The 110,118-nt window shown below is 74.3% G+C and carries 111 protein-coding genes, 5 tRNA genes and 1 riboswitch (2 of these 117 cut by a window edge); of the genes, 76 read left to right on the plus strand and 40 right to left on the minus strand.

Going from position 1 to position 110,118, the window contains the following annotated elements:
• Positions 1-477 carry the start of a glycogen debranching protein GlgX gene (glgX, locus tag IEW90_RS06230; RefSeq protein WP_229679515.1) on the minus strand. Its footprint begins 1,665 nt before the window's first position, so only the first 477 of its 2,142 coding nucleotides appear in the window; the start codon lies at positions 475-477; its stop codon lies off the left edge, out of view.
• A 17-nt stretch (positions 478-494) separates the two neighbouring features.
• Between glgX and IEW90_RS06235 the strand changes: the two genes are divergently transcribed.
• A complete protein-coding gene (locus tag IEW90_RS06235) occupies positions 495-1,631 on the plus strand; it encodes a cysteine desulfurase family protein (RefSeq protein WP_188717129.1) in 1,137 nt (378 codons plus the stop codon).
• On the opposite strand, the gene IEW90_RS06240 is transcribed toward IEW90_RS06235, so the two are convergent.
• Both IEW90_RS06240 and IEW90_RS06245 read right to left on the minus strand, forming a co-directional pair.
• Positions 1,628-2,203: a DUF2238 domain-containing protein gene (locus IEW90_RS06240; RefSeq protein ID WP_188717131.1), complete on the minus strand. Its 576-nt coding sequence runs from the start codon at positions 2,201-2,203 to the stop codon at positions 1,628-1,630. The two genes, IEW90_RS06235 and IEW90_RS06240, sit on opposite strands and share 4 nt — an antisense overlap.
• The gene (locus IEW90_RS06245) at positions 2,200-3,036 is read right to left on the minus strand and encodes a glycosyltransferase family A protein (RefSeq protein ID WP_229679516.1); all 837 of its coding nucleotides are present in this window, start codon (positions 3,034-3,036) and stop codon (positions 2,200-2,202) included. Before IEW90_RS06245 ends, IEW90_RS06240 begins: the two co-directional genes overlap by 4 nt.
• Before the next feature lie 89 nt (positions 3,037-3,125).
• Here IEW90_RS06245 and mnmA point away from each other — a divergent pair, with 89 nt between their 5' ends.
• A complete protein-coding gene (gene mnmA / locus IEW90_RS06250; RefSeq protein WP_188717133.1) occupies positions 3,126-4,259 on the plus strand; it encodes a tRNA 2-thiouridine(34) synthase MnmA in 1,134 nt (377 codons plus the stop codon).
• Positions 4,260-4,283: 24 nt separating this feature from the next.
• On the opposite strand, the gene IEW90_RS06255 is transcribed toward mnmA, so the two are convergent.
• Both IEW90_RS06255 and IEW90_RS06260 read right to left on the minus strand, forming a co-directional pair.
• A complete protein-coding gene (locus tag IEW90_RS06255) occupies positions 4,284-4,772 on the minus strand; it encodes a hypothetical protein (protein ID WP_188717134.1) in 489 nt (162 codons plus the stop codon).
• Between the two features lie 41 nt (positions 4,773-4,813).
• Positions 4,814-5,224 (minus strand): DUF4383 domain-containing protein, encoded by a 411-nt coding sequence (locus IEW90_RS06260; protein WP_188717136.1) that lies wholly within the window; start codon positions 5,222-5,224, stop codon positions 4,814-4,816.
• Positions 5,225-5,825: 601 nt separating this feature from the next.
• Here IEW90_RS06260 and ligA point away from each other — a divergent pair.
• Genes ligA through IEW90_RS06280 form a run of 4 tightly spaced genes read left to right on the plus strand, consistent with a single transcriptional unit; the run spans position 5,826 to position 10,760 of the window.
• Positions 5,826-8,132 carry an NAD-dependent DNA ligase LigA gene (gene ligA / locus IEW90_RS06265; RefSeq protein WP_188717138.1) on the plus strand — a complete coding sequence of 769 codons (2,307 nt, stop codon included), beginning with the start codon at positions 5,826-5,828 and terminating at the stop codon, positions 8,130-8,132.
• Entirely contained in the window at positions 8,132-8,638 is a 507-nt protein-coding gene (locus IEW90_RS06270; protein WP_188717140.1) for a mycothiol transferase, read from the plus strand. The genes ligA and IEW90_RS06270 overlap by 1 nt, the downstream gene beginning before the upstream one ends.
• Positions 8,635-9,774, plus strand: coding sequence for an AAA family ATPase (locus IEW90_RS06275; RefSeq protein WP_188717142.1), 1,140 nt, complete (start codon positions 8,635-8,637; stop codon positions 9,772-9,774). The genes IEW90_RS06270 and IEW90_RS06275 overlap by 4 nt, the downstream gene beginning before the upstream one ends.
• Before the next feature lie 47 nt (positions 9,775-9,821).
• Positions 9,822-10,760 (plus strand): phosphotransferase enzyme family protein, encoded by a 939-nt coding sequence (locus IEW90_RS06280; protein WP_188717144.1) that lies wholly within the window; start codon positions 9,822-9,824, stop codon positions 10,758-10,760.
• A gap of 24 nt (positions 10,761-10,784) precedes the next feature.
• Here IEW90_RS06280 and IEW90_RS06285 read toward each other — a convergent pair whose 3' ends face one another.
• The 3 genes from IEW90_RS06285 to IEW90_RS06295 all read right to left on the minus strand — a co-directional run bounded on the left by IEW90_RS06285 (position 10,785) and on the right by IEW90_RS06295 (position 13,217).
• Complete coding sequence (locus IEW90_RS06285; RefSeq protein ID WP_188717146.1) at positions 10,785-11,570, minus strand: alpha/beta fold hydrolase; 786 nt, start codon at positions 11,568-11,570, stop codon at positions 10,785-10,787.
• Positions 11,567-12,088, minus strand: a complete 522-nt coding sequence (locus IEW90_RS06290; RefSeq protein ID WP_188717148.1) for a PadR family transcriptional regulator — start codon at positions 12,086-12,088, stop codon at positions 11,567-11,569. Before IEW90_RS06290 ends, IEW90_RS06285 begins: the two co-directional genes overlap by 4 nt.
• Positions 12,089-12,149: 61 nt before the next feature.
• Positions 12,150-13,217, minus strand: a complete 1,068-nt coding sequence (locus IEW90_RS06295) for an Rv2578c family radical SAM protein (protein ID WP_188717150.1) — start codon at positions 13,215-13,217, stop codon at positions 12,150-12,152.
• Positions 13,218-13,329: 112 nt separating this feature from the next.
• Here IEW90_RS06295 and IEW90_RS06300 point away from each other — a divergent pair, with 112 nt between their 5' ends.
• From IEW90_RS06300 to IEW90_RS06320, 5 genes are all read left to right on the plus strand, one after another.
• Positions 13,330-14,316: a YdcF family protein gene (locus tag IEW90_RS06300; RefSeq protein WP_188717152.1), complete on the plus strand. Its 987-nt coding sequence runs from the start codon at positions 13,330-13,332 to the stop codon at positions 14,314-14,316.
• 158 nt (positions 14,317-14,474) lie between these two features.
• Positions 14,475-14,774, plus strand: coding sequence for an Asp-tRNA(Asn)/Glu-tRNA(Gln) amidotransferase subunit GatC (gatC, locus tag IEW90_RS06305; protein WP_188717154.1), 300 nt, complete (start codon positions 14,475-14,477; stop codon positions 14,772-14,774).
• Positions 14,771-16,282, plus strand: coding sequence for an Asp-tRNA(Asn)/Glu-tRNA(Gln) amidotransferase subunit GatA (gene gatA / locus IEW90_RS06310; RefSeq protein WP_188717156.1), 1,512 nt, complete (start codon positions 14,771-14,773; stop codon positions 16,280-16,282). The genes gatC and gatA overlap by 4 nt, the downstream gene beginning before the upstream one ends.
• A complete protein-coding gene (gene gatB / locus IEW90_RS06315) occupies positions 16,279-17,793 on the plus strand; it encodes an Asp-tRNA(Asn)/Glu-tRNA(Gln) amidotransferase subunit GatB (protein ID WP_229679517.1) in 1,515 nt (504 codons plus the stop codon). The genes gatA and gatB overlap by 4 nt, the downstream gene beginning before the upstream one ends.
• A gap of 199 nt (positions 17,794-17,992) precedes the next feature.
• Positions 17,993-18,265, plus strand: coding sequence for a GlsB/YeaQ/YmgE family stress response membrane protein (locus IEW90_RS06320; protein ID WP_188717160.1), 273 nt, complete (start codon positions 17,993-17,995; stop codon positions 18,263-18,265).
• Between the two features lie 121 nt (positions 18,266-18,386).
• Here IEW90_RS06320 and IEW90_RS06325 read toward each other — a convergent pair whose 3' ends face one another.
• Positions 18,387-19,295, minus strand: coding sequence for an LLM class F420-dependent oxidoreductase (locus IEW90_RS06325; RefSeq protein ID WP_188717162.1), 909 nt, complete (start codon positions 19,293-19,295; stop codon positions 18,387-18,389).
• Between the two features lie 80 nt (positions 19,296-19,375).
• On the opposite strand from IEW90_RS06325, the gene IEW90_RS06330 reads away from it, so the two are divergent.
• Entirely contained in the window at positions 19,376-20,218 is an 843-nt protein-coding gene (locus tag IEW90_RS06330) for a DUF3097 family protein (RefSeq protein WP_188718047.1), read from the plus strand.
• 266 nt (positions 20,219-20,484) lie between these two features.
• Here IEW90_RS06330 and IEW90_RS06335 read toward each other — a convergent pair whose 3' ends face one another.
• The 3 genes from IEW90_RS06335 to IEW90_RS06345 are packed head-to-tail and all read right to left on the minus strand — an operon-like array spanning position 20,485 to position 23,484.
• Entirely contained in the window at positions 20,485-21,966 is a 1,482-nt protein-coding gene (locus IEW90_RS06335; protein WP_188717164.1) for an HNH endonuclease signature motif containing protein, read from the minus strand.
• A gap of 55 nt (positions 21,967-22,021) precedes the next feature.
• A complete protein-coding gene (locus IEW90_RS06340; protein WP_188717167.1) occupies positions 22,022-22,663 on the minus strand; it encodes an alpha/beta fold hydrolase in 642 nt (213 codons plus the stop codon).
• Between the two features lie 50 nt (positions 22,664-22,713).
• Complete coding sequence (locus IEW90_RS06345; protein WP_188717169.1) at positions 22,714-23,484, minus strand: SGNH/GDSL hydrolase family protein; 771 nt, start codon at positions 23,482-23,484, stop codon at positions 22,714-22,716.
• Positions 23,485-23,557: 73 nt separating this feature from the next.
• Positions 23,558-23,667: riboswitch (TPP riboswitch) on the plus strand.
• A gap of 26 nt (positions 23,668-23,693) precedes the next feature.
• Here IEW90_RS06345 and IEW90_RS06350 point away from each other — a divergent pair.
• From IEW90_RS06350 to IEW90_RS06370, 5 genes are all read left to right on the plus strand, one after another.
• Positions 23,694-24,314 carry an ECF transporter S component gene (locus IEW90_RS06350; protein ID WP_188717172.1) on the plus strand — a complete coding sequence of 207 codons (621 nt, stop codon included), beginning with the start codon at positions 23,694-23,696 and terminating at the stop codon, positions 24,312-24,314.
• Positions 24,311-25,795: an ABC transporter ATP-binding protein gene (locus IEW90_RS06355; protein ID WP_229679518.1), complete on the plus strand. Its 1,485-nt coding sequence runs from the start codon at positions 24,311-24,313 to the stop codon at positions 25,793-25,795. Before IEW90_RS06350 ends, IEW90_RS06355 begins: the two co-directional genes overlap by 4 nt.
• On the plus strand, positions 25,792-26,598 hold the full coding sequence (locus IEW90_RS06360; RefSeq protein ID WP_188717174.1) for an energy-coupling factor transporter transmembrane component T family protein: 807 nt from the start codon (positions 25,792-25,794) through the stop codon (positions 26,596-26,598). Before IEW90_RS06355 ends, IEW90_RS06360 begins: the two co-directional genes overlap by 4 nt.
• Before the next feature lie 26 nt (positions 26,599-26,624).
• The gene (locus tag IEW90_RS06365) at positions 26,625-27,101 is read left to right on the plus strand and encodes a nucleoside/nucleotide kinase family protein (protein ID WP_188717176.1); all 477 of its coding nucleotides are present in this window, start codon (positions 26,625-26,627) and stop codon (positions 27,099-27,101) included.
• A gap of 115 nt (positions 27,102-27,216) precedes the next feature.
• On the plus strand, positions 27,217-28,281 hold the full coding sequence (locus IEW90_RS06370) for an NAD(P)-dependent alcohol dehydrogenase (protein WP_188717177.1): 1,065 nt from the start codon (positions 27,217-27,219) through the stop codon (positions 28,279-28,281).
• Positions 28,282-28,333: 52 nt separating this feature from the next.
• On the opposite strand, the gene IEW90_RS06375 is transcribed toward IEW90_RS06370, so the two are convergent.
• Positions 28,334-28,675 (minus strand): metallopeptidase family protein, encoded by a 342-nt coding sequence (locus IEW90_RS06375; protein ID WP_188717179.1) that lies wholly within the window; start codon positions 28,673-28,675, stop codon positions 28,334-28,336.
• A 96-nt stretch (positions 28,676-28,771) separates the two neighbouring features.
• Here IEW90_RS06375 and IEW90_RS06380 point away from each other — a divergent pair, with 96 nt between their 5' ends.
• The 3 genes from IEW90_RS06380 to IEW90_RS13915 are packed head-to-tail and all read left to right on the plus strand — an operon-like array spanning position 28,772 to position 30,062.
• Entirely contained in the window at positions 28,772-29,626 is an 855-nt protein-coding gene (locus IEW90_RS06380; protein WP_188717181.1) for a siderophore-interacting protein, read from the plus strand.
• Entirely contained in the window at positions 29,626-29,880 is a 255-nt protein-coding gene (locus IEW90_RS06385; protein WP_188717184.1) for a DUF3253 domain-containing protein, read from the plus strand. The genes IEW90_RS06380 and IEW90_RS06385 overlap by 1 nt, the downstream gene beginning before the upstream one ends.
• Positions 29,881-29,930: 50 nt before the next feature.
• On the plus strand, positions 29,931-30,062 hold the full coding sequence (locus tag IEW90_RS13915) for a hypothetical protein (RefSeq protein ID WP_268236818.1): 132 nt from the start codon (positions 29,931-29,933) through the stop codon (positions 30,060-30,062).
• Positions 30,063-30,120: 58 nt separating this feature from the next.
• On the opposite strand, the gene IEW90_RS06390 is transcribed toward IEW90_RS13915, so the two are convergent.
• From IEW90_RS06390 to IEW90_RS06400, 3 genes are all read right to left on the minus strand, one after another.
• Positions 30,121-30,196, minus strand: a tRNA-His gene (locus IEW90_RS06390).
• A gap of 95 nt (positions 30,197-30,291) precedes the next feature.
• Positions 30,292-30,876, minus strand: coding sequence for an oligoribonuclease (gene orn, locus IEW90_RS06395; RefSeq protein WP_188718049.1), 585 nt, complete (start codon positions 30,874-30,876; stop codon positions 30,292-30,294).
• A 76-nt stretch (positions 30,877-30,952) separates the two neighbouring features.
• A complete protein-coding gene (locus IEW90_RS06400; protein WP_188717186.1) occupies positions 30,953-31,603 on the minus strand; it encodes an HAD family hydrolase in 651 nt (216 codons plus the stop codon).
• A gap of 103 nt (positions 31,604-31,706) precedes the next feature.
• Here IEW90_RS06400 and IEW90_RS06405 point away from each other — a divergent pair, with 103 nt between their 5' ends.
• A complete protein-coding gene (locus tag IEW90_RS06405; protein ID WP_188717188.1) occupies positions 31,707-32,984 on the plus strand; it encodes an Nramp family divalent metal transporter in 1,278 nt (425 codons plus the stop codon).
• Between the two features lie 446 nt (positions 32,985-33,430).
• On the opposite strand, the gene IEW90_RS06410 is transcribed toward IEW90_RS06405, so the two are convergent.
• Positions 33,431-33,503: transfer RNA gene (locus IEW90_RS06410), tRNA-Arg, on the minus strand.
• 78 nt (positions 33,504-33,581) lie between these two features.
• On the opposite strand from IEW90_RS06410, the gene IEW90_RS06415 reads away from it, so the two are divergent.
• Both IEW90_RS06415 and IEW90_RS06420 read left to right on the plus strand, forming a co-directional pair.
• Positions 33,582-34,256, plus strand: a complete 675-nt coding sequence (locus IEW90_RS06415) for a DedA family protein (protein ID WP_308421863.1) — start codon at positions 33,582-33,584, stop codon at positions 34,254-34,256.
• 121 nt (positions 34,257-34,377) lie between these two features.
• On the plus strand, positions 34,378-34,938 hold the full coding sequence (locus tag IEW90_RS06420) for a YceI family protein (protein WP_188717190.1): 561 nt from the start codon (positions 34,378-34,380) through the stop codon (positions 34,936-34,938).
• Between the two features lie 89 nt (positions 34,939-35,027).
• Here IEW90_RS06420 and IEW90_RS06425 read toward each other — a convergent pair whose 3' ends face one another.
• Complete coding sequence (locus tag IEW90_RS06425) at positions 35,028-35,279, minus strand: hypothetical protein (protein WP_188717192.1); 252 nt, start codon at positions 35,277-35,279, stop codon at positions 35,028-35,030.
• A 94-nt stretch (positions 35,280-35,373) separates the two neighbouring features.
• Between IEW90_RS06425 and msrA the strand changes: the two genes are divergently transcribed.
• From msrA to IEW90_RS06455, 6 genes are all read left to right on the plus strand, one after another.
• Positions 35,374-35,898 (plus strand): peptide-methionine (S)-S-oxide reductase MsrA, encoded by a 525-nt coding sequence (gene msrA / locus IEW90_RS06430; RefSeq protein ID WP_188717194.1) that lies wholly within the window; start codon positions 35,374-35,376, stop codon positions 35,896-35,898.
• A 60-nt stretch (positions 35,899-35,958) separates the two neighbouring features.
• Entirely contained in the window at positions 35,959-36,447 is a 489-nt protein-coding gene (locus tag IEW90_RS06435) for a single-stranded DNA-binding protein (protein ID WP_188717195.1), read from the plus strand.
• A gap of 58 nt (positions 36,448-36,505) precedes the next feature.
• Positions 36,506-36,952, plus strand: a complete 447-nt coding sequence (locus IEW90_RS06440) for a DUF6993 domain-containing protein (RefSeq protein WP_188717197.1) — start codon at positions 36,506-36,508, stop codon at positions 36,950-36,952.
• A 9-nt stretch (positions 36,953-36,961) separates the two neighbouring features.
• Positions 36,962-38,644: an energy-dependent translational throttle protein EttA gene (ettA, locus tag IEW90_RS06445; protein ID WP_188717199.1), complete on the plus strand. Its 1,683-nt coding sequence runs from the start codon at positions 36,962-36,964 to the stop codon at positions 38,642-38,644.
• Positions 38,641-39,096 (plus strand): acyl-CoA thioesterase, encoded by a 456-nt coding sequence (locus IEW90_RS06450; RefSeq protein ID WP_188718051.1) that lies wholly within the window; start codon positions 38,641-38,643, stop codon positions 39,094-39,096. Before ettA ends, IEW90_RS06450 begins: the two co-directional genes overlap by 4 nt.
• A gap of 88 nt (positions 39,097-39,184) precedes the next feature.
• On the plus strand, positions 39,185-40,717 hold the full coding sequence (locus IEW90_RS06455) for a CoA-acylating methylmalonate-semialdehyde dehydrogenase (protein ID WP_188717201.1): 1,533 nt from the start codon (positions 39,185-39,187) through the stop codon (positions 40,715-40,717).
• Between the two features lie 90 nt (positions 40,718-40,807).
• Here the strand turns inward: IEW90_RS06455 and IEW90_RS06460 are convergent, their stop codons facing one another.
• Together IEW90_RS06460 and IEW90_RS06465 are read right to left on the minus strand one after the other, a co-directional pair.
• On the minus strand, positions 40,808-41,377 hold the full coding sequence (locus tag IEW90_RS06460) for a GNAT family N-acetyltransferase (protein WP_188717203.1): 570 nt from the start codon (positions 41,375-41,377) through the stop codon (positions 40,808-40,810).
• Positions 41,374-42,267, minus strand: a complete 894-nt coding sequence (locus tag IEW90_RS06465; protein ID WP_188717206.1) for an acyl-CoA thioesterase — start codon at positions 42,265-42,267, stop codon at positions 41,374-41,376. The genes IEW90_RS06460 and IEW90_RS06465 overlap by 4 nt, the downstream gene beginning before the upstream one ends.
• A 76-nt stretch (positions 42,268-42,343) precedes the next feature.
• Between IEW90_RS06465 and IEW90_RS06470 the strand changes: the two genes are divergently transcribed.
• Positions 42,344-42,958 carry a DUF8185 domain-containing protein gene (locus IEW90_RS06470; protein ID WP_188717208.1) on the plus strand — a complete coding sequence of 205 codons (615 nt, stop codon included), beginning with the start codon at positions 42,344-42,346 and terminating at the stop codon, positions 42,956-42,958.
• Here IEW90_RS06470 and IEW90_RS06475 read toward each other — a convergent pair.
• The 4 genes from IEW90_RS06475 to IEW90_RS06490 all read right to left on the minus strand — a co-directional run bounded on the left by IEW90_RS06475 (position 42,955) and on the right by IEW90_RS06490 (position 46,247).
• The gene (locus tag IEW90_RS06475) at positions 42,955-43,947 is read right to left on the minus strand and encodes a bile acid:sodium symporter (RefSeq protein ID WP_188717209.1); all 993 of its coding nucleotides are present in this window, start codon (positions 43,945-43,947) and stop codon (positions 42,955-42,957) included. The genes IEW90_RS06470 and IEW90_RS06475 overlap by 4 nt on opposite strands.
• The gene (locus tag IEW90_RS06480) at positions 43,944-44,387 is read right to left on the minus strand and encodes an NUDIX domain-containing protein (protein ID WP_188717211.1); all 444 of its coding nucleotides are present in this window, start codon (positions 44,385-44,387) and stop codon (positions 43,944-43,946) included. The genes IEW90_RS06475 and IEW90_RS06480 overlap by 4 nt, the downstream gene beginning before the upstream one ends.
• Positions 44,388-44,412: 25 nt before the next feature.
• Positions 44,413-45,450, minus strand: coding sequence for an App1 family protein phosphatidate phosphatase (locus IEW90_RS06485; protein WP_229679519.1), 1,038 nt, complete (start codon positions 45,448-45,450; stop codon positions 44,413-44,415).
• A 98-nt stretch (positions 45,451-45,548) separates the two neighbouring features.
• Positions 45,549-46,247, minus strand: coding sequence for an SOS response-associated peptidase (locus tag IEW90_RS06490; RefSeq protein ID WP_308421864.1), 699 nt, complete (start codon positions 46,245-46,247; stop codon positions 45,549-45,551).
• Between the two features lie 49 nt (positions 46,248-46,296).
• Between IEW90_RS06490 and IEW90_RS06495 the strand changes: the two genes are divergently transcribed.
• From IEW90_RS06495 to cydC, 5 genes are all read left to right on the plus strand, one after another.
• A complete protein-coding gene (locus tag IEW90_RS06495) occupies positions 46,297-46,983 on the plus strand; it encodes a TetR/AcrR family transcriptional regulator (protein WP_188717215.1) in 687 nt (228 codons plus the stop codon).
• 164 nt (positions 46,984-47,147) lie between these two features.
• Positions 47,148-48,572, plus strand: coding sequence for a cytochrome ubiquinol oxidase subunit I (locus IEW90_RS06500; RefSeq protein ID WP_188717217.1), 1,425 nt, complete (start codon positions 47,148-47,150; stop codon positions 48,570-48,572).
• A 10-nt stretch (positions 48,573-48,582) separates the two neighbouring features.
• On the plus strand, positions 48,583-49,614 hold the full coding sequence (gene cydB, locus IEW90_RS06505) for a cytochrome d ubiquinol oxidase subunit II (RefSeq protein ID WP_188717219.1): 1,032 nt from the start codon (positions 48,583-48,585) through the stop codon (positions 49,612-49,614).
• A 2-nt stretch (positions 49,615-49,616) separates the two neighbouring features.
• The gene (gene cydD, locus IEW90_RS06510; RefSeq protein ID WP_188717221.1) at positions 49,617-51,281 is read left to right on the plus strand and encodes a thiol reductant ABC exporter subunit CydD; all 1,665 of its coding nucleotides are present in this window, start codon (positions 49,617-49,619) and stop codon (positions 51,279-51,281) included.
• A complete protein-coding gene (gene cydC / locus IEW90_RS06515) occupies positions 51,278-52,975 on the plus strand; it encodes a thiol reductant ABC exporter subunit CydC (RefSeq protein WP_188717223.1) in 1,698 nt (565 codons plus the stop codon). Before cydD ends, cydC begins: the two co-directional genes overlap by 4 nt.
• A gap of 30 nt (positions 52,976-53,005) precedes the next feature.
• Here cydC and IEW90_RS06520 read toward each other — a convergent pair whose 3' ends face one another.
• Complete coding sequence (locus tag IEW90_RS06520) at positions 53,006-53,743, minus strand: DedA family protein (protein ID WP_308421865.1); 738 nt, start codon at positions 53,741-53,743, stop codon at positions 53,006-53,008.
• Positions 53,740-54,600, minus strand: a complete 861-nt coding sequence (locus IEW90_RS06525; RefSeq protein ID WP_188717226.1) for an aminotransferase class IV — start codon at positions 54,598-54,600, stop codon at positions 53,740-53,742. Before IEW90_RS06525 ends, IEW90_RS06520 begins: the two co-directional genes overlap by 4 nt.
• Before the next feature lie 12 nt (positions 54,601-54,612).
• Here IEW90_RS06525 and IEW90_RS06530 point away from each other — a divergent pair, with 12 nt between their 5' ends.
• Positions 54,613-55,953: an anthranilate synthase component I family protein gene (locus IEW90_RS06530; protein ID WP_188717228.1), complete on the plus strand. Its 1,341-nt coding sequence runs from the start codon at positions 54,613-54,615 to the stop codon at positions 55,951-55,953.
• A 2-nt stretch (positions 55,954-55,955) separates the two neighbouring features.
• Here IEW90_RS06530 and IEW90_RS06535 read toward each other — a convergent pair whose 3' ends face one another.
• From IEW90_RS06535 to IEW90_RS06545, 3 genes are all read right to left on the minus strand, one after another.
• Positions 55,956-56,282: an ArsR/SmtB family transcription factor gene (locus tag IEW90_RS06535; protein WP_188718120.1), complete on the minus strand. Its 327-nt coding sequence runs from the start codon at positions 56,280-56,282 to the stop codon at positions 55,956-55,958.
• Positions 56,279-57,229 (minus strand): SRPBCC domain-containing protein, encoded by a 951-nt coding sequence (locus IEW90_RS06540; protein ID WP_188717230.1) that lies wholly within the window; start codon positions 57,227-57,229, stop codon positions 56,279-56,281. The genes IEW90_RS06535 and IEW90_RS06540 overlap by 4 nt, the downstream gene beginning before the upstream one ends.
• Before the next feature lie 79 nt (positions 57,230-57,308).
• Positions 57,309-57,797, minus strand: a complete 489-nt coding sequence (locus IEW90_RS06545) for an SRPBCC family protein (RefSeq protein ID WP_229679521.1) — start codon at positions 57,795-57,797, stop codon at positions 57,309-57,311.
• Positions 57,798-57,896: 99 nt separating this feature from the next.
• Here IEW90_RS06545 and leuS point away from each other — a divergent pair, with 99 nt between their 5' ends.
• The 4 genes from leuS (at position 57,897) to holA (ending at position 64,384) form a co-directional block, all read left to right on the plus strand.
• Positions 57,897-60,440, plus strand: a complete 2,544-nt coding sequence (gene leuS, locus IEW90_RS06550) for a leucine--tRNA ligase (RefSeq protein WP_229679522.1) — start codon at positions 57,897-57,899, stop codon at positions 60,438-60,440.
• Positions 60,441-60,530: 90 nt separating this feature from the next.
• Entirely contained in the window at positions 60,531-61,145 is a 615-nt protein-coding gene (locus IEW90_RS06555; RefSeq protein WP_188718055.1) for a ComEA family DNA-binding protein, read from the plus strand.
• A 20-nt stretch (positions 61,146-61,165) separates the two neighbouring features.
• Positions 61,166-63,382: a ComEC/Rec2 family competence protein gene (locus IEW90_RS06560; protein WP_188717252.1), complete on the plus strand. Its 2,217-nt coding sequence runs from the start codon at positions 61,166-61,168 to the stop codon at positions 63,380-63,382.
• Between the two features lie 9 nt (positions 63,383-63,391).
• Complete coding sequence (holA, locus tag IEW90_RS06565) at positions 63,392-64,384, plus strand: DNA polymerase III subunit delta (RefSeq protein WP_188717262.1); 993 nt, start codon at positions 63,392-63,394, stop codon at positions 64,382-64,384.
• Positions 64,385-64,699: 315 nt separating this feature from the next.
• Here holA and rpsT read toward each other — a convergent pair whose 3' ends face one another.
• Complete coding sequence (gene rpsT / locus IEW90_RS06570) at positions 64,700-64,960, minus strand: 30S ribosomal protein S20 (RefSeq protein ID WP_188717264.1); 261 nt, start codon at positions 64,958-64,960, stop codon at positions 64,700-64,702.
• Between the two features lie 235 nt (positions 64,961-65,195).
• On the opposite strand from rpsT, the gene lepA reads away from it, so the two are divergent.
• The 3 genes from lepA to hemW are packed head-to-tail and all read left to right on the plus strand — an operon-like array spanning position 65,196 to position 68,901.
• Positions 65,196-67,046 carry a translation elongation factor 4 gene (lepA, locus tag IEW90_RS06575; RefSeq protein ID WP_188717266.1) on the plus strand — a complete coding sequence of 617 codons (1,851 nt, stop codon included), beginning with the start codon at positions 65,196-65,198 and terminating at the stop codon, positions 67,044-67,046.
• Positions 67,043-67,681 (plus strand): DUF1990 family protein, encoded by a 639-nt coding sequence (locus IEW90_RS06580; RefSeq protein ID WP_188717268.1) that lies wholly within the window; start codon positions 67,043-67,045, stop codon positions 67,679-67,681. Before lepA ends, IEW90_RS06580 begins: the two co-directional genes overlap by 4 nt.
• A 2-nt stretch (positions 67,682-67,683) precedes the next feature.
• Positions 67,684-68,901: a radical SAM family heme chaperone HemW gene (hemW, locus tag IEW90_RS06585; protein ID WP_188717270.1), complete on the plus strand. Its 1,218-nt coding sequence runs from the start codon at positions 67,684-67,686 to the stop codon at positions 68,899-68,901.
• A gap of 135 nt (positions 68,902-69,036) precedes the next feature.
• On the opposite strand, the gene IEW90_RS06590 is transcribed toward hemW, so the two are convergent.
• Positions 69,037-69,819: a DUF4870 domain-containing protein gene (locus IEW90_RS06590; RefSeq protein ID WP_188717272.1), complete on the minus strand. Its 783-nt coding sequence runs from the start codon at positions 69,817-69,819 to the stop codon at positions 69,037-69,039.
• 170 nt (positions 69,820-69,989) lie between these two features.
• Between IEW90_RS06590 and hrcA the strand changes: the two genes are divergently transcribed.
• The 17 genes from hrcA (at position 69,990) to IEW90_RS06675 (ending at position 86,376) form a co-directional block, all read left to right on the plus strand.
• A complete protein-coding gene (hrcA, locus tag IEW90_RS06595; protein ID WP_188717274.1) occupies positions 69,990-71,006 on the plus strand; it encodes a heat-inducible transcriptional repressor HrcA in 1,017 nt (338 codons plus the stop codon).
• Positions 71,007-72,095: a DnaJ C-terminal domain-containing protein gene (locus tag IEW90_RS06600; protein ID WP_188717276.1), complete on the plus strand. Its 1,089-nt coding sequence runs from the start codon at positions 71,007-71,009 to the stop codon at positions 72,093-72,095. It begins immediately after the preceding gene.
• Positions 72,095-72,820: a 16S rRNA (uracil(1498)-N(3))-methyltransferase gene (locus IEW90_RS06605; RefSeq protein ID WP_188717279.1), complete on the plus strand. Its 726-nt coding sequence runs from the start codon at positions 72,095-72,097 to the stop codon at positions 72,818-72,820. The genes IEW90_RS06600 and IEW90_RS06605 overlap by 1 nt, the downstream gene beginning before the upstream one ends.
• 56 nt (positions 72,821-72,876) lie before the next feature.
• Positions 72,877-73,221 carry a histidine triad nucleotide-binding protein gene (locus IEW90_RS06610; protein ID WP_188717281.1) on the plus strand — a complete coding sequence of 115 codons (345 nt, stop codon included), beginning with the start codon at positions 72,877-72,879 and terminating at the stop codon, positions 73,219-73,221.
• Between the two features lie 34 nt (positions 73,222-73,255).
• Positions 73,256-74,233: a PhoH family protein gene (locus tag IEW90_RS06615; RefSeq protein WP_188718056.1), complete on the plus strand. Its 978-nt coding sequence runs from the start codon at positions 73,256-73,258 to the stop codon at positions 74,231-74,233.
• Complete coding sequence (gene ybeY, locus IEW90_RS06620; protein ID WP_188717283.1) at positions 74,233-74,709, plus strand: rRNA maturation RNase YbeY; 477 nt, start codon at positions 74,233-74,235, stop codon at positions 74,707-74,709. Before IEW90_RS06615 ends, ybeY begins: the two co-directional genes overlap by 1 nt.
• On the plus strand, positions 74,709-75,983 hold the full coding sequence (locus IEW90_RS06625) for a hemolysin family protein (RefSeq protein ID WP_188717285.1): 1,275 nt from the start codon (positions 74,709-74,711) through the stop codon (positions 75,981-75,983). The genes ybeY and IEW90_RS06625 overlap by 1 nt, the downstream gene beginning before the upstream one ends.
• Positions 75,980-76,876 (plus strand): GTPase Era, encoded by an 897-nt coding sequence (era, locus tag IEW90_RS06630; protein WP_188717287.1) that lies wholly within the window; start codon positions 75,980-75,982, stop codon positions 76,874-76,876. The genes IEW90_RS06625 and era overlap by 4 nt, the downstream gene beginning before the upstream one ends.
• A gap of 206 nt (positions 76,877-77,082) precedes the next feature.
• Positions 77,083-78,345, plus strand: a complete 1,263-nt coding sequence (locus IEW90_RS06635) for a sensor histidine kinase (RefSeq protein WP_188717289.1) — start codon at positions 77,083-77,085, stop codon at positions 78,343-78,345.
• Between the two features lie 13 nt (positions 78,346-78,358).
• The gene (locus IEW90_RS06640) at positions 78,359-79,006 is read left to right on the plus strand and encodes a response regulator (RefSeq protein WP_188717290.1); all 648 of its coding nucleotides are present in this window, start codon (positions 78,359-78,361) and stop codon (positions 79,004-79,006) included.
• A 10-nt stretch (positions 79,007-79,016) separates the two neighbouring features.
• Complete coding sequence (locus IEW90_RS06645; RefSeq protein ID WP_188717292.1) at positions 79,017-79,772, plus strand: alpha/beta fold hydrolase; 756 nt, start codon at positions 79,017-79,019, stop codon at positions 79,770-79,772.
• Between the two features lie 58 nt (positions 79,773-79,830).
• Positions 79,831-80,553 carry an ABC transporter ATP-binding protein gene (locus tag IEW90_RS06650; protein ID WP_188717294.1) on the plus strand — a complete coding sequence of 241 codons (723 nt, stop codon included), beginning with the start codon at positions 79,831-79,833 and terminating at the stop codon, positions 80,551-80,553.
• Positions 80,550-81,992, plus strand: coding sequence for an ABC transporter permease (locus IEW90_RS06655; RefSeq protein WP_188717296.1), 1,443 nt, complete (start codon positions 80,550-80,552; stop codon positions 81,990-81,992). The genes IEW90_RS06650 and IEW90_RS06655 overlap by 4 nt, the downstream gene beginning before the upstream one ends.
• Positions 81,993-82,165: 173 nt before the next feature.
• Positions 82,166-83,947, plus strand: coding sequence for a 2-isopropylmalate synthase (gene leuA, locus IEW90_RS06660; protein ID WP_188717298.1), 1,782 nt, complete (start codon positions 82,166-82,168; stop codon positions 83,945-83,947).
• Between the two features lie 7 nt (positions 83,948-83,954).
• Positions 83,955-84,686: a DNA repair protein RecO gene (gene recO, locus IEW90_RS06665; protein WP_188717300.1), complete on the plus strand. Its 732-nt coding sequence runs from the start codon at positions 83,955-83,957 to the stop codon at positions 84,684-84,686.
• Positions 84,683-85,486 (plus strand): isoprenyl transferase, encoded by an 804-nt coding sequence (locus IEW90_RS06670; RefSeq protein ID WP_188717302.1) that lies wholly within the window; start codon positions 84,683-84,685, stop codon positions 85,484-85,486. The genes recO and IEW90_RS06670 overlap by 4 nt, the downstream gene beginning before the upstream one ends.
• Positions 85,483-86,376: an endo alpha-1,4 polygalactosaminidase gene (locus IEW90_RS06675; protein WP_229679523.1), complete on the plus strand. Its 894-nt coding sequence runs from the start codon at positions 85,483-85,485 to the stop codon at positions 86,374-86,376. The genes IEW90_RS06670 and IEW90_RS06675 overlap by 4 nt, the downstream gene beginning before the upstream one ends.
• Positions 86,377-86,385: 9 nt before the next feature.
• Here IEW90_RS06675 and IEW90_RS06680 read toward each other — a convergent pair whose 3' ends face one another.
• Positions 86,386-86,991 carry a nucleotidyltransferase domain-containing protein gene (locus IEW90_RS06680; RefSeq protein WP_188717304.1) on the minus strand — a complete coding sequence of 202 codons (606 nt, stop codon included), beginning with the start codon at positions 86,989-86,991 and terminating at the stop codon, positions 86,386-86,388.
• 190 nt (positions 86,992-87,181) lie between these two features.
• Between IEW90_RS06680 and IEW90_RS06685 the strand changes: the two genes are divergently transcribed.
• From IEW90_RS06685 to IEW90_RS06700, 5 genes are all read left to right on the plus strand, one after another.
• Positions 87,182-88,561: a glycine--tRNA ligase gene (locus IEW90_RS06685; RefSeq protein ID WP_188717306.1), complete on the plus strand. Its 1,380-nt coding sequence runs from the start codon at positions 87,182-87,184 to the stop codon at positions 88,559-88,561.
• The gene (dusB, locus tag IEW90_RS13820) at positions 88,558-89,709 is read left to right on the plus strand and encodes a tRNA dihydrouridine synthase DusB (RefSeq protein WP_229679524.1); all 1,152 of its coding nucleotides are present in this window, start codon (positions 88,558-88,560) and stop codon (positions 89,707-89,709) included. The genes IEW90_RS06685 and dusB overlap by 4 nt, the downstream gene beginning before the upstream one ends.
• A complete protein-coding gene (locus IEW90_RS06690) occupies positions 89,702-90,937 on the plus strand; it encodes a deoxyguanosinetriphosphate triphosphohydrolase (RefSeq protein WP_229679525.1) in 1,236 nt (411 codons plus the stop codon). The genes dusB and IEW90_RS06690 overlap by 8 nt, the downstream gene beginning before the upstream one ends.
• Positions 90,938-90,945: 8 nt before the next feature.
• The gene (gene dnaG / locus IEW90_RS06695) at positions 90,946-92,796 is read left to right on the plus strand and encodes a DNA primase (RefSeq protein ID WP_188717310.1); all 1,851 of its coding nucleotides are present in this window, start codon (positions 90,946-90,948) and stop codon (positions 92,794-92,796) included.
• A gap of 68 nt (positions 92,797-92,864) precedes the next feature.
• Positions 92,865-92,937, plus strand: a tRNA-Asn gene (locus IEW90_RS06700).
• A gap of 245 nt (positions 92,938-93,182) precedes the next feature.
• On the opposite strand, the gene def is transcribed toward IEW90_RS06700, so the two are convergent.
• Positions 93,183-93,746, minus strand: coding sequence for a peptide deformylase (gene def, locus IEW90_RS06705; protein WP_188717312.1), 564 nt, complete (start codon positions 93,744-93,746; stop codon positions 93,183-93,185).
• A 41-nt stretch (positions 93,747-93,787) separates the two neighbouring features.
• On the opposite strand from def, the gene IEW90_RS06710 reads away from it, so the two are divergent.
• The 6 genes from IEW90_RS06710 (at position 93,788) to IEW90_RS06735 (ending at position 99,012) form a co-directional block, all read left to right on the plus strand.
• Entirely contained in the window at positions 93,788-94,729 is a 942-nt protein-coding gene (locus tag IEW90_RS06710) for a DMT family transporter (RefSeq protein WP_229679526.1), read from the plus strand.
• A complete protein-coding gene (locus tag IEW90_RS06715; RefSeq protein WP_188717314.1) occupies positions 94,726-95,925 on the plus strand; it encodes a glycosyltransferase in 1,200 nt (399 codons plus the stop codon). The genes IEW90_RS06710 and IEW90_RS06715 overlap by 4 nt, the downstream gene beginning before the upstream one ends.
• Positions 95,926-95,951: 26 nt before the next feature.
• Positions 95,952-96,025, plus strand: a tRNA-Ile gene (locus tag IEW90_RS06720).
• Between the two features lie 103 nt (positions 96,026-96,128).
• Positions 96,129-96,992: an alpha/beta fold hydrolase gene (locus IEW90_RS06725; RefSeq protein WP_229679527.1), complete on the plus strand. Its 864-nt coding sequence runs from the start codon at positions 96,129-96,131 to the stop codon at positions 96,990-96,992.
• 36 nt (positions 96,993-97,028) lie between these two features.
• Positions 97,029-97,886, plus strand: coding sequence for a phosphatase PAP2 family protein (locus IEW90_RS06730; RefSeq protein ID WP_188717318.1), 858 nt, complete (start codon positions 97,029-97,031; stop codon positions 97,884-97,886).
• Positions 97,887-97,929: 43 nt separating this feature from the next.
• Positions 97,930-99,012 carry an alanine racemase gene (locus tag IEW90_RS06735; RefSeq protein WP_188717321.1) on the plus strand — a complete coding sequence of 361 codons (1,083 nt, stop codon included), beginning with the start codon at positions 97,930-97,932 and terminating at the stop codon, positions 99,010-99,012.
• On the opposite strand, the gene IEW90_RS06740 is transcribed toward IEW90_RS06735, so the two are convergent.
• Positions 99,009-99,809, minus strand: a complete 801-nt coding sequence (locus IEW90_RS06740) for an LLM class flavin-dependent oxidoreductase (RefSeq protein ID WP_188717323.1) — start codon at positions 99,807-99,809, stop codon at positions 99,009-99,011. The two genes, IEW90_RS06735 and IEW90_RS06740, sit on opposite strands and share 4 nt — an antisense overlap.
• Before the next feature lie 79 nt (positions 99,810-99,888).
• Here IEW90_RS06740 and IEW90_RS06745 point away from each other — a divergent pair, with 79 nt between their 5' ends.
• Both IEW90_RS06745 and IEW90_RS06750 read left to right on the plus strand, forming a co-directional pair.
• Positions 99,889-100,710, plus strand: a complete 822-nt coding sequence (locus IEW90_RS06745; protein ID WP_188717325.1) for a DUF1684 domain-containing protein — start codon at positions 99,889-99,891, stop codon at positions 100,708-100,710.
• A 110-nt stretch (positions 100,711-100,820) separates the two neighbouring features.
• Positions 100,821-101,348: a DUF3145 family protein gene (locus tag IEW90_RS06750; RefSeq protein ID WP_188717327.1), complete on the plus strand. Its 528-nt coding sequence runs from the start codon at positions 100,821-100,823 to the stop codon at positions 101,346-101,348.
• An 81-nt stretch (positions 101,349-101,429) separates the two neighbouring features.
• Here IEW90_RS06750 and IEW90_RS06755 read toward each other — a convergent pair whose 3' ends face one another.
• The 6 genes from IEW90_RS06755 to aceE form a co-directional block, all read right to left on the minus strand.
• Entirely contained in the window at positions 101,430-102,665 is a 1,236-nt protein-coding gene (locus IEW90_RS06755) for a beta-ketoacyl-[acyl-carrier-protein] synthase family protein (RefSeq protein ID WP_188717329.1), read from the minus strand.
• A 61-nt stretch (positions 102,666-102,726) separates the two neighbouring features.
• Complete coding sequence (locus tag IEW90_RS06760) at positions 102,727-102,975, minus strand: acyl carrier protein (protein ID WP_188717331.1); 249 nt, start codon at positions 102,973-102,975, stop codon at positions 102,727-102,729.
• 44 nt (positions 102,976-103,019) lie between these two features.
• Positions 103,020-104,015 (minus strand): beta-ketoacyl-ACP synthase III, encoded by a 996-nt coding sequence (locus IEW90_RS06765; RefSeq protein ID WP_188717333.1) that lies wholly within the window; start codon positions 104,013-104,015, stop codon positions 103,020-103,022.
• Positions 104,012-104,929, minus strand: a complete 918-nt coding sequence (locus IEW90_RS06770) for an ACP S-malonyltransferase (protein WP_188717335.1) — start codon at positions 104,927-104,929, stop codon at positions 104,012-104,014. The genes IEW90_RS06765 and IEW90_RS06770 overlap by 4 nt, the downstream gene beginning before the upstream one ends.
• Before the next feature lie 4 nt (positions 104,930-104,933).
• On the minus strand, positions 104,934-106,157 hold the full coding sequence (locus IEW90_RS06775; protein ID WP_229679528.1) for a PucR family transcriptional regulator: 1,224 nt from the start codon (positions 106,155-106,157) through the stop codon (positions 104,934-104,936).
• Positions 106,158-106,245: 88 nt separating this feature from the next.
• Positions 106,246-108,960 (minus strand): pyruvate dehydrogenase (acetyl-transferring), homodimeric type, encoded by a 2,715-nt coding sequence (aceE, locus tag IEW90_RS06780; protein WP_188717337.1) that lies wholly within the window; start codon positions 108,958-108,960, stop codon positions 106,246-106,248.
• A 151-nt stretch (positions 108,961-109,111) separates the two neighbouring features.
• Here aceE and IEW90_RS06785 point away from each other — a divergent pair, with 151 nt between their 5' ends.
• From IEW90_RS06785 to IEW90_RS06795, 3 genes are all read left to right on the plus strand, one after another.
• Positions 109,112-109,606 carry a peroxiredoxin gene (locus IEW90_RS06785; protein ID WP_188717339.1) on the plus strand — a complete coding sequence of 165 codons (495 nt, stop codon included), beginning with the start codon at positions 109,112-109,114 and terminating at the stop codon, positions 109,604-109,606.
• A 52-nt stretch (positions 109,607-109,658) separates the two neighbouring features.
• Positions 109,659-109,731 (plus strand) — tRNA-Val (locus IEW90_RS06790).
• A gap of 64 nt (positions 109,732-109,795) precedes the next feature.
• Positions 109,796-110,118, plus strand: partial view of an SDR family NAD(P)-dependent oxidoreductase gene (locus IEW90_RS06795; protein ID WP_188717341.1) — the start only. 448 nt of this gene lie beyond the right edge of the window; only the first 323 of its 771 coding nucleotides appear in the window; its start codon is at positions 109,796-109,798; its stop codon lies off the right edge, out of view.

The raw sequence follows: 110,118 nt of genomic DNA on the forward strand, positions 1-110,118 counted from the left end.
CAGCTCGGCGGGCATGTGCGGGCTGAGCTTCGTGAGGCCCTTCACGTGCGCCTCGTAGATCACCTGGCGCGACGGCGGGACGACCGGCTGCTGCACGCCGCCCCAGTCGAAGGCGTGGTCGACGACGGTGGCGCGGTGCTGCCCGTGCGGGGTGCGGACGACGCCGTGCGCGTGCGGCGGCAGGGCGTTGCGGTGCCAGTCGAAGGAGTGGCGCGGCCCCTGGGGTCCGTCGACGCCGACGGCGTACGGCGTGCCGGTGCGCAGCAGCTCGCTGTCGATCGTGAAGACCTCGCCGATCCGCTCCATCGGCACGGCCTCGAGCAGCCAGTCGGGATCGTGCGGGTCGAAGACGCGCAGCTCCATGCGGGTCGCGTGGCGCGACCAGACCGTCAGCCGGTGCCCGTGCTCGGTCGGCTCGATGCCGGGCCGGGGAACGGAGACCTGCGAGGAGGCCTGCGCGGGCTCGGTCGGTGGCACCGCTCTAGGGTAAGGGGGTGCGGCTGTTCGACCATGCGGCGGCGACACCCATGCGCGTGTCGGTCCGCGAGGCGCTCGCGGCTGCGGAGCCCCTCGCCAACCCCGCCTCCACCCACCGCGCCGGCCAGCGCGCCCGCGCCGTGCTGGAGGACGCGCGCGAGCGGATCGCGGCGGCGCTCGGCGCCCATCCCACCGAGGTGGTCCTCACCTCCGGCGGCACGGAGTCGATCAACCTCGCGCTCAAGGGCACGTGGTGGGCCTCGGGCCGCGCGGGGGAGCGCGGCGCGCTCGTCGTGCCGGTCGCCGAGCACCACGCGACGCTCGACGCGGTCGAGTGGCTCGAGCGCGAGGGCGCCGAGGTGCGCTGGATCGGGGTCGACGCGCACGCCGTGACGGATGCCGCGGCGCTCGCGGCGGCGCTGCCGGGGGCGGCGCTCGCGACGATGCTCGTGGCGAGCAACGAGCTGGGATCGATGCAGCCCGTCGACGAGGTCGCCGAGGCGACGCTCGCGGCGGGCGTGCCGCTGCACCTCGACGCGGTGGGCGCGGTGGGCCGGGTACCGATCCGCTTCGCCGAGACCGGGGCGGCGCTGCTGAGCGTCGGCGGCCACAAGGTCGGCGGCCCGCACGGCGCGGGCGCGCTCCTCGTGCGGCGCGACGCGCGCCTCGAGGCGCTCCACCACGGCGGCGGCCAGCAGCGCGGGCTGCGCTCGGGCACGCAGGACGCGCTCGGCGCCTCGCTGCTCGCGCTGGCGCTCGAGGAGGCCGTCGCGGAGCTCGACGCCGAGGCCGAGCGCCTGCGCGCCCTGACCGACCGCATCCTCGACGCCGTGGCGGGCCTGGCGGGCGTGCGCATCCTCGCCGCCGACGACCGGCTGCCGCACATCGCGCACCTCGTCGTCGAGGGGGAGGGCGGCAGGCCGGCCCAGGGCGAGGCGCTGCAGTTCCTGCTCGACGAGGCGGGGTTCGCCGTCTCGAACGGCTCCGCGTGCTCGGCGGGCGTCGCGCGCGAGTCGCACGTCGTGCGCGCGTGCGGGCTCGAGGGCGTCGCGCCGCTGCGCCTGTCGCTCGGGCGGACGACCACCGCGGAGGACGTCGACGCGCTGCTCGCCGCGCTGCCTGCCGCGATCGCCCGGACGCGCGCCCTCGCCTAGCGCCGGCCGCGGCCCAGCAGCGCCCGCCGCTCGAGCACCGCGGCGGCTGCGAGCGCGCCGAGCACGTCGGCGACGAGGTCGCTCAGCGTGTCCTCGTAGCCGACGCCGATGCCCGCGTCGATGCCCACGTGGCCCGCCCACTCGCCGAGCTCCCACAGCAGCCCCAGCAGCAGCACCGCGTTCGTGACGTGCAGCACCCGCGCCCACCCGTCGCGGCGCCGATCGCCCTCCTGCAGCATCCCCGACCGCACGAGCAGGGCGTGGCAGAGGAGCGCGAGCACGACGCCGGAGGCGAGGTGGACGGCGAGGTCGAGCCAGGGGATCGCGTCGTAGAGGTCGAGCGCCGCGCACCAGGCCGCGCCGACGAGCACCGCCTGCGTGACGATGTCGGGGATCGGCCGCATCCCCGCGAGGCGCACGATCCCCGCGCCGAAGGCAGCGAGGGCCATCGCCGCGGCCGAGGGGCCGTCCGAGACGACGAGCGCGAGGGGCACCGAGGCGAGCGCGAGCGCTCGAGCGACGTCGCCGGGGCGGAGGCCCCGCTGCTCGGCGACGATCGAGTGACGGCTCATGCGGCCCTCCTGCCCTCGGGCGCCCGGCCCTCCGGCGGCGGGCCGAGCCGCAGGCGGCGCGCGGCCGCGCGGTCGGCGAGCCCGTCGCCGGCGCGCCCGCCCAGGCGTCGCGCCCAGCGCTCGCCGGGCCCGCCCTCGACCGCCCAGCCGCGGCGGAAGGTGCGCATCGCGAGCGCGACCCGCCGCCGCGCGTCGGCGGGCGACCGGAAGATGCGCCCCTCCGCGGCGACCCGCAGCCTCGGGTCGAACCGCACCCGGGCTCGCGGGCCCAGGGCCATCGCGATCGCGAGGTCGTCGTGCACGTGCGGGTCGGTGCGGTCGAGGCGGTCGGCGAGCGCGTGCCACCGCTCGCGGCGGATCGCCATGTTCGAGCCCCACAGCGGCACGTTCGCGATCGCGGCGCCCGCGGCGACGAAGGTGCCGGCGGCGTAGGCGGCGCTCGCGACCGCCGACCACGGGGCGGGGAGGTCGTGGAAGCGCCCGGGGCCCGTGAGCCCGTCGAGCTCGGGGTCGGCGGCGAAGGCGTCGCGGATGCGGGCGACCCAGTCGCGCGGCACGACGGAGTCGGCGTCGCAGCGCGCGAGCACGTCGCCCGACGCGGCGTCGAAGCCGCGCGCGGCGGCGGCCAGGATGCCCGGCTCGTCCTCGTGCAGCACGGTCACCCCCGCTGCGCGTGCGACGGCCGCGCTGCCGTCGACGCTGCCGTTGTCGACGACGAGCACCTCGAGCGGCGTCACGGCCTGGGCGGCGAGGCGCGCGAGGCAGCGCTCGAGCGCAGCGGCGTCGTCGCGCACCGGGATCACGACGCTCACGCTCGGGGCATCCGGTGCCATGTCCCCCAGCCTGGCACGCTCGGTAGCCTGGAGGCTGAGACCTCGGGACGTCCGGGGCGAGCGGCGCGGGCTGAGCGGAGGAGGCGCGCATGAAGGTGCTGGCAGCGATGTCCGGCGGCGTCGACTCCGCCGTCGCCGCCGCGCGCGCCGTCGACGCGGGCCACGAGGTGGTCGGGGTGCACCTCGCGCTCAGCCGCATGCCCGGCACGCTCCGCATCGGCAGCCGCGGCTGCTGCACGGTCGAGGACGCCATGGACGCGCGCCGCGTCGCCGACGCGCTCGGCATCCCGTTCTACGTGTGGGACTTCTCGGAGCGCTTCCACGACGCGGTGGTGCAGGACTTCGTCGACGAGTACGCCGCCGGCCGCACCCCGAACCCGTGCCTGCGCTGCAACGAGCGCATCAAGTTCGAGGCGCTCCTCGACCGCGCGATCGGCCTCGGCTTCGACGCGGTCGTCACCGGCCACTACGCGCGCGTCGAGCGCACGCCCGAGGGCCCTGAGCTGCACCGCGCGGCCGACTGGGCCAAGGACCAGTCGTACGTGCTCGGCGTGCTCACCGCCGCGCAGCTCGAGCACTGCTGGTTCCCGCTCGCCGGCACGCCCTCGAAGGCGGAGGTGCGCGCCGAGGCGGCGGAGCGCGGCTTCCTGCTGGCGCAGAAGCCCGACAGCCACGACATCTGCTTCATCCCCGACGGCGACACCCGCGGCTTCCTCGCCGAGCGGCTCGGCGCCGAGCCGGGCGAGGTCGTCGACCGCGACGGCGCGGTCGTCGGCAGCCACGAGGGCGTCCACGGCTACACGGTGGGGCAGCGGCGCGGGCTCGCGCTCGGCGTGCCCTCGCCCGACGGCCGCCCGCGCTTCGTGCTCGAGGTGAAGCCGTCGACCCGCCAGCTGGTCGTCGGGCCCAAGGAGGCGCTCGCGGTCTCGACGATCGCCGGCAGCCGCATCTCGCACGCGGGCGCGCCGCATCCGGGCCTCGACGAGGGCCTCGACATCGAGGTGCAGATCCGTGCCCACGCCGACCCCGTGCCCGCGCGGGCGCGGATGGTCGGCGACGAGCTCGTGGTGGAGGCCGCCGAGCCGCTCCACGGCGTCGCGACCGGGCAGTCGGCCGTGCTCTACCTGGGCGCGCGCGTGCTCGGCCAGTGCACGATCGACCGGACGGTCTCTGCTGGGACGGTGCCTGCTGAGACGGTGTCGACCGAGGCCGTGACGGCGTAGGGATCGGTCGCGGACCGCGACCGGTCAGTGCCCGCCGTGCTCGTCGACGTCGAGCGTGAGGCCGTGCTCGCCGTGCGGCTGCGCGAGCGATCCCGCGTGCGTGCCGGCGAGGGCCGGGGTGGCGACGCCCGCGACGACGGTCGCGACCGCGGCGAGCGAGAGCAGCGCGGCGAGGGGGCGGGGCTCTGCGGTGCGCCGCGCGGGGTCGGCGCCGATGCGGCGGTCGACGAGCAGGGCGACGGCCGCGGCGAGCGCGAGGACCGACTCGGCGAGCATCGGCACGAGCGGCAGGGTGGCCGCGCCCTCGGGCGAGGCGAGCAGCGCGAGCAGCCAGAGTGCCGTGGGCGCCGCGAGCGGTGCGAGCACCGCGGGGAGCGGCCAGCGCCAGCCTCGGAAGGCGGCGACCATGACCGCCAGCTGGCCCGCGCCGCTCAGGACGAGCGGCACGGCCAGCCAGGGGACGGCGGCGGCGCCCACCGCGATCGCGATGAGCGCCGCGCCGAGCGCTGCCACGGCTCCGCAGAGCCTCGTCAGCGCATCCATGCCTGGTCCTCTCAGACGGCCGGGCGGGCCGTGGCCGAGCTCTTGTCGAGCGCGAGGCCGGCGCCGAGCAGCACGATCGCCGAGGCGAGGTGCAGGATGTGGTCGGCCGTGTTGAGGGCGAGGATGTTGGCGGCGGTGCCGGCGATGAAGAAGCCGACGATGCCGAGGAGCAGGTAGACGGCGCCCACGGTCGTGTTCGTGCCCTTGGCGGCAGGCGTCGAGCGCAGGCCGGCGGTCAGCAGCGCGGCACCGATGAGGAGGTGCGCGATGTTGTGCAGGTGGTTCACCTGGAAGATGCCGAGCAGCAGCCCGCCCTCCTGGCCGATGAAGTTGCCGCCGGCCACGAACAGGCCGAGGACGCCCACCAGCAGGTAGACGGCGCCGAAGATGGTTGCCACGAGGCGGTTGGGGGACTGGGACATGACTCCTCCTAGGGTCAGGACCGGCAGGCTCCCTCGTCGGATCGACGGGGAGTGTCTCCTGTGCTTCGAGGCACCGGCCTTTTCGGATGGTGGACGTTCCCTGAGCGTACGCTCCGAGGGGGACAGCATCTCGTCGGAGGCTGAGTGCATGATGGGAGCCGTGAGCACAGACGCCGGAAGTCCCGCCTCGCGAAGCAACGCGGGAGATCGCGACCACGAACTCAGTTCATCCTGGGCGCATCTCGCTCTGAGCGCGTCCGCCGTCCAGGCGCTGTCACATAGCGTCGAGTTCGAGTTTGAGTCCGAGAGCGTCAGTCGATCGCTGGTTCGTCAAGCGGGTGCGCTGCAGGAGATACCGAGAGCGGCGTGGCCTCATTTGGTCCGTATGGCAGACGCACTGAGAGACGCAGTCGACGCGGCCGTCGACGCCAAGCCGCAGGTTTGGCAAGCGGCACTCCGCACGCTGGAGCGAGCGGCTCTAGGGCGGGCGATGGATTCTGCGCTCGAGTCGCAGACCGCGGCTCTTCGAGCGGCGTTCGAACTACATAGGAACTCGGTAGCCGATCACGCCGTTGAGGTGTCTGCCAATGTACGCAAAGCAATGCAGCTAGACGTCGAGTGGTTGCGGAACCAGATCGAGGCCGCACGGAACGCCTATTACCAAGCAGACGCGCAACTCATGTCTGACCGGATCTACGACGCACTGGTGCAGAGTTTGATGGACTTGGAGCGTGCATTCCCGGAACTACAAAGCCAGGATTCGCCAACGCTTTCCGTGGGCCCGGCGGCCGCGACGACTGGACTGCCGACGATCGAGCACCTCGACCGCATGCTCAGCCTCGACAACGTCTTCTCGATCGACGAGCTGCGCGAGTGGTGCGCCAAGGCCGAGGCCGCCTCCGGGCGCCGCGTGCGGTGGTTGACGGAGCTGAAGATCGACGGCCTCGCGATCAACCTGCGCTACGAGCGGGGCGTGCTCGCCTCCGCGGCGACGCGCGGCGACGGCCGCGTCGGCGAGGTCGTGACGCCCAACGCGCTGCGGGTCGCCGGCATCCCCGAGCGCCTGACCGGCGAGGGGCATCCCGAGGTCGTGGAGGTGCGCGGCGAGGCCTTCATCCCGACGCGGGCGTTCCACGAGCTGAACGCGCTGCAGGAGGCGCTGCGCGAGCGCTCGGTCGAGGAGGATCGCGCCCGGCTCGGCGCGCGGTTCGACGAGGCCAGGGCGATCGATCGCGGCACCCGGCGCTTCCCGACGTTCGCGAACCCGCGCAACGCCGCCTCCGGGGGCCTCCGCCAGCAGCTCGAGAAGAAGAGCGGCCTCGAGCGCGAGGCAGGCGACGCGCGCGTCGCGGCGCTGCGCATGTACGTGCACGGCATCGGCGCGTGGCCCGACCCGCCCGTGGCGGCCCAGAGCGAGGTCTACGAGCTGCTCGCGTCGTGGGGCCTCCCGACGAGCCCGCACTCGAGCGTCGAGGACGACGTCGACGGCGTCGTCTCGTTCGTCGAGCGCGTGGGCGGCGACCGGCACGGCTTCGACCACGAGCTCGACGGGGTGGTCGTCAAGGTCGACGAGCTCGACCTGCACGCCGAGCTCGGCCAGACGTCGCGCGCGCCGCGCTGGGCGATCGCGTACAAGTACCCGCCCGAGGAGGTGCACACGCGGCTGCTCGACATCGTCGTCAGCGTCGGCCGCACCGGCCGCGCGACGCCCTTCGCGATGATGGAGCCGGTGCAGGTCGCCGGATCCGTCGTGCGGCAGGCGACCCTCCACAACCAGGACGTCGTGCGCGCGAAGGGCGTGCTCATCGGCGACACCGTCGTGCTCCGCAAGGCGGGCGACGTCATCCCCGAGGTGCTCGGGCCGGTCGCCGACCTCCGCGACGGCAGTGAGCGCGAGTTCGTCATGCCGACCGCGTGCCCCGAGTGCGGCACCGAGCTGCGGCCGATGAAGGAGGGCGACATCGACCTCCGCTGCCCGAACGCCCGCTCGTGCCCCGCACAGGTGCGGGGCCGCGTCGAGCACATCGGCTCGCGCGGCGCGCTCGACGTCGAGGCGCTCGGCGAGGTGACGGCCGCCGCGCTCACGCAGCCCTCGCACCCGGCCGAGCCGCCGCTCGTGACCGAGGCGCGGCTGTTCTCGCTCACGATGGACGAGCTCGTGCCCATCGAGGTCGTCGTGCGCGACGGCGAGACGGGCGAGCCGAAGGTCGACGAGGAGACGGGCGAGCCCGTGCGGCGGCGCCCCTTCCAGCGCAACCCCACGGCGGCCGAGAAGAAGGCCGGCGCGACGGGTCCGCAGCCGTCGAAGCAGGCGCAGACGCTGCTCGCCGAGCTCGAGCGGGCGAAGGAGAAGGACCTGTGGCGGCAGCTCGTGTCGCTGAACATCCGCCACGTCGGGCCGGTCGCGGCGCGCGCGCTCGCCGGCTGGTTCGGCTCGCTGCAGGCGATCGAGGAGGCCACGCCCGAGCAGCTCGCCGAGGTCGAGGGCGTCGGGCCGACGATCGCCGACGCGCTCGTCGAGTGGCTCGCGGTCGACTGGCACCGCGAGATCGTCGCGGGCTGGCGCGAGGCCGGCGTGCGGTTCGCGACGCCCGGCCACCCCGGTCCCGGCGCGGCGGTCGCCGCGGGCGGACCGCTCGTCGGGCTCACGGTCGTCGCCACCGGCACGCTCGAGGGCTACACGCGCGAGGGCGCGCAGGAGGCGATCATCGCGGCGGGCGGCAAGGCCGCCTCGAGCGTGTCGAAGAAGACCGACTTCGTCGCCGCGGGGCCCGGCGCCGGCTCGAAGCTCGCGAAGGCCGAGGACCTCGGCATCCGCATCCTCGACGCCGCGGAGTTCCGCATCCTCGTCGAGCAGGGCCCGGATGCGCTCCCGGGCGCCGCGGACGGCGAGGGGGAGGACGCCTGATGGACGCGATCGGCCTGCTGCGCGAGGCCCACGCGCGGGTGCCCGAACTCGCCCGCCGCGCCGCCGAGGGGCTGACGCCCGAGCAGCTGGCGTGGGCGCCAGCCGAGGGCGCCAACCCCATCGGCTGGCTCGTGTGGCACCTCGCCCGCGGGCAGGACGCGCAGGTCGCCGAGGTCGCGGGCGCGACGCAGGTGTACCTCGAGGGCGACTGGGCGGCGTGCTTCGGCCGCGAGCCCGATCCCGACGACACCGGCTACGGCCACGGCCCCGAGGACGTCCGCGCTGTGCGCCCGGAGTCGGCGGATGCGCTGCTCGACTACCTCGACGCCGTGCACGCCGCGACGGCGGCGTGGCTCGGCACGCTCGCGCCGGCCGACCTCGACCGGGTCGTCGACGAGGGCTGGGACCCGCCGGTCACCCTCGGCGCGAGGCTCGTGAGCATCGTCGACGACGACGTGCAGCACGCCGGTCAGGCCGCCTACGTCCGCGGGCTGCTGGGCGCGTGATCCGCCGCCTCGCGATCGAGGGCTACCGGTCGATCCGCGACCTCGTGGTCGACCTCGAGCCGCTCACGGTCGTCACGGGCGCCAACGGCTCGGGCAAGTCGAGCCTCTACCGGGCGCTGCGGCTGCTCGCCGACTGCGGCGAGGGTCGCATCATCGCCTCGCTCGCCGCGGTCGGCGGCCTCGACGCCGTGCGCTGGGCGGGCCCCGAGCGCGGCATCCTCGGCGGGCAGGTCGCGCAGGGCACCGTGCGGGCGAAGGCCGTCTCGCTGCGGCTCGGCGTCGCCACCGACGAGCTCGGCTACGCGATCGACCTCGGCCTGCCGGTCGCGCAGCAGAGCGCGTTCGACCTCGATCCCGAGATCAAGCAGGAGCACGTCTTCGCCGGCCTCGACCCACGGCCGGCCGGCGTGCTCGTCGAGCGCACGCGCGGCCTCGTGCGGATGCGCGGCGACGGGGGCTGGCGCACGCTCGGCAGCGGCATGCACCCGTGGGCGTCGGTGCTCGACGAGCTCGCGGGCCACGAGGAGGCGGCCGAGCTCTCTGGCGCGCGGCGCATGCTGCGCGGCTGGCGGTTCCACGACGCGCTGCGCACCGACCGCACGGCGCCGGCACGGCAGCCGCAGATCGCGACGCGCTCCGTGCGGCTCGACGACGACGGCGCGAACCTCGCCGCGGTGCTCCGCACGACGATCGAGGCCGGATGGGGGTACGAGGTCTCGCGCGCCATCGACGAGGCGTTCCCGGGCTCCCGGCTGCTGCTGCCCGCCGTCGACGGCCGCATGTCGGTCGCGCTCGAGCAGCCGGGGATGCTGCGGCCGCTCACCGTGAGCGAGCTCTCGGACGGCACGCTGCAGTACCTGCTGCTCGTGGCGGCGATGCTCTCGGCCGAGAAGCCGAGCCTCGTCGTGCTCAACGAGCCGGAGCGCAGCCTCCACGCCGACCTCGTCGAGCCGCTCGCCGGCCTCGTGCGGCGGGCCGCCGAGGACACGCAGGTCGTCGTCGTCACCCACCAGCAGCGGCTCGCCGACGCGCTCGGCGGCGCGCGCGTCGAGCTCGACAAGCAGGGCGGCGAGACGCTCGTCGCCGGCCGCGAGGGGCCGCTCGACCAGCCCTCGTGGCACTGGCCGAAGCGCTGAGCCGCGGCGTGCACGGGGCGCGGAGGCGCGGTCGATAGCGTCGAGGAATGCCCACCGCCGCGCTCGTCCAGGCCGCCTTCGGCGGCACCGCCACGATCGACGACGAGGTCTCGCTCTCGGCGTCGAGCGACGTCTGGCCCGCCACGGTGCACGGCGGTCCGGAGCCCGTCGCGGCCGTCGTGAAGCGCACCTGGGGCGCGCCCGAGCCGCTCGAGTCGTGGCAGCGCGCGCTCGTCGCCCGCGGCGTCCGCACCGTCGCGCCGCTCGTGCCCGCGGTCGCGGTCGAGGACGCGGGAACGACGACCACCTGGGTCGCCTACCCGCGGCTCGCCGGTCGCACCTGGGACGGCGGCGTCGACGACCTCGCGGCGGCCGGCACCCTGCTCGGCCGGATGCACGCCGCCTCGAGCGGACTCGCGATCGACGGCTTCGCACCGTTCGAGTGGGGCTCCGACGAGCGGGCCTCGATCGACGAGGACATCGAGGCGATCCGCGCCGCCGCCGCCGAGCACTGGCCGGACGCCGACGGGGAGCGATGGGCGGACCAGCTCGACGGGTTCGCGCCGCTGCTCGCGCGCCTGCGCGGTGCGGACCTCCCCGAGCTGCCCGTCTCGCTCGACCACCGCGCGGCCAACGTGCTGCTCGACGACGCGGGTGCGCTCATGGTCGACCTCGAGAACGCCGCGATGGCGCCGCGCCTGTTCGACCTCGCGATCGCGGCGCTGCTGTGGCCGCTCGAGCACGAGGCGGCGGGCGGCAGCGCCCTCGGGGCCGAGGGCTGGGCGGCGCTGCGCGACGCGTACCTCGCGGAGTCGCCGCTCACGCCGCAGGAGCGGGAGCTGTGGCCCGAGGCCCTGACGTACATGAAGCTCGAGTGGGGCACGTGGCACCTCACCGAGGGCGTCGAGGCCGAGCCGGAGGGCAACCTCCGCTACCTCGAGGACCTCTTGACGCTCGACGAGGCCGCCCGCTTCCCGCTCGGCTGAGCGCGCGGCCGCGGCCCCCGTCCCTCAGTCGGCCGGCGTCGTCGGCTGGTCCGGCGGCCACGGCGCGCCATCGGCGACCGCCTCGACCATCGCGCTGAAGCGCTCCGGATCCTCGGCGCTCCACTGGTGGTGCATGCCGGGCGCGATCCACGTCTCGAGCTGCGGCGCGATCGCCCGCAGCGCTTCGAACGCGCGCCGCGCATCCCGCGGCTCGCGCTCGCCCGCGACCGCGACGAGGCGACCGCGGTAGGGCAGGGACGACGGCAGCGACGGCGCGAGCACGTCCTCGAGCACGCGGCCGCCGGTGCGGCTGCCGAGCCGCAGGCCGTCGTCGACGAAGCGCGCGCGCACGTCGGCGTCGAGGCGCATCGCAGTCGCGAGCGCCCGCCAGTACCAGCGCCGGTCCCACAGGCCCACCTGCGAGCGCGCGGCGACGGCGGTGCCGCGCCCGACGCCGACGAGCGGCGCGCCGCTCACGAGCAGCGAGCGGACGAGCTCGGGATGCCGGGCGGCGAGCCGCACGCCGAGCATGCCGCCGAGCGAGAGGCCGACGACGTGAGCGCGCCCACCGACGGCACGCTCGGCGACGATGGCGGCGAGGTCGTCGGTGGCGCCGTCGAGGCCGGGCCACGGCTCGCGGTGCCGGCCGCCGAACCCGGGGAGGTCGGGGGTGAGCAGGTGGCGGTGGGGGAGCAGCGCCACCTGCGGCGCCCAGCTCCAGCCCGCGACGCTGTTGCCGTGCACGAGCAGGACGGTCTCGCCCTCGCGCGTGCCGTGCTCCACCGCGTCGGCCGCGCGCGCGGTGCTCATGCCGCCGGCGCCAGGTCGGCGAGCGTCGCGTCGAGCCAGGCGAGCTCCGCCTCGGCGTGGACGACGCCGTTCGCGAGGGTCGCGCGCCGCAGCGCCGCGGCGAGGTCGTCGCCGCCCACCTCGATCGCGCGGAGGGCCGCGAGCGACGCCAGCGCCTCCTCGCGCCGCGCGCGCAGCAGCGCAGCGGCGCCGTCGGCGCCGAGCGCCTCGGCGAAGAACAGTCGAGCGAGGAACGGGTCGCGCGGGCGGTGCGGCTCGGCGGGCGCGGCGAGCCACGCGCGCAGCTCGGCCTCGCCGGCCTCGGCGATCGCATGCACCCGGCGGTCGGGCCTGCCGTCGCCCGGCTGCACCTCGACCTCCACGGCGCCGTCGGCGACGAGACGGTCGAGGGTGCGGTAGATCTGCGACTGGTCGGCGCTCCAGAAGTGCGCGACCGAGGTGTCGAACGCGCGCTTGAGGTCGTAGCCGGTCGCGGGGTGGAGGCGGAGGATCCCGAGGATCGCATGGCGGAGGCTCACGAGTGATATACGACCACACACATATGAGACTGCACAAGCAGTGGCGCTCCGCGACGAGCGCTCAGAAGAGCGTCGGCACGGGCGGCCGCGCCTCCTCCGTCGACGGCAGCTGCCTCGCGCGCCCCGGCGCGACGGCGGAGATGCCGGTGCCCGGCGCCACGACGGTGCGCGCGAGCCCGTGCCGCACCTGGAGCGGGCGGATGCGGTCGCGCAGCCACTGCCGGTACTCCGGGTGCGCGTACGAGCCGAAGCGGCCGCGCTCGTCGCGGTACACGCGGTCGTAGAGCGGCACCAGGTCCGGGTGCTCGGCGCGCAGCCACTGCAGGTACCACTCGCGCGCGCCGGGCCGCAGGTGCAGCGAGCTCGCGATGGCGCTCGTGGCGCCCGCCTCGGCGATCGCCGCGAACGCGTGCTCGAGGTGCGCCCGCGTGTCGGTGAGGCCGGGGAGCACGGGCATCGCGAACACGGCGCAGTCGAGCCCCGCCTCCCGCACCGCGCGCACGGTGTCGAGCCGAGCCCGCGTCGTCGGAGTGCCGGGCTCGACGGCCTGCTGCAGGGCGTCGTCGAAGATCGCGATCGACATGGCGATCGAGACGGGCACGTCGCGGGCGATCGAGCGCAGCAGCGGCAGGTCGCGGCGCAGCAGCGTGCCCTTCGTGAGGATCGAGATGGAGCTCCCGTGCGCGGCGAGCGCGCGGAGGATGCCCGGCAGCAGCCGGTAGCGCCCCTCGGCGCGCTGGTACGGGTCGGTGTTCGTGCCCAGCTGCACCCCGTCGACGTCGCGGCGCGGGCCGGCGAGCTCGCGCTCGAGCACCTCGACGATGTTCGCCTTCACCACGATGCGGCTGTCGAAGTCGGCGCCGGCGTCGAGGTCGAGGTAGGTGTGCGTCTGGCGGGCGAAGCAGTAGCGGCACGCGTGCTGGCAGCCGCGGTAGGGGTTGATGGTCCACGCGCCGCCCATGAAGCCACCGCCGGGCACGCGGTTGAGCGCGCTGCGCGCCGTCACCTCGAGGAAGGCGGTGCCGTCGAACCCCGGCGTCGGCCAGGTCTCGAGCACGCTCCCGCGGGCCTCGAGCCCGGGCAGCGCGTCGGCGTCCACGTGCTCCGCGGTCTGACCCTCCCAGCGCATGCGACCATTCGAACACACGTTCGAACCTCGCGCAACCGCCTCCAGCGCGCCGGGGTCCGGCTGCCGAGGCGCATCCGGCTGCAGCCGCCGCGCATCCGGCTACAGTGCCGCCGTGGGGTTCGGACGTCGGATGCGGCTGCTCGCGCCCGTCGCGTGGGCCTCCCTGGCCGTGATCGTCACCGCGGTGCTGCTCGCGCGGCTGCTGCTCGTGCTCGGCCTCTGGCCGTCCGTCGGCTCGGGCGATCCCGCGGGAACCGGCGACGGCGCGTGGGCGCTGCTCGCGGCCGCCGCGCTCCTCGGCGCCGGGACGCTCTGCGGCGCGGGCCTGTGGCACGCGCTCATGCTCGCGAGGCTCGTGCGGGTTCGCGGCATCGACCGCCTCATCGCGGCGCTCGGCGCAGGGGTCGCCGTGCTCGGCGCGGTCGTGGCCACGGCCTGCGCGGTCGAGCCGGCGCTCGGCCGCGCGCTGCTCGCCGCCGCCGCGCCGCTGTGGCTCGCCGGCCTGGCCGCCGCGGCGCTCGCCCTCGCGATGGTCGTGCACGCGCGCGGCGCCCGCACGCATCCGGCGCCCGGCACGGTGCTCGTGCTCGGCGCGGGCCTGCGCGGCCGCGACGTCGGGCCGCTGCTGCGGCGCCGCGTCGAGCGCGGCGCCGAGGAGTGGCGCGCGGCGCTGGCCGAGCGGCCGGATGCGCGGCTCGTCGTCTCGGGCGGCCAGGGCCCCGACGAGGTGCGCACCGAGGCGTCCGCCATGGCGGAGCACCTCGCCGAGCGCTGCGGCGTGCCGCCCGAGGCGATCGACCTGGAGGACGCGTCGCGCTCCACGCGCGAGAACCTCGCGCTCTCGCGCCCGCTCGTCGGGGTGCCGGGCCGCGCTCCGCTCGTCGTGGTCACGAGCGAGTACCACGCCTACCGGACCGCGTGGCTGCTCGCGGACGCGGGGCTCGACGGCACGGTCGTCGGGGCGTGGACGCGGCCGTCGTACCGGCCCGGAGCGACCCTGCGCGAGGCCCTCGCGATCGCCGCCGACCTGCGGTGGTGGTGCGCGGCGGGCGCGCTCGCCGCGTGGGCGCTCGCGATCGGGCTGCTGCTCGCGACCTGAGCCGCGCATCCGGGCCTTCCATCGGGCGTCCATCGGGGGTCGTCCATCGGACCGCGCGCGGGCCCGCGCGACGCTGTCCTGAGCGGTCGCCGACGGCCCGGGAGGCGGCTGCCGCGCCGGTAGGATCGAGCGAACCCCCGCCATCGACGAGGAGACGCATGTCCGAGATCACTCGCGAGCAGGTCCAGCACCTCGCTGGGCTCGCGCGCATCGCGCTCACCGACGACGAGGTGACGAGCCTCACGACCGAGCTCGGCGCCATCGTCGACGCGATCGCCAAGGTCAGCGAGGCCGTCGGGCCCGACGTGCCCGCCACGAGCCACCCGGTGCCGCTCGCGAACGTGACCCGCGCCGACGTCGAGGGCGGCACGCTCACGCACGAGCAGGCCTTCGCCGGCGCGCCCAGCCACGACGGCGAGCGCTTCCGCGTCTCCGCGATCCTGGGGGAGGAGCAGTGACCGACCTCACGCGCATCGACGGCGCCGAGCTCGCCGGCCTCCTCGCCTCGGGCGAGGTCTCGTCCGTGGAGGCCACGCAGGCCCACCTCGACCGCATCGCCGCGGTCGACGGCGAGATCCACGCCTTCCTCCACGTCAACGCCGGCGCCCTCGACGAGGCGCGCCGCATCGACGAGCGCCGCGCCGCAGGCGAGCAGCTCCACGAGCTCGCGGGCGCGCCCGTGGCGATCAAGGACGTCCTCTGCACGATCGGGATGCCGTCGACCTCCGGCTCGCGCATCCTCGAGGGCTGGGTGCCGCCGTACGACGCGACGCCCGTCGCGCGCCTCAAGGCCGCGGGCCTCGTCGCGCTCGGCAAGACGAACATGGACGAGTTCGCGATGGGCTCGTCCACCGAGCACTCCGCCTACGGCCCCACCCGCAACCCGTGGGACCGCGAGCGCATCCCGGGCGGCTCCGGCGGCGGCTCGGCCGCGGCCGTGGCCGCCTTCGAGGCGCCCTTCGCGCTCGGCAGCGACACCGGCGGCTCGATCCGCCAGCCCGCTGCCGTCACCGGCTCGGTGGGCGTGAAGCCCACGTACGGCGGCGTGAGCCGCTACGGCGCGATCGCGCTCGCCTCGAGCCTCGACCAGGTCGGCCCCGTGAGCCGCACCGTGCTCGACTCCGCGCTCATTCACGACGTCATCGGCGGGCACGACCCGCACGACTCCACGTCGCTCCAGCGGGAGTGGCCGTCGTTCGCGGCCGCCGCCCGCGAGGGCGCGGCGGCGGGCTCGCTGCAGGGCCTGAAGGTCGGCGTCATCCGCGAGCTCGACAGCGAGGGCATCGCCCCCGACGTGCACGCGCGCTTCCAGGAGGCCGTGCGCCTCATCGAGGGCGCCGGCGGCGAGGTCGTCGAGGTCTCGGTGCCGAGCATCGAGTACGCCGTCGCGGCCTACTACCTCATCCTCCCCGCCGAGGCCTCGAGCAACCTCGCCCGCTTCGACTCCGTGCGCTTCGGCCTCCGCGTCGAGCGGCCGGGCCAGACCGTCGAGGACGTCATGGCGGCCTCGCGCGAGGCGGGCTTCGGCGCCGAGGTGAAGCGACGCATCATCCTCGGCACCTACGCGCTCTCGGCCGGCTACTACGACGCCTACTACGGCTCGGCGCAGCAGGTGCGCACGCTCATCCAGCGCGACTTCGACGCCGCGTTCGCGCAGGTCGACCTGCTCGTGAGCCCCGCGGCGCCCACGACCGCCTTCCGCTTCGGCGAGAAGGTCGGCGACCCGCTGGCGATGTACGCGAACGACATCACGACGATCCCCGCGAACCTCGCGGGCATCCCCGGCATGGCCCTCCCGATGGGCCTCGGCGACGACGGCCTGCCCGTCGGCCTCCAGCTGCTCGCGCCGCTGTTCGAGGACGCACGGCTCTACCGCGCGGGCGCGACGATCGAGGCGCTGCTCGCCGAGCAGTGGGGCGGCATCCTCGCCCACCAGGCACCCCAGCTGACGGAGGTCGCACGATGAAGGACCGCCTGATGGACTTCGACGAGGCCCTCGAGCGCTACGAGCCCGTGCTCGGCTTCGAGGTGCACGTCGAGCTCGGCACGCGCACGAAGATGTTCTCGGCCGCGCCGAACCCCGCGCACCCGGACCACCACGACGCGGCGCCGAACACGCTCATCGACCCGCTGAGCCTCGGCCTGCCCGGCAGCCTCCCGGTCGTGAACGAGGAGGCCGTGCGGTACTCGATCTCGCTCGGGCTCGCGCTCGGCTGCGAGATCGCCGAGTCGAGCCGCTTCGCCCGGAAGAACTACTACTACCCGGACGTGCCGAAGAACTACCAGATCTCGCAGTACGACGAGCCCATCGCGTTCGAGGGCGAGGTCGAGATCGAGCTCGCCGACGGCCGCCGCTTCCAGATCCCGATCGAGCGCGCGCACATGGAGGAGGACGCCGGCAAGCTCACGCACGTCGGCGGCGCCACCGGCCGCATCCAGGGCGCCGAGTACTCCCTCGTCGACTACAACCGCGCTGGCGTGCCGCTCGTCGAGATCGTCACGAAGCCGATCGTGGGCGCCGAGCGCGACGCGCCCGAGCTCGCGAAGGCGTACGTCGCCGCGATCCGCGACATCGTGCTCTCGCTCGGCATCTCGGAGGCGCGCATGGAGCGCGGCAACCTCCGCTGCGACGCGAACGTCTCGCTCCGGCCGCGCGGCCAGGAGCGGTTCGGCACGCGCACCGAGACGAAGAACGTGAACTCGATGCGCTCGGTCGAGCGCGCGGTCCGCTACGAGATCCAGCGGCAGGCGGCGATCCTCGCCGCGGGCGGCACGATCGTGCAGGAGACCCGCCACTGGCACGAGGACACCGGGCGCACGAGCGCCGGGCGGCCGAAGTCGGACGCCGACGACTACCGCTACTTCCCCGAGCCCGACCTGCTGCCCGTGCAGCCGGACCGTGCGCTGGTCGAGGAGCTGCGCGCGGCCCTGCCCGAGCAGCCGGTGGCCCGCAAGCGCCGCCTGAAGGCCGAGTGGGGCTTCACCGACCTGGAGTTCCAGGACGTCGTGAACGCCGACCTGCTCGCGACGGTCGAGGCGACCGTCGCGGCGGGTGCCGCGCCCGGCTCGGCGCGCAAGTGGTGGACGGGCGAGATCGCCCGCCTCGCGAACGATCGCGGCGTCGAGGCGTCGAGCCTCGTCTCGCCCGAGCACGTGGCCGAGCTGCAGCGCCTCGTCGACGGCGGCGCCCTCACCGACCGGCTGGCGCGCCAGGCGCTCGAGGGCGTCATCGCCGGCGAGGGCAGCCCGACGGAGGTCGTGGCCGCCCGTGGTCTGCAGGTCGTCTCGGACGAGTCCGCCCTCGTCGCGGCCGTCGACGAGGCCCTCGCGGCGCAGCCCGACGTGCTGCAGAAGATCCGCGACGGCAAGGTGCAGGCCGCCGGCGCCGTGATCGGCGCCGTCATGAAGGCGATGCGCGGCCAGGCCGACGCGGCGCGGGTGCGCGAGATCGTGCTCGAGCGCGCGTCGCAGGCGTAGCGGAACCGCATACCGGTAGGGGGCAGCGACGCGCCACCCCCTACCGCACGGTTCGGCGAACCCGGTCAGCGCGCACCTAGCGAGTGCACAGACGGCGTCCAGACCGGGGGACGACCATTGCGGGTGGAGCGACACGATCGCTCTACCGCGGGGCCTGCACCCCTTGCACCGCGGTCCTTCTGTGAAAGGACGCAACACCATGGGAATCATCGGCTGGATCGTGCTCGGCCTCATCGCCGGCGCCATCGCGAAGCTCATCCTCCCGGGCCGTCAGGGCGGCGGCTGGATCGTCACGCTGATCCTCGGCGTCGTGGGCGCCCTCCTCGGTGGCTTCCTCGGCTCCGTGCTCTTCAACGCACCGCTCGAGGACTTCTGGTCGCTGCAGACGTGGCTGCTCGCCATCGGCGGCTCCATCGTCGTGCTCCTGATCTGGGGCCTCGTCACGCGCAACCGCGGCAACGCGCGCGCGTAGTCGGACGACGCAGCAAGGGGGCGGCCTTCGGGCCGCCCCCTTCTTCGTCCGCGGGCGGCCTTCGGGCCGCCCCCTCTTCGTCAGCGGGGGCCCTTCGGGCTGCCCGTGGCCCCGTGTCCGGCTACAGCACGACCTCGGCGAGCTCGTCGACGTGGTCGAGGTCGCGCAGGTCGAGCACCTGGAGGTAGACGCGCTCCACGCCGTCCTCGGCCAGGGCGCCGAGGCGGTCCTCGAGCTCCGCGGGGCTGCCGGCGAGGCCGTGCTCGCGCAGCTCCTCGGGCTCGCGGCCGATCGCCGCGGCGCGGCGGCGGAACGTCGCCTCGTCGGCGCCGAGGCAGGCGACGAGCGCGACGGATCGCACGACGGGACGCGTGCGCTCGGCGCGCTCGATCGCCGCGTCCAGGGCGGCGAACAGCGGCCGGATGCGGTCGAACGCCGGGAAGGGCAGGTTGTGCTCGTCGGCGAACTCGGCGGCGAGCCGCGGCGTGCGGCGCTCGCCCAGGCCGCCGACGATCACCGGCAGGCGGTCCTGCACCGGCTTCGGGAGGGCGGGGGAGTCGACGAGCTCGTAGTGCTCGCCCTCGAACGTGAATCGCGCGCCGGCGGGCGTCTCCCACATGCCGGTCACGATGGCGAGCTGCTCCTCGAGCAGGTCGAAGCGGCGGTCGGGGAACGGGATCCCGTAGGCGCGGTGCTCCTGCTCGAACCAGCCGGTGCCGAGGCCGAGCTCGGCGCGGCCGCCCGACATCTGGTCGACGTTCGCGGCCTGCACGGCGAGGATGCCGGGCGCGCGGTACGTGACCGACGAGACGAGCGTGCCGAGGCGGATCCGCTCCGTCTCGCGCGCGAGCCCCGCGAGGCTCGTCCACGCATCCGTGGGGCCGTAGCCGGGGTCGCCGTCGCCCATGCGCAGGTAGTGGTCGGAGCGGAAGAAGCCATCGAAGCCGCGCTGCTCGGTGCGCTGCGCGATGGCGAGGAGGTCGTCGTACGAGGCGCCCTGCTGCGGCTCGGTGAAGATGCGGAAGTCCATGCCGCCAGCCAAGCACAGCGTGCCTCGGCGCCCGGGCCGCCGCCCGCGCCTAGGCTCGTGCGGTGGCGAACGGCAGGGGCATGGACTGGGGCTCGTGGGGCGGCGACGTCCTCTCGGCGGAGGCGAAGGCGGCGCGGCAGGCGCCGGCGCCTGAGCGGGTCGAGGCGGTGCGCGACCTCGTCGTGGAGCGCCACGACGGGTGGGTCGGCGCCGTCCTCGGCATCGAGGCCGGGCACGTGCGGCTCGAGGACCGTCGTGGCCGCGCGCGGCTGTTCCCGCTCGGGCGCGGCTTCCTCGTCGACGGGGTGGAGGTCGAGCTGGTCGTGCCGGCCGCGCGGGCGGCGGCGGCAACCCGCACCGCGTCGGGGTCTCGCGCTGTCGCCGACCACCGGGCGCGCGTGGCGCTGCCGAGCCGCATCCTCGTCGAGGGCACGCACGACGCGGAGCTCGTGGAGCAGGTCTGGGGCCACGACCTGCGGGTCGAGGGCGTCGTCGTGGAGCCGCTGCACGGCGTCGACGACCTCGCGGGCGTCGTCGCGGAGTTCGCGCCGACCGCCGAGCGGCGCCTCGGCGTGCTCGTCGACCACCTCGTGCCCGGCTCGAAGGAATCGCGGATCGCGGAGGCCGTGCAGCGCGGGCCGCACGGCGCGCACGTGCGCGTCGTCGGGCACCCGTACATCGACATCTGGCAGGCGGTGAAGCCGTCGCGGCTCGGCATCGCGGGCTGGCCCGACGTGCCGCGCGGCGAGGATTGGAAGCAGGGGACGCTGCGGCGCCTGGGGATGCCGCACGGCGACCAGGAGTCTGTGGCGCGGGCCTGGCAGCGCATCCGCTCGCGGGTGCGCGACTGGAACGACCTCGAGCCGGCCCTGCTCGCGCGCGTCGAGGAGCTCATCGACTTCGTGACCACCTCGCGGCACTGAGGAGGGGGACCCCGCTCCACTCCGCTGGTCGAGGAGGCGCACCCCGCCTCGCTGGTCGAGGAGGCCGCGCCCGGAGGGCGCTGCCGTCTCGAGACCACCCGTGGCGCGTGTGTGGTCTCGAGACGCGTGCCGCCTGCGGCGTCACGCTCCTCGACCAGCGGAGGGGCGGGCAGCGGGTCTCATGACGCGTGCCGCCTGTGGCGGCGCGATCCTGGGCCCGTGAGAAGGGTCAGCCGGGCGCGCGGGTGCCAGGTCGAGCGCAGGCGTCAGAAGGGGTGCGGGCCGCCGGGCGGCGCGCCCGCCATGGCTGGCTCCCGGTCGTGGAAGCTGGGGATGCGTGCCCTGGGCGGGGGTTCGGGCTCGTCGGTGAGGATGGTGCCGGTGGGACTGGTCCATTCGAGGACGCCGCCGGGGAGCTGGCGGACGCGCCAGCGGGTGGCGTGCTTGATCGAGTGGTGACGCCTGCAGAGGTGGGCGAGGTTGCCGTCGGCGGTGGGGCCGCCGTGCGCGTGGTCGCGCGTGTGGTCGGCGTCGGCCCGGTGGGCGGGGGCGCCGCAGCCGGGGAAGCGGCAGCGGCCGTCGCGGGCGCGCAGCCAGCGGCGCTGCGCCGCGGAGGGCCGGTAGCGGTCGACGGCGAGCGCGCGGCCGGTGACGGGGGAGAGGAAGAGCCGCTCCCAGCCGGACGCGCCGGCCGCGAGCGCGCGTGCGGTGGCGGCGTCGACGAGCGTCCGCCCGTCGAGCGACGCCGGGTCCGGGTCGGCCGCGCCGTCGTCGGCCAGCAGCGCGGTCGCGGGGATGGTGACGGTGACGACGGGCGTGATCGCGGAGGCGGCGTGGGCGTCGTCGGGCGCCTGCCCGCACAGCAGCAGCTCCGCCAGCGCGTCGGCGCGCCGCTGGTCGATCGTGCGGTGATCGTCAGCCGGCAGGGCGCGGGCGGCCTGGGTGAGGCGGTCGAGGATCGCGGCACCGAGCAGCGCGGGCATGCGGGCGGCGATCTCGCACATCCCGTCGGGCAGCTCGTGCAGGCGCACGTGCCGCTCCTCGCGGGCGGCGTCGTACCGCTGCTGCAGCGGCGCCGACAGCGCCGCATCCACGATCCGCCGCGCCCGGCGCCGCAGCCTGGCCGGCGTCGTCGTCTCGGCGATCACGACCAGCTCCGCCTCCACCCGCGCCCGCACCTCCGGCGCCACCGCGGCATCGAGCCGAAGCGGCAGCGTCTCCGCGTCCAGCACCCGCAGGTGCGAGGCCGACAGCCGGCCCTCGCACGCCGCGGCGTGCGCGAGCGGCAGCTCCTCGACGATGGCCACCGCCTCGGTCATCGCGCGCTCCATCGTGACGTCGGAGACGCGCAGCTCGGCGCCCGCGATGGTCGCGAGCTCCCGCACGCGCATCGCGGTGTCGCCGCCCGCGTCGATCGCGCGCCGCAGCTGCTGCGCCAGCAGCGCTCGACGCTCGCCCGCGATGCGGGCGGACTGCGCCTCGAGCGCGCGCAGCCGCGCGGCGAAGGCGAGGTCGTCGTCGAGCGCGGAGGACGGTCGCGCAGGCGCCGCCGGGAGGTTCGCGCCCGCCGCGGCGAGCGCCTCGACCTCCGCATCGTCGAGGGAGAGGAGCCGCTCGAGCCACTCGGCATCGGCAGCGTCGAGCGACGATTCGAGCTCCTCGGCGGACGCACCTGCCGGATCGAGCACCGCACCGCTGCGCAGGAGCTCGATGAGCTCCCTCGCGTCGATGCCCGGCTCCGTCGTCATGCACCCATGGAAGTACCGGCCACTGACATCGGGACGGCGCCGACGCGCGCCGCCATCACTCCGCGGCAGCGGCCAGGATCGCGAGGAACCTCGCGTCGTCCTGCGGCCGATGGCCGGACCCTTCGAGCACCTCGTGCCGAGCCCCGGCCCGCACGAGCGCGGCCGCGATCGCCTCGTACTCCGCGTTCCAGCCGCCGGTCACGACGGTCGTCGGCACACCGCGCAGCATGCCCGCATCGATCCCGTGGCCCCACGGCCGTTCGGTGCGCGTGAGCAGCGACGCGAGCGCCCGCTCGTCCTCCCAGCGATCCTCGTCGAACGGCCCGCCGAGCAGTGCCGGCCGCGCTCGGGCCCAGAACGCCTGGAGCGAGGGCAGCGCGCCGTGCGCCGCATCCATCGCCGCGACGTGCGCCTCGACGGCGGCGGCGCCTCGCGCGAGGTCGAACAGCGCCGGCTCGCAGAGCACGAGCGCGGCGGGCGGCGACGCGAGCATCGGCAGCGCGAGCACGGCCGCGACGCCCCCGAGCGAGTGCGCGACGACCACGTCGCCGGGCCCGACGGCGACGGCCACAGCCTCCGCCCGCTCGAGCGCCGTCGGCAGGTCCGCGAGGTCGAGCGCGACGGTCCCGTCGAGCAGCGCCGCGGGCCACGCGGCGGCGCCGGAGCGCCCCGCGCCGTGCACGAGGACGAGCGCCACCTCAGCCGCCGTCCGAAGACCAGCGACAACGACGCACGCCGAGCATCACCTCACCCGAGCCGCTCGAGCGGCTGCACCTCGACGAGCGCCGGCAGCTTCGCCGCCCGCCCGTCGCCCGACGACCGCCCCGTCAGGCGCCGCCCGATCCAGGGCAGCACGAACTCCCGGTAGTACCCGGCCGTCCGCCGCCCCTCCGCCGTCGACACCGCGGTGAGGTCGCGCCACTGCGGCGGCGAGTCGGCGCCGAGCGCCCGCAGCACGTTCGTCGCGGCGTGGGCGTGCCCTGCCGCGTTGAGGTGCAGGCGGTCCTGCGACCAGAAGCGGGGGCTGCGCAGCTCCGGATCCGACCAGTTGTCGATGTACGGCGCGTCGAGGTCGGCGATGCGCGACTCCACGGCGCGCGCGAGCGCGTCGCCGCGGCGCTGGAACACCGCGCCGATCGGCATGACCTCGCTCGGGTTGCCGCCCGAGAGCAGGATGGGACGGATGCCGGCGGCGGCGATGCGATGCGCAGCGGCGGCGAGCGCGGCGCCGACGCCCTCGATCGAGACGCGCGGACGCAGGATGTCGTTGCCGCCGCCGTTCAGGCTGATCGCATCGGGCTGCAGCGCGATCGCGGCGTCGAGCTGCTCCGAGAGGATGCCCGCGAGCTTGCGGCCGCGGATCGCGAGGTTCGCGTACCCGACCGGCCGCCCCTGCGCCGTCGCGAGCCCGGCCGCGACGAAGTCGGCCCAGCCGCGCACCGTGCCGTCGGGCAGCTCGTCGCCGACGCCCTCCGTGAAGCTGTCGCCGATGGCCACGAACGATCGGATCTCCTGCACCGCGCCAGCCTATGACGGCCGTCCATGACCACGCCGAGCCGGGCGACGCCGGCGGATGCGGGCGCGGCTACGATGGAGGCGACACGGGAGTCCGGTGCGCCGGGCTGAGAGGGAGGCCGAAGCCTCCGACCGTCGAACCTGATCCGGATCATGCCGGCGCAGGGAGGACACTCATCACCCGTGCCGTCTCGCAACGAGGAAGGCACAGCATGACCACCACCGCACCCGCGGCCACCACGGCCGCCCGCTCCCGCACGAGCCGCTGGCGCGTCGTCGACATCGTCGTCGCCGCGGTCCTCGGCGTCGCGACGGGCCTCCTGTTCGTCGTCTGGAACGGCATCGGCTACGCCTGGTTCGAGGGCCTCCAGGCCCTCACGCCCGGCTTCGGCGGCCTCGCCGTGGGCATCTGGCTCATCGGCGGCGTGCTCGGCGGCCTCATCATCCGCAAGCCCGGCGCGGCGCTCTTCGTCGAGCTGCTCGCCGCGACCGTCTCGATGCTGCTGGGCAGCCAGTGGTCGATCGAGACCGTCTACTCCGGCATCGCGCAGGGCCTCGGCGCCGAGCTCGTGTTCGCCGCCATGGCGTACCGCCGGTTCGGCCTCCCCACGGCGATGCTCGCGGGTGTCGGCGCGGCCGTCGCGGCCTGGACGCTCGAGCTGTTCCTCTCGGCGAACCTCGCGAAGGGGGCGGAGTTCCTGGCCATCTACCTGGGCAGCGTCGTCGTGTCGGGCGCGATCCTCGCCGGCCTCGTCGGCTGGCTGCTCACGCGCGCGCTCGCCGCGACCGGCGTGCTCGACCGCTTCGCCTCGGGCCGCGCGCGCCGCAGGTGACCGGCTCCCGCATCCGCGCCCGCGGATGGGGCTGGCAGCACGCGGGGCGCGACGCCGCCGCCGTCGCCGGGCTCGACCTCGACGTCGAGCCCGGCGAGCGGCTGCTGCTGCTCGGCCCCTCGGGCGCGGGCAAGTCGACGCTCCTCTCGGCGCTCGCCGGCGTGCTCGGCGGCGACGAGGAGGGCGACGAGACGGGCGAGCTCGCCGTCGACGGCGCGCATCCGTCGACGCTGCGCGGCACGGCGGGCCTCGTGCTGCAGGACCCGCAGGCGAACACGATCCTGTCGCGCGTCGGCGACGACGTGGCCTTCGGCTGCGAGAACCTCGCGGTGCCGCGCGACGAGATCTGGCGCCGCGTCGCCGATGCGCTCGACGCCGTCGGCCTCGACGTCGCGCTCGACCGCTCGACCGCCGCGCTGTCGGGCGGCCAGCGCCAGCGCCTCGCCCTCGCGGGCGTGCTGGCGATGCGGCCAGGGCTCATCCTGCTCGACGAGCCGACCGCCAACCTCGACCCCGAGGGCGTCGTGGAGGTGCGGGATGCGGTCGCGCGCGTCGCCGCCGAGACGGGCGCGACGCTCGTCGTCGTCGAGCACCGCGTCGACACCTGGCTGCCGGTGGTCGACCGCGTCGTCGTGCTCGCGCCCGGCGGCGGCGCGATCGCCGACGGCACGCCCGACGCGGTGCTCGGCGCCCACGGGGCGGCGCTCGCCGCGCAGGGCGTGTGGGTGCCCGGCATCCCGATCGACGTGCCCCGGCCCGAGCGCCGGCCCGGCCCCGCGCTGCTCGTCGCCGACGGGCTCCGATCCGGCCGCCGCGTCGCCGTGCACGCGCCCGTCTCGCTCGAGGTCGCGGCGGGGGAGGCGCTGGCCGTGACCGGCCCGAACGGCGCCGGCAAGTCGACCCTCGCCCTCACGCTCGCCGGCCTCCTGCCGCCCGTCGACGGCTCGCTCGCGGCCACCGAGGCGCTGCGCGGCGGGAACCTCGCCGAGCCCGCGCCCGTCCGCTGGCGCCCCAAGCAGCTCGCCACCCGCATCGGCACCGTCTTCCAGCAGCCCGAGCACCAGTTCGTGGCGCCGCGCGTGCGCGACGAGGTGGCCGCGGGCCTCCGCGCCCTCCGCCGCCCCGAGGCCGAGGTCGCCGCGACCGTCGACGGCCTGCTCGCGGCGCTGCGCCTCGACGCGCTCGCCGACGCGAACCCGTTCACCCTCTCGGGCGGCGAGCAGCGGCGGCTCTCCGTCGCCACGGTGCTCGCGCCCGCGCCGCGCCTCGTCGTGCTCGACGAGCCCACCTTCGGCCAGGACCGCCGCACCTGGGCCGAGCTCGTGCGCCTCATCGCCGAGCTCGTCGACGAGCGCGGCTGCGCCGTCGTGGCCGTCACGCACGACGCCGACGTCGTGCGCATCCTCGGCGACCGGATCCTCCGCCTCGACGCTGCGGACGGCCTCGAAGGAAGCGGGACCGCGCGGGGAGCCGCCGCGTGACCGCCGTCGCGCGCGCCGCGCAGCGCACCCCGCCGCTCGAGCGCGTCAATCCCGTCACGCCGTTCGCGGCCGCGGTGCTCTACTCCATCCCGATGCTGCTCACCGTCGACGTCGTGAGCGCCGCCGTCGCGCTCGCCGCGTGGCTCGTGGTCTTCGCCGCCGCCGGCATCGGCCCGCGCACGATCCTCCGCCGCTCCTGGCCGCTGCTCCTCGCCGCGCCGCTCTCGGCGGTGAGCATGCTCCTGTACGCCGAGCCGTCCGGCCGCGTCCACGCGCAGGTGTGGCTCGCGACCATCAGCGACGGCTCCATCGAGCTCGCCTCGGCGATCCTGCTGCGCGTGCTCGCCATCGGCGTGCCGACGCTCGTCGGCATCGTCGGCGTCGACCCCACGCGGCTCGCCGACGGCCTCGCGCAGGTCGCGCACCTCCCGCACCGATTCGTGCTCGCCGCGCTCGCCGGCGTGCGCCTCTTCGGCGTGCTCGAGGAGGACTGGCGGCAGATCGCGCTCGCGCGCCGCGCCCGCGGCCTCGGCGACACCGGGCGCATCCGCCGCCTCCTGCAGGCCGCGTTCGCGCTGCTCGTCGTGGCGCTCCGCCGCGGCGGCACCCTCGCCACCGCCATGGAGGCCCGCGGCTTCGGCGGGCCGCAGGAAGGCCGCGCCGAGCGCACCTGGGCCCGGCCCTCCACGCTCTCGCGCGCCGATCTCGTGCTCGTCCTCCTCGCGCTCGCCGTCGCGGCGCTCGCCATCGGGGCCTCGGTGGCGGCAGGATCGTTCCGACCACCGTGGGCGGCCCACCTGTGACCGACGGGACGAGGGGAGCGGAGCGGATGCACGAGATCCTCTGCATCGTCGACGGCCGATCCGGGTCGGGCAAGACGCGCCTCGCCCAGGCCCTGGCCGCCGAGCTCGGCGCCCGGGTCGTGCACATGGACGACCTCTACGCCGGCTGGCACGGCCTCGCGACCGGCTCGCGGCTGCTCGAGCGCGGCATCCTCGCGCCGCTCGCGGCGGGCCAAGAGGCGGTCTGGCGGCGCTGGGACTGGGCGGAGGGCGACTGGGGCCCCGAGGACCGCGCCCGGCCGGGCGACCGGCTCGTCGTCGAGGGCTGCGGCTCGCTCACCCTCGCGTCGCGCGAGCACGCGGCGCGCGCCATCTGGCTCGATGCCCCCGAGGACGTGCGGCGCGCCCGCGCCCTCGAGCGGGACGGCGAGGACGCCTGGTGGGACCTGTGGCGCGAGCAGGAGGATGCGCACATCGCCGCGAACGACCCCGCGGCGCTCGCCGACGAGGTGCGTCGCACCTGAGCCTGGACGGCCACCGTGGGCGGTCATGGCGGGCGGGCGTAGTCTGACCGCCGGCGCCGATGCCGCGCCCGATCGAGCCGCGTGCTCGTCCCCGTCTCACCACCCAGGAGGCACCATGCCCATCCCTACGAAGGCCCTGCAGAAGACCGGCCCCGACCAGCCGTACCGCGTCGCGACCATCGAGCGCCGCGACCCGCGCCCGAACGACGTCGTCATCGCCATCAAGGCCGCCGGCATCTGCCACTCCGACATCCACACCATCCGCGACGAGTGGGGCAAGGCGCCCTTCCCGCTCACCGTCGGTCACGAGATCGCGGGCGTCGTCGAGGCCGTCGGCGACGCCGTCACGAAGCACGCCGTCGGCGACCGCGTGGGCGTCGGCTGCCTCGTGGACTCGTGCGGCGAGTGCGAGCAGTGCCGGAACGACGAGGAGCAGGACTGCCTGAACGGCAACGTCGGCACCTACGCCTCCGTCGACCGCGACGGCTCGATCACGCAGGGCGGCTACGCCGAGAAGGTCGTCGTCGACGAGCGCTTCGTGCTCTCGATCCCCGAGGGCATCGAGCTCGACGTCGCCGCGCCGCTGCTGTGCGCCGGCATCACGCTCTACTCGCCCATCGACCGCTGGGGCGTCGGCGAGGGCACGAAGGTCGCCGTCGTCGGCCTCGGCGGCCTCGGCCACATGGGCGTGCAGCTCTCGGCCGCGAAGGGCGCCGACGTCACCGTGCTCTCGCGCTCGCTCGCCAAGGAGGAGCTCGCGAAGGAGCTCGGCGCCGCGCGCGTCGTCGCCACCGGCGAGGAGGGCTGGGCGGAGGCCCACAAGGGCGAGTTCGACGTCATCCTCAACACGGTGAGCGCCGACCTCGACCTCGGCACGTACCTCTCGATCCTCAAGCCGCACGGCGCGATGGTGAACGTGGGCCTGCCGCCCGAGCCGCAGCAGCTGCACCTCGGCGCCCTCATCGGCGGCGGCAAGGTGCTCGCCGGCTCGAACATCGGCGGCATCCGCCAGACGCAGGAGATGCTCGACTTCTGCGCCGAGCACGGCATCGGCGCCGTCATCGAGAAGATCGGCGTCGACGACGTGGACGCGGCCTACGACCGGGTCGTCGACGGCGACGTGCGCTTCCGCTTCGTCATCGACACCGCGACGTTCGCCGACGCGGAGGCCGTGGCCTAGCCCGTCCGACCGTCGGGGCCCCGCTGCGCGAGCGATCGCCGGCGGGGCCCCGCTACGCCCAGCCCAGCTCGTGCAGCTGCTCGTCGTCGATGCCGTAGAAGTGCGCGATCTCGTGCACGAGCGTCGTGCGCACCTCGTCGCGCAGCTCCTCCTCGGTGTCGCAGGCGTCGAGGTGGGGGAGGCGATAGACCATGATGCGGTCGGGCAGCTCGCCGAAGCCGTACTGCCCCCGGTCGGTGATCGCGACGCCCTCGTAGAGCCCCATGAGGTCCTCGTCGGGGTGCTCGTCCTCGACGAGGAACACGACGTTCTCGAGCCCGTCGACGATCTCGTCCTCGAGGCCGTCGAGCACCTCCGTGACGAGCGCCTCGAACGCCTCCGCGGTCATCTCCATGCCGTCCATCCTCGCGCCTGGCGGACGACGGGAGGCTGAGGCCCGACGCACGAGCAGGTTAGGGCACCCTTACCCCGGTGCTACGCTGGCGCCGACATGAGCATCGCGACCGAGCCCCGTCCCGTCCCCGCCCCGCGCCCGCCGCGGCCGCAGCACGTGCTGGAGGTCCTCTCGACCGAACGGCTCACCCCGCGCATGGTGCGGCTCCGGCTCGGCGGCGAGGGCTTCGCGACGTTCGCGCCGAACGCGTGGAGCGATGCGTACGTGAAGCTCGTCTTCGTGCCGGCCGAGCTCGGGCTCGAGCCGCCGTACGACCTCGCCCACCTGCGCGAGACGCTGCCGCCCGAGCAGCGCCCGGTAACGCGCACGTACTCGGTTCGGGCGGTCGAGGAGCACGCGATCGTGCTCGACTTCGTGGTCCACGGCGACGAGGGGCTCGCGGGCCCATGGGCCGCCGCGGCGCAGCCGGGCGATCGCATCGCGCTGCACGGCCCCGGCGGCGGCTACGCGCCGGATGCGGAGGCCGACCACCACCTGCTCGTGGGCGACGAGTCGGCCCTCCCGGCGATCTCGGCGGCGCTCGAGGCGCTGTCCGCCGACGCGCGCGGCGTCGCGCTCGTCGAGGTGCACGACGCCGACGACGAGCTCGCGATCGCGCATCCCGCGGGCGTCGAGCTGCGCTGGATCCACCGCGGCGCCCCGTCGCCCGCGACCGTGCCGACGCTCGCCGAGGCGGTCGCCGCGCTCGAGTGGCCCGAAGGGCGCGTGCAGGCGTTCGTGCACGGCGAGCGCGAGTCGGTCAAGGCGCTCCGCGACGTGCTGTTCCAGCAGCGCGGCCTCTCGCGCGGCCAGGTCTCGATCTCGGGCTACTGGGCGCTCGGGCGCACCGAGGATCGCTTCCAGGCCGAGAAGCGCGAGCCGATCGGCGTCATACTCCCGCCGGAGGCCTGATGGGCGACGGCGACGCGATGGAGCAGGCCATCCTCGCGCTGCTCGCCGAGCGCCGCGAGGGCGCCACGACCTGCCCGAGCGACGCCGCGCGGCGCGTCGGCGGCGACGACGAGGCCGACTGGCGGCCGCTCATGGACGAGGCGCGGGCCGCGGCCGCTCGGCTCGTCGAGCGCGGCGAGGTCGTCATCACGCAGAGGGGCGAGGTCGTCGACCTCGCGACGGCGCGCGGGCCCATCCGCATCCGCCGCGCCTGAGCGGCCCGCCCGCACGGCGCACGTCCAGCGACGACCGTCACCATGGGGCCATGCGCCACCTCTGGAACCGAGTGCTGAGCATCGTCGTGAACACCGTCGCCGGCTTCGTCGCGATCCCGGGTGCCCACGCGATCGTGGACGTCGGCCCCGAGGGCGAGCGACCGCGACGCCGTCGTCGCTGACCCGGAGGACGCCGCCCGAGCACGACGAAGCCCCGGTCTCTCGACCGGGGCTCCTGACTGGGGTGAGTAACGGGGCTTGAACCCGCGGCCTCCTCGACCACAACGAGGCGCTCTACCAACTGAGCTATACCCACCATGGCCCTATGCAGGGCCTCGTGCGCCGGAGCGCAACCAGAACAGCATACGACATCCCGGGCCCCTCCGACGACACGGCGGGCGCGTGCCGCGGTCAGCCGGGCAGGTGCTCCGCGAAGCCCTCCGAGACCTCGGCCGAGATCGCCTGTAGCTCCTCGCTCGTGCGGTCGGCGGCGTCGCCGAAGAGCGCGGCGCGGTAGTAGCGCAGCTCGCGGATCGACTCGAGGATGTCGGCGAGCGCGCGGTGCCCGCCGGCCTTCACGGGCGCCTGGAAGTAGGCGCGCGGCGCCCAGCGACGGGCGAGCTCCTTGATGCTCGAGACGTCGATCGAGCGGTAGTGGAGGTAGCCGTCGAGCGCGGGCATGGAGCGGGCGAGGAACATCCGGTCGGTGCCGATGGTGTTGCCGCCGAGCGGTGCGCTGCGCTCGAGCGGCACGAAGCGCTGCACGTACTCGAGCACGCGCAGCTCGGCCTCGGCGACGCTCACGCCGTGCGGGATCTCCTGGTCGAGGCCGCTCGTCGCGTGCATGGTGCGCACGAAGTCGCCCATGTGCTCGAGCGCGGCGTCGCTCGCGCGGATGACGATCTGGAGGCCCGGGTCGAGCACCCGCAGCTCGAAGTCGGTGACGACGACCGCCACCTCGACGAGCTCGTCGATCGACGGGTCGAGGCCCGTCATCTCGCAGTCGATCCACACGATCCGGTCCGCAGCAGCCACGCGACGACCCTACTGCGCCCCGCCCACGGCGGACGCGTCAGCCCAGGGCGGCGAGGATCTCGTCGGGGGAGACATCGGCGAGGGTGCCGAGGGTGCGCTCCGCCGGCACTGGCGCGTGGGCGAGCTGCGTGGTGAGGAACCAGAGCCGGGCGCCGGCGGCCACGGCCGACCGCGCCCCGGATCCGGAGTCCTCGAACGCGATCGAGCGGGATGCGTCGGCCCCCAGCCGCGCGATCGCGGTCGCGTAGGGCTCGGGGTCGGGCTTCGATCGCTCGACGTCGTCGGCGGAGACGGCGAAGCGCAGCGCCCCGGCGGGCGCCGCGGCGAGCAGCGCCTGCGCGTTCACCGACGCGGCGTTCGTCACGAGCGCGGCGGGCACGCCGAGCTCGGCGACGCGCTCGAGCAGGCGCAGGCTGCCCGGCAGCCAGGGCACGTCGTCGCGCACCTCGTCGGCCACGTCGCCCGCGACCCGGGCGATGATCGCGGCGAGCTCGAGCGCCGCGCCGCGCTCGCGCATGACCGCCGCCCACTCCTCCATGGGGCGCCCCGTGGTCCAGTGGCAGTCCTCGGCCGTCCAGGCGAAGCCCTGCTCGCGGGCGAAGCCGCGCATCCGCTCGTGCCAGATCGGCTCCGAGTCCACGAGGGTGCCGTCCATGTCGAGCAGGAGCGCGGCGGGGCGAGCGTGCATGTGGACAGCCTGTCAGACCCCTTCCGGGCAGATCGATAGGTTGGCCGGGCGCCGGGCGCGTCGACACGACGCGCGAGCGGTGGATCGGCACGAGGGAGTGGACATGGCAGAGCAGACAGCGACGATGAGCCCGCGGAAGTGGCGCATCATCGGACCGGGCATCGTCGTCGCGGCGACGGGCGTGGGCGCCGGCGACCTCGTCGCGACCCTCGTCGCCGGCTCCAACTACGGCTACCTGCTGCTGTGGGCCGTGATCGTCGGCACCGTCTTCAAGATCGTGCTCGTCGAGGGCGCGGGCCGGTACTCGCTCGCCTCCGGCCGCACGATCTTCGCCGGCTGGCGCACCCTCGGCCGCTGGACCACCTGGTACTTCGGGCCGTACATCGTCGTGTGGGGCTTCGTCTACGGCGCGACCGCGATGCTGTCGTCGGCGCTGCCGCTCGCGACGATGCTGCCCGCCGTGCCGCTCGAGGCGTGGGCGATCGGGACGGGCCTCATCGGCTTCGCGCTCGTCTGGTGGGGCAAGTACCCCCTCGTCGAGAAGGTCATGGCGCTCTTCGTGGGGATCATGTTCGTCACCGTCGTCGGCGCGGCGGTGCTGACGCTGCCGAACCTCGGCGAGATCCTCGCGGGCCTCGTGCCGATCATCCCCGAGGGCGGCCTCATCACCACGCTCGCGCTCGCAGGCGGCGTCGGCGGCACCATCACGCTCGCCGCCTACGGGTACTGGCTGCGCGAGAAGGGCTGGAGCGACGCGTCCTGGATGCGCGTCATGCGCCTCGACAACGCGGTCGCCTACGTCATCACTGGCGTCTTCGTCATCGCGATGCTCATCGTCGGCGCCGAGCTGCTCTACTCGGCGAACATCGCCATCTCGACGGGCGACCGTGGTCTGCTGGACCTCTCGGGCGTGCTCGCCGAGCGCTACGGCGCGGTGTTCGGCGTGATCTTCCTCATCGGCTTCTGGGCGTCGTCGTTCTCGTCGCTCATCGGCGTCTGGAACGGCGTGAGCCTCATGTTCGCCGACTTCGTGGGCACCACGCGCGGCCTCGAGCTCGACGACCGCCGCATGCACGCCGGCGGCACCTACTACCGGGCGTACGTGCTGTGGCTCACGTTCCCGCCGATGATCCTCGTGTTCCTCGGCCAGCCGATCGCGGTGATCCTCGCCTACGGCGTGCTCGGTGCGCTGTTCATGCCGTTCCTGGCGCTCACGCTGCTCGGCCTGCTCAACACCGACCGCACGCCGAAGGAGTGGCGCAACGGCTGGTTCGGCAACGCGCTGCTCGCGATCTGCGCGCTCGTGTTCCTCGCGCTCGGCGCGAACGAGCTCATCAAGGCGATCACGGGCTTCGTCACGAACCTGCAGGGCGGCGCCTGACCGTCCAGGAGGCCCCGGCTGGATTCGAACCAGCGACGGCAGATGAGAGGGCTGGAGTGCCCCCGGCTGGATTCGAACCAGCGACGGCAGATGAGAGGGCTGGAGTGCCCCCGGCTGGATTCGAACCAGCGACGGCAGATGAGAGGGCTGGAGTGCCCCCGGCTGGATTCGAACCAGCGACGGCAGATGAGAGGGCTGGAGTGCCCCGGGCTGGATTCGAACCAGCGACCGGCAGATGAGAGGGCTGGAGTGCCCCGGGCTGGATTCGAGCCAGCGACCGGCAGATGAGAAGGCTGGAGTGCCCCGGGCTGGATTCGAGCCAGCGACCGGCAGATGAGAAGGCTGGAGTGCCCCGGGCTGGATTCGAGCCAGCGACCGGCAGATGAGAAGGCTGGAGTGCCCCGGGCTGGATTCGAGCCAGCGACCGGCAGATGAGAAGGCTGGAGTGCCCCCGGCTGGATTCGAACCAGCGACCGACAGATTAGAAGGCTGTTGCTCTATCCACTGAGCTACGGAGGCGCGCTCCGATCATAGGAGCCCCGCGGCGCGCGGGCGCCGCGCCAGGGCGGCCACAGGCCCGCCGCGTAGCCTGTCCCGGTGCTCGACCTGATGCTCCAGACTGCCCCCGACAGCTCCGAGCTCACCGGCGTCGCCGCGTGGGCGGTGGGCCTGATGGAGACCGTGGGCGCTCCCGGCGCGGGCCTCGCGATCGCCGCCGAGAACCTCTTCCCGCCGATCCCGAGCGAGGTCATCCTGCCGCTCGCGGGCTTCACCGCCGCGACGGGCGGGTTCACGCTCGCCGAGGCGATCATCTGGACGACGGTCGGCTCGGTCGTCGGCGCGCTCGTGCTCTACGGCCTCGGGCGCCTGCTCGGCCACGACCGGCTCGCCGCGATCGCGGGCAAGATGCCGCTCGTCCGGGCCTCCGACATCACGAAGACCACCGACTGGTTCGCCAAGCACGGGCCGAAGGCCGTCCTCTTCGGCCGCTTCCTGCCGATCTTCCGCAGCCTCATCTCGATCCCCGCGGGCATCGAGCGCATGTCGATCCCGCTGTTCCTGCTGCTGACGCTCGTCGGGTCGGCCATCTGGAACACGATCTTCGTCATGATCGGCTTCACCCTCGGGCAGAACTGGCACGTGATCGAGCCGTACATGGACACGCTGCAGTGGGTGATCATCGGCGCGGTGGTGCTCGTGATCGTGTGGTGGGTCGTGGCGCGGATGCGGCTCAACCACCGCGAGGGCAAGCACCTGCTGCATGGCGAGTAGCGGCGCTCGCGACCGGCGCGCGAAGAAGTCCGACGGATCGGGAATGGAATCGCTCGACGTCGAGTTGTTCGAATCTGAAGCACTTGAGCTTCGAGCACTTCCACTCTCCGAAAGGACCGCCATGCTGCAGAACATCCCCGGCTACCTGCCCGGCACGTACGCCATCGACGGCGCGCACTCGAACGTCACGTTCTCGATCCGCCACATGATGGTGGCGAAGGTGCGCGGCGAGATCGAGGGCCTCGAGGGCACCATCGTGCTCGCCGAGCAGCCCGAGGAGTCGACCATCGAGGCGACCGTCGACCCGTCGACGATCAACACGAAGAACGCCGACCGCGACCAGCACCTCCGCTCGGGCGACTTCTTCGCCACCGAGGAGCACCCGGAGTGGACCTTCCGCTCGACCGGCGCCCGCGTCGAGGGCGACGACCTCTTCATCGACGGCGACCTGTCGATCAAGGGCGTCTCGAAGAACGTCGCGCTGCTCGTCGAGTTCGGCGGCATCGGCCCCGACACGTGGGGCGGCACCCGCGCCGGCGCCTCGGCCCGCACGCGCATCAAGCGCAGCGACTTCGGCATCACCTGGAACGTCGCGATCGAGTCGGGCGGCGTCATGCTCTCGGACGACGTCGACGTCGAGATCGAGATCTCGGCCGTCCTGCAGGTGCCCGCGGAGGTCTGAGCCTCAGCAGCACGGACGCGAGCGGGGTCGGGGCGAGCGCCTCGACCCCGCTCCGTCGTCCCGGCAGCTGTCCTGATGGAGCGGGGCGGCTACGGCCCGGTGAAGCAGGCGAGCGCGTCGTCGAGCGACCAGCCGCCGCCGATCGCGAGCAGCGCGGTGCCGCCGGGCACGAGGCGCCGCGCCTCGTAGGACGGGCCCGCGGGGCCGTCGAGCCGCGCGATGTAGCCGAGCGCGATGCCCGTCGTGCTCGTCACGCGCCAGAGGTCGTCGCGCACGCGCCGCGTGGTGACGCGCGGGGCGCGGGGCGCGATGCGCCGCTGCCCTGTGGTCATGATCGCCATGGCCGCTCCCTTCCTCGTCTCCGACGCTAGGCGCGGCCACCCACATGCCCCGGGGCACGGGATGCGCATAGGCGCCGGGGCTAGGCTCGGCACCATGCAGGAGATCGTGCTCGCCGGTGGTTGCTTCTGGTGCCTGGACGCCGCGTACCGCGTCGTCGACGGCGTGCAGGAGGTCGTGTCGGGCTACACGGGCGGCCGCGGCGCGCACCCGAGCTACGAGCAGGTCTGCACGGGCGCCACGGGCCACGCGGAGGCGGTGAAGGTCGTCTACGACGAGGAGCGCCTCCCCACCGACGTCGTGCTCGACATGTTCTTCACGATGCACGACCCGCGCCAGCTGAACCGGCAGGGCAACGACGTCGGCACCCAGTACCGCTCGGCGATGTTCTACCGCGACGAGGCCGAGAAGGCCGTCTGCGAGGCCGCGATCGCGCGGGCCGCCGACTGGTGGCCGGGCGAGATCGTCACGACCCTCGAGCCGCTCGGCGCCTGGTACGACGCCGAGGAGTACCACCAGGACTTCTTCGCCAAGAACCCCACGCAGGGCTACTGCCTGGCCGTCGCGGTGCCCAAGGTGAACAAGATCCGCGCGGGCTTCGCCTCCTACCTCAAGGGCTGACTCTCCACAGCCGCCGACGCGGCCCGCACGCGGCCGGCGCCGCTGCCGCATGCTCGCCCCATGCACGACACCATCACCGTCGTCGGTGCCGCGGGAGCGGATCCGACGCTGAAGACCGTCAACGGCGAGCAGGTCGCGGAGCTCCGCGTCGCGTCCACCGCCCGTCGCAAGCGCCCCGGCTCCGACGAGTGGGAGGACGCGTACACCAACTGGTACGGCGTGGAGGCCTGGGGCCGCCTCGCCGCCCACGTCGCGGCTTCGGTGGCCAAGGGCGACCCGATCATCGTCGTCGGCCGGCTGCGCGTGGAGCAGTGGGAGTCGGGGGAGCGGCGCGGCACGAGCATCCGCATCCGCGCCGAGCACGTGGGCCACTCGCTCCGCTTCGGCCGCGCGCAGCGCGACCGCTCGAGCCGCGTCTCGGACGACCAGCGTCCCGCCGCGACCGAGGACTCGATCGGTGCCGAGCCCGAGCCTGCGCTCGTCGGCGCCGAGCCGCAGGCGGCGTGGGCGGATCCCGGTGCCGAGCCGCCCGAGCAGACCCCGTTCTGAGCCCTAGGCTGGAGCCGGTCGGGGCACTCGGCGCCCGAGGACGACGGACGGGGGCGGCATGCGTCGATGCACGGTCGTGCTCGCGCTCGTCGCGGCCCTCGGCCTCACCGGCTGCGGGCTGCTCGACGGCCCAGGCCCGCTCCAGCCGCAGTCCACCGCGACGGGCTCGCCCGCGCCGGACGCGGCCGCGACGGACACGGCTGCTACGGATGCGCCCGTGGAGGACGCCGAGCTCGACGCCTTCCGCGCGGCGCTCGAGGGCCAGGGCGTCGACGACCCGGCGGCGCTCGTCGCCGCCGTCGAGGCCGCCGGCTTCGACCGCTCCGCGATCGAGCGCACCCGCCACCTCGACTCGCTGGGCGCCCCCGTGACCTTCGTCGAGATCGCCGTGCGGCAGGACGACTCGTGCCTGCTCGGCCAGGTCGGCGACGGCGAGCCGATGGCGGTCCGCACGAGCCTCCTGCCGGAGGGGCGCTGCCTGATCGGGGCCGACACGGCCCCCTAGACTGGAGCCATGGCCGAGTACATCTTCTCCATGGTGCGCGCCCGCAAGACGGTGGGCGACAAGGTGATCCTCGACGACGTCACGACGGCGGTGATCCCCGGCGCCAAGATCGGCGTCGTGGGGCCCAACGGTGCGGGCAAGTCGACGATCCTGAAGATCATCGCGGGGCTCGACCAGCCGTCCAACGGCGAGGCCAAGCTCTCGCCCGGCTACACGGTCGGCATCCTCATGCAGGAGCCGGAGCTCGACGAGTCGAAGACCGTGCTCGAGAACGTGCAGGACGCCTTCGGCGAGATGCGCGGCAAGATCGACCGCTTCAACGAGATCTCGGCCGAGATGGCGAACCCCGACGCCGACTTCGACGCCCTCATGGCCGAGATGGGCACGCTGCAGGAGCAGATCGACGCCGCCGACGCGTGGGACCTCGACTCGCAGCTCGAGCAGGCGATGGACGCCCTTCGCTGCCCGCCGGGCGACTGGCCCGTCACGACCCTCTCGGGCGGCGAGAAGCGCCGCGTCGCGCTCTGCAAGCTGCTCCTCGAGAAGCCCGACCTGCTGCTCCTCGACGAGCCCACCAACCACCTCGACGCCGAGAGCGTGCTCTGGCTCGAGCAGCACCTCGCCAAGTACCCCGGTGCCGTCATGGCCGTCACGCACGACCGCTACTTCCTCGACCACGTCGCGGGCTGGATCTGCGAGGTCGACCGCGGCCGCCTCTACCCCTACGAGGGCAACTACTCGACCTACCTCGAGAAGAAGGCCGAGCGCCTCCAGGTGCAGGGCAAGAAGGACCAGAAGCTCCAGAAGCGCCTCAAGGAGGAGCTGGAGTGGGTCCGCTCGAACCAGAAGGGCCGCCAGGCGAAGTCGAAGGCCCGCCTCGCCCGCTACGAGGAGATGGCCGCCGAGGCCGAGCGCACCAGGAAGCTCGACTTCGAGGAGATCCAGATCCCGCCGGGCCCGCGCCTCGGCTCCGTCGTCCTCGAGGCGAAGGACCTCCACAAGGGCTTCGACGACCGCGTGCTCATCGACGGCCTCTCGTTCACGCTGCCGCGCAACGGCATCGTCGGCGTCATCGGCCCGAACGGCGTCGGCAAGACGACGCTCTTCAAGACGATCGTCGGCCTCGAGCCGCTCGACGCCGGCGACCTGAAGATCGGCGAGACGGTCAAGCTGAGCTACGTCGACCAGGGCCGCGCGAGCATCGACCCGCAGAAGACGCTCTGGGAGGTCGTCTCCGAGGGCCTCGACTACCTGCAGGTCGGCAACGTCGAGATCCCGTCGCGCGCCTACGTCAGCCAGTTCGGCTTCAAGGGTCCGGACCAGCAGAAGAAGGCGGGCATCCTCTCGGGCGGCGAGCGCAACCGCCTCAACCTCGCGCTCACCCTCAAGCAGGGCGGCAACCTGCTGCTGCTCGACGAGCCCACCAACGACCTCGACGTCGAGACGCTCGGCAGCCTCGAGAACGCGCTGCTCGACTTCCCGGGCTGCGCCGTGGTCATCACCCACGACCGGTGGTTCCTCGACCGCATCGCGACGCACATCCTCGCCTACGAGGGCACCGACGAGCAGCCGGCGCAGTGGCACTGGTTCGAGGGCAACTTCGAGGCGTACGAGGAGAACAAGGTCGAGCGCCTGGGCGCTGACGCCGCGAAGCCGCACCGCTCGACGTACCGCAAGCTGACGAGGGACTGATGCGCCTCAAGGTGCCCGTCCAGGTCCGCTGGTCGGACCTCGACGCGTACGGCCACGTCAACAACGCGTCGCTGCTCACGCTCCTCGAGGAGGCGCGCGTGCACGCCTTCTGGGCCGGCGGCCCCGAGGGATCGCCCACGACCGCGATCATCGACGCGGGCCCCGGCGCCTCGAGCGTGACCGTGATCGCCCGGCAGGAGTCCGAGTACCTCGGGCAGATCCCGCACCACCGCCGCCCGATCCTCGTCGAGGTGTGGATCGGCCGGATGGGCGGTGCGAGCATGGACGTCTGCTACGAGGTGCACGCGCCCGACCGCAGCGAGGTCTACGCCCGCGCCTCCACGACCGTTGTCATGCTCGACGCGGCCAGCGGTCGCCCGCGCCGCCTCACCGACGCCGAGCGCGCGGCCTGGGAGCCGTACCTCGAGGAGCCGGTGGCGTTCCGCCGCTGAGGCGGCGGGCGCGCCCAGGACGCGGTCGACGCCCGATCAGACACCGATAGGGTGGCGGGGCAACGACGCATCGCCTGGGAGGGCCCGCATGACCGACACCGCCGTCGAGACGACCGCCACCACCCGCATCCCGCACTGGATCGCGGGCGCCCGCAGCGAGGGAGGCGATCGCACCGCCCCGGTCTACGACCCGGCGCGCGGCGTCGCCGTGCGCGAGGTGCCCCTCGCGAGCGAGGCCGAGGTGTCCGACGCGATCGCGACGGCCGTCGCCGCGTACCCGGCATGGCGCGACCTGTCGATCGCGAAGCGCCAGGCGATCATGTTCCGCTTCCGCGAGCTCATCGTCGCCCGCAAGGACGAGCTGGCCCGCATCATCACGAGCGAGCACGGCAAGGTGCACTCCGACGCGCTCGGCGAGATCGCCCGCGCGATCGAGGTCGTCGAGCTCGCCACCGCGTTCCCGCTCATGACGAAGGGCGAGTACTCCGAGAACGCGTCGACCGGCGTCGACGTGTACTCCCTGCGCCAGCCGCTGGGCGTCGTGGGCATCATCAGCCCCTTCAACTTCCCCGCGATGGTGCCGCTCTGGTTCGCGCCGATCGCGCTCGCCTCCGGCAACGCCGTGGTGCTGAAGCCCAGCGAGAAGGACCCCTCGGCGGCGGTGTTCATCGCCGAGCTCTACCAGGAGGCCGGCCTGCCGGACGGCGTGCTCACGGTCGTGCACGGCGACAAGGAGGCGGTGGACACGCTGCTGACGCACCCGGACGTCGCGGCGATCTCGTTCGTCGGCTCGACCCCGATCGCGCAGCACGTCTACGAGACGGGCTCGAAGCACGGCAAGCGCGTGCAGGCGCTCGGCGGCGCGAAGAACCACATGCTCGTGCTGCCCGACGCCGACCTCGACCTCACGGCCGACGCCGCGGTGAACGCCGGCTTCGGCTCGGCGGGGGAGCGCTGCATGGCGATCTCGGTCGTCGTCGCGGTCGACTCGATCGCCGACGAGCTGCAGGCGAGGATCGCCGAGAAGATGCAGCAGATCCGCACGGGCGACGGCACCCGCGACAACGACATGGGGCCGCTCATCACCGGGCAGCACCGCGACAAGGTGGCCGGCTACATCGGCACTGCGGCGTCGGACGGCGCCGAGGTCGTCGTCGACGGTCGCGACGCTGCAGGTCCGGACGGGAGCGGGGTCGACGGCGACCCGAACGGCTTCTGGCTCAAGCCGACGCTGCTCGACAAGGTGCCGACGAGCTCGGCCGCGTACCGCGACGAGATCTTCGGACCGGTGCTCTCGATCGTGCGCGTCGCCTCGTACGAGGAGGGGCTCGAGCTCATCAACGAGAACCCGTACGGCAACGGCACCGCGATCTTCACCAACGACGGCGGCGCCGCGCGGCGCTTCCAGAACGAGGTGCAGGTGGGCATGGTCGGCGTGAACGTGCCGATCCCCGTGCCGGTCGGGTACCACTCGTTCGGAGGCTGGAAGCAGTCGATCTTCGGCCAGGGCAAGGCCTACGGCCGCCACGCGTTCGAGTTCTACACGCGCGAGAAGGTCGTCACGAGCCGCTGGCTCGACCCGAGCCACGGCGGCCTGAACCTCGGCTTCCCGAGCAACTAGGACTCGCCGGTCGTCACGGGACCCTGCTCGCGGGCGGGGTCTCGTGACGCGAGCCGTCTGCGGCGGCGCGCTCCTCGACCAGCTGCGGGGCTACGGCCGCAGGGCGAGGATGAGCGAGGTGCCGAGCTCGCCGGTGGCGGGGTTCACCTCGTCGTCGACGAAGCGGCCCTCGAGCGACATCCCGAGCCGCTCGGCGACGCGGCGCGAGGCGACGTTCTCCTCGTCGAGGTGCGCGATCACCCGGTGCGCGCCCATCCGGATCGCGAGGTCGAGCGCCGCGCGCGCGGCCTCGGTCGCGAAGCCCCTGCCCTGCACGTCGGTCGCGAGCATCCAGCCGAGCTCCATCTGGCGCGAGCCGAGGCTCGTGACGCGCAGCATGAGGTCGCCGACGAGCGCCCCGTCGTGCTCGATGCCGAGCTGGTGCGCGTCGCCGTCGCGGAGGAAGGTCGCGGCGCCGCCCGCCGTCCACGCCATGAGCTCCGCCTCGGTCTGGTCGCGGTTGTACGTCCAGCGGCGCTGCCCGGGCGCGTTGCGGTAGCGGCGCACGGCATCGAGGTCGTCGGGCCGGAGGTCGCGCAGCACGAGGCGCTCGGTGCGCAGCGGCAGGGCGCCGCGCAGCGTGCGCATGAGCTCCGCGGGCTCGAGCGCCGGGACGGTCACGCCCGGCCCTCCGGCACCCCTGCGGCCTCCGGCACGCGCACCATGCCCTCCTGCGCGATCGTCGCGACGTGCGTGCCGTCGGCCGAGAAGACGTAGCCCTGCGCGAGGCCGCGGCCACCGCCCGACGAGGTCGTCTCGAGCTGCAGCAGCAGCCACTCGTCCACCCGCACCGGCCGGTGCCACCACACCGCGTGGTCGAGGCTCGCGGCGCGCAGGCCCGGCGTCGCCCAGGCTGCGCCGTGCATCCGCACGATCGGCTCGAGGATGGCGTAGTCCGAGAGGTAGGCGAGCGCGGCGCGGTGCAGGGCGTCGTCGTCGGGCAGGCGGTCCTTCGCGCGGAGCCACACGTGCTGCTCGCCGTGGCGGGGGCGCGAGGGGTCCGGGAGGTAGACGGGGCCCTCGACGTGCCGGATGTCGAACGGGCGCGCGATGACGGCGCGCGCCTGCGGGTGCTCGCTGAAGGGGGCGAGGAGCGTGTCGTCGCTCGGCAGCGACTCGGGCTCCGGGAGGCCCTCGGGCATGGCGCGCTGCGAGGAGGGGCCGTCGTCGACCACCTGGAACGACGAGATCATCGACATGATCGGCAGGCCGCTCTGGTATGCCTGCACGCGCCGGGTCGAGAACGAGCGGCCGTCGTGGATGCGCTCGACCGAGAACGTGATGGGCAGCTCGACGTCGCCGGGCCGCACGAAGTAGCCGTGCACGGAGTGCACCGGCCGCTCGGGATCGACCGTCCGCTGCGCCGCGACCACCGCCTGCGCCATCACCTGCCCGCCGAACACGCGCCCGTACGGCATCGGATGGCTGGGGCCGGTGAAGATGTCCTCGCTCGTGCGGGCGCCGGTCTCGGCGAGCGACAGGGTCTCCAGCAGCAGGCGGATGCGCTCCATGCGTCGATCCTCTCGTGGGGCGTCCGGGACGGCGGCCCGCCGGGGGCGGACCGGGCCGCTCTAGTCTAGGGAGCGCATGCTCCCCATCCTCGCTCTCGACGACCGCGCCCGCGCCGACCTCGTCCTGCTGCTCGACCGCGCGGCCGTCTTCGGCGACGGGACGGTGCGGCTCGTCGCCGACGGCCCCGTCGCGCTGCTCACGACGCCCATGACGGCGTCGAGCGGGCTGCTGGACTCCGGCCCGACCGTGCTCATCGCGCGCGCGGCGCGCATGCGCGACGCGGCGGCGTTCGACGGCGTCGTGGCGCTGCCGGCCCTCCGCGACGCGCTCCGCGAGGGCGCCGACATCGAGGTGCCGGAGGGCGTGGGCCGCCCGGCGTGGGCCGCGGTGTCGCCGCCCCGCGGCGGCTGGGAGCTCGCGGGCGAGGTGCCGGTCGACGAGGTGCGCCGGCTCGCGGCGCAGGCCGCCGAGGACGTCGAGGCGATGCTGCCGCGCTCGCCGGGCGAGGCGGTGCGGCGCCGCGCCGAGCGGTCGGTGTGGGCGCGCGCCGTGCATGCGAGCGGCCTCACGGCCGGCCAGGCCGCGGCGCTCGTGGCGATGCGGTTCCTGGGCGAGGAGCCGGTGCGCGTCACCGCGTCGGGCGGCTGGGTGCGGGCCAGCGGGCGCGCGGGCGAGGCGCTCGCGCGCTAGGCCGCGTCGCCGCCGACGACGTCGCCGTCGCTTCGCGCGGACCGCAGCGGCGCAAGCCGCGGCAGCAGCCGCACGAGCACCACGAGCACGACGAGCTCGACGACCGTCTGCGTCACGACCGCGAGGGGCGCGAGGCCGAGCGTCGGCGGCAGCGCGAGCGCGAGCGGCAGCACGACGAGCGAGTTGCGGGTCGCGCCGCTGAGCGCCACGGCCCGCGCGCGCCGAGGGCCGAGCGCGAGCGAGCGCGACAGCAGCAGCCCCGCGGCCACCATCACCGCCGCGAAGACGACGTAGAGCGGCACGAGTCGCACGAGCGACGCGGCCTCCGCGCCGACGGCCGGCAGCTGCGCGCCGACGACGACGGCGATCGTGAGCGCCGTGAGCGGCACGAGCAGCCTCTCGGCAGCGCGCGGCACGCCCGCCACGAGCGGCGTCGCGTGCGCCGCGAGCTGCACGGCGCCCGCGAACGCGAGCGGCAGCAGCACGAGCAGGCCGAGCGCCTGCAGGAACGGCGCCGGGTCGATCGCCGCCGCTGCGCTGCCGCCCACGAGCGAGAGCAGGAGGGGGAGGAACAGCACCTGCAGCACCATGAGCACGGGCGTGGCGGCGAGCAGCCGCACGGCGTTGCCGCCCGCGAGCCGCGTGAACGCGACGACGTAGTCGACGCACGGGGCGAGCAGCACGAGCGCGACGCCGACCAGCAGGCCCTCGTCGTCGGCGACGAGGCGCGTGAGGACGAGCACGACGAGCGGCGCGACGAGGAAGCTGAGCCCGAGCACCGCGAGCAGGAAGCGGCCGTCGCGGAGCGCGCGCGGCAGGCCGCCGAGCGGCACGCCCAGGAACGTCGCGCACAGCAGCAGCACGAGCACCGGCGTCGTCGCGGCCTCGAGGGCCGGCGCAGCGGCGGGCGCCAGGAGGCCGACGGCCGCGCCGAGCGCGGCGCCGAGCAGCAGCACCACCGCCTGGTGCCGCTCCCACCACGCGGTCACGGCTCGAGCGGGTCCGCGAGCAGCGCCGGGAGGTCGGCGGGCACGAGGTCGATCGTGGGGTCGTCGAAGCGGTCGGCCGGCAGCCACCAGACCGGATGCCCGGCGTCGGTCGCGGCCGGCAGGGCCGCGTCGGCGGCGAGCGCGACGCGGAAGACGAACACGTGCTCGTGGAAGGTGCCGCCGCCGTAGGCGAAGACGTTCTCGACGACGTCGAGCCGGCGCGGCGCCGCGGCCTCGACGCCCAGCTCCTCGCGCAGCTCGCGCACGACCGCCTCTGCAGCGCGCTCGCCGGGCTCGATGCCGCCGCCGGGCGGGCGCACGTACGTGCGGCCGGTGGCGGGGTCGACGGCGCTCGTCACGAGCAGCGCGCCGTCGTCGCGACGCACGACGGCGATCGCGATGGGCCGGATCCGATCCGGGGGCGCCGGGCGATCCGTCATGGCCGGTCCGTCATGACACGATCCGTCACAGCACCTGGAGGTCGCTCAGCGACGACAGCTCGCGCGCGAGGCCTCCGCCGTTCGGCGACCACACCCACGGGTGCATCGAGCGGGTGTCGGCGTGCTTGCGGCCTCCGGCGAGCACCGCCTCCTGCGCCGAGAGCTCGCGGATCGCGACGGCGCGCACGTTCTGCGGGTGGCGGTTCGCGAACTCGCCGTAGAGCTCCTCGTCGTGCTGGCCGTCGTCGCCGACGAGCAGCCACCGGACGTCGGGGAACTCGCGCGCGAGCCGCTCGAGCTGCAGCCGCTTGTGCTCCTTGCCGGAGCGGAAGAACCGGTCGTGCGTGGGGCCCCAATCGGTGAGCAGCATCGACCCGGCGGGGTAGAGGTTGCGCGACAGGAAGCGCGACAGCGCCGGCGCCGCGTTCCACGCGCCGGTCGAGAGGTAGATGAAGGGGCTGCCCGGATGCTGCTGCGCGATGCGCTCGTAGAGCACCGCCATGCCCGGTACCGGGGTACGGCCGTGCTCGTCGAGCACGAACGCGTTCCAGGCCGCGAGCAGCGGGCGGGGGAGCGAGGTGACCATGACGGTGTCGTCGATGTCGCTCACGACGCCGAAGCGGGTCGCGGGGTCGACGACGAAGACGGGCGCGGCGACGGGCTGCGAGCCCGCGACCTCGAGGGTGACCTCGCGCCAGCCCGGCTCGAGGCGGATCGGCACGATCGCGTCGACGACGCCGCCGCGGTCGGCGGTGACGACGTGGCGCTCGTCGCCCGCGGCGATCGTCACGTCGACGTCGTTGAGCGCGAGCGACGTGAACGAGCGCCAGCCGCGCACGTTCTCGTACTGCGCGCCGCGCTCGGCGCCCGGCTCGACGAGCAGCACGCGCGCGAGCACGCGCACCCAGCCGTCGCCGCCGTAGCCGGGGTAGGCGACGAGCGCCGGGAGGCGGCCGGCGCGGAGCGCGCGCGCCTCCCGCTGCTCGTGCACCCAGTCCTCGATGCGAGCGGCGGTGTGCTTGATGGGCTCGGGGATGCGGGCGAGCGGATCCAGCTCATCCACGGCGACCTCCAGCGCGTCCCGGGGCGGGCGGGACCCGCCAACGACCCTACCGGGTGCGCCGTGCCCCGGTCGCCCGGCCGATGCCCCGAGCGCTCTCCTCAGGCGACCGGCTCGACGAGCCCGGGCCCCTGCTCGCGGACGTTGCCGACCCTCCGGTCGACGACGTGCATCCGCAGCCCGGCCGCGACCTCCGGCGCCTCGGCGAGCACCGCCTCGAGCACGGCCTCGCCCTCCTCCTCGGCGTCGAGCCAGGCGTCGCGCATCGCGGGGGCGACGACGACCGGCATCCGCTCGTGGATGCCGGCGAGCTCGCCCGTCGCCGCGGTGGTGAGGATGGTGGTCGAGAGCAGCCAGGCGCCGTCGGGCTGCTTCCACCAGGCGTAGAGGCCCGCGAACGAGATCGGGGCGTCGCCGTGCACGTAGTGCGGCACCTTCGCGTCGCCCGAGCGCTGCCACTCGTACCAGCCGTCGGCGGGCACGAGCGCCCGGCGCGACTGGACGGCGTCGCGGAACATCGGCTTGGACGCTGCCGTCTCGCCCCGCGCGTTGAAGGCGCGGACGCCGACCGAGACGTCGTCGGCCCAGGCAGGCACGAGCCCCCAGCGGGCGGCCTCGAGCCGCCGCGCGGGCGGCCGGTCGTCGCGCGGCGCGGGCTCCACGACGATCGGCACGGGCGTCGTCGGCGCGATGTTCCAGCTCGCCTCGGGCAGCGCCTCGCCCGCCTCGTCCACCTCGAACAGGGCGACGAGATCCGTCGCGGGAGTCGCCATGACGTACCGACCGCACATGGAGGGCATACTCTCATCGTCAGGTGCCGATGGGCGAGCGCCGGGAACTGGAGGACGAGTGGACGTCGAGACCGGCGAGAGCCACGCCGACGCGCCCGCTGCGGGCACGTGGGCCTCGGCCTCGGTGCCCGTGCGAAACGAGCCCGTGCAGGCTCGGGCGGCGCAGCGCATCGAGGCGCTCCTGGACGCCGCGGCGGCCGTCGTGGAGTCGCACGGCATCGAGCACCTCACCACCGCGCTCGTCGCCGAGCGCGCGGGCGCCTCGATCGGCACCGTCTACCGCTACTTCCCTGACCGCGTCGCGGTGCTCATCGCGCTCGCGGCCCGCAACCAGGAGCGCGTCCGGCTCGCGATCGAGCGCGCGACGCTCGTCGAGCACGAGACCTGGCTGCACGCGATCGACGCGATGATCGACGCCATGGTCGAGGTGTGCCGCACCGAGCCGTCGTTCCGCACGGTGCGCGCGGGCGAGTCGCTCGACCTGGGGCCGAGCACCGCGGAGCCCACGACGCGCGGCATCAACGACGACGTCGAGCGGTACCTCTCGCAGCGCTGGGGCCTGCCGTTCGACGACGCGCGCCGCGAGCACCTCGAACTCTCGATCGGCGCGGTCGACGCCTTCATCAGCTACGCCTTCCTCCGCGACCGCGACGGCGACGAGCGGTACATCGCGCTCGCGCACGAGTGCGCCCGGAAGCACCTCTTCGAGGCCTGGGACGACCCCACGGAGGCCGCCGCGGCATAGCGGCCGCAGGGCGCCTCCACCGCGTCCGGACAGCCCTCCGACAGCGCTCGCATCGCGGATGCGGAGGCGCCGCGGACATATGTCCATGAACCCGCTATCAGACAACGGCGTGTCGTTGCTCCAAGCCTCCTGTGAGAGTTGGATGGAGGTGTCGAAAGGCCCCCATGCACGCCGCAGACCTCGTCCAGGAGCTCGACCCGCTCGCCCTCTCGCGCTGGCAGTTCGGGCTGACGACCGTCTACCACTTCCTCTTCGTGCCGATCACGCTCGGCATGGTGTGGCTCGTCGCCGGCTTCCAGACAGCATGGGTGCGCACGGGCAACGTCGAGTGGCTCCGGCTCACGCACTTCTTCGGCAAGCTCTTCCTCATCAACTTCGCCATCGGCGTCGCGACCGGCATCGTGCAGGAGTTCCAGTTCGGCCTGAACTGGTCGGACTACTCCCGCTTCGTGGGCGACGTGTTCGGCGCCCCGCTCGCGTTCGAGGGGCTCATCGCCTTCTCGTTCGAGGCCACGTTCATCGGCCTCTGGATCTTCGGCTGGGACAAGCTCTCGCCGAAGGTGCACCTGCTGACGATCTACATGGTCGCCCTCGGCACCATGGCCTCCGCGTACTTCATCCTCGCGGCGAACGCGTTCATGCAGAACCCGGTCGGCTTCGTCGTCAACGAGGCACGGCAGCGCGCGGAGCTCACCGACATCGGCGCGGTGCTCACGAACCCGGTGCTGCTCGCGTCGTTCCCGCACACGATGTTCTCCGCGGTCATGGTCGCCGGCGCCGTCATGGTGGGCGTGAGCGCCTGGCACCTCAAGCGCGCGCAGCACATCGACAGCATGCGCCGCTCGCTGCGCGTGGGCCTGCTGGCCGTGCTCGGCGGCGGGATGCTCACCTTCGTCACCGGAGACATGGTCTCGCTCGCGATGGTCGCCGCCCAGCCCATGAAGATGGCGGCGGCGGAGGCCCTGTACGCCACCTCGTCCGGCTACGACGCCTCCTTCTCGCTCTTCAGCCTCGGCACGCCCGACGGCGAGCACGAGATCTTCTCGGTGCGGGTGCCCTACCTGCTCGCGTTGCTCTCCACCCACGACCCGCTCGGCACCGTCGAGGGCATCGACGACCTCCAGGCGGAGTACAGCGCCCTCTACGGGCCCGGCGACTACACGCCGATCATCTGGGTGACCTACTGGTCGTTCCGCTGGATGATGGGCCTCGGCTTCCTCTCGTTCGGCATCGCGCTCGTGGGCCTGTGGCTCACCCGGAAGGGCCGGATCGACCTGCCGAGGTGGGTGTGGACGATCGCCATCTGGAGCCTTCCGCTGCCGCTGCTCGGCATGACGGTCGGCTGGATCTTCACCGAGATGGGCCGCCAGCCGTGGCTGGTGTTCTCGCAGATGCGCACCGAGGACGGCGTGAGCCCGGGCGTGACAGGCGCCGACGTGCTCATGTCGCTCATCGCCTTCACCGCGATCTACGGGATCCTCCTCGTCATCGAGTTCCGGCTCATGCAGAGGGCGGCCCAGAAGGGGCCCGCCGAGGCCCCCGAGCTCGACGACGCCGGCAAGCCCGCCAAGCCCGTGACGGTCTACTAGGAGCCCCGCCGTGGATCTGCCCCTCGTCTGGTTCGCCATCGTCGGACTCATGTTCGTCGCGTACTTCATGCTCGACGGCTTCGACTTCGGCGTCGGCCTCTCGCTGCCCATCCTCGGCCGCACCGACGGCGAGCGCCGCCGCATCATCAACGCCATCGGGCCCGTCTGGGACCTCAACGAGACGTGGGTGATCGTCGCCGGCGCCGCCCTCTTCGCCGCGTTCCCCGAGTGGTACGCGACGATGTTCTCGGGCTTCTTCCACGCGCTCGTCGTGCTGCTGCTGGGCCTCATCGTGCGGGCGGTCTCGTTCGAGTTCCGGCACCAGCGCGACTCCGCCCGCTGGCGCGCGGGCTGGGACGCCTGCATCGTCGCCGGATCCGCCATCCCCGCGGTCATCTGGGGCGTCGCGTTCGCGAACCTCGCGCAGGGCGTGCCGATGGAGCCGCACCAGGGCGGTGCGCTCGTGACGGGCGGGCTGCTCGCGCTGCTGAGCCCCTACGCCCTGCTCGGCGGCGCGACCACGCTCGTGCTCTTCCTCGCGCACGGAACGGTGTTCCTGTCGCTCAAGACCGACGGCGAGCTCAAGGCGAGCGCCCACCGGCTCGCGGGCCGAGCCCTGCTCGGCGCGCTCGTGCTCGCCGCGCTCTTCCTCGGCTGGACGGTCGTGCAGCACCCGTCGCCGCTCGTGGTCGTCCTCGCGGTGCTCGCGGCGGTGACGCTCGCGGGCGCGTGGCTCGCGAACCGCGCCGAGCGCGACGGCCGCGCGTTCGCGCTCACGGCCGCGACGGTCGCGCTCGCGGTCGGCACGCTGCTCGCGACGCTCCTCGTGCGCGAAGGCGGCCCGTTCGTGATGCCGGCCTCGAACCCGGCCGGCGACTTCGTGGGCCTCACGGTCGCGAACGCGTCGTCGAGCCCGTACACGCTCGAGGTCATGACGTGGGCCGCGGTCTTCTCGTTGCCCGTCATCGCGGCGTACCAGATCTGGACGTACTGGGTGTTCCGCAAGCGCATCACGGCCGACCACGTCGGGGCGGCGCACTGACCGTGCCCGCCCGCGCGTCGGAGGCCCCGGCGGCCGAGGCTCCCGCGAGCGAGCCGGTCGCGCCTCCCCGCACGCCGCGCGCGCCGCTCGACCCGAGGCTGCTGCGCCACGCCCGCGCCGTCCGCGGGCACCTGGGCGCGGAGGCGCTCGTCGCGCTCGTGCAGGCGGTCGCGACCGTGGGCTTCGCCTGGTGGGCCGGGCACGCCATCGCCGGCGTCGTGCAGGGCGCCGACCCTGCCGCGATCGCGCCCGACCTGCGGGCGGCGGGCGCCGCGGCGCTCGTGCGCGCGGCCTGCGCGTGGCTGTCGGGCTCGATGGCACCGGCCGCCGCGGCGCGGGTGCAGTCGCAGCTGCGCGCAGCGGCGCTCGCCCGCATCGGCGCCCACGGCAGCCCGGTCGGCGCGGCGGATGCGGCCACGGCGCTCGGGCCCGGGCTCGCGGCGCTCGACGGCTGGTTCGGGCAGTTCCTGCCGCAGCTCGTGCGCACGGCGGTCGTGACGCCGATCGTCGTCGCGGCGCTGTGGCTGCAGGACGCGTTCAGCGGCATCGCGGTGCTCGTGTGCCTGCCGCTCATCCCCGTCTTCATGGTGCTCATCGGCATGGCGACCGAGAAGGTGCAGCGAGACCAGTGGACGGCCACGCGGCGCCTCGCGCGCTCATGGCTCGACACGCTCGAGGGGCTCGCGACGCTGCGGCTCTACGGGCGCGACCGCCGCGCCGAGCGCCGCGTCGCCGCGCTGAGCGACGAGCACCGCACCCGCACGATGGCGGTGCTGCGCGTCTCGTTCGTGTCGTCGATGGTGCTCGAGCTCGCCGGCAGCCTCGCGATCGCGCTCGTCGCGGTCTCGGTCGGCGTGCGGCTCGTGCAGGGTGACATGGCCGTCGCGCTCGCGTTCAGCGTGCTCATCCTCGTGCCCGACGCGTTCCTGCCGATCCGCTCGGTGGGCGCCGCCTTCCACGCCTCGACCGAGGGGCTCGAGGCGTCGCGCGCCGTGCTCGACCTGATCGACGCCCCGGACGCGCCCGCGCGGCTGGCGGCGGCAGCCGGATCCGGCCTCGTCGTCGACGGGCTGGAGGTGCGCCGCGGCGAGCGATGGCTGCCGGCGGTCTCGCTGCGCGCCGCGCCGGGCGAGCTCGTGGCGCTGGCCGGGCCGTCGGGCGCGGGCAAGACGAGCCTGTTCGCGGCGCTCCTCGGCCTCGCGCCCTCGCGCGGCGCGGCCGGCCTCGACGGAGCGCCGCTCGCCGGCACCGACCTCGCCTGGGCGCCGCAGGGCGCGTGGGACGCGGTCGTCACCGGCACCGTGCGCGAGAACCTGGCGCTCGGTGCCGCGCAGGCCGACGACGCGGCGCTCGAGGCCGCGCTCGAGCGGGCGGGCATCGCCGTGCCGCTCGCGGCGCGCCTCGAGCCCGCGACCGGCGGCTCGCTCGGGCTCTCGGGCGGGCAGGCGCAGCGCGTCGTGCTCGCGCGGGCGCTCCACCGCGCCGCCACCGGGGCGCGCGTGCTGCTCGCCGACGAGCCGACGAGCGCGCTCGACGCCGCGAGCGAGGCGCGCGTGCTCGCGGGGCTGCGCGCCGCCGCCGACGACGGCGCGATCGTGCTCGTCGCGAGCCACCGCGCCGCGGTGCTCGCGGCCGCCGACCGGGTCGTGCGGGTGGGGGAGCGATGAGCGCGCACGCGAGCGAGAGGTCGGCCGCGTCCGCGCCGCCGACGGCCGCGCGGCGCACGACCGGCCGCGATGTGCTGCGCTCCCTCGGGCAGCGGCGCGCGATGGCCGGCGGCATCGCCGCGGCTGCCCTCACGGCGACCCTCGCGATCGCGCTGCTCGGCACGGCCGGCTGGCTGCTCGCCGCCGCCTCCTCCCAGCCGCCGATCCTCCACCTGCAGCTCGCGATCGTCGGCGTGCGCGCCTTCGCGATCGGCCGCGCCGCGGGCCGCTACCTCGAGCGGCTCGTCTCGCACGACGCGGCGTTCCGGATGCTCGGCGCGGCCCGCGGCGCGGCCTTCGCGGCGCTCCGGCCCGTCGCGCCCGTCGGCCTGGGCCGCTCGAGCGAGCTCATGCCGCGGCTCGTCGGCGACGTCGACCGCCTGCAGGACCACCCGCTCCGCGTCGTCGGGCCGCTCACGGCGAGCGGCATCGCCGTCGGCCTCGCGATCGCGACGGTCACCTGGATCCTGCCCGCCGCGGGGCTGGCGCTGCTCGTCGCGGTGCTCGTGGCGGGCGGCGCCTCGGCGTGGCTCACCCACCGCATCGCCGGCCGCGCCGATGCGACGCTCGGCCCGCTCCGGTCGCGCCTGGCCGCGATGCTCGTCGATCACGTGCGCGCGCTCGACCTGCTGCGCGCCTACGGCGCCGAGGAGGGCCGCCGCGCCGAGCTGCTCGCGCTCGACGCGCGCATCGCGCGCAGCGCCCGCCGGCAGGCGATCGCCGCCGGCGCCGGCGGCGGGGTGCTCGCGCTCGCCGCCGGCGGCAGCGTCGTCGTCGCGACCGCGATCGTCGCGCCCGAGGTCGCGTCGGGCGGGCTCCCGGGCCCGCTCGCGGCCCTCGTGGCGCTCATCGGGCTCGCCGTGTTCGAGGTGTGGGGCGCCGTGCCGCCGGCCGTCATCGCGTGGCGCGAATCGCGCGCGGCCGCGGAGCGCGTCGCCGAGGCGATGCCGACGCCCGAGGCCGCCGCCGCGGTCCCCGCCGAGGCCGGATCCGACGAGGCGCCCGAGGGCGCGCTCGAGCTCGACGGGCTGCAGGCGGCATGGCCGGGCCGCGGTCCCGCCTTCGCGCCGGTCTCGTTGCGCGCGGAGCCCGGCGAGACCGTCGCGGTCGTCGGCGCCTCCGGGGCGGGCAAGTCGACGCTCGGGATGGCGCTCGTGCGGCTCCTCGAGTCGACCGGCGGCTACCGGGTCGGCGGCGTCGACGTGCGCGGGATCGCGCCCGACGCGCTCCGCCGCTCGGTGCTGCTCGTCGAGCAGCGGCCGCACATCTTCGACGAGACGCTCGAGCAGAACCTGCGCTTCGCCCGGCCGGACGCGACCGCCGACGAGCTGTGGGCGGTGCTCGTCCGCGTCGGCCTCGACGCCTGGGCCCGCGAGCGCGACGGCCTCGACACGCAGCTCGGCGAGCGCGGCGGGCTCGTCTCGGGCGGGCAGGCGCAGCGCATCGCGCTCGCCCGCGCGCTGCTCGCGGATGCCCGCATCCTCGTGCTCGACGAGCCCACCGCCTCCGTCGACCGCGAGCTCGCCGAGCCGCTGCTGCGCGAGATCCTCGCGGCGGCCGCGGGCGAGGGGCGCATCGTGCTCGCCATCGGCCACATGCCGCTGCCCGCGGGGCTCGCGCACCGCGCGCTCCGCGTGGAGGCGGCCGGCGCCTGAGACCGGGACGCGCCCGGCCCGTCCTCGCGCTCAGGCGCGGCGGTCGCCGTCGGCCGGCGTCGACGGCGTGCGCGCGATCGCGTCGGTCGCGCTCGCGCCGCTGCCGCCCGCGGCATCCGGCTCGTCGTCGGCCATGTGCCGCGCCTCGAGGCGCGTGAGCAGCCGCTTCACGAGGTAGACCGCGAGCACGAAGACGAGGATGACCGCGACCATCACGTAGCCGGCGCCGTGGAGGCGCTCGGAGAGCTCGCGGTAGGTGCCGCCGGCGAGCCAGCCGGCGGTCGCGTAGGCGGTGCCCCAGAGGAGGCAGGCGGGGATCGTCCACGCGAGGAAGCGCCGGTACGGCATGCGCGACGCGCCCGCGATGAGCGGCACGAGGGAGTGCGCCACCGGCAGGAAGCGCGAGAGGAAGATGGCGATGCCCCCGCGGCGCGAGAGATAGCGCTCGGTGCGGGCCCAGCGGAGCGCCGCCCTCGGCCAGCGCCTGCCGAGGTACCGCTCGATCCACGGGCCCAGCCAGCGCCCGATGGCGAAGCCGATGCTCTCGCCCGCGATCGCGCCGGCGAGCGTCGCGCCGATGAGCCCGAGCCACCACTGCCACTCCTCGATGGCGAGCGCTGCGACGATCACGATCGTGTCGCCCGGCACCACGAGGCCCAGCAGCACGCTCGTCTCGAGCAGCATCGCGAGGCCTGCGAGCAGGGTGCGCAGGAGCGGGTCGATGCCGCCGACGGTGTCGAGGAGGACGTCGATCCACTGGTCGATCACCGCGCGGCCCCGATCGGTCGCGTGCGGAGGCCGTCGAGCCGCGCCCGCCAGGCGGCGGCGCGCGTGGGGGCGGCGAGCGTCGGACCGCCGTGCCAGCGGCCGATGGCGCGGATGCCGCGGAGCGCGTTCGCGAGCCACACCTCGCAGCCCTCGAGGTCGGCGGGCGCGGCGGCGGCCTCCACGACGGGCGTGCCGTCGAGCCGCGCGAGCTCGGCGAGCACGGCCGCGGTCACGGAGGGCAGCCGCACGACGTCGGCCGGCGGCACGTGCAGCACGCCGTCGCGCCACCACAACAGCGCCGACCACGCGCCCTCGGCGAGCCGTCCGCCAGGCGCGAGCACGGGCTCCACGGGCGCGCCGACCCGCTCGGACTCCTCGCGCTGGAGGGCGGCGAGCGCGAGCAGATCGGGCCCCTTCGTCAGCGGATGCGCACGCGGGTCGCCGGCGGCCGTCACGACGTCGACCGAGTCCTGCACGGGCGGCGCGGGACGGATCCGGAGGCGGATGCCGCCCGGCGTCAGGTCGACGCGCGGCGACCAGCGCCCCGCGGGCACGAGCGCCGTCGAGGCGCGCACGGCTGCCCGGGCGTCGAGCGCGTCGCCGCCGGCCGCGTCGACCGAGCCGGCGAAGCGCTGCGCGTGGCGGTCGAGCGCGAGCACCCGCCCGTCGACGACGAGCCAGGAGTCGGCGACGAGCGTGGCGGCGTCGATGTCGGCGGCAGTCGGCTCGGCGTCATCGCTCTCCGCGGCGGCGTCGTCGACCGGCTCGAGCGCCGAGCCCGTCCACGCCCACGCGGCGGCCTGCGGTGGCGCCCCGGCGGCGGCGCCGTCGGCGGTCGGTCGGGCGGGCGCGCTCATAGGATCGAGCGTATGCCAGCCTCATCGGCGCCGCTCCTGCCGCACCTCGGCGCCCGCTGGGCGGCCGAGGTCGCGACGACGCCCGAGGCCGCGTTCGCGGCGCTCGAGGCGGGCGGCGGCGACGTCGTGTGGCTCGACTCGTCGTCCGAGGGCTCGCACGTGGTCGGCGTCGGCTCGCACCGGCTCGTGGTGCGCGACGGCGCCGCGGCGCTCGACGGCCGCCCGGTCGACGGCGACGCGGTCGCCGCGCTCGAGGCCGCCCGAGCCGCCCTGCCGGGCGCATGGGTCGGCTGGTTCGGCTTCGAGGCGGGCGTGCGGATGCTGGGGCTCGACCCGGTCGGGCCGGCGCGGTTCCCCGAGGCGGCCTGGCTGCTGCTCGACCGCTGGGTCGTGCTCGCCGACGGGCGCGCGCAGCTGCAGTCGCGCTTCGGCGAGGCGTGGTCGCTGCCCGCGGCGGCCGCGCCGCGCACCGCATCCGAGCTCGGCCGTCCCGAGCCCGCCTCCCTGGAGCCGTCCCGACTCGACCCGGCGCTGCTCGCCTGGCGCGACGACGACGCCGGCTACGCCGCGAAGGTCGACCGCTGCCGCGCGCTCATCCGCGACGGCCACTCCTACGTGCTGTGCCTCACGACCGCGATCGAGGCGCCGCCGATCGACCCCGTCGCGACCCACGCGCGCCTCCGCGCCGCGAGCCCCGTGCACCACGGCGGGCTGCTGCGGATCGCGGGCACGACGCTCTCGAGCGCGAGCCCGGAGACGTTCCTGCGGGTCGATGGCGGCGTCGCGATCACGCGCCCCATCAAGGGCACGCGCCGCCGCGGCGCCGGCCACGTCGCGGGCGATGACGCGGCGCTCGCCCGCGAGCTGCACGAGAGCGAGAAGGAGCGCGCCGAGAACGTCATGATCGTCGACCTCTGCCGCAACGACCTGCAGCGCGTGTGCGAGCCGGGCTCGGTCGCGGTCACGAGCCTGCTCGCGGTCGAGTCGTACCCGACGGTGCACCAGCTCGTCTCGACCGTCGAGGGGCGCCTGCTGCCGGGCCGGGGCCCGCTCGACGCCGTGCGCTCGCTCTTCCCGGCGGGGTCGATGACGGGCGCGCCGAAGCGCCGCACGGTCGAGCTGCTCGCCGAGCTCGAGGGCGCGCCGCGCGGCGTGTACTCGGGATGCTTCGGCGTCGTCGCGGGGGAGACCTGCCAGCTCGCGATGGTCATCCGGAGCGTCGTCGCGGATGCGGACGGCGCCCACATCGGCGTCGGTGGCGGCATCACCGCGCTGTCGGAGCCGGCCGCCGAGGTCGAGGAGCTGCACGTGAAGGCGGCCGCGCTCATCGCGTCCCTCGTCCCCGCCTCCTGAGCTCAGCTGCGGGGGTCGGCCTCCGCGATCGCCGCGATGCGCGCCAAGCGGGCGTCCCAGCCCCGGCCGATGGCGTCGAGCCGGTCGGCGAGCGCCGAGAGGCTCGCGCCGAGCGCCCGGTAGCGCACGGCCCGGCCGTCGCGCTCGGCCGCGACGAGCCCGGCCTGCTCGAGCACCGCGAGGTGCTTCGCGATCGCCTGCCGCGACACGGGCAGCTCGCGCGCGAGGTCGCTCGCCGACCGCGGGCTTGCGCCCAGCAGGCCCAGGATCGCCCAGCGCGTGTCGTCGGCGAGCGCGGCGAGCTGCGCGACGGGCGCCGGCGCGCTCACCGCGCCGCCGCCGCGTCGATGCGGCCGGCCGCCGCATCCAGCACGTGCCGCCGCAGCCCGTCGAGCACGAGCTCCCAGCCGCGCGCGTTCTGCTGCATGCGGTCGCCGCGGCCCTCCTCGGGGGTGCGCAGCCATCCCCACTCGACCACCGTCACGCGCGTGCCGCGCGGCGAGGGCTCGAGGTCGAAGCGCACGTCCGCCGCGGTCGGCCCCGGCTCCGCCTCGCCCAGCTCGCCCCAGCGGAACGCGAGCGTGCGCGGCGCATCCGCGATCCGGATCGCGAGCGGGAACGTCTGCCCCTCCCAGGCGAACGTGCCCGTGACGCCCGCCCGCATGCCGCCGGGGAAGTCGGCTGGATGCCCCCACCACGCCTCGATCGCGTCGGGATCGGTGAGGTGCGCCCACACCTCCTCGGGCGCGGCCTCGACCTCGAGCGTGCGGGCGATCGTGCCCGCGACCGGGTCGACGGTCGAGGCCATCCAGTGCCGCGCGATCGAGCCGAGCAGCTCGTCGAGCTCGGAGGTCCAGCCGCGCCGGTTGTCCTCGAGGGCCGCGCGCCGGGCGGCGGCGTCCTCGATGCGCTCGAAGCCGACCTCGACGACGGTGAGCCGCGTCACGTCGCCGTCGCGCACGAGCTCGAACGACGCGGTGGTGGAGTTGTCGGGCCGGATCGGCTCGCCCGGCACGCCCCAGGTGAACGCGAAGGCGCTCGGACGCTCGTGCCGGTCGATCCGCACGGGGTAGAGGCCCGCGTCGCTCCAGCCGAAGGTGCCGGTGGCGCCCGCGTGCACGCCGTCCGGGAAGTCGGCGGTCTCGCCGAACCACTCCGCCATGCGGGCGGGCTCCGTGAGCGCCTCCCAGACGGCGAAGATCGGCGCCCGCACCTCGATCGTGCGCGTCACGCGCATCGCCTGCTCGTCGATGGATGCCGCTGCCTCGTGGACCACGTCCGCCTCCTGCAATCGTCGGGTTGCAGGACACGGTAGGCCGTGCAGTGTCGATCCGCAACCCTAGGGTTGCAGGAGGTCAGGCCCGGAGGCCCTCCGCGAGCTCCACCAGCTCGTCGAGCTCCACCGTCCAGCCGGCCGCGAGCGCCCGCAGCGCCTCGCGCTTCGACGCGTCGTCGCCGTCGAGCGGGAAGCCCGACTCCACGAGGTGCACCTGCGTGCCGCCCGGCGCGTCCTGCAGCTCGATGTCGACGACCGATGCGCGGTCCGACAGGATGCCCTCCGCCCACGAGAAGGCGACGCGCGTCTGCGGCTCCACGGCGAGGAAGCGGGCGGCGAGCACGACCTCGCCCGTCCAGGCGAAGCGGCCCGTCGCGCCCTCGGCGACGCCGTCGGGGAAGGCGGCGATGTCGCCCAGCCAGCGGGCGAGCAGCTCCGGCTCGGTGAGGCAGCGCCACACCGCGGCGCGAGGGGCGTCGACGGCGACGATGCGGGTGACGCGGGCCGCGGGCACGTCGACGGTCGCGGGCGGGTTCTCGAAGTCCGGCACCCGACGACCTCCCTCCATGGCGTCGCCCCCGATCCTGCCACGACCGGGCCGCCCCGGCCCGACGTAGGATGGTGAGTCGTCGTGCCGCCTCCGGCCGACGTCCTCCAGGAGCTGAGCGTGACCGACGAGACCTACGACTTCGCCCGCATCCAGCAGCGTTGGCTGCCCGTGTGGGACCGCATCCGACCCTTCGCGACCGACGACGAGACCGACTCGCGGCCGCGCAAGTACGTGCTCGACATGTTCCCGTACCCCTCGGGCGACCTCCACATGGGGCACGCCGAGTCGTACGCGTACGGCGACGTGCTCGCGCGCTACTGGCGCCAGCAGGGCTTCAACGTGCTGCACCCGATCGGCTGGGACTCCTTCGGCCTGCCGGCCGAGAACGCCGCCATCCGCCGCGGCATCGACCCGAAGGCGTGGACCCTCGACAACATCGAGCAGCACAAGCGCTCGATGCGCCAGTACGCCACCGCGTTCGACTGGGACCGCATCCTGCACACGAGCGACCCCGGCTACTACAAGTGGAACCAGTGGCTGTTCCTCGAGCTCTACAAGGCGGGCCTCGCGTACCGGAAGCCGTCGAACGTCAACTGGTGCCCCAAGGACCAGACGGTGCTCGCGAACGAGCAGGTCATCGACGGCCTCTGCGAGCGCTGCGATACCCCGGTCGTCAAGAAGAAGCTCACGCAGTGGTACTTCAAGATCACCGACTACGCCGACCGCCTGCTCGACGACCTCAACCAGCTCGAGGGCCGCTGGCCCGAGAAGGTGCTGCGCATGCAGCGCAACTGGATCGGCCGCTCCGAGGGCGCCGAGGTCGAGTTCGAGATCGAGGGCCGCGCCGCGCGCGTGCCCGTCTTCACGACGCGCCCCGACACGCTCTACGGCGCGACCTTCCTCGTCGTCGCCCCCGACTCCGACCTCGCTGCCGAGCTGGCTGCCGGCTCGGACGACGCGGCGGTGCGGATGCGCTTCCAGGACTACCTGGAGCAGGTCGGCCGCATGACCGAGATCGACCGGCAGAACGCCGAGCGCCCGAAGACGGGCGTCGACCTCGGCCGCGTCGCGATCCACCCGATCACGGGCGAGCGGCTGCCCATCTGGGCCGCTGACTACGTGCTCGCCGACTACGGCCACGGTGCGGTCATGGCCGTGCCCGCGCACGACCAGCGCGACCTCGACTTCGCGCGCGCCTTCGACCTGCCCATCAAGGTGGTCGTCGACACGAACGCGCCCGTCACGGGCGTCATGCCGATGATCCCGCTCGACGACGACGGCAACGCCGTCTGGCCGGAGGAGGTGCCCGCGCTCGACCCCGCGTCGACCGGCGAGGCGCTCTCGGGCGACGGCCGCCTCATCAACTCGGGCGAGCTGGACGGCCTGTCGAAGACCCACGCGATCGGGCGGATGATCCAGCTGCTCGAGGCGAAGGGCGTCGGCCGCGCGGCCAAGACCTACCGCCTGCGCGACTGGCTCATCTCGCGCCAGCGGTACTGGGGCACCCCGATCCCGATCATCCACACGGCCGACGGGCAGGAGGTGCCGGTGCCGCTCGAGCAGCTGCCGGTCGAGCTGCCCGACTCCGCCGGGCTCGACCTCACGCCGAAGGGCGCGAGCCCGCTCGGCGCGGCCGAGGAGTGGGCGACGGTGCCCTCGCCGATCGACGGCACGCCGGCCCGCCGCGACCCGGACACGATGGACACGTTCGTCGACTCGTCCTGGTACTACCTGCGCTTCCTGAGCCCGAACGACTCGGAGCGCCCGTTCGACCCGAAGCAGGTGGAGCGGTGGGCGCCCGTCGACCGCTACGTCGGCGGCGTCGAGCACGCGATCCTGCACCTGCTGTACGCGCGCTTCATCACGAAGGTGCTCTTCGACCTCGGCCACGTGCCGTTCACGGAGCCGTTCGAGTCGCTGCTCAACCAGGGCATGGTCATCCTCGACGGCGCGAAGATGTCGAAGTCGAAGGGCAACCTCGTCACGCTGTCGGAGGAGCTCGAGCAGTTCGGCGTCGACGCCGTGCGGCTGACGATGTCGTTCGCCGGCCCGCCGGAGGACGACATCGACTGGAAGGACGTCTCGCCGACCGGCTCGCAGAAGTTCCTCGCCCGCGCCTGGCGCCTGTCGAAGGAGCCGCTCGCGAAGCGCGGCACCGACCCGAAGGGCGGCGACCGCGCGCTGCGGCGCGAGACGCACCGCTTCCTCGCCGACGCGCCGGGGCTCGTCGAGGCGCTGAAGTTCAACGTCGTCGTCGCGCGCCTCATGGAGCTGACGAACGCCACCCGCAAGGCCGTCGACGGCGCCGCGGGCGCGGCCGACCCGGCCGTGCGCGAGGCGGTCGAGACGATCGCGCTCGGCCTGTCGCTCTTCGCGCCGTACACGGCCGAGGACATGTGGGCGAACCTGGGCTTCGAGCCGTCGGTCGCGAACGCCGGCTGGCGGAAGGCCGACCGCTCGCTGCTCGTCGAGCAGACCGTCACGGCCGTCGTGCAGGTGAACGGCAAGGTGCGCGACCGCATCGACGTCGCCGCCGACATCGACGCCGACGAGCTCGAGCGCCTCGCGCGCGAGCTGCCCGGCGTCGTGCGCACGGTGGGCGAGTCGGAGGTGCGGCACGCGATTGTGCGCGCGCCGCGGCTCGTGAACCTGGTCGTCTGAGGCCCGCCTCCCGCCGCACCGCATCCACAGGTCCGCGCCCCGCCCGCTCCGGCAGGCGGGGCGCGGCCGTACCGTCGCGGCGTGGTCGGGATGGGCGGTGACGGGGGAGCGCGGCTCGGCGACGGCGGCTCGCGCTGGCGGCTGGGCGCCGGCGCCGCGGTGCTGCTCGTGCTCGGCGCGGTCGCGGGCGGGGTGGTGCAGCAGGTCGCGGGATCGATGGGGCCGGCGCCCGTCGCGGTGACGGCGGAGGCGGTGGATCCGGCGGCGTCGGAGGCGGCGCTCGTCGTCGACGTGCAGGGCGCGGTCGCGGAGCCGGGCGTCTACCGGCTGCCGACGGGCGCGCGCGTGCTCGACGCGATCGCCCGCGCCGGGGGAGCGGCCGAGGGCGCGGCGCCCGGCGGGCTGAACCTCGCGCGGCCCGTCGTCGACGGCGAGCAGCTGCTCGTGCCGACCGAGGAGGAGGTCGAGGCGGCAGCGACGGCCGCGCCAGGCGGCGCGGGAGGCGCGCCGGGCGGCCTCGTGTCGCTCAACCGCGCCGACGGCGCGGCGCTCGAGACGCTGCCGCGCGTCGGACCCGCGCTCGCCGGCGCGATCCTCGCGCACCGCGAGGAGCACGGCCCGTTCACGACGATCGAGCAGCTCGACGACGTGCCCGGCATCGGGCCGGCCCTGCTCGCCCAGCTGACGCCGCTCGTCACGCTCTGAGGCACGGGATGCGGCCGGGGATGCACGACCTGCGGCTCGCGATCCCCGTCGGCGTGGCGTGGGCCGTGCTCGCGGCGGCGTCGGCGGATGCGTCGTGGCTGCCGGGCGCGGCGACGGCCGCGGCGCCCGTGGCGGTCGCGCTGCTGCTCGTCGCCGCGCGAGCATCCGAACGAGCGGCATCCGTGCTGCGGCTCGCGGCCGTGGGCGTCGGCCTCGCGGGAGTGCTGCTCGTCGGCGCGTCGGCCGCCGCGGGCGCGGCGCTCGACGGCTGCGACTCGCTGACGCTCGTGCTGCTCGGCGAGGCGCCGCCGGTGGAGGTGCTCGTGGTCGACTGCGACGGGGCCGGCCCGATGCAGCCGGCCATGCTGCTCCGGGCGCCGGACGAGGTCGACGGCGCCCCGCTCGCGATCGGCGCGACCGCGGTCGGCCGCTGCGACGCGTGGCTCGACGGCGCGCGATGGCTCCTCGCCTGCGGCGCGCTCGAGGTGGGCGAGCCGGCGGCCTGGGCCGCGTGGGCGAGCCCGCTGCGCGACGGCCTGCTTGCCGCATCCGCGACCCTGCCGGGCGGTGGCGGAGAGCTGCTCCCGGGCCTGTCGATCGGCGACACGCGGCGGCTCTCGGCGCCGCTCGAGGCCGCGATGCTCGAGACGGGCCTCAGCCATCTCACGGCGGTGTCGGGCGCCAACTGCATCATCGTCGTCGGCGCCGCGTTCCAGGGCGCGGCCGCGCTCGGCGCGCCGCGATGGGCGCGCGTCGCGGCAGCGGGCGGCGCGCTCGCCGGCTTCACCCTGCTCGTCACGCCCGAGCCGAGCGTCGTGCGCGCCGGCACGATGGCCGCGATCGGCCTGCTCGGCATCGCCACCGGCCGCCGCACGGGCGCCGTCGCGCTGCTCGCCCTCGCGGTGCTCGTCGTGCTCGCGACGCAGCCGCACCTCGCGACGAGCCCGGGGTTCGCGCTCTCCGCGCTCGCCACCTGCGGCCTCGTCGTGCATGCGCCGCCGATCGCCCGGGCGCTCGGGCGGTGGCTGCCGATGCCGCTCGCGGCGCTCATCGCCGTGCCGACCGCCGCCCAGCTGTGGTGCCTGCCGGTGCTCGTCGTGCTCGACGCGCAGGTGAGCCTCGTCGCCGTGCTCGCCAACCTCCTCGCGGGACCGGCTGCTCCCGTCGCCACCATCGCGGGCCTCGTCGTCTGCCTCTCCGCGCCGCTCGCGCCGGGCGTCGCCGCAGCCCTCGCGTGGGTCGCATGGCTGCCGTCGGCGTGGATCGCGGGCGTCGCGGAGGTCGCGAGCGGCCTGCCGGCGGCGCAGGCGCCGTGGCCGGGCGCGCCGTGGGGCGCCGTCGCCGCATCCGCGATGCTCGCAGCGATCGTGCTCGGTCACGCGCGCGGGCGGCTGGTGCGCGGCGCCGCGATCGCGGCGGTCGTCGGCGTCGTCGCCTCCGGCACCGCGGCGTGGCCGGCGCTGCGGCTCGGCGCGCTCGCCGACTGGCGCATCGCGCAGTGCGACGTCGGGCAGGGGAGCGCGACGCTCGTGCGGGAGGCGGGCGCCGTCGTGCTCGTCGACGTCGGGCCGGAGGCGGCGCCGCTCGAGCGGTGCCTGCGCACCCTCGGCGTCGACCGCGTCGACCTGCTCGTGCTCACGCACTTCGACCGCGACCACGTCGGCGGCATCGACGCGGTCGTCGGGCGCGTCGGCACCGTCGTGCACGGCCCGCTCGACGACCGTGCCGAGCCGGTCGTCGAGGCGCTGGCCGGCGGGGGAGCGACCGCTGCCGAGGCGGGCCGCGGCGACGCCTGGACGCTCGGCACGATCCGCGTCGAGGCGCTGTGGCCGACGGGGCGAGATGCGCCGGGCAACGACGCGAGCGTCGCCGTGGCCGTCGACGTCCCGGGCGACGGGCTGGAGCTCGTGGTGCTGGGCGACCTGGGGGCGGAGGCGCAGGCGCGGCTGCTGCGCGCGGGCGTGCCCCGCGCATCCGTCGTGGTCGCGGCGCACCACGGCTCCGCCGACCAGCTGCCGGCGCTCTACGGGCAGATCGGCGCCTCGGTCGCGCTCATCGGCGTCGGCCCGAACGACTACGGGCATCCGACCGACGATGCGCTCCGCATCCTGCGCGACGCCGGTGCGGTGAGCCTGCGCACCGACGAGCGCGGCACGGTCGCGCTCGAGATGGGATCAGAGGGCGTGCGCGCGTGGTCGGAGCGCGAGCCGTCCGGCGACGTGGGCGGGCCGCCGTAGGCTGGAGGCATGGCCGCGGCGAGCACTCCGAAGATCAGCTGGGAGCAGATCTCGCCCGCGCCCGTCGTGCTCGTGTTCGGCAAGGAGTCGTTCCTCGCCGACCGCGCCATCCAGCGCCTTCGGGGCCTGCTGCTGCTCGAGGATCCCGAGCTCGAGGTCAACGACCTCGACGCCGGCCAGTACAGCGACGGCGCGCTCGAGCTGCTCGCGAGCCCGTCGCTCTTCGACGAGCCGAGGCTCATCCGCGTGAGCAACGGCGTGAAGGCCACCGACGCGTTCATCGAGGACGCCCTCCGCTACATCGCCGCGCCCGTCGACGGCACGACGCTCGTCATCCGCCACGACGGCTCCACCGTGCGCGGCAAGAAGCTGCTCGATGCCGTCCGCCGCACGCCCGGCGCGCTCGAGGTTGTCTGCCAGCCCCTCGGCCGCGGCGACATGATCCCCTTCGCCCGCAACGAGCTGCGGCTGCTCGAGCGCGATGCGACGCCCGGCGCGATCGCCGCGCTCGTCGACGCGTTCGCGAGCGACATCGCCGAGCTGGCCAGCGCCATCCGCCAGGTGGCCCTCGACACCGAGGGGCAGATCACCGAGCAGACGGTGCGCACCTACTACGCCGGCCGCGTCGAGACGACCGCGTTCGCCGTCGTCGACGCCGTCATCGCCGGCGACGTCGCCCGCGCGCTCGTCACGCTCCGCCAGGCGGTCGCGACGGGCGCCGACCCCGTGCCGATGGTGGCTGCGTTCGCCATGCGGTTCCGGCAGCTCGCCAAGGTGTCGGGCGCACAGGGCGGCGACGGCCAGGCGGCGCGGTCGCTCGGCATGCAGGAGTGGCAGCTGCGGAACGCGCGCCGCGACCTGCGCGGCTACACCGACGCCTCGCTGTGCGACGCGATCGAGGCGATCGCCGTCGCCGACGCCGCCGTGAAGGGCGCCGAGCGCAGCGCCGGCCACGCCGTCGAGCGCCTCGTGCGGCAGCTCGCCGCCCGGACCGCCGCCTGACGCGGCGTCCGCGCATCCGGCGGCGCGCATCCGCCGCCGATCGGATGCGCGTGCTCGCCCTTCCGGATGCCGCTGCCGTCGAGCGGTGACCGGCGCCATCGAGTGGTCGCTTCCGCCATCGAGTGGTCACGATGTGTCGACAGTGGTCACGGGATGCAGCACGAAGTGACCACTCGATGCACCACATGGCCATTCGTGAGCAGGAAGCGACCACTCAAGTGCAGGAAGCGACCGCTCAGGCCGCGGGCGCGCGGGCACACGCCCGGGAACGACGAAGGGGACCCCGCAGGGGTCCCCTTCGTCGGACGGCTCGGATCAGAGCGCGGCGACCTGCTTCGCGATGGCCGACTTGCGGTTCGCGGCCTGGTTGCGGTGGATCACGCCCTTCGAGACGGCCTTGTCGAGCTTCTTGCCCGCGAGCGCGAGCTTCTGCTCGGCGACGGCCTTGTCGCCCGCGGCGACGGCCTTGCGGGCCTCGCGCACGGCCGTGCGGAGCTCCGACTTCACGGCGCGGTTGCGCTGCGTCGCCTTCTCGTTGGTGAGGATGCGCTTGATCTGCGACTTGATGTTCGCCACGTGGGTGTCCTTCTCTGGTCGAGGATGGTTCGGCGGCGGCTTGCGCTCCATCGGAGCCCCGCCGCGACCCGCTCCTCGCGCGAGGCGCACGTGCGCATGCGAGGAAAGGGGAAGCCAGCGGACAACGATACCAGCGCTGCGGCCCGACCTGCAATCGCGCGGCCCGCGCGGCGCGGATGTCGCCGCGCGGCTGTGGGAAGATGGGGACTTCCGCATCCGACCCCGAGAAGGACCCGTGAGCCCCCGAGCGACCAAGGCACTCGAGCCTGCTGCGACCGATCCGGCGAGGATCCGCAACTTCTGCATCATCGCCCACATCGACCACGGCAAGTCCACACTGGCCGACCGGATGCTGCAGCTCACCGGCGTCGTCGACGACCGGTCGATGCGCGCGCAGTACCTCGACCGCATGGACATCGAGCGCGAGCGCGGCATCACGATCAAGAGCCAGGCCGTCCGGATGCCGTGGGAGCTCGACGGCGAGACGTTCGCGCTCAACATGATCGACACCCCCGGCCACGTCGACTTCACCTACGAGGTGAGTCGCTCGCTCGCCGCGTGCGAAGGCGCGATCCTGCTCGTCGACGCTGCGCAGGGCATCGAGGCGCAGACCCTCGCCAACCTGTACCTGGCGATGGACAACGACCTCGAGATCATCCCGGTGCTCAACAAGATCGACCTGCCGGCGGCCGATCCCGACAAGTACGCGGCCGAGATCGCGGGCCTCATCGGCGGCGACCCCGACGACGTGCTGCGCGTCAGCGGCAAGACGGGCGCGGGCGTCGACGCCCTGCTCGACCGCGTCGTGCGCACGATCCCCGCCCCCACGGGCGACGTCGACGGCCCCGCCCGCGCGATGATCTTCGACTCCGTCTACGACTCCTACCGGGGCGTCGTCACGTACATCCGCATGGTCGACGGCGCGCTCAAGCCGCGCGAGCAGATCACGATGATGTCCACGGGCGCCAAGCACGAGGCGCTCGAGATCGGCGTCTCGAGCCCCGAGCCGATCCCCTCGAAGGGCCTCGCGGTCGGCGAGGTCGGCTACCTCATCACGGGCGTGAAGGACGTGCGCCAGTCGAAGGTCGGCGACACGGTCACGACCGCGCGCGGCTCGGCGACCGAGCCGCTCAAGGGCTACGCCGACCCGAAGCCGATGGTCTTCTCGGGCCTGTACCCGATCGACGGCAGCGACTACCCGGACCTCCGCGAGGCGCTCGACAAGCTGAAGCTGTCGGATGCGGCGCTCGTCTACGAGCCGGAGACCTCGGTCGCGCTCGGCTTCGGCTTCCGCTGCGGCTTCCTCGGCCTCCTGCACCTCGAGATCATCACCGAGCGCCTCGAGCGCGAGTTCGGCCTCGACCTCATCGCGACCGCTCCGAGCGTCGTCTACGAGGTGCAGACGGAGGACCGCAACGTCCACACGGTGACGAACCCGAGCGAGTTCCCCGAGGGCAAGATCCACTCGGTCGTCGAGCCGATGGTGCGCGCCACGATCCTCGCCCCCAAGGACTACGTGGGCCAGATCATGGAGCTGTGCCAGTCGCGCCGCGGCACGCTCGGCGGCATGGAGTACCTCTCGGAGGACCGCGTCGAGCTGCGGTACCGGCTGCCGCTCGGCGAGATCGTCTTCGACTTCTTCGACCAGCTGAAGTCGCGCACGCAGGGCTACGCCTCGCTCGACTACGAGCTCGACGGCGAGGAGGAGGGCGACCTCGTCAAGGTCGACATCCTGCTCCAGGGCGAGCAGGTGGATGCGTTCAGCGCCATCGTGCACAAGGACAAGGCGTACGCGTACGGCGTGCTCATGGCCGGCAAGCTGCGCGAGCTCATCCCGCGCCAGCAGTTCGAGGTGCCGATCCAGGCGGCGGTCGGCGCGCGCATCATCGCGCGCGAGACGATCCGCGCCATCCGCAAGGACGTCCTCGCGAAGTGCTACGGCGGCGACATCACCCGCAAGCGCAAGCTCCTCGAGAAGCAGAAGGAGGGCAAGAAGCGCATGAAGATGGTCGGCCGCGTTGAGGTCCCCCAGGAGGCGTTCATCGCCGCGCTCTCGACCGGGGAGACGAAGAAGGACTCGAAGTGACCCGCCCGATCCGCGAGCGCGCGACGAACTACGGGGCCGTCGGCGCCACCGCGCACTTCGACTTCCACCGCTTCCCGCCGAAGGGCTTCGAGGTCGTGCAGCGCCGCGCGCGCATCGGCCACGGCCGCGCCCGCTACGAGGCGGCGATCGCGGCGCTGCGCACCTGGAAGGTGCAGCGGCTCGCGGGCATCGAGGTCGACGTGGTCGGCTCGGAGGACGGCAGCGTCTACCGCCCCGTCGGCTTCGAGGGCCAGGACCCGACGCGCGCCGCGAGCATCGAGCCGCAGCTGACGTACGGCCCGGACGGCGAGCCGTTCCTGCAGCCGGGCGACTCGGTCGACCAGCGGATCCGCGTGGCGGGCCTCACGTTCCACGCACCGATGCGCGTCATCGCGATCGAGGAGGAGGCCACGAGCCACGGGGTGATCCTCGGCTCGCTCGAGGGCCACCCGCTCGCCGGCGAGGAGCGCTTCACGATCGAGATCGCCGAGGACGAGTCGGTGTTCCTGATCTTCCGTGCGATCGTGCGCAACCACGCCTGGTGGGCGCGCGCGGCCGCGCCGATCGCGAACGCGGTGCGACGCCGCCACCACGAGCGCTTCATGGACGTGCTGCGCTCGATCGACGTCCCCTGACGATGGGCCGGCTGCCCGAGGGCGCGCCCGCGCCGGCCGACGGCCGCCTGCCCGCCTCGGCGGCGCCGGCGGTGGGCGACGAGGCGCCGTTCGGCGCGTACGTGCACATCCCGTTCTGCAGCGTGCGCTGCGGCTACTGCGACTTCAACACCTACACGGCCGACGAGCTGCGCGGCGCGACGCGCGCCGGCTACCCGGCCGACGTCGCCGCCGAGATCGCGCTCGCGCGCGACGTGCTCGCCGAGCTCGGGCCGCTGCGCCCGATGCGCACGGTGTTCTTCGGAGGCGGCACGCCGACGCTGCTGCCCGCCGCCGACCTCGTGGGGATGCTCGCGGGGCTCCGCGACGCGTTCGAACTCGAGGAGGGCGCCGAGGTCACGGTCGAGGCGAACCCCGACTCCATCGACCTCGACGGGCTGCGGGCGCTCCGCGCCGGCGGTGTGACGCGCGTGTCGTTCGGCATGCAGTCGGCGGTCCCGCACGTGCTCGCCGCGCTCGACCGCACGCACGACCCCGAGCGCGTGCCGGTCGTCGCGGCGTGGGCGCGCGAGGCGGGGCTCGAGGTGAGCCTCGACCTCATCTACGGCGCACCGGGGGAGTCGCTCGCCGACTGGCAGCGCTCGCTCGACGCGGCCGTCGCCATCGGCCCCGATCACGTGTCGGCGTACGCGCTCATCGTCGAGGACGGCACGGCGCTCGCCCGACGCATCCGGCGGGGCGAGCTCGCGATGCCGGACGACGACCTGCAGGCGGCGATGTACGAGGCGGCGGATGCGACGCTCGGCGCCGCGGGCTACGCCTGGTACGAGGTGTCGAACTGGGCCCGCGAGGGCCGCGTCGCGCGGCACAACCTCGCCTACTGGCGCGGCCACGACTGGTGGGGCTTCGGACCCGGCGCCCACAGCCACGTCGGCGGCGTGCGCTGGTGGAACGTCAAGCACCCCGCCGCCTACCGCGACCGGCTCGTCGCCGGCGCGTCGCCCGCGCTCGCGCGCGAGGCGCTCGACGACGAGACGCGCCGCGTCGAGCGCGTGCTGCTCGAGACGCGGATCGTCGACGGGCTCGACGTGGGCGTGCTGGATCCGGAGGGCCGCCGGGCGGTCGCCGGGCTCGTCGCCGAGGGGCTCGTCGACGGCCGCGCGGCCATCGGGGGCCGCGTCGTGCCGACGCTCCGCGGGCGCCTTCTCGCCGACGCGGTCGTCCACCGCCTGCTGCCGTAGCGCGGGTCGCCGCCGACCGGATCCCGCGACCCGCATGCGGTCGCATCCCGCATGCGGTCGCATCCCGATCCGGCCGCGCACGCGACGGCGCCCCGCTCGCGGGGAGCGGGGCGCCGAGGCTCGAGCGGTCGAGCGCTACTTCACGAGCCGCCAGTTGAACGGGTAGCGGTACGAGCCGCCGTTGTTCACGCGGACGGCGCCGATGATCGAGAAGATCACCTGCAGCAGGCCCGGCACCCAGTAGATGCCGAGCAGCAGGAAGCCGATGCCGATGAAGCTGGTGATCGTGCCGACGAACAGCAGGCCGACGGCGATGATCGTCATGAGGATGCCGAAGTTCAGCGCCTCCTTCGCCTCCTGCTTCGCGAAGGCGCTGCGGTCCTTGTAGATCATGAAGACGATGAGCGGGCCGACCCAGCCGCCGAAGCCGCCGGTGACGATGGTCGAGAGGCCCGAGAGGTGCCCCCACATGCCCGCGTTCTTCTCGTCGACGGGCGACATGGGCGCAGCGGCCGCGTACTGCGGCTGGCCGGGGGCGCCGTACTGCCCGCCCTGGGGCGGCGGCGCGTAGCCGCCCTGCGACGGCGGGGCGTACTGGCCCTGCTGGCCCGGGTAGCCGTGCTGCCCCTGGCCGCCCTGCGGCGCGCGGTAGTCGGGGGCGCCGTACTGCGGGGCGCCCGCGGGCGGCGCGCTCGGCGGCTGCTGCCACCCCTGGTCGCCGCCGCTGAAGGCGGGCTGGCCGGGCGCCTGGGGCGCGGCGTCGGAGGCGTGCGAGCTGAAGGGCTGCGCCGGCTGCCCGACGCCGGGCGATGCGGGCGCGCTCGGCGCGGCGTGCTGCTCGCCGGTGACGGAGAAGCCGTCGGCGGGCGCTGCGGGGTCGTCGTGCTCCTCGCGGCGGGGCGCGTTGGGATCGGACATGGCGTGCCTTTCGCTGGGGGCGCGGTCGTTCCGGTCGCGCCGTCTGCACCATTGTGCGCGCGCGAGGCTGGAGATCGGCTTCGAGGGGGTGCAGGCGGTACGATTGGCAGTCAGTCTTCGAGAGTGCCAGGGAGCGGGCGGTGCGCCGTCCGCGCGACGAGGGGAGCGGGATGGTCTCGGATCGCGGCCTCGAGGTGCTCCGGGCGATCGTGCAGGACTACGTCGCCCTGCGCGAGCCCGTGGGCTCGAAGTCGATCGTCGAGCGCCACGCGTTCGGCGTCTCCGCGGCGACGATCCGCGGCGACATGGCGCTCCTCGAGGAGGAGGAGCTCATCGTCGCCCCGCACACGTCGTCGGGGCGCGTGCCCACCGACAAGGGCTACCGCGTCTTCGTCGACCGGCTCCAGCGGATGCAGCCGCTCACGGGCGCGCAGCGGCAGGCGATCGCGCGCTTCCTCGAGGGCGGCGCGCAGGACCGCGACGAGATGCTCGCGCGCACGGCGCGGCTGCTGTCGCAGCTGACGAACCAGGTGGCGCTCGTGCAGGTGCCGGTGCGCCGCCAGGCCCTCGTGCGCCGCGTGGAGCTCGTGGCGATCGCCGAGGCGCGCGTGCTCGCGGTACTCATCCTCGACTCCGGCCGGGTCGAGCAGCGCATCGTCGACGCCCAGCAGATGATCGAGCCCGAGGAGGCGATGGCCCTCGGCCGCGCCTTCACCGAGACCATCGCCGAGCTCGCGCCCGCCGCGGCCGCCGAGCGGCTCGCGCGCACGGCGGCATCGGCGCCGCCGGCGCTGCAGGCCGCGACCGGCGCGGTCGCTCGCGCGCTCGCCGACATGCTCCTGGGCGCCGGAGGCGACCGCCTCTACATGGCCGGCGCCTCGCACCTCGTGCGCGAGGAGCGCGACTTCCAGCGCACCGTGACACCGGTGCTCGACGCGATCGAGGAGCAGGTGACGCTCCTGCGCCTCTTCGACGAGATGGGCGCCGAGGGGGAGGTCGCGACCCGCATCGGGCGCGAGCTCTCGGGCCCGCTCGGCGAGACGGCCGTCGTCGCATCGACCTACTCGGCCGACGGCAGCGACGGCCACATCGGGGTGCTGGGCCCGACCAGGATGGACTACGCAGGGAACATGGCCGCGGTGCGCGCAGTGGCGCGCTACCTCACGCGGCTGCTGAGCGAGGACTGAGTGACCGACCACTACGAGACCCTCGGCGTCGCCCGCGACGCCGGCCAGGACGAGATCAAGAAGGCGTACCGCCGGCTCGCGCGCGAGCTGCACCCGGACGTCAACCCGAGCGCCGACGCCGCAGAGCGCTTCAAGGACGTCACGCACGCGTACGACGTGCTGGGCGACGCGCAGTCGCGCGCGGAGTACGACCGCGGCCCGCAGCCGGGCATGAGCGGGTTCGGCTTCGGCGACATCTTCGAGCAGTTCTTCGGCGGCGGCGGCCGCGGCCAGGGCCCGCGCCCGCGCCGCCAGCCCGGGCAGGACAGCCTCCTGCGCGTCGACCTCGAGCTCGGCGACGTCGTCTTCGGCGTGCACCGCGAGCTGCGCGTGCAGACCGCGGTGCTGTGCTCGACCTGCGACGGCGCCTGCACCGCGCCCGGCACGCGCGAGGAGCGCTGCACGATGTGCGGCGGCTCCGGCCACGTGCAGCGGCAGGTGCGCTCGCTGCTCGGCAACGTCGTCACGAGCCAGCCCTGCCAGGTCTGCCAGGGCCACGGCACGGTCATCCCGTCGCCCTGCCCCACGTGCGCCGGCCACGGCCGCGTGCGCGCCGAGCGCACCATCCCGGTCGACATCCCCGCGGGCGTCGACACGGGCCTGCGCATCCAGCTGCCCGGCCAGGGCGAGGTGGGCGAGGCCGGCGGCCCCGCCGGCACGCTCTACCTCGAGGTCAACGTCAAGCACCACGACGTCTTCAGCCGCTCGGGCGACGACCTGCTCGGCACCCTCGAGGTGTCGATGCCGGATGCGGCGCTCGGCACGAGGACGACGGTCGAGGCGATCGACGGCCCCGTCGACGTCGAGGTGAAGCCCGGCGTGCAGTCGGGCGACGTCATCACGATCGGCGGCCGCGGCGTCACGCGCCTGCGCGGCGCCGGCCGCGGCGACCTGCGCCTCGGAGTGCACGTCGTCACGCCGACGCGACTCGACCGCCGCAGCGAGGAGCTGCTGCGCGAGCTGCGCGAGCGCACCAAGGCGCCCGCCCCGTCGCTCGGCGAGTTCAAGCAGGGCCTCTTCGCCAAGATGCGCGACCGCCTCCGCCTCTGATGGCCCACTGCTACTGGCACGACGCCCTCGCCGAGCATGCCGAGGGCGACGTCGTCGCCCTCGAGCGCGAGGAGGCGCACCACGCCGCCGTCGTCAGCCGGATGCGGCGCGGCGAGCGCGTGCTCGTGAGCGACGGCCGCGGCACCCTCGCCGAGGGCGTCATCGACCGCGCGGAGCGCGACGGGGTCGAGGTGGTGCTCCACCGCATCGAGCGCGTTGCGCCGCCCAGCCCCCGGCTCGGGCTCGCGCAGGCCCTCGCGAAGGGCGACCGCGCGGAGCTCGCGGTGCAGGCCGCGACCGAGCTCGGCGTCGACGCGATCGTGCCCTGGCAGGCGCGCCGCAGCGTCGTGCAGTGGAAGGGCGATCGCGCCGAGAAGGCGCTCGAGCGCTGGCGGAAGGTCGTGCGGGAGGCGGGCAAGCAGGCCATCCGGCCGCTGCTGCCGGAGGTCGCGCCCGTCGTCGACACCGCCCGGCTGGCGGGGCTCGCGGAGGCGTGGCAGCTCGTCGTGCTCGATCCCGCCGCCGAGCGCTCCATCGCCGAGGTGCCCGTCGACCGCGACCTGCTGCTGGTGGTCGGGCCCGAGGGAGGCATCGACCCCGCCGAGCTCGAACGGCTCGACGCGGCGGGTGCGCTGCGGGCGCGGCTCGGCGACCACGTGCTCCGCACCTCGACCGCGGGCCTCGCCGCCGCCTCCGCGCTGTCGCTGCGCCTCGGTCGCTGGTGAGCCCCGCGGATCCGGCCATCCGGATGCGCCCGGCGACCGGCCGGTAGGCTGGCGGCATGGCAGAGCCCACCGTGTTCGAGCGGATCGTGGCGCGCGAGATCCCCGCGGAGATCGTGCTGGAGACCGACACGATCATCGCCTTCGTCGACATCGCGCCCAAGGCGCCGATGCACGTCCTCGTCGTGCCGAAGACGGCCCGCTACCGCGACGTCGTCGAGCTCGCCGCGGGCGACCCGGCGCTGCTCGCCGAGATGGTGCAGGCCGCGCAGGCGATCGCGCGCGAGCGCGCCGCCGGCGACTTCCGCCTCGTGTTCAACACCGGCGAGCTGGCCGGGCAGACGGTCTTCCACGCCCACGCCCACGTGCTCGCCGGATCCCTGGGAGAGGAATCGCTTGCCTGACGCCACCCGCTCGATCGAGATCGACGGCATCGAGATGGTGCGGCTCCTCGGGCCGCAGGACCGCCTGCTGACGCGCCTCGAGCGCGAGCACCCGGACGTGACGGTCGCCGTGCGCGGCAACCTCGTCACGATCGAGGGGCCGGAGGAGGGCGTCGAGCGCGCCGGCCGGCTCGTGCAGGAGCTCGTCGACCTCGTCCGCACCGGCGCCGACCTCGGCCAGACCGAGGTCTCGGAGGGCGCCCGCATCCTGCGCGCCGACCCGAGCCGCAGCCTCACCGACGCGATCGGCGAGGCCATCCTCACGACCCGCGGCAAGTCGATCCGCGCGAAGACCGAGGGGCAGCGCTCCTACGTCGACGCCATCGACCACCACACGATCGTGTTCGGCATCGGTCCCGCCGGCACCGGCAAGACCTACCTCGCGATGGCGAAGGCCGTGCAGGCCCTCCACCGCAAGGAGGTCAACCGCATCATCCTCACGCGCCCCGCGGTCGAGGCGGGCGAGCGGCTGGGCTTCCTGCCGGGCACGCTCACCGACAAGATCGACCCGTACCTGCGCCCCCTCTACGACGCGCTCAACGAGATGATGGATCCGGAGCTCGTGCCGAAGCTGCTCGCCACCGGCACCGTCGAGGTCGCGCCGCTCGCGTACATGCGCGGCCGCACCCTCAACGACTCGTTCATCGTGCTCGACGAGGCGCAGAACACGACGCCCGAGCAGATGAAGATGTTCCTCACGCGCCTCGGCTTCGGCTCGCGGATGGTCGTCACGGGCGACGCGACGCAGGTCGACCTGCCGGCCGGCACCTCGGGCCTGCAGGTGGCGCAGCAGGTGCTCGGGAAGATCGAGGACATCCACTTCTCGCGGCTCACGAGCGCCGACGTGGTGCGCCACACGCTCGTCGGCGAGATCGTCGACGCCTACACGACGCACGACCAGAAGCAGATGGCGCGCCAGGCGCGCGAGCAGGACCGACGCCAGCACGGGCCGCAGAGGGGTCGGAGGGCCTGATGTCGATCGACCTGCTCAACGAGTCCGGGCACGAGGTCGACGAGGCGCAGCTCGTGCGGCTCGTCGCGTTCGACCTCGACAAGCTCTTCGTGCACGCCGAGGCGGAGGTCTCGATCGTGCTCGTCGACGTCGCCGCGATGGAGCAGCTGCACGTGCAGTGGATGGACGAGCCCGGCCCGACCGACGTGCTCTCGTTCCCGATGGACGAGCTGCGCCCCGGCACGCAGGATCGCCTCACGCCCGCGGGCCTCCTCGGCGACATCGTGCTCTGCCCCGAGGTCGCCGAGGCGCAGGCGGCCGAGGCCGGCCACTCGCTCATGGCGGAGCTGCGCCTGCTGACGACGCACGGCCTCCTGCACCTGCTCGGCTTCGACCACGCCGACCCGGCCGAGCGCGACGAGATGTTCGGCCTGCAGGACCAGCTGCTCGCGGGCTTCGAGCAGCACGACGCCGGGACGCCCGGCCGCTCCGCCTGATGTTCGAGCTGCTCCTGTTCGCCGCCGCGGCGCTGCTCGTCGCGTTCGGCGCGTGGCTCGCCGCGTGCGACGCCGCGCTCGGCGTCGTCTCGCGCGCCGAGCTGCAGGAGCTCGCCGCCACCTCGCGCCGCTCCTCGTCGATCGCGTCGATCGCCGACGACCTGCGCGGCCACGTGATGACGCTGCAGTTCGGCCGCATCATGTGCGAGACGATCGCCGCGGTGCTCATCACCCTCGCCGTCGACTCGCTGCTCGTCGAGTGGTGGATCACGCTGCTCGTCGCCGGCGGCGCGATGATCGTCATCTCGTTCGTGCTCGTCGGCACGAGCCCCCGGGCCGTCGGCCGCACGCACGCGCTCGCGCTGCTGCGCGCCTCCGCGGGCTTCGTGCGCTTCTGGCGCGTGCTCATGGGCCCGATCGCGAGCCTCGTCGTCACCGTGGGCGACAAGGTGACGCCCGGCCGCCAGCGCGAGACCGCGTTCACGACCGAGGCGCAGCTGCTGTCGATGGTCGACGCGGCCGCCGAGTCGGACGTGCTCGAGGACGACGACCGCGAGCTCATCCACTCGATCTTCGAGTTCAACGAGACGCTCGTGCGCGAGGTCATGGTGCCGCGCCCCGACATGATCACGATCGAGCGCGACGCGACCGCCGCGGAGGCGCTGCGGCAGTTCCTCGACAACGGCCTCTCGCGCATGCCCGTCGTGGGAGAGACGACCGACGAGATCCTCGGCATCCTCTACCTGCGCGACGTCGTGCGCTCGCGCACGTGGCGCCCGGATGCGCTCGAGATCGCCGAGGACCTCGTGCGCCCGGCGATCCTCGTGCCCGAGTCGAAGAAGGCCGACGACACCCTCGCGCTCATGCAGCTCGAGCGGATGCACGTGGCGATGGTGGTCGACGAGTACGGCGGCATCGCCGGCCTCGTGACCCTCGAGGACCTCGTGGAGGAGCTCGTGGGCGAGATCCGCGACGAGCACGACCGCGGGCGCTCGGAGGCGGTGGAGGCGTCGGAGGGCGTCTGGCTCGTCTCGGCGCGCCTGCAGATCGACGAGCTCGGCGACCTGTTCGACCTGACGCTCGAGGACGAGGAGGTCGACACGGTCGGCGGCCTCGTGCAGAAGGAGCTCGGCCGCATCGCCGAGGTGGGCGACGTCGTGCTCGCCTCCGGCCTGCGGATCGAGGTGCGCTCGCTCGACGGCCGCGGCCGCTCGACGGGCGAGATGGAGGTGTCGCGGCTCGAGGTCGCGACCCAGGAGGAGGCGCCCGCATGAGCGAGCAGCAGCACCGGAGCGGCTTCGTGACGTTCGTCGGACGGCCGAACGCCGGCAAGTCGACGCTCATGAACGCCCTCGTCGGCGAGAAGATCGCCATCACGTCGTCGAAGCCGCAGACCACGCGGCACGCGATCCGCGGCGTCGTCCACCGCGACGACGCGCAGCTCGTCATCGTCGACACCCCGGGCATGCACAAGCCGCGCACGCTGCTCGGCAAGCGGCTGAACGCCGTGGTGCAGACGACGCTCGGCGACGTCGACGTCATCTGCCTGTGCATCCCCGCCGACGAGCCGATCGGGCCGGGCGACCGCTTCATCGACCAGCAGCTCGAGGGCTTCCCGCGCGCGCGGAAGGTCGCCGTCGTCACGAAGACCGACGCCGCCTCCAAGCAGCGGGTCGCCGAGCAGCTGCTCGCGGTGACCGGGCTGCGCGAGTGGGATGCGGTCGTGCCGCTGTCGTCGCTGCGCGGCACGCAGCTCGACGTGCTCGTCGACCAGCTCGTGGCGCTGCTGCCGGAGGGCGAGCCGCTCTACGAGGCGGCCACGACCACCGAGGAGCCGCTGTCGGTGCGGATCGCCGAGCTCGTGCGCGAGGCCGCGCTCGAGGGCGTCCGCGACGAGCTGCCGCACTCGATCATGGTGACGGTCGACGACATCGTCGAGCGCGAGGACCGCGAGCTCGTCGACGTCTACGCGAACCTCTGGGTGGAGCGCGACAGCCAGAAGGGCATCATCATCGGCCACCGCGGCTCGCGGCTGCGCGAGGTGGGCGCGGATGCGCGGGCCGAGATCGAGCGCCTCGTCGGCAAGCAGGTGCACCTCGACCTGCGCGTGAAGGTCGCGAAGGAGTGGCAGGGCGACCCGAAGCAGCTCGGGCGCTTCGGCTTCTAGCCCCGCTCCGCTGGTCGAGGAGGCCGCGCCCGAAGGGCGCTGCCGTCTCGAGACCCCGCACCGCGCGACAGGTGGTCCTCGGCCCGAGCGGTGCTGGTGCACCAGCACCTCTGAGGCGGAACGGCACCTCTCGGCGCCGTCCACCCCGAGGATGATTCCGCGGCCTGCGCGGCGGGGGAGCGGCACCGCCGCCGTAGCGTAGGAGCATGACCGCAGCGCCCACGGACGAGGCCGTGCCCGCCCCCGGCGGGGACGCCGCCGACGCGGCGGCCGCCGAGGAGCTGCGGCGCCAGGACCGCCGCGCGCTGCGCGCCGACGGCATCCTCGCCGCGGTCACGACGGTGCTCACGGGCATCCCGACCGCGATCATGTGGGTGCTGCTCGCCAACGGCACCGCGTTCCACTGGGCGTTCTGCGCGCTCGTCGCCGCCGCGATCGCGGGCGCGGTCCTCGTGCGCCGCACGCACCCGGTGCTCGCCCTCCTCGCGCTCACCGGCCTCGCGGCCATCCACGTGGCGATCGCCGCGCCGATGTTCCCCGTCTGGTTCGGGGTGCTCGTGGTGCTCTACTCGGCCGGCCGCTTCGCGCGCTGGCCGGGCAGGCTCGGCGCGCTCGGGCTGGCCCTCGTCGCCTCGCTGCTCGCCGCCATCTGGCTCGCGACCGAGGGCGGCCTCGCCGTGGGGCCCGGGACGCTGCCGACCGTGCCGGACATCCTGCGGCTCGTCGCGTTCGCGTGGATCCCGCCGATGATGCTCTTCTCGATCGCGGTGCTCGTCGGCTGGGGCGTCGCGGCGGTCGCGCGCTCCGAGGCGGCGTCGAAGGAGGCGCTCGTCAGCACGCGCCGCGCCGACGAGCAGGAGGAGCGGGCGGCGCTCGCGCGCGACATGCACGACGTGGTCGCGCACTCGCTCGCCGTGGTGATCGCGCAGGCCAACGGCGCCCGCTACACGCCCGATCCGGAGGCGAAGGACCGGAGCCTCGAGGTGATCGCTGGCACCGCCAAGCAGGCGCTCGGCGACGTGCGGCTGCTCCTCGGGCAGCTGCGGCACAGCCAGGCGGCCGACCCCGTCGCGTCGCTGGAGGGCGCACCCGCGCTCATCGCGCGCATCCGCGCGAGCGGGCTCGACGTGCGGCTCGTCGAGCTCGGCGCGGCCGTGCCGCTGCCGCGCACCGCCGACATCGCGGCCTACCGGATCCTGCAGGAGGCGCTCACGAACGCGCTCCGCCACGGCGACACGTCGCAGCCCGTGCACGTTCGCCTCCAGCGCGAGGGCGGGCCGCAGCCGGGCATCGTGCTCGACGTGCACAACCGGCTGCGCGCGCATCCGGGCGTCGCGGGCCACGGCGTGCGCGGCATGCACGAGCGCGCGCGGCTCGCGGGCGGCGACGCCTGGACGGGCGTCGAGGACGGCTGGTTCCGCGTGCGCGCCGCCTTCCCGGCGAGCGCCGGACGACGGCTGGGCCGATGAGAGGATCGGAGGCGTGATCCGCGTCCTCATCGTCGACGACCAGGCGCTCTTCCGCGGCGGCATCCGGATGCTGCTGGAGTCGCAGCCCGACATGACGTGCGTGGGGGAGGCGGCCGACGGAGCCCAGGCGGTGCGGCTCGCCGAGGAGCAGCAGCCCGACGTCATCCTCATGGACGTGCGCATGCCGGTGCTCGACGGCATCGCCGCCACCGAGCGGATCGTCCGGGCGCGGCCGGAGTCGCGCGTCGTCGTGCTCACGACCTTCGACCTCGACGAGGCGGCTGCTCGCGCGATCCGCGCCGGCGCCTCGGGCTTCATCCTCAAGGACGCCGAGCCCGAGCTCGTGCTCGCGGCCGTGCGCACGGTGCACGCCGGCAACGAGGTGGTGGCCGCCTCCGCCACGCGGGAGCTGTTCAAGGCGTTCGGGTCGCAGCGCCGGCGCATCCCGGCGGAGTTCGCGGCGCTCACCGAGCGCGAGCGCGAGATCTTCGGGCTCGCCGCCCGCGGCCTCTCGAACACGGAGATCGCGCGGAGCGAGTTCGTCTCGGAGGCGACGGTGAAGACGCACGTGTCGCGCGTGCTCGCGAAGCTGGGCCTGCGCGACCGGGTGCAGCTCGTCGTGTTCGCCTACGAGCACGGCCTCGTCGGCGACCAGCGCTGAGGCGCGGCGCGTGCACGTCGAGCTGTCGGGGCCCGAGGGCGCCGCGCCCGTGCTGCTCGTGCACGGCGGCGGCGTCGCGGGCTGGATGTGGCGGCCGACGCTGGCGGCGCTCGGAACGCCCGTGCGCGCGATCGTGCCCGACCTGCCGGGCCACGGGGCGAGCGACGACGGCGGCTACGAGAGCCACGACGACGCCGTGGCGCGCCTCGCGGCGGTGCTCGAGGAGCACGCGCCCGAGGGCGCGCTCGTCGGCGGCTTCTCGCTCGGCGCGCAGCTCGCCGTGCGGCTCGCGGCCGAGCACCCGCGGCTCGTGCGCGACGTCGTGGTCGTGAGCGCGCAGGCGCGCGCCTCCCGGATGCCGGGCCCCACCCTCGCGCTCCTCGCCCTCGCTGCCCCGCTCGCGCGCATCGAGCGCTTCGCGACCCTGCAGGCGCAGGCGCTCTTCGTGCCGCCGGCCCTGCTGCCCGAGTACCTCGAGGGGAGCCGGCGGATGCGGCGCGCGACGCTGCTCGCGAGCGTCGGCGAGAACCTCCGCTTCCGGCCGCCGGCGGGATGGGCGCGGCCCGGTCCCGCGCTCGTGGTCGCGGGCACCCGCGAGCCGCGCGTCGTGCGCCGCTCGGCCGCGCTGCTCGCGGCGCTCCGCCCCGGCGCCGCGCTCGAGCGCGTCGAGGGCGTCGGCCACGGCCTGCCGCTGCAGCGCCCCGACCGGATGGCCGCGATGCTCGAGGCGCGGCTCGGCCGCCTCGAGGATCAGCCTCGAGGATGACGCCGGATCCGACGGCCGCCTGACGCCCCGGGAGCCGCCCGAGGGTTGGCTGGGAGGCATGCAGACCTCGCTCTCCCTCCGCGCCGCCTCGAAGCGCTTCGGCGCCGGCCCCACGGGCGTCACCGCCCTCGCCGGCGTCGACCTCGACATCGAGCCCGGCACCCTCACGGCCGTCATGGGCCCCTCCGGCTCCGGCAAGTCCACGCTCCTCCACCTCGCCGCGGGCCTCGACCTGCCGACGAGCGGCGACGTCGTCATCGGCGGGCGCTCGGTCGTCGGCCTCGACGACGACGCCCTCACCGCCCTCCGCCGCGAGCAGGTGGGCGTCGTCTTCCAGTCGTTCAACCTCGTGCCGAGCCTCACGGCGCTCGAGAACGTGCAGCTGCCTGCGCTGCTCGCCGGCCGCGAGCCGGAGCGCCAGCGCATCCGCGACCTGCTCGACGACCTCGGCATCGCGGGCCTGGGCGCGCGCCGCCCGCACGAGCTCTCCGGCGGCCAGCAGCAGCGCTTCGCGATCGCGCGCGCCCTCGCGCACCGGCCGGCGATCGTGCTCGCCGACGAGCCGACCGGCGCGCTCGACACCGCGACGTCGCTCGACGTGCAGGAGATCCTCGTGGCGCAGGCGGCTGCGGGCCAGGCGATCGTCGTCGTGACGCACGACCCGGTCGTCGCCGCGCGCGCCGAGCGCGTCGTGCTGCTGCGCGACGGCCGCATCGGCGGCGACCTGCCGCGCACCGACGCGGCCGAGATCGCCCAGCGCATGCTGCAGGTGGCGCGATGACGGCCGTCGCCGCGGCGCCCGCCCGCACCGCGGTCGGGCGCGCCGAGGCCGGCGCCGATCGAGCCACGGGCGTCGGCCTCGCCTTCGCCGTCACCGCCCTCGCAGCCGCCTTCGGCACCGCGCTCTCGACCGTCATGGAGCACGCGGCGCTCGTGCTCTACGGGGAGGCCTTCATCGCCGGCTCCGAGACCGGCCGCGTCATGCTCGCGCTCGCCGGCGTGCTGCTCATCGGCACCTCGGTGGTGGTCGGCGCGATCGTCGCGCGCCAGGCGCTCACCGGCGCCGTCGAGGACCGCCGCCCCGAGATCGCGCTCCGACGGCTCCTGGGTGCCTCGGCCCGATCGGAGCGGCGACGGATCCTCGGCCGCTTCGCGCAGGTCGGCGTCGGCGGCGCCGCGCTCGGCTGGGCGGCGGGCGTGCTCGTCGCCATGCCGGTCGAGGCGCTGCTCGCGTCGCTCCCGGACGGCCTGGAGCTCACCGGGCTGCCGCCCATCGTGCCGGCGGCGCTCGTGCCCGCCGCGGCCGTCATGCTCGCGGCCATCGCGGCCGCCTGGCTCGCGACGCGCGCCGTGCTCGCCGTGACGCCGCTCGAGGCGCTGCGCGGCGCGGGCGTCGATGTCGAGACGGCCGGCGCGCCCCGCCGGCGGCGCGGCGCCGTCGTGGCCCTCGCGATCGGCGCGCTGCTGCTCGCGGCCGCGGTCGTGCTCGGCGCGCTCACGCCGCTCGCGGTGCTCGTCGGCTTCGCCGGCGGCGTCGTGCTCGTCGTCGGGATCGTCGGCATCGCGCCCGCCGTCGCGCCGCCGCTCGTCGCGCTCGCCGCGCGAGCCATGGGCGGCTCGGTGCCGGCGCGCGTCGCCCGCGGCACGCTCGCGACGCATCCGGGCCGCACCGCCTCGCTCGTGCTCGCGCTCTTCGTCGGGGCCGCCGTCGTCACGATGATGGTCACCGCGGGCTCCTCGCTCACCACGGCGGCGCTCACCATCGAGCGCGACCCGCTGTTCCGCGCCGAGCTCGAGGCGGTGCTGCTCGGCGCCACCACGATCGTGTCGGGCATCGTGGGCTTCTCGGCCGTGCTCGGCGTGCTCGGCTTCGTCGCCGCGATGCTGCTCTCGGTGCGCCGCCGCACGCGCGAGATCGGGCTGCTGCGCACGCTGGGCCTGCGGCGCGGGCACGCCATGCGCATGCTGCTCGCGGAGGCGGGCGCCATCACGGCGGTCGCCGTCGCGACCGGCTTCGGCGTCGGCGCCCTGCTCGGCTGGATCGGCGTGCAGTCGATGGTCGGCTCGGTGATCGGCGTCACCTCGACCGCCCCGACGATCCCGTGGGGACTGCCCGTCGGCCTCGTCGTCGCCGGCCTCGCCGTCGCCGTCGCAGCGAGCTGGCCCGCCGGCCGCCGCGCGGGCCGCATCGCGCCGCTCGCCGCCGTCGCCGCCGACTGAGGCCGCGCCGCGCCTGCGACCGGATGCCAGGACGGCATCCGGTCGCAGGCGTATAGTGAGTGGCATGCAGAGCGCGTCGCTCCTCCTTCGTCGCCGCGGCGAGGCCTGACCCGGGCTTCCTCGTCGCGGAGGCTGTCCTGCCCGGACCCAGGAGCGAGCGACAGGAGCGATCGATGAAGAACATGCAGCAGCCCTCGGGCATGCCCCACCACCGGTACGTGCCGTACCACGAGCAGATCCGGGTCGAGCTCCCGGATCGGACCTGGCCGTCGAAGCGCATCGAGCGCGCGCCCCGCTGGTGCGCGGTCGACCTGCGCGACGGCAACCAGGCGCTCATCGACCCGATGACGCCCGACCGCAAGCTGCTGATGTTCCAGCTGCTCGTGCGGATGGGCTACAAGGAGATCGAGGTCGGCTTCCCCTCGGCGAGCCAGACGGACTTCGACTTCGTCCGCCAGCTCATCGAGCAGGACCTCATCCCCGAGGACGTCACGATCCAGGTGCTCACGCAGTGCCGCGACCACCTCATCCGCCGCACCTTCGAGGCCATCGACGGCGCGAAGCAGGCGATCGTGCACATCTACAACTCCACGAGCGTGCTGCAGCGCGACGTCGTGTTCCGCTCCGACCGCGAGGGCGTCAAGCAGATCGCCGTCGACGGTGCGAAGCTGTGCCTCGAGCTCGAGGGGATGCTGACGGGCACGCAGGTGTTCTACGAGTACAGCCCCGAGTCGTACACGGGCACCGAGCTCGACTACGCCGTCGAGGTCTGCAACGCGATCATCGAGACGCTCGACGCGCGCCCGGAGCGGCCGGTCATCATCAACCTGCCCGCGACGGTCGAGATGGCGACGCCCAACGTCTACGCCGACTCGATCGAGTGGATGCACCGCCACCTCGCGCGCCGCGAGTCGGTCATCCTGTCGCTCCACCCGCACAACGACCGCGGCACGGGCGTCGCGGCGGCCGAGCTCGGCTACATGGCCGGCGCCGACCGCATCGAGGGCTGCCTGTTCGGCAACGGCGAGCGCACCGGCAACGTCGACCTCGTCGCGCTCGGGCTCAACCTGCTCACGCAGGGCATCGACCCCGAGATCGACTTCTCCGACCTCGACGAGATCCGCCGCATCGCCGAGCACTGCAACCAGCTGAAGGTGCACGAGCGCAGCCCGTGGGCCGGCGACCTCGTCTACACCGCCTTCTCCGGCTCCCACCAGGACGCCATCAAGAAGGGCTTCGAGCGGATGGCCGAGGACGCCGAGAAGCAGGGCAAGAGCGTCGACGAGATCACCTGGGCCGTGCCGTACCTGCCGATCGACCCGAAGGACGTCGGCCGCTCGTACGAGGCCGTCATCCGCGTCAACTCGCAGTCCGGCAAGGGCGGCGTCGCCTACCTGCTGAAGGCCGACCACGGGCTCGACCTGCCGCGCCGCCTGCAGATCGAGTTCTCGAACATCGTGCAGGCCCGCACCGACAGCGAGGGCGGCGAGGTCTCGAGCGACGCGATCTGGACGATCTTCGGCGACGAGTACCTGCCGAACCCGTCGCGCGAGGCGGTCGACCAGTGGGGTCGCTTCGAGCTGCGCGAGGTGTCGTCCGCGTCGTCGCTCGGCGGCGAGACGAGCCTGACCGTCGTGCTGCGCGACGAGCAGACGCTGCGCGACGTCGAGGCGTCCGGCAACGGCCCGATCGACGCGCTGCTGTCGCTGCTGAAGGGCGAGGGCGTCGAGGTGTCGCTCGTCGACTACGTCGAGCACACGCTCGCGGCGGGGCAGGACGCGCAGGCGGCCTCCTACGTCGAGCTCGAGCTCGGCGGGCAGCGCTTCTGGGGCGTCGGCATCGACCACTCGACGACGCATGCGTCGCTGCGGGCGATCGTCTCGGCCGTGAACCGGGGCCTGCGCGCGACCGGCGCGCCCGCGAGCCCGGAGCCCGCGACCGCGCAGACCGTCTGAGCCGTCGGTGCCCACGTACCGCGACGAGGGGGTCGTCCTCCGCACCCACCTGCTGGGGGAGGCCGACCGCATCGTCACGCTGCTGACCCGTGAGCACGGCAAGGTGCGCGCGGTGGCCAGGGGCGTGCGGCGCACCTCGTCGCGGTTCGGGGCGCGGCTCGAGCCGTTCATGGTCGCCGACCTGCAGCTCGCGGTCGGGCGCAGCCTCGACGTCGTCACGCAGGCGGTGACGCTCGGCGCGTACGCGCCGGTCATCGTCGCCGACTACCGCGCCTACACCGCAGCGACGGCGATGGTCGAGACCGCCGACCGGCTCACCGACGAGGACGCCTCGCGGCAGCAGTACTTGCTGCTGGTCGGTGCGCTCCGCAGCCTCGCGCGGACCGAGCACGACCCCTCGCTCACGCTCGACGCGTACCTGCTGCGCGCGCTCTCGGTCGCCGGCTGGGCGCCCTCGTTCGGCGACTGCGCCGTCACGGGGGAGCCCGGCCCGCACCGCGCGTTCGTGCCGCACCTGGGCGGGATGGTGTCCGAGGACGCCGCGCCGCCCGGCGCGATGCGGATCGACGAGGGCACGCTGCTGCTGCTCGCCTCGCTGCTCACGGGCGACTGGGCGACGGCCGAGGGCGCCCCGCAGGGCGTGCGCGCCCGGGCCTCCGGCGCGGTCTCCGCCTACGTGCAGTGGCACCTCGAGCGGGGCCTCCGCAGCCTGGAGCACGTCGACCGGGGCGTCTCGTGAGCCGTGGCCTGGCGCGCCACGACCCTTCCGAGGCGCTCCGCCCCGTCGACTGGACGGGCGAGCATCCGCCCGAGTACGCGAAGGGCTCCGTGCCCGCCCACGTCGCGATCATCATGGACGGCAACGGCCGCTGGGCCAACCAGCGCGGCCTCACGCGCACGCAGGGCCACGCCGCCGGCGAGGCGGTGCTGCTCGACGTCGTCGCCGGGGCGCTGCAGGCGGGCGTGCGGCACCTGTCGGTGTACGCGTTCTCGACCGAGAACTGGAAGCGCAGCCCCGACGAGGTGCGGTTCCTCATGGGCTTCAACAAGGACGTGCTGCGCCGCCGCCGCGACCAGCTCGACGCCTGGGGCGTGCGGGTGCGCTGGGCCGGCCGCCGCCCGCGCCTCTGGGCCTCCGTCATCACGGAGCTCGAGGAGGCCGAGCGCCGCACCGCCGGCAACGACCGCATGACGCTGCAGATGTGCGTCAACTACGGCGGCACGATGGAGATCGCGGATGCGGTGCGCTCGATCGCCGACGACGTGGCCGCCGGGCGCCTGAAGCCCTCGGGCGTGACCGACCGGCTCGTGCGCAGCCGCATGTACAACGCCGACATCCCGGACGTCGACCTCTACATCCGCTCCTCGGGCGAGCAGCGCATCTCGAACTTCCTCACGCTGCAGGGCGCGTACGCCGAGATGGTCTTCCTCGACCGGCTGTGGCCCGACTTCACCCGGCAGGACCTCTGGCGCGCGCTCGACGTCTACACGGGGCGCGACCGGCGCTTCGGCGGCGCGGTCGACGCGCCGACGGCGTGAGCGCGCGGCGGCCGGCCACCGCGGCGGCTGCCGTCGCCCTCGCGGCGATGCTCGCGGGCTGCACGGCTGCGGCGCCCGAGCCGACCGCCTCGGCCGAGCCGTCGGCCGCGTCCGAGTCGTCCTCCTCGCCCGAGGGCGCGTTCGACGAGGCCGCCTTCGCGGCGCTGTGGGACGAGGCGGCCGAGGGCGGGCTCGACTACCAGCTCGGCGGCCCCTACGAGCCGGATGCGGGCGTGACGGTGGTGGTGCGCGACCGCGAGGCGCCGTCCGCCGGCGCGCTGCTCGACGTCTGCTACGTCAACGCCTTCCAGACGCAGCCGGGCGAGCTCGCCCTGTGGGAGGCCGAGCATCCCGAGCTGCTGCTGCGCGACGCCGACGGCGAGCCGGTGATCGATCCCGGCTGGCCCGACGAGCGCATCCTCGACACGTCGACGCCCGAGCGGCGCGCGGGCATCCTCGACGTCGTCGGGCCGTGGATCGACGGCTGCGCCGATGCGGGCTACGAGGCCGTGGAGCTCGACAACCTCGACACCGCGACGCGCGTCGACGGGCTCGAGCTCGACGACAACGTCGCGCTCGCCGCCGCCTTCGTCGATCGCGCGCACGCGGCGGGGCTCGCGGCGGCGCAGAAGAACAGCCTCGAGGTCGGGGCCGCCGGGCCGGCTGCCGGGTTCGACCTCGTCGTCACCGAGGAGTGCGCCGCCTTCGACGAGTGCAGCGCCTACGGGTACCTCTACGAGCGGCACCTCGCGGTCGAGTACGCGTCGGCGCTGCCGGACGGCGGCTTCGCGGCGGTGTGCGCGCGCGACGACCAGCCGGCGCTGACGGTGCTGCGCGACCTCGACCTCACCGTGCCGGGAGACCCGGCGCACCTCGTCGAGCGCTGCTGAGCGGCGGCGTCAGGCCTCGACGAGCCGCGCCTGCCAGGCGTGGTCGGCGGGGATGCGCTCCGCGAGCCAGGCGCGCGCGTCGGCGTCGAGCTGCGGCAGCGCCGCCTCGAGCGTCTCGTCGTCCGAGCGGTCGGCGGCGGCGTACGCGAGGACGATCTGCGGCAGGGCGTAGCGGATGCCGTCGCGCTCCACGAGGGCCTCGTCGAGCGGCATCGTGACGGCCGTGTCGCGCCGGAAGCGCCAGGTCTCGCCGTCGGAGGGGTCGAGCAGCACCTGGTACTCCCACTGGCCGTAGGCGCTGCGCCGCAGCCAGACACTCGAGGTGCCGAGCGGCAGCACGTCGGAGTCGTGGGGGAGGAGCGGCTTGATCGCGCCCTGGAAGGCGCACCACAGCTGCCAGCGGCCGCCGAGCCAGCCGCGCAGCAGGCTCAGCTCGCCGCGGGGGATGACGATGTCGAGGTCGCCGTGCGGCCGGGACCCGCCCGCGGTCGCGTCGAGGGCCCATCCGCCGCCGATCCACCACGTGCCCGAGTACCCGTCGAGCAGCTCGGCGGCATCCGCGGGCCAGTTGTCGGCCCAGCCGCCATAGAGCTCGCGCTGCTCCTCGCTCTGCATCAGCCCTCCTCGACGAGACGTGGGCGCTCGCGCCCCGAGTGCCGAGCCTAGCCCAGCGGACCATGCATGAGCCCCGTGCCGGAGCGCACGGGCGAGCGCCCGCGCTCGGTAGGATCGAGGTTCACGCGCCGCGCCCATCCTCGTGCAGCAGACCGGCTGCACCGAGAGGCGCGGAGACCGAGGAGCATCCGTGGCCCAGAACCGACTCGACGCCGTCATCAACCTCGCGAAGCGCCGGGGCTTCGTGTTCCAGGCGGGCGAGATCTACGGCGGATCGCGGTCCGCGTGGGACTACGGCCCCCTCGGCGTCGCGCTCAAGGAGAACATCAAGCGCCAGTGGTGGAAGGCGTTCGTGCAGGGCCGCGACGACATGGTCGGCCTCGACTCGTCCATCATCCTGCCGGCGCAGGTGTGGCACGCCTCCGGCCACGTCGCCACCTTCACCGACCCGCTCGTCGAGTGCACGCAGTGCCACAAGCGCCACCGCCAGGACCACCTGCAGGAGGCGTACGAGGCGAAGAAGGGCCGCCCGGCCGAGTCGATGGCCGACATCACGTGCCCCGACTGCGGCACGACCGGCCAGTGGACCGAGCCGCAGCAGTTCTCGGGCCTCATGAAGACGTACCTCGGCCCCGTCGACAACGAGGCGGGCCTCCACTACCTGCGCCCGGAGACGGCGCAGGGCATCTTCGTGAACTTCTCGAACGTGCTCACCACCTCGCGCAAGAAGCCGCCGTTCGGCATCGGCCAGGTCGGCAAGGCGTTCCGCAACGAGATCACCCCCGGCAACTTCATCTTCCGCACGCGCGAGTTCGAGCAGATGGAGATCGAGTACTTCACGCACCCCGACGAGGCGCCCGCCTGGTTCGACCGTTGGGTCGAGGCCTGCTGGGAGTGGTTCGTCGACCTCGGCATCGACCCCGACAACATGCGCCGCTTCGACGTCCCCGAGGACGAGCGCGCCCACTACTCGGCCGGCACGATCGACGTCGAGTACCGCTTCGGCTTCCAGGGCTCGGAGTGGGGCGAGCTCATGGGCATCGCGAACCGCACCGACTACGACCTCACGTCGCACGCGACCGCCTCCGGCAAGGACCTCGTCTACTTCGACCAGGCCACGGGCGAGCGCTACACGCCGTACGTCATCGAGCCGTCGTTCGGCCTCACGCGCTCGCTCATGGCGTTCTTGGTCGACGCCTACGAGGAGGAGCAGGTGCCCAACAGCAAGGGCGGCACCGACACCCGCACCGTGCTGCGCCTCGACCCGCGCCTCGCGCCCGTCAAGGTCGCGGTGCTGCCGCTGAGCCGCAACGAGCAGCTCTCCCCGCTCGCGCGCGAGCTCGCCGCGAAGCTGCGCCGCCACTGGGCGATCGACTTCGACGACGCCGGCGCCATCGGCCGCCGCTACCGCCGCCAGGACGAGGTGGGCACGCCCTTCTGCGTCACGATCGACTTCGACTCGCTCGAGGACGGCGCCGTCACCGTGCGCGAGCGCGACTCGATGGCGCAGACGCGCGTGGCGATCGACGAGCTCGAGGCGCACCTCGCGCAGGGCCTCGTCGGCGCGTGAGCACCACGAGCACGCCGCCGGCGCTGTCGATCGGGCCCATCGCCCTCGACGCGCCGGTCGTGCTCGCGCCCATGGCGGGCATCACGAACACGGCGTTCCGGCGGCTGTGCCGCGAGTTCGGCGCCGGGCTCTACGTGAGCGAGATGGTCACGGCGCGCGCGCTCGTCGAGCGCACGCCCGAGACGATGCGGCTCATCGGCCACCACGAGTCGGAGACGCCGCGGTCGGTGCAGCTGTACACGGTCGACCCGAAGACGGTCGGGGATGCGGTCGACATCATCGTCGGCGAGGACCGGGCCGACCACATCGACCTCAACTTCGGCTGCCCCGTGCCCAAGGTGACCCGCCGCGGCGGCGGCTCGGCGCTGCCGTGGAAGCGCGAGCTGTTCGGCGCGATCGTGCGCCGCGCCGTCGAGCGCGCGGGCGACATCCCCGTCACGGTGAAGATGCGCAAGGGCATCGACGACGAGCACCTCACGTACCTCGATGCGGGCCGCATCGCCGAGGACGTGGGCGTCGTCGCGGTCGCGCTGCACGGCCGCACCGCTGCGCAGCACTACTCGGGCCAGGCCGACTGGGACGCGATCGCGCGCCTCAAGGAGCACGTCACCTCCATCCCCGTGCTCGGCAACGGCGACATCTGGCAGGCGGAGGATGCGCTGCGGATGGTCGAGCAGACGGGCGTCGACGGCGTCGTCGTCGGCCGCGGCTGCCTCGGGCGGCCGTGGCTGTTCGGCGACCTCGCGGCCGCGTTCTCGGGCAGCGACGAGCGGCACCGGCCGGGCCTCGGCCAGGTGGTCGACGCGTTCCGCCGCCACGCGCACCTGCTCGTCGAGTTCTTCGGCGAGGAGGACCGCGCCTGCCGCGACATCCGCAAGCACGTGGCCTGGTACTTCAAGGGCTACCCGGTGGGCGGCGACGCCCGCCGCGCGCTCGCTGCCGTCGAGTCGCTCCAGCACCTGGACGACCTGCTCGGCGAGCTCGACCGCTCCGTGCCGTACGTCGCCGAGGGCGTCGAGGGCCAGCGCGGCCGCGCGGGCAGCCCGCGCACGCCCGCGCTGCCCGACGGCTGGCTCGACAGCCCCGAGCTCAGCGACGCCCAGCGCGCTTTGCTCGTCGAGGACGAGAGCGACACCCGCGGTGGCTGAGCGCGGCTACGGCGAGCACGACGCCGAGCGCTGGCTGCCGGAGGTCCACCGCTCGGCGCGCACCGACTTCGCGCGCGACCGCGCCCGCCTCCTGCACTCGAGCGCGTTCCGCCGGCTCGGGCAGAAGACGCAGGTGCTCTCGCCCACGATGGGCTTCGACGACTCCCGCACCCGCCTCACGCACTCGCTCGAGGTGGCGCAGATCGGGCGCGAGATCGCGGGCTCGCTCGGGCTCGACCCCGACATCGTCGACACCGCCTGCCTCGCCCACGACATCGGGCATCCGCCGTTCGGCCACAACGGCGAGCGCGGCCTCAACGAGTGGGCCCTCGCCATCGGCGGATTCGAGGGCAACGCGCAGACGTTGCGCGTCATCACGCGGCTCGAGCCGAAGGTCGTGCGCGACCGGCCGTACGGCCTCAACCTCACGCGCGCGTCCATCGACGCCGCGACGAAGTACCCGTGGGCGTCCGCCTCGGCCGTGGCCGACCCCTCGGGCCGCATGAAGTTCGGCTGCTACGCAGACGATCGCGACGTGTTCGAGTGGATGCGCGAGGGCGCCCCCGAGGGCCGCCCGAGCATCGAGGCGCAGGCGATGGACCTCGCCGACGACATCGCCTACTCGGTGCACGACTTCGAGGACGCGGTGGTGGGCGGCTACGTCGACGTCGCGAAGCTGCAGAGCCGCGTCGGCCACGACGAGCTCGTCGAGACGATGCTCGCGTGGCTCGGGCCCGCTTACGAGCGCGACGAGCTGCTCGCCGCGTTCGACCGCCTCGACGACCTCGAGACGTGGCTGCGCTCGTTCGACGGCTCGCGCGCCGACCACGCGCGGCTCAAGAACCTCACCTCCAAGCTCATCGGCCGCTTCGCGACCGCCGCGACCGACCGCACCCGCGAGAGCCACGAGGGGCCACTGGCGCGCTTCGGCGGCGACATCGTCGTGCCGCGCGAGGTGCGGGCCGAGATCGCGGTGCTCAAGGGCACGGCGGCGAGCTTCATCCTCTCCGAGCGCCGCCAGCCGGTCTACGCGAGCCAGCGCCGCATCCTGCAGGAGCTGTGCGACGCGCTACTGCGCATCGGCCCGGACGCGCTCGACCGCGCGCACGCCGACGACTGGGCCGCCGCGCGCGACAGCGCCGCCCGCGCCCGCGTCGTCGTCGATCAGGTGGCGAGCCTCACCGACCGCGGCGCCTTCGCGTGGCACGAGCGGCACGTCGGGGACTAGGGGGAGCGATGGCGGGGCGGATCCTGCGCGCGGACATCGACGAGGTGCGCGCCCGAGTCTCGATCGTCGACGTCGTCGGCGCGCACGTGACGCTCAAGACCGCCGGCGTCGGCAGCATGAAGGGCCTGTGCCCGTTCCACGACGAGCGCACCCCCTCCTTCCACGTGCGGCCCGCCGTCGGCAGGTACCACTGCTTCGGCTGCGGCGAGGACGGCGACGTCTTCCAGTTCGTCATGGCGATGGACCACACGTCGTTCCAGGAGACGGTCGAGCGGTTCGCCTCGCAGCTGGGCTACACGCTCCGCTACGAGGACGGGCGGCCGCAGGAGGAGACGAGCGGGCGCCTCCGGCTGCTCGAGGCGTCGAAGGCGGCGGAGGCGTACTTCCGCGAGCAGCTGCTCACGCCGCAGGCTGCCGCGGGGCAGCGGTTCCTCGGCGAGCGCGGCTTCGACCTCGCGGCGGCCGAGCGCTTCGGCGTCGGCTTCGCGCCGCAGTCGTTCGACGCGCTCCGCTCCCACCTCAAGGGGCGCGGCTTCTCCGACGCGGAGCTGCTCGGCGCGGGCCTGCTCTCGGAGGGTCAGCGGGGCCCCTACGACCGCTTCCGCGGGCGGCTCATCTGGCCGATCCGCGACGTCGCGGGCGCGACCATCGGCTTCGGCGCGCGGCGCCTCCTCGACGACGACAAGGGCCCGAAGTACCTCAACTCGCCCGAGACGCCGATCTTCCGCAAGAGCCAGGTGCTGTACGGCCTCGACCTCGCCAAGCGCGACATCGCGAAGAGCCACGAGGCGGTCGTCGTCGAGGGCTACACCGACGTCATGGCCTGCCACCTCGCGGGCGTGACGACGGCGGTCGCCACCTGCGGCACGTCCTTCGGCGTCGACCACATCAAGGTGCTGCGGCGCGTGCTCGGCGACGTCTCGACCACCGACACGCGCGCGCTCGGCCGGGTCGTGTTCACCTTCGACCCCGACGAGGCCGGGCAGCAGGCGGCAGCGCGCACGTTCGCCGAGGAGCAGCGGTTCGCGGCCCAGACCTTCGTCGCCGTCGCACCGGGCGGCCTCGACCCGTGCGACCTGCGCCTCGAGCGGGGCGACGACGCCGTGCGCAAGCTCGTGCAGCAGCGGCGGCCGCTGTTCGAGTTCATGCTGCGGCGCATCGTCGCCGAGCACGACCTCGAGACCGTCGAGGGGCGCGTCGCCGCGATGCGCCGGGCGGCGCCCGTCCTGCAGTCGATCCGCGACCGCGCCCTCGCCGACGGCTACGTGCGCACCGTCGCCGGCTGGCTCGGCGTCTCGCCCGACGAGGTGCGCCGCGCCGTCCGCCAGGCCGCGCCGCGGCCGAGCGGTCCCGACGCGCCCGCGCAGGCCCAGCATCCGCCTGCCGACGTCGCGCTGCGGCAGCTCGAGCGCGACCCCGCCTCGCGCCTCGAGCGCGACGCGATCGCCGCCTTCCTGCAGCAGCCTGCCGTGCTGGGCCGCGACCTCGCCTTCCGCGGCGCGACCGCCTACGTCGCGAACCCCTCACTCGCGATCGTGCGCGACGGCGTGCTCGCTTCGCTCGACGCCGTCGAAGCGCCCGACTTCTCGGAGCGGGTGGCCGCGTCGGTGCCTGCCGAGATCGTGCCGCTCGTGCGCACGCTCGCGATGGCGCCCATCCCGCAGTCGTCCGCGGAGGGCGTGACGGCGTACGTGCGCGGCATCGTCGGCTCGCTCGTCGACCGCGACATCCTGCGCCGCAAGGCCGAGCTGCTCGGCTCGCTGCAGCGCCTCGGTGGCAGTGACCCCGAGGGCGCGAAGCGGCTGCAGGAGCAGCTCGTCGAGCTCGAGCGCGAGCGGCGGACGCTGCGCCAGGAGTGAGGCGGCGGCGGCCGCCGGTCGATGGCACCCTCTGCGGGGTGGTACGCTGGATGCCGCTCCTGCAGCGATCCTCGATAGCTCAATTGGCAGAGCAGCCGGCTGTTAACCGGCAGGTTGATGGTTCGAGTCCATCTCGGGGAGCGACCAAGGCCCCGCCTCACGGCGGGGCCTTTCGCGTGCTCCGGCGCGGCGGGCCTGCCGGGCCAGCGGCGTGCGACGGGTGCACCTAGACCGCCGGGGTGCGGGTCTACCGGCACCCGGAGGGTCGAGCCACACCCGTCGCCGATCGCGAGAGGTACGGGTGCGTCCGAGAGGTACGTGTAGACCGGTACCCCTCGGGCGGAGCGGTACCTCTCGTGGCGGGGAACCGCTGAGCGCGACCCGCGTCAGCCCTCGAGATCGTCCTCGCCGGGCAGCCAGCTGTTGCCGGGCACGCCCCAGCGGTTGCGCTTGATCGCCTTCGCGACGCCCTTCGTGCCGAACGCGTCGAGCCGGTCGGCGTAGAGGATGCCGTCGAGGTGGTCGTACTCGTGCTGCAGGATGCGCGCGAGCCAGCCGCGCGCCTCCAGCTCGTAGTGCTCGCCGTGCTCGTCCTGCGCGCGCAGGATCGCCCGCTCCGCCCGCTTGAGCGCGAAGCGCTCACCGGGGATCGAGAGGCAGCCCTCCTCCTCGTCGTCGTCTGCGACGCCGACCGGCGGGGGAGAGATCCACAGCTCCGGGTTGGCGGCCACGCCGCGCGTGCGCACGCCCTCCTCGTCGGTCCAGTCGTAGACGAACAGGCGCTTCGCCAGGCCGATCTGCGGAGCCGCGAGGCCGACGCCGGGCGCGGCCTCCATCGTCTCGAACATGTCGGCGACGAGCGACTGGAGCTCCTCGTCGAAGGCGCGCACGGGCTCGGCCACGCGGTGGAGGACCGGCTCGCCGGTGATGCAGATGGGCAGGACGGTCATGTCCTCCAGCGTATCCAGCCCTGGAGCCGTAGGGTTCTTGGGTGCTGTTCACCGCCCTCGACGACCTCGCGGCAGAGATCTCGCTGACGCCGCTGCAGGCCCTGGGCATCCCGATCGCCATCGTCGGCGCCATCTTCCTCTCGGTCGGCACGCAGTTCCAGCACCGCGGCGTCGGGCACTTCGAGGGCGGCGACCAGCGCGGCGCCTCGCTCGGGTGGGGCGCGATCGCGCGGCTGCTGCGCAACCCGGCCTGGGTCGTCGGCACCCTGCTGCTCGGCCTCGCGGTCGTGCTGCAGCTCGGCGCGCTCGCGCTCGCGCCGCTCATCGTGGTGCAGCCGCTCGGCGCCGTCGCGCTCGTCGTCACCGCCGTGCTCAACGCCCGCATCGCGAAGATCCGCCTCGACCACCGCACCATCCGCGCGATCGCGCTGTGCCTCGCGGGCATCGGCGTCTTCGTCGGCGTCGCGGCGATCTTCGCCGTCGAGCGGCCGATCCGCGACCAGCAGCTGCTCACCGTGCTCGCGCTCCTGCTCGTCGCGCTCGTCGGCCTCGGCGCACTGTGGTGGACGTTCCGGCAGCGCGCGAACGCGATCTTCTACATCGTCGCCGCGGGCGTGCTCTACGGCTTCGTGGTGACGCTCTCGAAGGTCGTCATCAACCGCATCATCTCGGGCCAGTTCGAGTGGCTGACGATCCTCTGCGCCGTCGCGCTCGTGGTCGCCATGCTCGCCGGCAGCTACGCCGTGCAGCTGGCCCACGCGTCCGGCCCGCCCGACCTCGTGATCGCCGGCCTCACGGTCGTCGACCCGCTGGTCGCCGTGCTCATCGGCGTGAGCGTGCTCGGCGAGGCCGCCGAGACGCCGCCGTGGGCCATCCTCGTCTTCGCCGCCGCCGGCGCCGTCGCCGTCGCGGGCGTGTTCCAGCTCGCCCGCCATCACCCGCAGATCCGGGCGTTCGACGACGCGCTCGAGGAGAAGGAATGACCGACCGAGCCCTGCGCATCCTCATCGCCACCGACACGTTCGCGCCCGACGTGAACGGCGCCGCGAAGTTCACCACCCGGCTCGCCGCGCGGCTCACGCGCCGCGGCCACGAGGTGCACGTGGTCGCGTCGTCGCTGGGCCGCGGCCGGCACGGCACGCGCGTCGAGGAGCACGACGGCCAGCGCTTCACCGTGCACCGCCTCCGCTCGATCCTCTACCCGGGGCACGAGTGGTTGCGGTTCGCGGAGCCGTGGCGCATGTACTCGAACGCCGCCTCGCTGCTCGACGCGCTGCGGCCCGACGTCGTGCACTTCCAGTCGCACCTCGTGCTCGGCCGGGCCTTCTCGACCGAGGCGAACAAGCGCGGCATCCGCGTCGTCGGCACGAACCACCTCATGTTCGAGAACGTCATGGACCACTCGAACCTGCCGCGCGCCATCCACGGCACGGCGGTCGACATCGCCTGGCGGGATGCCGCGTCGGTCTTCGGCCGGTGCGACGTCGTGACCACCCCGACCCGCCGCAGCGCCGACTACCTCGAGCAGAAGACGGGCCTGACGGGCGTGCACGCGATCTCGTGCGGCCTCCCGGGCGACGAGTACAGCCCGAACCCGGAGCGCCAGCGCGGCCGGATCGTGTTCGTCGGCCGCGTGACGAGCGAGAAGCGCCTCGAGACGCTCGTGCGCGCCGTGGCGCGCCTGCCGCAGGACCTCGACTGGCACCTCGACATCGTCGGCGGCGGTGACCAGATCGACGAGCTCGGCGCGCTCGCGCGCGAGCTCTCGGCGGCCGACCGCGTCACCCTCACGGGCTTCGTGAGCGACGAGGAGCTGCGCGACCGCCTCCGCCATGCCGAGGTCTTCGCGATGCCGTCGACCGCCGAGCTGCAGTCGATCGCGACGATGGAGGCGATGGCGACGGGCCTCCCGGTCGTCGCGGCCGACGCGATGGCGCTGCCGCACCTCGTGCGCGACGGTGAGAACGGCTGGCTGCACCGCCCCGACGACCCGCAGGACCTCGCCGAGAAGCTCGAGCGCATCCTGCGGCTGTCCGACGAGGAGTACGCGGTGTTCCAGGCGCACAGCCTGCAGATGGTCGCTCCGCACGACATCGAGACGACGATCACGGCCTACGAGCGGCTCTACCGCGGCGAGGACATCGTCGACCCCGACACCCGCGTGGAGCTGCACGACTAGGCTCGTCGGATGGGCCGACAGGCCTCGGGGCGGTAGCTCAGCTGGTCAGAGCAGGGGACTCATAATCCCTCGGTCACGGGTTCAAGTCCCGTCCGCCCTACGACCGCGCGGATGCGCGAGCCGGACGAGCGACGGGCGGTGAGGACGTGGGCAGGGGAGCGCAGGGCGCGAGCCTGGTCCCGCCTGCTGCCACGAGGCGGTGGGTGCACCCCTCGTCCGGTGAACTCGGCGTCCTGCACGCAGGCCGTGCGTCCGAGGCTCGCACTCCGGTCCTGCTGCTGCACGGCGGCGGAAGCGACAGCGCCGCGGTCTCCTGGTACCGCCTCATCGAGCCGCTCGCCGCCGATCGCGAGGTGTGGGGGCTCGACCTGCCGGGCTTCGGGTCGAGCATCGACCTCGAGCCGGTCGGCGGCCCGGACGCCATGGCCGACGTGGTCGCGGAGGCGCTCGACGCCCTCGGAGTCGGTCGGGCCGCGGTGCTCGGGGTGTCGATGGGCGGCGACGTCGCGCTCAGCCTCGCCCTCCACCACACCCCTCGGGTCGCGGGCCTCGGCCTCATCGGCTCCGGCGGCCTGGCTCCCCGCGTCGGCTCGCGGGCGACCCATCTCGCGGCGTGGCTGGCGTCGAGGCTGCCGGACCCGCTGCTGCTGCCCGCGGGCCGGCTCGCGAACCGCTTCGCTCGGCACGCGCTGCACGCGATGGTGGCTGACCCGGCATCGCTGCCGGACGCGGTCGTGGACGAGTTCGTGCGCCTCGCCCGGCACCCGCGTGGCGCGCTGGGGTACGCGCGCTACAACCAGGCGACGCTGGCCCGCGACCGGCTCACCAACGACCGCACCGAGGCGGTGCAACGGATCGCGGTGCCGGCGCTGCTCTTCCACGGCGCCGACGACCCCATGGTCGATCCGGAGGGGTCGCGCCGCGCCGCTCGGCGCATGCCGCGCGCCACGCTCGTCGAGCCGTCGGGGTGCGGCCACTGGGCGCAGCTCGAGGCGCACGACGAGTTCCTCGCGGCCTCACGCGCCCTGCTCACCGAGGTCGACGCGGCCGAGGCAGCCGGGGGCTGAGCCGGCGCACGGCTGGCATCGGTAGCGTCGTCCCCCATGGAGCCGATCGATGCACGCAGGTGGACGGGTGACCCGTCGGAGCACGGCGCAGAGGGCGAGCGCCGCCAGGATGCTCAGGTCGGCGACGTCGAGCTGACGCACTGGCGCACCCTCCTGGGCCGCACGCTCGCCCGCGGCGGCGCGTGGGTCGGCGACCGGCTCGGCCCGTACGCGGCGCTCCTCATCACGCTCGCCATCGGCGCGGCGATCATCGCGGGGCTCACGGCGCTCGCCGTCGGCGTCTACGACGCCGTCACCGACGAGGACGGCGTCGCGGGCGTCGATCGCCCGCTGCTCGACGCGATCCTCACCATCCGGAACCCCGACGCCGACGCGCTCATCACCGGCTTCACCGACCTCGCCGGCACCATCGGCATGCCCGCGATCGCGATCGTCTCGCTGCTCGTGCTGTCGCTGCGCCGACGATCGTGGACGCCCGTCGTGCTGATCGTCGCCGCCGGTGCCGGCTCGCTGCTCATGACGGTCATCGGCAAGGGCATCATCGGCCGCGACCGCCCGCCGCTCGCCGACGCGGTGCCGCCCTACGAGGTCTCCGCATCGTTCCCGAGCGGTCACACACTCAACGCCGTCGCGATCCTCGGCGTCATCGCCTACCTGCTCATCCTGCGCCGCAGCTCCGCGGTCGCCCGCGTCCTCATCGGCCTCGCCGCGGTCGTGCTGACGGCGTCGGTGGCGCTCAGCCGCGTCTACCTCGGCCACCACTGGCTCACCGACGTGCTCGCGGGCTACGCGCTGGGCGCCGCGTGGCTCGCGCTCGTCATCACCGCGCATCGCGTGTATCTCACGGTGCGCGAGCGGCGGGAGGGCCGGGAGCGCGAGCCCGAGACCGCGTAGCCGGGGGCGAGGTCCGGAGCACCGACCCGAGTAGCCTCCGAGCATGGCCCCGAGCATGATCCCCGGCACGCCGTACCTCGCGATCGACCTCGAGCGGATGCAGGCGAACATCGCCCGCGTCGCCGACGCCGCGACGGCCCGCGGCGTCGCGCTGCGCCCGCACGCGAAGACCCACAAGTGCATCGAGATCGGCCGCATGCAGCTCGCCGCAGGCGCCGCGGGCCTCAGCGTCGCGACCGTGGGGGAGGCCGAGGTCTTCGCCGCGGCGGGCCTCGATGACCTCTTCATCGCCTACCCGCTCTGGATCGACCCGGATCGCGCCGCCCGGCTGAGCGCCATGGTCGCGCGCGGCGCGGCGATCTCGGTCGGTGCCGACTCGGCCGCGGGCGTCGATCGGCTCGGCCGCGCCGGCCTCGCGGGCCGCGTCGCCGTCCGCGTCGAGGTGGATGCGGGCCACCACCGCTCGGGCTGCGACCCGGGCGACGCGGGCGAGGTCGCCGCGGCCGCCGCGAACGCGGGCTTCGAGGTGGAGGGAGTCTTCGCCTTCCCCGGCCACGCCTACGCTCCGGATGCGCGGGCCACCGCGGCCGTGCAGGAGGCGGAGGCGCTCACGACGGCCGCCGCCGCGATGTGGTCAGTGGGCCTCCCGCCACGCGTCGTCTCCGGCGGCTCCACGCCCTCGTACGACGCCTCCCTCGGCCTCACGTCGCCCGTCACCGAGCTGCGGCCCGGCGTCAGCGCCCTCGGCGACGCGCAGCAGTGGGAGCTCGGCGTGCTCGCGCCCGACCAGGTCGCGCTCACCTGCCACGCCACGGTGATCTCGGCGCGTCCCGGCCGCATCGTCGTCGACGCGGGCTCCAAGGCGCTCGGCGCCGACCGCGCGCCGTGGGCGACCGGCTTCGGTCGGCTGCTCGACCACCCCGACGCGCGGATCGTGCTGCTCAGCGAGCACCACGCGGTCGTCGAGCTCGACGACGCGCCGCCGCTCGGCACGCGGGTGCGCGTCGTGCCGAACCACGTCTGCAGCGCTGTCAACCTCGCCGACGAGCTCTTCGCCTTCCACGCCGCGGAGGACCTCGAGCCCGCCGCGCGCTGGCGCGTGGCGGCGCGCGGCCGCAACAGCTAGGCGGCGGCCGCCGCGATCGTCACGATGAGCGCCTCGATCCGGTCGCCCCGGTCGGGCGTGCCGTCGGGGGCGAGCGCGAGGATCGTGATGCGCGTCGCGAGCGGGTAGGCGGCGGCGAGCCGCCGCACGTCGTCGACGCCGGCATCCGCCGCAGTGCTCGTGAACTCGATCACCTCGTACGGCGCGTCCACGCCCGCGGCAGCCCGTGCATCGAGCGCCGCCCGCGCGCCCGCAGTCTCGGCCTCCGGGCCGTCGTCGCCCGCGAGGATGACGCCGTCGCCCAGCTCGCCCGCGAGCGCGAGCGTGCGCGGCCGGCCCGCGCCGATGAGCAGCGGCGGCACCTGCCCTGGCGGCCAGCGCAGCCGCACGCGGTCGAGCCGCACGTACTCGCCGTCCACCGTGACCTCCTCGCCCGCCAGCAGTGCGCGCAGCGCCGTCGCCTGCTCGCGCAGCAGCGTGAGCGGCGACCGCGCGCGCACGCCGGCCTGGCCCATCCACTCGAGCACGCCGTGGCCGATGCCCGGCAGGAAGCGGCCGGGGAACATGCGCGCGAGCGCCGAGATCTCCATCGCCGTGAGCGCCACGTTCCGCAGCGGCACCGGCATGAGGCCGAGCCCGACCCGGATGCGCGACGTCGCCGCGAGCACGGCCGCGGACGGCCCGAGGCCCGCCTGCGCGAAGCAGTCCTCCCACAGCCACACCTCCTCGAGACCCGCGGCCTCCGCGGCCTGCGCGAGGCCGATGAACCGCTCCGGCGGCACGTCGGGCGGGAGGATGATGCTGAGCGTCGCTGCCATGGGCCGAGGCTACGGGGCGCCGCCCACGCGCGCCTCCCGCGATGCACGCGGCGTCGGCGCGCGTGGCTACGCTGGTGCCATGGACGAGACCGCGACGACTCCTGAGGCTGCCGAGCAGCACGCCGCCTTCCGCCGCAAGCGCGACGCGAGCGTGCGAGGCGCGCAGGGCGCTCTGGCCCTCGTGACCACCGCGTGGGTCGAGGGTGAGACCGAGATCGAGGACGTGCCCGGCATCTGGTCGCCCTCGCCCACGAACGACGGCCTGCAGGTCGCCGCGACGGCCGACGACGGCATCGTCGTCGACGGCCAGGAGGTCGACGGCACGGCGATCGTCTACGGCCACGACTCGATGACGCCGAGCCAGGTGCGCTTCGACGAGAGCCGCACCGCGTTCGTCATCGGCCCCGACTTCCACGGCCGCTACGCGCTGCGCGTGTGGGACTCGGAGTCGCAGGCGAACCAGGACTTCGTGCGGCTCGACGCGTACGACTTCGATCCCGCCTGGGTGAAGCACGGCACCTTCGAGGCCGTCGAGGGCGGCGTCGGCTTCGAGTACGGCAAGTCGCAGGGCGGCTCGCTGCGCCAGGGCGTCTCGCCCGGCCGGATCCGCTTCGAGCACGAGGGCGAGCAGGTCGAGCTGCTCGCGCTGCCCGACGGCGACAGCCTGCAGATCGTCTTCGCGGATGCGACGACGGGCGACGAGACCTACGACGTCGGCCGCTTCCTGTTCGTGAAGCCGCGCCACGACGGCACCGTCGAGCTCGACTTCAACCGCGCCGTCGTGCCGCCGTGCGCGATGAGCGACCAGTACAACTGCCCGCTGCCGCCCGCCGGCAACCGCCTCGCCTTCCCCATCCGGGCGGGGGAGCGGCGGCCGGTGTTCGAGCGCGCCGAGGGCTGAGCGGGGCGAACGACAGGCTTGTCGTTCGTCAGTGGCATGTGGGAGACTCGGCGCATCGTTGCTCGATCGTTCGACCGATGGGGAAGTCGCATCGAACGAGGAGAGAGACGATGACTGCTGCGAACACGCTCAGGCGACGTCCCGCCACCACGTCGGGGGTCGTCTGGATCCACGCGTCCCCGCGCGCCCTGCGGACCCACCTGGAGTGGGCCGTCGGGCACGCCGTCGGCGACGCGCTCCGCTTCGTCTGGCAGCCGCAGCCGGCCGCCCCGGGCGCGGAGCGCACCGAGGTGCACTGGAGCGGCCCCGTCGGCACCGGCGCCCGCATCGCGAGCGCCCTCGCCGGCTGGAAGGACGTGCGCTTCGAGGTCGCGGAGGACCCCGCGGCCGACAGCGACGGCATGCGCTGGATGCACACGCCGCAGCTCGGCATCGCGGCCCTGCGCATCGACGCCGCCGGCGGCGTGCTCGTGCCCGAGGAGCGCATCCGCGGCGCCATCGAGGCCGCCGGCCCGGATGCGCGTGCCCTGCTCGCCGACCTCGACGACGCCATGGGCGGCGCCTGGGACCGCGAGCTCGAGGCCTACCGCCACGCCTCCGACGCGTCGCCCGTCGTCTGGCTGCACCGCGTCGGCTGAACCGCCGACCGTCAGGGCGCCGAGCGCCCCACGAACGCCGAGGGCCCCGCTGCGAACAGCGGTGCCCTCGATGCGTGCCGGTCAGACCGAGCGGATCGCGACGACCGCGTTGTGGCCGCCGAAGCCGAACGAGTTCGACACCGCGAGCTGCGGACCGTCGCCGAGCGCCACCGGCGTCGCCGAGATCGACAGCGGTGCATCCGGGTCCTGCTCGGTGACGTTGATCGTCGGGGGAGCGGTGCGCTCGTGGAGCGCGAGCGTCGTGAACGCCGCCTCCAGGGCGCCCGTGCCGCCGAGCAGGTGGCCGTGGGCCGCCTTCGTCGCCGACACCGGGATCTGCTTCGCCCGCTCGCCGAAGACGCGCAGCAGGGCGCGCACCTCGGCCACGTCGCCGACCGGCGTCGACGTGGCGTGGGCGTTGATGTGGGTCACCTCGTCGGGCGTGGCGCCCGCCTGCGCGAGCGCGGCGTGGACGGCGCGGCTCGCGCCGAGGCCCTCCGGCTCGGGCGCGGTGATGTGGTGGGAGTCGGCGGTCACGCCGGTGCCCGCGAGCTCGGCGTAGATGCGCGCGCCGCGAGCGAGCGCGTGCTCCTCCGTCTCGAGCACGAGCGCCGCGGCGCCCTCGCCCATGACGAAGCCGTCGCGCGTGACGTCGTACGGCCGCGAGGCGGTCGCCGGGTCGTCGTTGCGGCGCGAGAGCGCCTGCATCGACGCGAACGACGCGATCGTGACCGGGTGGATGGCCGCCTCCGAGCCGCCGGCGATGACGACGTCGGCGAGCCCCTGCTGCAGGTGCTCGTAGGCCATCGCGAGCGACTCCGTGCTCGAGGCGCACGCCGAGGCAACGGTGCGCGCGTACGCGCGCGCCTCGAAGTGCATCGAGACGGCCGCGGCGGGCGCGTTCGGCATGAGCATGGGGACCGTCATCGGCATGACGCGGCGCGGGCCCTTCTCGCGCAGGGCGTCCCAAGCGTCGAGCAGCGTCCAGACGCCGCCGATGCCGGTGGCCCAGTCGACGCCGAGGCGCTCCGGGTCGAGCTCGGGCGAGCCCGCGTCGGCGAACGCCTCCTTGGCGGCGACGAGCGCGAGCTGGCTCGACGGGTCGAGCCGCTTCGCGACGGGCCGCTCGAGCACCGTGTCGGGCTTCACCGCGACCTGCGCGGCGAACGTCACGGGCAGGTCGTACTGGCCGACCCACTCCTGCTCGAGGGCGCGCACGCCGGACTCGCCGGCGAGCAGCGCCTCCCAGCTCTCGCGCATGGTGCCGCCGAGCGGCGAGGTCGCCCCCAGGCCGGTGATGACGATCTTCTTCGTCATGCTCCTCCTCGTGGGTGCATCGTGCGGCCGGTCGCCCGGCCGCACGCGCGGTCCGCTGGCGTCAGGCCTGCGCGCCGACGATGTAGGTCACGGCGTCGCCGACGGTCTTGAGGTTCTTGACCTCGTCGTCGGGGATCTTGACGTCGAACTTCTCCTCGGCGTTCACGACGATGGTCATCATCGAGATCGAGTCGATGTCGAGGTCGTCCGTGAAGGACTTCTCGAGCTGGACGTTCTCGGTCGCGATGCCGGTCTCGTCGTTCACGAGCTCGGCGAGTCCGGCGAGGACCTCGTCCTGGGTGTAGGCCATGGGGGCGTCTCCTTCGGGTGTCTGATGGACGGGGATGAGTCTAGTCAGGGGAGCGTGACGACCTGGGCGCCGTACACGAGGCCGGCGCCGAAGCCGATCTGCAGGGCGAGCCCGCCGGAGAGCTCCGGCCGCTCCTCGAGCAGGCGGTGCATCGCGAGCGGGATCGATGCCGCGCTCGTGTTGCCGGTGGTCGCGATGTCGCGCGCGATCGCCACGGTGTCGGGCAGCTTCAGCTGCTTCGCGAACTCGTCGATGATGCGCATGTTCGCCTGGTGGGGGATGAACGCGGCGAGGTCCGAGGCCTGGACGCCGGCCTCGTCGAGCGCGCGCTTGGCGACCTTCGCCATCGCCCACACGGCCCAGCGGAACACCGACTGGCCGTCCTGGCGGAGCGTCGGCCACGCGGCGCCGTCGCGCATCGAGCCGAGCGTGTTCGTCATCCGGATGGTCTCCCACTGCGAGCCGTCGGAGCCCCAGACGCTGCGGCTGATGCCGGGCTCGTCCGAGGGGCCGACGACGACCGCGCCGGCGCCGTCGCCCAGCAGGAAGCTGATCGAGCGGTCGGTGGGGTCGACGACCTCCGAGAGCTTCTCGGCGCCGACGACGAGCACGTGGTCGGCGGCGCCGGACCGCACGAGCGCGTCGGCCTGGGCGACGCCGTAGGCGTAGCCTGCGCAGGCGGCGGAGATGTCGAAGGCGGGCGCGGGGGTCGCGCCGATGCGCTCGGTGAGCAGGGCCGCCATCGACGGCGTCTGCACGGTGTTCGAGATCGTCGAGACGATCACGGCGTCGATCTGCGAGGCGTCGAGGCCTGCGCGCTCGATCGCCTCGCGCGAGGCGGTCTCGGCGAGGTCGACGGCCTCGATGCCCTCGGAGGCGCGGACGCGCGTGATGATGCCCGTCCGCTGGCGGATCCACTCGTCGGAGGAGTCGATCGGGCCGACGAGGTCGTCGTTCGGCACCACGAGGTCGCCGCGCGCGGCGCCGACCGAGAGGATGCGCGAGCCGGCACGGCTCTGCGTGCCCTGGATGCTGGTCATGCTGCTCCGGTCTCCAGCAGCTCGATGGCCGCCGGGAGGTCGTCAGGGGTGGAGATGCCGACGGCGGGCACGCCGCGCAGCCCGCGCTTCGCGAGGCCCACGAGGGCGCCGGCGGGGGCGAGCTCGACGATGCCGGTGACGCCCGCCTCCTGGAACGACGCCATGCAGCGGTCCCAGCGGACGGGGCTCGACACCTGGCCGACGACGAGCTCGAGGAAGCCGGCGCCCGAGGCGACGGCGCTGCCGTCGCGGTTGGTCCACAGGGTCGAGGTCGGGTCGGCGGTGGGGGTGGCCTCCGCCTTCGCGCGGAAGCGCTCGACGGCCGGGGCCATGTAGGACGTGTGGAACGCGCCCGCGGTCTGCAGCGGGATGACGCGCGCCCGCTCGGGCGGCGCCTCGGCGAGGGCGGCGAGCGCGTCCTGCGGGCCGGCGACGACGACCTGCCCGCCGCCGTTGTAGTTGGCGGGCTGGAGGCCGAGCTCGGCCAGGCGCGCCTCGAGGGCTGCCTCGTCGCCGCCGAGCACCGCGGCCATGCCGGTGGGGGTCTGCGCCGCGGCGTCGGCCATGGCGCGTGCGCGCTCGCCGACGAGGGCCATCGCGTCCTCGGCGGTCAGCACGCCGGCGCCGACCGCGGCCGTGATCTCGCCCACCGAGTGGCCGGCAAACCCGCCCGCGAGCGCGGCGCGGTCGCCGAGCGCGTCGAGGGCGAGGATGCCGGCGGCCACGATGAGCGGCTGCGCGACGAGCGTGTCGCGGATCGTGTCGGCGTCGCTCTCGGTGCCGTGCTGCACGAGGTCGACCCCGGCGGCCTCGCCGAGCGCGACGAGCCGGTCGCGGGCCTCGGGGCGCTCGATCCACGGGGAGAGGAAGCCGGGCTTCTGGGAGCCCTGGCCGGGCGCGACGATGACGATCACCGGTTCATCCTGCCACCGCATCCCTGCCGCGGCCGGCATGGCCGTCGGCACGTCCCTCGCCCCGTCCGCGGCCGGGCCGCGAGGGCTGGGGCGGGCGCGGCTCGGCCGCCCGGCCGCTCCGCTGCGCGCGCTCGCGCGACGACTCGTGGATCGCGCCGAGGATGATCGCCGTGTGCAGCGCGAGCGCCTCGCGCGCGCCCGTGGCGTCCCAGCCGATGATCTCGCTGATGCGCTTGAGGCGGTACCGCACGGTGTTCGGGTGCACGAAGAGCTCGCGCGCCGTCGCCTCGAGCGAGCGCCCGGTGTCGAGGTAGCAGGCGAGGGTGGCCAGCAGGTCGCTCGAGTGGTCGCGGAGGGGCTCGTAGACGGTGCGGATGAGCGCGCGGCGCGCGAGCGGGTCGCCCGCGAGCGCGCGCTCGGGCAGCAGGTCGTCGGCGCGCACGGGGCGCGGGGTGCGACGCCAGGCGTCGGCGACGGCGAAGCCCGCGAGGGCCGCCTTCGCGCTCTGCGCGGCGTCGACGATGCTCGGCACGGGCGGGCCGAGCACGAGCTGGCCCTCGGCGAAGCCCTCCGCGAGCGCGTCGGCGATCGTGAGGAAGTCGATGGGCTCGCCACCCGCGGCCTCCTCGTCCGAAGCGGCACGGCCGATGACGACGACGAGCCGCGTGCCCTGGACGCCCACGAGCACGTCGCAGCCGACGTGGCGGGCCCTGCGGCGGATGATGTCGACGTCGAGCTGCCGCGGCGCGATGCCGACGAGCACGGCGCACTCGCCGCGGCCGTGCCAGCCGAGCGCCGCCGAGCGGCTCGGCAGCTCGTCGTCGTGCTCGCCCGTGAGGATCGAGTCGACGACGAGCGCCTCGAGCCGCGCGTCCCACAGGCCGCGCGACTCCGCCGCGCGGGCGTAGACGTCCGCGGCGGCGAAGGCGATCTCGCGCGAGTAGAGCAGGATCGGCTCCCGCATCGAGGCGTCGGCCCCGCCGATGCGGTCCTCGAAGACCGACACGACCGTGCGGATGAGCTGCAGGGTCTGCTGCAGGCTCACGCTGCGCAGCAGCTCGCGGGGGGCCGCCGCGAAGACGTCGGCGGCGATCCACGGCTGCGCCTCCGGATCCTCGTGCCAGGCGATGAAGGACGTGATGCCCGACTGCGCCACGAGCCCGACCGCGCTCCGCCGCGAGGGCGGCATCGTGCGGTACCAGGGCAGGCGGTCGTCGAGCGCCCGCAACACCTGCGTCGCGAGGTCGCCGGAGGTGCGCCGCAGCCACGCGAGCTGCTGCGCCTTGAGCTCCGCGTCGGCGCTCAGCGGCGTGCCCCTACGCGTCGCCGCCGACCGTGCCGGACTCGCCCGCGTTCACGTCGAGGAGCCGGTACTTGTCGATGGCCTGCTGCACCATGCCCAGCGGCACCTTGCCCTGCTGCGCGAGCGACTGCAGAGCGCGCACCACGACCGAGTGGCTGTCGATCGTGAAGAAGCGGCGGGCGGCGGCGCGGGTGTCCGAGAAGCCGAAGCCGTCGGCGCCGAGCGTCGCGTAGTCGCCCGGGACCCACTCGCGGATCTGGTCGGGGACGGCGCGCATGTAGTCGGTCGTCGCGATGAACGGCCCCTCCGCCTCCGACAGGCGGTGCGTGACGTAGGGCACGATCGCGTCGTCCTGCGGGTGGAGGAGGTTGTGCTCGTCGGCGGCGATGGCGTCGCGGCGCAGCTCGCTCCACGAGGTGACCGACCAGATGTCGGCCGAGATGCCCCAGTCGCTGCCGAGCAGCTCCTGCGCGTGGTGGAGCCACGGCAGCGAGACGCCCGAGCCGAGCAGTTGCACCTTGATCTCGTGGTGGTCGCTCTCGGAGACCTTGTGGATGCCGCGGCAGATGCCCTCGACGTCGACGCCCTCCGGCTCCGCCGGCTGCAGCATCGGCTCGTTGTAGACGGTGAGGTACATGATGATGTCCTCGTTCGTCTCGCCGTACATCCGCTCGAGGCCCATCTGCATGAGGTGGGCGATCTCGTAGCCGTAGGCCGGGTCGTACGCGAGCACGGCCGGGTTCGTCGACGCGATCAGCGGCGAGTGGCCGTCGGCGTGCTGCAGGCCCTCGCCCGTGAGCGTCGTGCGGCCCGCGGTGGCGCCGATGAGGAAGCCGCGCGTCATCTGGTCGGCGGCCGCCCAGATGGAGTCGGCGGTGCGCTGGAAGCCGAACATCGAGTAGAACACGTAGATCGGCACGAGCGGCTCGCCGTGCGTCGAGTACGACGTGCCGGCGGCGATGAACGCCGCCATTGCGCCGGCCTCGTTGATGCCGACGTGCACGATCTGGCCGTCGGGCGCCTCGCGGTACTTCAGCAGCAGGTCGCGGTCGACCGAGGTGTAGTTCTGGCCCTTGGGGTTGTAGATCTTCGCCGTCGGGAAGAACGCGTCGATGCCGAAGGTGCGCGCCTCGTCGGGGATGATCGGCACGAACCGCTCGCCCCAGCCCTTGTCGCGCAGGAGGTCCTTGAGCAGGCGGACGAACGCCATCGTCGTGGCGACCTCCTGCTTGCCCGAGCCCTTCTTCGGCAGCGCGTACGTGGCGTCGCCGGGCATCGGGATGACCGTGTGCTTCGTGCGGCGCTCGGGCGTGTAGCCGCCGAGCGCGCGGCGGCGCTCGTGCAGGTACTCGAGCTCGGCCGAGCCCTCGCCCGGGTGGATGTACGGCGGGCGGTACGGGTCGGCCTCGAGCTGCTGGTCCGAGATGTCGAGCTGCAGGTGGTCGCGGAACGCCTTGAGGTCGTCGAGCGTCAGCTTCTTCATCTGGTGCGTCGCGTTGCGCGCCTCGAAGGACTTGCCGAGGCCGTAGCCCTTGATCGTCTTCGCGAGGATGACGGTCGGCTGGCCCTTGTGCTCGCTCGCCGCCTTGTACGCGGCGTAGACCTTGCGGTAGTCGTGGCCGCCGCGCTTGAGGCCCCAGATCTCGTCGTCGGTCATGTCCTTGACCATCGCCGCCGTGCGCTCGTCGCGGCCGAAGAAGTGCTCGCGCACGAACAGGCCGGACTCCGCCTTGTAGGTCTGGTAGTCGCCGTCGGGCGTGGCGTTCATGAGGTCGCGCAGCGCGCCCTCGTGGTCCTGGTCGAGCAGCGAGTCCCACTCGCGGCCCCAGACGACCTTGATGACGTTCCAGCCCGCGCCGCGGAAGAACGACTCGAGCTCCTGGATGACCTTGCCGTTGCCGCGGACGGGTCCGTCGAGGCGCTGCAGGTTGCAGTTGATGACGAAGTTGAGGTTGTCGAGGCCGTCGTTCGCGGCGAGCTGCAGCGCGCCGCGCGACTCGACCTCGTCCATCTCGCCGTCGCCGAGGAACGCCCACACCTGCGAGTCGTTGTCCTTGATGCCGCGGTTGGCGAGGTACTTGTTCGCCTGCGCCTGGTAGATGGCGTCGATCGGGCCGAGGCCCATCGAGACGGTCGGGAACTGCCAGAACTCCGGCATCGAGCGCGGGTGCGGGTAGGAGGGGAGGCCGTTCGGGGCCTTCGACTTCTCCTGACGGAAGCCGTCGAGCTGCTGCTCGGAGAGGCGGCCCTCGAGGAACGCGCGGGCGTACATGCCGGGGGAGGCGTGGCCCTGGTAGAAGATCTGGTCGCCGCCGCCCTCGTGGTCCTGGCCGCGGAAGAAGTGGTTGAGGCCGACCTCGTACAGCGAGGCGGACGACGCGTACGTCGAGATGTGGCCGCCGACGCCGATGCCGGGCGCCTGCGCGCGGTGCACCATGATCGCCGCGTTCCAGCGGATCCAGCGGCGGTAGGTGCGCTCGATCGCCTCGTCGCCGGGGAACTCCGGCTCGTCCTCGGCCGCGATCGTGTTGATGTAGTCCGTGGTGGGGACCATCGGCACGCCCAGGTGCAGCTCCTTGGAGCGCTTCAGGAGGCTGAGCATGATCTCGCGGCCGCGCTGCGGGCCGTTCGCCTCGACGAGCTGCGTCAGCGACTCCTGCCACTCGGCGGTCTCGCTGGGGTCTACGTCGCTCGTGTGGCCCGAGTAGGGGTCCTGGTCGTTCAGCACCGATGCTCCTCGTCGTGTGGGGGTGGGGCGCGGCCTGGGTGCGCGGCGCCCTCCGTCCACTCTAGTGCGGCACCCGAGCCGGCCCCGCCGTGCCCTCTGCCACCATGGATCCGCGGCCGTCGGCGGCCGTCCACGGGAGGTCGGGGGACAGATGGCGACGCACGACGACGACCGCGCTGCGGCGCGCGGCGAGGGGCCCGCGGTCGGCGCGCTCGCCCCTGACTTCACGCTCACCGACCACACGGGCGAGGCGGTGACGCTCTCGCAGCTGCGGGGCGCGCCCGTCGTGCTCGTCTTCTACCCGAAGGCGTTCACGGGCACGTGCACGGGCGAGCTGTGCGCGCTCCGCGACGAGCTGGCGATCTTCGACGAGGTCGGCGCGCAGGTGCTCGCCATCTCGTGCGACACGTCGGCGTCGCTGCGCGTGTTCGCCGAGCAGCAGGGCTTCCGCTTCCGGCTGCTCAGCGACTTCTGGCCGCACGGGGCGGTGGCCCAGGCGTACGGCGCGTTCCTGTCGGAGCGCGGCACGCCCGCGCGCGCGTCCTTCGTGCTCGACGCCGAGGGGCGGGTCGCCGCCGCCTTCCGCGTCGGTCCGTCCGAGGCGCGCGACCTCGACGCCTACCGGGAGGCGCTCGCGCGCCTGTGAGCGCGGGCGCCCGCGGGCGTGCGAGGCTGTGTCTGCGGGGCGACCCGCTCAGGAGCCTGTAGCTCAGCTGGCAGAGCGCCTCGCTTACACCGAGGATGTCGGCGGTTCGATCCCGTCCAGGCTCACGACGCGCGCCGACGGCGCGCAGCACCATCCGCGCGGCTGCCGCGCGACGACGAGGAGGTCGATGTGGACATCAGCGGTGCGTCCGTGCTCGTGACGGGCGCGGCCTCGGGGCTCGGCGCGGCGACGGCCGCGGCTCTGGCGGCGCGCGGCGCGCACGTGGTCGGCCTCGACCTGCGCGCGGCGGTCGAGCGCGCGGCCGCGTCGGGCGAGCGGCGCGAGGGCATCGAGCTCGTCGCGGGCGACGTCACCTCGGAGGCCGACGTGCGCCGAGCGGTCGAGGCCGCGTCGGCTGCCGGACCGCTCCGCGTCGCCGTCTCGTGCGCGGGCATCGCCACCGGCGCGCGGCTGCTCGGCCGCTCCGGCCCGCACGACCAGGGCGCCTTCGA

It is taken from the genome of Agrococcus terreus, from assembly GCF_014645235.1.
GTDB lineage: Bacteria > Actinomycetota > Actinomycetes > Actinomycetales > Microbacteriaceae > Agrococcus > Agrococcus terreus.

Bases quoted from the DNA above. Each gene is read 5' to 3' on its own strand.
- IEW90_RS06240 (WP_188717131.1), bottom strand. From the start codon at position 2,203: ATGAGCCGTCACTCGATCGTCGCCGAGCAGCGGGGCCTCCGCCCCGGC.
- IEW90_RS06245 (WP_229679516.1), bottom strand. From the start codon at position 3,036: ATGGCACCGGATGCCCCGAGCGTGAGCGTCGTGATCCCGGTGCGCGAC.
- mnmA (WP_188717133.1), top strand. From the start codon at position 3,126: ATGAAGGTGCTGGCAGCGATGTCCGGCGGCGTCGACTCCGCCGTCGCC.
- IEW90_RS06260 (WP_188717136.1), bottom strand. From the start codon at position 5,224: ATGTCCCAGTCCCCCAACCGCCTCGTGGCAACCATCTTCGGCGCCGTC.
- ligA (WP_188717138.1), top strand. From the start codon at position 5,826: ATGCAGCTAGACGTCGAGTGGTTGCGGAACCAGATCGAGGCCGCACGG.
- IEW90_RS06270 (WP_188717140.1), top strand. From the start codon at position 8,132: ATGGACGCGATCGGCCTGCTGCGCGAGGCCCACGCGCGGGTGCCCGAA.
- IEW90_RS06280 (WP_188717144.1), top strand. From the start codon at position 9,822: ATGCCCACCGCCGCGCTCGTCCAGGCCGCCTTCGGCGGCACCGCCACG.
- IEW90_RS06285 (WP_188717146.1), bottom strand. From the start codon at position 11,570: ATGAGCACCGCGCGCGCGGCCGACGCGGTGGAGCACGGCACGCGCGAG.
- IEW90_RS06295 (WP_188717150.1), bottom strand. From the start codon at position 13,217: ATGCGCTGGGAGGGTCAGACCGCGGAGCACGTGGACGCCGACGCGCTG.
- gatC (WP_188717154.1), top strand. From the start codon at position 14,475: ATGTCCGAGATCACTCGCGAGCAGGTCCAGCACCTCGCTGGGCTCGCG.
- gatB (WP_229679517.1), top strand. From the start codon at position 16,279: ATGAAGGACCGCCTGATGGACTTCGACGAGGCCCTCGAGCGCTACGAG.
- IEW90_RS06320 (WP_188717160.1), top strand. From the start codon at position 17,993: ATGGGAATCATCGGCTGGATCGTGCTCGGCCTCATCGCCGGCGCCATC.
- IEW90_RS06325 (WP_188717162.1), bottom strand. From the start codon at position 19,295: ATGGACTTCCGCATCTTCACCGAGCCGCAGCAGGGCGCCTCGTACGAC.
- IEW90_RS06330 (WP_188718047.1), top strand. From the start codon at position 19,376: ATGGACTGGGGCTCGTGGGGCGGCGACGTCCTCTCGGCGGAGGCGAAG.
- IEW90_RS06335 (WP_188717164.1), bottom strand. From the start codon at position 21,966: ATGACGACGGAGCCGGGCATCGACGCGAGGGAGCTCATCGAGCTCCTG.
- IEW90_RS06350 (WP_188717172.1), top strand. From the start codon at position 23,694: ATGACCACCACCGCACCCGCGGCCACCACGGCCGCCCGCTCCCGCACG.
- IEW90_RS06365 (WP_188717176.1), top strand. From the start codon at position 26,625: ATGCACGAGATCCTCTGCATCGTCGACGGCCGATCCGGGTCGGGCAAG.
- IEW90_RS06370 (WP_188717177.1), top strand. From the start codon at position 27,217: ATGCCCATCCCTACGAAGGCCCTGCAGAAGACCGGCCCCGACCAGCCG.
- IEW90_RS06375 (WP_188717179.1), bottom strand. From the start codon at position 28,675: ATGGAGATGACCGCGGAGGCGTTCGAGGCGCTCGTCACGGAGGTGCTC.
- IEW90_RS06380 (WP_188717181.1), top strand. From the start codon at position 28,772: ATGAGCATCGCGACCGAGCCCCGTCCCGTCCCCGCCCCGCGCCCGCCG.
- IEW90_RS06385 (WP_188717184.1), top strand. From the start codon at position 29,626: ATGGGCGACGGCGACGCGATGGAGCAGGCCATCCTCGCGCTGCTCGCC.
- IEW90_RS13915 (WP_268236818.1), top strand. From the start codon at position 29,931: ATGCGCCACCTCTGGAACCGAGTGCTGAGCATCGTCGTGAACACCGTC.
- orn (WP_188718049.1), bottom strand. From the start codon at position 30,876: ATGACGGGCCTCGACCCGTCGATCGACGAGCTCGTCGAGGTGGCGGTC.
- IEW90_RS06400 (WP_188717186.1), bottom strand. From the start codon at position 31,603: ATGCACGCTCGCCCCGCCGCGCTCCTGCTCGACATGGACGGCACCCTC.
- IEW90_RS06405 (WP_188717188.1), top strand. From the start codon at position 31,707: ATGGCAGAGCAGACAGCGACGATGAGCCCGCGGAAGTGGCGCATCATC.
- IEW90_RS06420 (WP_188717190.1), top strand. From the start codon at position 34,378: ATGCTGCAGAACATCCCCGGCTACCTGCCCGGCACGTACGCCATCGAC.
- IEW90_RS06425 (WP_188717192.1), bottom strand. From the start codon at position 35,279: ATGGCGATCATGACCACAGGGCAGCGGCGCATCGCGCCCCGCGCCCCG.
- msrA (WP_188717194.1), top strand. From the start codon at position 35,374: ATGCAGGAGATCGTGCTCGCCGGTGGTTGCTTCTGGTGCCTGGACGCC.
- IEW90_RS06435 (WP_188717195.1), top strand. From the start codon at position 35,959: ATGCACGACACCATCACCGTCGTCGGTGCCGCGGGAGCGGATCCGACG.
- IEW90_RS06440 (WP_188717197.1), top strand. From the start codon at position 36,506: ATGCGTCGATGCACGGTCGTGCTCGCGCTCGTCGCGGCCCTCGGCCTC.
- ettA (WP_188717199.1), top strand. From the start codon at position 36,962: ATGGCCGAGTACATCTTCTCCATGGTGCGCGCCCGCAAGACGGTGGGC.
- IEW90_RS06455 (WP_188717201.1), top strand. From the start codon at position 39,185: ATGACCGACACCGCCGTCGAGACGACCGCCACCACCCGCATCCCGCAC.
- IEW90_RS06465 (WP_188717206.1), bottom strand. From the start codon at position 42,267: ATGGAGCGCATCCGCCTGCTGCTGGAGACCCTGTCGCTCGCCGAGACC.
- IEW90_RS06470 (WP_188717208.1), top strand. From the start codon at position 42,344: ATGCTCCCCATCCTCGCTCTCGACGACCGCGCCCGCGCCGACCTCGTC.
- IEW90_RS06480 (WP_188717211.1), bottom strand. From the start codon at position 44,387: ATGACGGATCGCCCGGCGCCCCCGGATCGGATCCGGCCCATCGCGATC.
- IEW90_RS06490 (WP_308421864.1), bottom strand. From the start codon at position 46,247: ATGCCCTCCATGTGCGGTCGGTACGTCATGGCGACTCCCGCGACGGAT.
- IEW90_RS06500 (WP_188717217.1), top strand. From the start codon at position 47,148: ATGCACGCCGCAGACCTCGTCCAGGAGCTCGACCCGCTCGCCCTCTCG.
- cydC (WP_188717223.1), top strand. From the start codon at position 51,278: ATGAGCGCGCACGCGAGCGAGAGGTCGGCCGCGTCCGCGCCGCCGACG.
- IEW90_RS06525 (WP_188717226.1), bottom strand. From the start codon at position 54,600: ATGAGCGCGCCCGCCCGACCGACCGCCGACGGCGCCGCCGCCGGGGCG.
- IEW90_RS06530 (WP_188717228.1), top strand. From the start codon at position 54,613: ATGCCAGCCTCATCGGCGCCGCTCCTGCCGCACCTCGGCGCCCGCTGG.
- IEW90_RS06545 (WP_229679521.1), bottom strand. From the start codon at position 57,797: ATGGAGGGAGGTCGTCGGGTGCCGGACTTCGAGAACCCGCCCGCGACC.
- IEW90_RS06555 (WP_188718055.1), top strand. From the start codon at position 60,531: ATGGGCGGTGACGGGGGAGCGCGGCTCGGCGACGGCGGCTCGCGCTGG.
- IEW90_RS06560 (WP_188717252.1), top strand. From the start codon at position 61,166: ATGCACGACCTGCGGCTCGCGATCCCCGTCGGCGTGGCGTGGGCCGTG.
- holA (WP_188717262.1), top strand. From the start codon at position 63,392: ATGGCCGCGGCGAGCACTCCGAAGATCAGCTGGGAGCAGATCTCGCCC.
- hemW (WP_188717270.1), top strand. From the start codon at position 67,684: ATGGGCCGGCTGCCCGAGGGCGCGCCCGCGCCGGCCGACGGCCGCCTG.
- IEW90_RS06590 (WP_188717272.1), bottom strand. From the start codon at position 69,819: ATGTCCGATCCCAACGCGCCCCGCCGCGAGGAGCACGACGACCCCGCA.
- hrcA (WP_188717274.1), top strand. From the start codon at position 69,990: ATGGTCTCGGATCGCGGCCTCGAGGTGCTCCGGGCGATCGTGCAGGAC.
- IEW90_RS06605 (WP_188717279.1), top strand. From the start codon at position 72,095: ATGGCCCACTGCTACTGGCACGACGCCCTCGCCGAGCATGCCGAGGGC.
- IEW90_RS06610 (WP_188717281.1), top strand. From the start codon at position 72,877: ATGGCAGAGCCCACCGTGTTCGAGCGGATCGTGGCGCGCGAGATCCCC.
- IEW90_RS06615 (WP_188718056.1), top strand. From the start codon at position 73,256: ATGGTGCGGCTCCTCGGGCCGCAGGACCGCCTGCTGACGCGCCTCGAG.
- ybeY (WP_188717283.1), top strand. From the start codon at position 74,233: ATGTCGATCGACCTGCTCAACGAGTCCGGGCACGAGGTCGACGAGGCG.
- IEW90_RS06625 (WP_188717285.1), top strand. From the start codon at position 74,709: ATGTTCGAGCTGCTCCTGTTCGCCGCCGCGGCGCTGCTCGTCGCGTTC.
- era (WP_188717287.1), top strand. From the start codon at position 75,980: ATGAGCGAGCAGCAGCACCGGAGCGGCTTCGTGACGTTCGTCGGACGG.
- IEW90_RS06635 (WP_188717289.1), top strand. From the start codon at position 77,083: ATGACCGCAGCGCCCACGGACGAGGCCGTGCCCGCCCCCGGCGGGGAC.
- IEW90_RS06650 (WP_188717294.1), top strand. From the start codon at position 79,831: ATGCAGACCTCGCTCTCCCTCCGCGCCGCCTCGAAGCGCTTCGGCGCC.
- IEW90_RS06655 (WP_188717296.1), top strand. From the start codon at position 80,550: ATGACGGCCGTCGCCGCGGCGCCCGCCCGCACCGCGGTCGGGCGCGCC.
- leuA (WP_188717298.1), top strand. From the start codon at position 82,166: ATGAAGAACATGCAGCAGCCCTCGGGCATGCCCCACCACCGGTACGTG.
- IEW90_RS06680 (WP_188717304.1), bottom strand. From the start codon at position 86,991: ATGCAGAGCGAGGAGCAGCGCGAGCTCTATGGCGGCTGGGCCGACAAC.
- dnaG (WP_188717310.1), top strand. From the start codon at position 90,946: ATGGCGGGGCGGATCCTGCGCGCGGACATCGACGAGGTGCGCGCCCGA.
- def (WP_188717312.1), bottom strand. From the start codon at position 93,746: ATGACCGTCCTGCCCATCTGCATCACCGGCGAGCCGGTCCTCCACCGC.
- IEW90_RS06715 (WP_188717314.1), top strand. From the start codon at position 94,726: ATGACCGACCGAGCCCTGCGCATCCTCATCGCCACCGACACGTTCGCG.
- IEW90_RS06730 (WP_188717318.1), top strand. From the start codon at position 97,029: ATGGAGCCGATCGATGCACGCAGGTGGACGGGTGACCCGTCGGAGCAC.
- IEW90_RS06735 (WP_188717321.1), top strand. From the start codon at position 97,930: ATGGCCCCGAGCATGATCCCCGGCACGCCGTACCTCGCGATCGACCTC.
- IEW90_RS06740 (WP_188717323.1), bottom strand. From the start codon at position 99,809: ATGGCAGCGACGCTCAGCATCATCCTCCCGCCCGACGTGCCGCCGGAG.
- IEW90_RS06745 (WP_188717325.1), top strand. From the start codon at position 99,889: ATGGACGAGACCGCGACGACTCCTGAGGCTGCCGAGCAGCACGCCGCC.
- IEW90_RS06750 (WP_188717327.1), top strand. From the start codon at position 100,821: ATGACTGCTGCGAACACGCTCAGGCGACGTCCCGCCACCACGTCGGGG.
- IEW90_RS06755 (WP_188717329.1), bottom strand. From the start codon at position 102,665: ATGACGAAGAAGATCGTCATCACCGGCCTGGGGGCGACCTCGCCGCTC.
- IEW90_RS06760 (WP_188717331.1), bottom strand. From the start codon at position 102,975: ATGGCCTACACCCAGGACGAGGTCCTCGCCGGACTCGCCGAGCTCGTG.
- IEW90_RS06765 (WP_188717333.1), bottom strand. From the start codon at position 104,015: ATGACCAGCATCCAGGGCACGCAGAGCCGTGCCGGCTCGCGCATCCTC.
- IEW90_RS06785 (WP_188717339.1), top strand. From the start codon at position 109,112: ATGGCGACGCACGACGACGACCGCGCTGCGGCGCGCGGCGAGGGGCCC.